At 39.1% G+C, this 115,343-nt stretch carries 99 protein-coding genes and 1 other RNA gene (1 of these 100 running past the window's edge); 57 read left to right on the top strand and 43 right to left on the bottom strand.

Annotated features, from left to right (window positions below):
* The first annotated feature begins 1,219 nt into the window (after nucleotides 1–1,219).
* From hybO to yedF, 12 genes are all read left to right on the top strand, one after another.
* A complete protein-coding gene (gene hybO, locus SB028_RS03340; protein ID WP_069368630.1) occupies nucleotides 1,220–2,344 on the top strand; it encodes a hydrogenase 2 small subunit in 1,125 nt (374 codons plus the stop codon).
* Nucleotides 2,341–3,354, top strand: coding sequence for a hydrogenase 2 operon protein HybA (gene hybA / locus SB028_RS03345; RefSeq protein WP_069368629.1), 1,014 nt, complete (start codon nucleotides 2,341–2,343; stop codon nucleotides 3,352–3,354). The genes hybO and hybA overlap by 4 nt, the downstream gene beginning before the upstream one ends.
* On the top strand, nucleotides 3,341–4,522 hold the full coding sequence (hybB, locus tag SB028_RS03350; protein WP_069368628.1) for a Ni/Fe-hydrogenase cytochrome b subunit: 1,182 nt from the start codon (nucleotides 3,341–3,343) through the stop codon (nucleotides 4,520–4,522). Before hybA ends, hybB begins: the two co-directional genes overlap by 14 nt.
* Entirely contained in the window at nucleotides 4,519–6,222 is a 1,704-nt protein-coding gene (gene hybC, locus SB028_RS03355) for a hydrogenase 2 large subunit (protein ID WP_069368627.1), read from the top strand. Before hybB ends, hybC begins: the two co-directional genes overlap by 4 nt.
* On the top strand, nucleotides 6,222–6,710 hold the full coding sequence (locus SB028_RS03360; protein ID WP_069368626.1) for a HyaD/HybD family hydrogenase maturation endopeptidase: 489 nt from the start codon (nucleotides 6,222–6,224) through the stop codon (nucleotides 6,708–6,710). The genes hybC and SB028_RS03360 overlap by 1 nt, the downstream gene beginning before the upstream one ends.
* On the top strand, nucleotides 6,707–7,201 hold the full coding sequence (gene hybE, locus SB028_RS03365; RefSeq protein WP_069368625.1) for a hydrogenase-2 assembly chaperone: 495 nt from the start codon (nucleotides 6,707–6,709) through the stop codon (nucleotides 7,199–7,201). Before SB028_RS03360 ends, hybE begins: the two co-directional genes overlap by 4 nt.
* A 62-nt stretch (nucleotides 7,202–7,263) precedes the next feature.
* Nucleotides 7,264–8,499, top strand: coding sequence for a hydrogenase nickel incorporation protein HypB (hypB, locus tag SB028_RS03370; RefSeq protein ID WP_069368624.1), 1,236 nt, complete (start codon nucleotides 7,264–7,266; stop codon nucleotides 8,497–8,499).
* Nucleotides 8,490–8,756 (top strand): hydrogenase maturation factor HybG, encoded by a 267-nt coding sequence (gene hybG, locus SB028_RS03375; RefSeq protein WP_069368623.1) that lies wholly within the window; start codon nucleotides 8,490–8,492, stop codon nucleotides 8,754–8,756. Before hypB ends, hybG begins: the two co-directional genes overlap by 10 nt.
* Entirely contained in the window at nucleotides 8,743–9,879 is a 1,137-nt protein-coding gene (hypD, locus tag SB028_RS03380) for a hydrogenase formation protein HypD (protein ID WP_069368622.1), read from the top strand. Before hybG ends, hypD begins: the two co-directional genes overlap by 14 nt.
* A complete protein-coding gene (gene hypE / locus SB028_RS03385; protein ID WP_069368621.1) occupies nucleotides 9,876–10,895 on the top strand; it encodes a hydrogenase expression/formation protein HypE in 1,020 nt (339 codons plus the stop codon). Before hypD ends, hypE begins: the two co-directional genes overlap by 4 nt.
* A gap of 208 nt (nucleotides 10,896–11,103) precedes the next feature.
* Nucleotides 11,104–12,330: a selenium metabolism membrane protein YedE/FdhT gene (yedE, locus tag SB028_RS03390; protein ID WP_069368620.1), complete on the top strand. Its 1,227-nt coding sequence runs from the start codon at nucleotides 11,104–11,106 to the stop codon at nucleotides 12,328–12,330.
* Nucleotides 12,327–12,569: a sulfurtransferase-like selenium metabolism protein YedF gene (gene yedF, locus SB028_RS03395; RefSeq protein WP_069368619.1), complete on the top strand. Its 243-nt coding sequence runs from the start codon at nucleotides 12,327–12,329 to the stop codon at nucleotides 12,567–12,569. Before yedE ends, yedF begins: the two co-directional genes overlap by 4 nt.
* Before the next feature lie 72 nt (nucleotides 12,570–12,641).
* Here the strand turns inward: yedF and rdgC are convergent, their stop codons facing one another.
* On the bottom strand, nucleotides 12,642–13,550 hold the full coding sequence (gene rdgC / locus SB028_RS03400; RefSeq protein WP_069368618.1) for a recombination-associated protein RdgC: 909 nt from the start codon (nucleotides 13,548–13,550) through the stop codon (nucleotides 12,642–12,644).
* A 1,332-nt stretch (nucleotides 13,551–14,882) separates the two neighbouring features.
* On the opposite strand from rdgC, the gene SB028_RS03405 reads away from it, so the two are divergent.
* From SB028_RS03405 to SB028_RS03420, 4 genes are all read left to right on the top strand, one after another.
* Nucleotides 14,883–16,076: a porin gene (locus SB028_RS03405; protein ID WP_248620011.1), complete on the top strand. Its 1,194-nt coding sequence runs from the start codon at nucleotides 14,883–14,885 to the stop codon at nucleotides 16,074–16,076.
* A gap of 86 nt (nucleotides 16,077–16,162) precedes the next feature.
* Nucleotides 16,163–18,118, top strand: coding sequence for a bifunctional 2',3'-cyclic-nucleotide 2'-phosphodiesterase/3'-nucleotidase (locus SB028_RS03410; protein WP_069368616.1), 1,956 nt, complete (start codon nucleotides 16,163–16,165; stop codon nucleotides 18,116–18,118).
* Nucleotides 18,119–18,205: 87 nt separating this feature from the next.
* Nucleotides 18,206–18,982 (top strand): ribonuclease T2 family protein, encoded by a 777-nt coding sequence (locus tag SB028_RS03415; protein WP_069368615.1) that lies wholly within the window; start codon nucleotides 18,206–18,208, stop codon nucleotides 18,980–18,982.
* A gap of 19 nt (nucleotides 18,983–19,001) precedes the next feature.
* Nucleotides 19,002–20,624 carry a bifunctional metallophosphatase/5'-nucleotidase gene (locus SB028_RS03420; protein ID WP_069368614.1) on the top strand — a complete coding sequence of 541 codons (1,623 nt, stop codon included), beginning with the start codon at nucleotides 19,002–19,004 and terminating at the stop codon, nucleotides 20,622–20,624.
* Nucleotides 20,625–21,179: 555 nt separating this feature from the next.
* Here SB028_RS03420 and SB028_RS03425 read toward each other — a convergent pair.
* The 3 genes from SB028_RS03425 to sbcD form a co-directional block, all read right to left on the bottom strand.
* Nucleotides 21,180–21,779: a nitroreductase family protein gene (locus SB028_RS03425; protein ID WP_069368613.1), complete on the bottom strand. Its 600-nt coding sequence runs from the start codon at nucleotides 21,777–21,779 to the stop codon at nucleotides 21,180–21,182.
* A gap of 158 nt (nucleotides 21,780–21,937) precedes the next feature.
* Nucleotides 21,938–25,639 (bottom strand): SbcC/MukB-like Walker B domain-containing protein, encoded by a 3,702-nt coding sequence (locus tag SB028_RS03430; RefSeq protein ID WP_318859827.1) that lies wholly within the window; start codon nucleotides 25,637–25,639, stop codon nucleotides 21,938–21,940.
* Complete coding sequence (gene sbcD / locus SB028_RS03435) at nucleotides 25,639–26,868, bottom strand: exonuclease subunit SbcD (protein WP_069368611.1); 1,230 nt, start codon at nucleotides 26,866–26,868, stop codon at nucleotides 25,639–25,641. The genes SB028_RS03430 and sbcD overlap by 1 nt, the downstream gene beginning before the upstream one ends.
* Nucleotides 26,869–27,089: 221 nt before the next feature.
* Between sbcD and phoB the strand changes: the two genes are divergently transcribed.
* The 3 genes from phoB (at nucleotide 27,090) to brnQ (ending at nucleotide 30,917) form a co-directional block, all read left to right on the top strand.
* The gene (phoB, locus tag SB028_RS03440) at nucleotides 27,090–27,779 is read left to right on the top strand and encodes a phosphate regulon transcriptional regulator PhoB (protein WP_069368610.1); all 690 of its coding nucleotides are present in this window, start codon (nucleotides 27,090–27,092) and stop codon (nucleotides 27,777–27,779) included.
* A 23-nt stretch (nucleotides 27,780–27,802) separates the two neighbouring features.
* Nucleotides 27,803–29,101 carry a phosphate regulon sensor histidine kinase PhoR gene (gene phoR, locus SB028_RS03445; RefSeq protein WP_069368609.1) on the top strand — a complete coding sequence of 433 codons (1,299 nt, stop codon included), beginning with the start codon at nucleotides 27,803–27,805 and terminating at the stop codon, nucleotides 29,099–29,101.
* A gap of 472 nt (nucleotides 29,102–29,573) precedes the next feature.
* Nucleotides 29,574–30,917, top strand: coding sequence for a branched-chain amino acid transport system II carrier protein (gene brnQ, locus SB028_RS03450; protein WP_069368736.1), 1,344 nt, complete (start codon nucleotides 29,574–29,576; stop codon nucleotides 30,915–30,917).
* A gap of 65 nt (nucleotides 30,918–30,982) precedes the next feature.
* Here the strand turns inward: brnQ and SB028_RS03455 are convergent, their stop codons facing one another.
* The 10 genes from SB028_RS03455 to SB028_RS03500 form a co-directional block, all read right to left on the bottom strand.
* Nucleotides 30,983–31,276: a helix-turn-helix domain-containing protein gene (locus SB028_RS03455; RefSeq protein ID WP_069368608.1), complete on the bottom strand. Its 294-nt coding sequence runs from the start codon at nucleotides 31,274–31,276 to the stop codon at nucleotides 30,983–30,985.
* A 115-nt stretch (nucleotides 31,277–31,391) separates the two neighbouring features.
* Nucleotides 31,392–32,360, bottom strand: a complete 969-nt coding sequence (ydhT, locus tag SB028_RS03460) for a protein YdhT (protein WP_069368607.1) — start codon at nucleotides 32,358–32,360, stop codon at nucleotides 31,392–31,394.
* Nucleotides 32,361–32,385: 25 nt separating this feature from the next.
* Nucleotides 32,386–33,183: a thiosulfate reductase cytochrome B subunit gene (phsC, locus tag SB028_RS03465; RefSeq protein WP_069368606.1), complete on the bottom strand. Its 798-nt coding sequence runs from the start codon at nucleotides 33,181–33,183 to the stop codon at nucleotides 32,386–32,388.
* The gene (locus SB028_RS03470; protein ID WP_069368605.1) at nucleotides 33,180–33,851 is read right to left on the bottom strand and encodes a 4Fe-4S dicluster domain-containing protein; all 672 of its coding nucleotides are present in this window, start codon (nucleotides 33,849–33,851) and stop codon (nucleotides 33,180–33,182) included. Before SB028_RS03470 ends, phsC begins: the two co-directional genes overlap by 4 nt.
* A 66-nt stretch (nucleotides 33,852–33,917) precedes the next feature.
* A complete protein-coding gene (locus tag SB028_RS03475; protein ID WP_248620015.1) occupies nucleotides 33,918–34,637 on the bottom strand; it encodes a YdhW family putative oxidoreductase system protein in 720 nt (239 codons plus the stop codon).
* A 22-nt stretch (nucleotides 34,638–34,659) separates the two neighbouring features.
* Nucleotides 34,660–36,762, bottom strand: coding sequence for an aldehyde ferredoxin oxidoreductase (locus tag SB028_RS03480; RefSeq protein ID WP_069368603.1), 2,103 nt, complete (start codon nucleotides 36,760–36,762; stop codon nucleotides 34,660–34,662).
* A 52-nt stretch (nucleotides 36,763–36,814) separates the two neighbouring features.
* Nucleotides 36,815–37,444, bottom strand: a complete 630-nt coding sequence (locus SB028_RS03485; RefSeq protein WP_006535141.1) for a ferredoxin-like protein — start codon at nucleotides 37,442–37,444, stop codon at nucleotides 36,815–36,817.
* A gap of 612 nt (nucleotides 37,445–38,056) precedes the next feature.
* Nucleotides 38,057–39,817 (bottom strand): gamma-glutamyltransferase, encoded by a 1,761-nt coding sequence (gene ggt / locus SB028_RS03490; RefSeq protein ID WP_171729929.1) that lies wholly within the window; start codon nucleotides 39,815–39,817, stop codon nucleotides 38,057–38,059.
* A gap of 299 nt (nucleotides 39,818–40,116) precedes the next feature.
* Nucleotides 40,117–40,719: a peroxiredoxin C gene (locus SB028_RS03495; protein ID WP_004247207.1), complete on the bottom strand. Its 603-nt coding sequence runs from the start codon at nucleotides 40,717–40,719 to the stop codon at nucleotides 40,117–40,119.
* 598 nt (nucleotides 40,720–41,317) lie between these two features.
* Nucleotides 41,318–41,905 carry an ACP phosphodiesterase gene (locus SB028_RS03500; RefSeq protein ID WP_069368735.1) on the bottom strand — a complete coding sequence of 196 codons (588 nt, stop codon included), beginning with the start codon at nucleotides 41,903–41,905 and terminating at the stop codon, nucleotides 41,318–41,320.
* Nucleotides 41,906–42,012: 107 nt separating this feature from the next.
* Between SB028_RS03500 and queA the strand changes: the two genes are divergently transcribed.
* The 10 genes from queA to thiL all read left to right on the top strand — a co-directional run bounded on the left by queA (nucleotide 42,013) and on the right by thiL (nucleotide 51,686).
* Entirely contained in the window at nucleotides 42,013–43,086 is a 1,074-nt protein-coding gene (gene queA / locus SB028_RS03505; RefSeq protein ID WP_318859841.1) for a tRNA preQ1(34) S-adenosylmethionine ribosyltransferase-isomerase QueA, read from the top strand.
* Between the two features lie 183 nt (nucleotides 43,087–43,269).
* Nucleotides 43,270–44,412, top strand: a complete 1,143-nt coding sequence (gene tgt / locus SB028_RS03510) for a tRNA guanosine(34) transglycosylase Tgt (protein WP_036911729.1) — start codon at nucleotides 43,270–43,272, stop codon at nucleotides 44,410–44,412.
* An 85-nt stretch (nucleotides 44,413–44,497) separates the two neighbouring features.
* Nucleotides 44,498–44,833, top strand: coding sequence for a preprotein translocase subunit YajC (gene yajC, locus SB028_RS03515; protein WP_006535133.1), 336 nt, complete (start codon nucleotides 44,498–44,500; stop codon nucleotides 44,831–44,833).
* 32 nt (nucleotides 44,834–44,865) lie between these two features.
* Entirely contained in the window at nucleotides 44,866–46,713 is a 1,848-nt protein-coding gene (gene secD, locus SB028_RS03520) for a protein translocase subunit SecD (protein WP_074454090.1), read from the top strand.
* Nucleotides 46,714–46,723: 10 nt separating this feature from the next.
* Nucleotides 46,724–47,692: a protein translocase subunit SecF gene (secF, locus tag SB028_RS03525; RefSeq protein ID WP_036911726.1), complete on the top strand. Its 969-nt coding sequence runs from the start codon at nucleotides 46,724–46,726 to the stop codon at nucleotides 47,690–47,692.
* A 116-nt stretch (nucleotides 47,693–47,808) separates the two neighbouring features.
* Nucleotides 47,809–48,258, top strand: a complete 450-nt coding sequence (nrdR, locus tag SB028_RS03530) for a transcriptional regulator NrdR (protein ID WP_069368599.1) — start codon at nucleotides 47,809–47,811, stop codon at nucleotides 48,256–48,258.
* Nucleotides 48,259–48,320: 62 nt separating this feature from the next.
* Nucleotides 48,321–49,475: a bifunctional diaminohydroxyphosphoribosylaminopyrimidine deaminase/5-amino-6-(5-phosphoribosylamino)uracil reductase RibD gene (gene ribD, locus SB028_RS03535; RefSeq protein WP_069368598.1), complete on the top strand. Its 1,155-nt coding sequence runs from the start codon at nucleotides 48,321–48,323 to the stop codon at nucleotides 49,473–49,475.
* Nucleotides 49,476–49,687: 212 nt separating this feature from the next.
* The gene (gene ribE, locus SB028_RS03540) at nucleotides 49,688–50,158 is read left to right on the top strand and encodes a 6,7-dimethyl-8-ribityllumazine synthase (protein WP_069368597.1); all 471 of its coding nucleotides are present in this window, start codon (nucleotides 49,688–49,690) and stop codon (nucleotides 50,156–50,158) included.
* Nucleotides 50,159–50,186: 28 nt separating this feature from the next.
* On the top strand, nucleotides 50,187–50,600 hold the full coding sequence (nusB, locus tag SB028_RS03545) for a transcription antitermination factor NusB (RefSeq protein WP_006535124.1): 414 nt from the start codon (nucleotides 50,187–50,189) through the stop codon (nucleotides 50,598–50,600).
* 102 nt (nucleotides 50,601–50,702) lie between these two features.
* Nucleotides 50,703–51,686, top strand: coding sequence for a thiamine-phosphate kinase (thiL, locus tag SB028_RS03550; protein ID WP_069368596.1), 984 nt, complete (start codon nucleotides 50,703–50,705; stop codon nucleotides 51,684–51,686).
* A gap of 83 nt (nucleotides 51,687–51,769) precedes the next feature.
* Here thiL and SB028_RS03555 read toward each other — a convergent pair whose 3' ends face one another.
* From SB028_RS03555 to xseB, 10 genes are all read right to left on the bottom strand, one after another.
* Nucleotides 51,770–52,105 (bottom strand): zinc ribbon domain-containing protein YjdM, encoded by a 336-nt coding sequence (locus SB028_RS03555; protein ID WP_069368595.1) that lies wholly within the window; start codon nucleotides 52,103–52,105, stop codon nucleotides 51,770–51,772.
* A gap of 387 nt (nucleotides 52,106–52,492) precedes the next feature.
* Nucleotides 52,493–53,500 (bottom strand): ribose operon transcriptional repressor RbsR, encoded by a 1,008-nt coding sequence (rbsR, locus tag SB028_RS03560; RefSeq protein WP_171729928.1) that lies wholly within the window; start codon nucleotides 53,498–53,500, stop codon nucleotides 52,493–52,495.
* A gap of 4 nt (nucleotides 53,501–53,504) precedes the next feature.
* Nucleotides 53,505–54,431, bottom strand: a complete 927-nt coding sequence (rbsK, locus tag SB028_RS03565; RefSeq protein WP_069368593.1) for a ribokinase — start codon at nucleotides 54,429–54,431, stop codon at nucleotides 53,505–53,507.
* 77 nt (nucleotides 54,432–54,508) lie between these two features.
* On the bottom strand, nucleotides 54,509–55,399 hold the full coding sequence (gene rbsB, locus SB028_RS03570; RefSeq protein WP_069368592.1) for a ribose ABC transporter substrate-binding protein RbsB: 891 nt from the start codon (nucleotides 55,397–55,399) through the stop codon (nucleotides 54,509–54,511).
* Nucleotides 55,400–55,441: 42 nt separating this feature from the next.
* The gene (gene rbsC, locus SB028_RS03575) at nucleotides 55,442–56,407 is read right to left on the bottom strand and encodes a ribose ABC transporter permease (protein WP_069368591.1); all 966 of its coding nucleotides are present in this window, start codon (nucleotides 56,405–56,407) and stop codon (nucleotides 55,442–55,444) included.
* Nucleotide 56,408: 1 nt separating this feature from the next.
* Nucleotides 56,409–57,917, bottom strand: a complete 1,509-nt coding sequence (rbsA, locus tag SB028_RS03580; protein ID WP_069368590.1) for a ribose ABC transporter ATP-binding protein RbsA — start codon at nucleotides 57,915–57,917, stop codon at nucleotides 56,409–56,411.
* A gap of 7 nt (nucleotides 57,918–57,924) precedes the next feature.
* A complete protein-coding gene (gene rbsD / locus SB028_RS03585) occupies nucleotides 57,925–58,344 on the bottom strand; it encodes a D-ribose pyranase (RefSeq protein WP_069368589.1) in 420 nt (139 codons plus the stop codon).
* A gap of 345 nt (nucleotides 58,345–58,689) precedes the next feature.
* Nucleotides 58,690–60,555, bottom strand: a complete 1,866-nt coding sequence (gene dxs, locus SB028_RS03590) for a 1-deoxy-D-xylulose-5-phosphate synthase (RefSeq protein ID WP_069368588.1) — start codon at nucleotides 60,553–60,555, stop codon at nucleotides 58,690–58,692.
* Nucleotides 60,556–60,621: 66 nt separating this feature from the next.
* Nucleotides 60,622–61,545 carry a (2E,6E)-farnesyl diphosphate synthase gene (gene ispA, locus SB028_RS03595; RefSeq protein ID WP_069368587.1) on the bottom strand — a complete coding sequence of 308 codons (924 nt, stop codon included), beginning with the start codon at nucleotides 61,543–61,545 and terminating at the stop codon, nucleotides 60,622–60,624.
* On the bottom strand, nucleotides 61,546–61,809 hold the full coding sequence (gene xseB / locus SB028_RS03600) for an exodeoxyribonuclease VII small subunit (RefSeq protein ID WP_069368586.1): 264 nt from the start codon (nucleotides 61,807–61,809) through the stop codon (nucleotides 61,546–61,548).
* A gap of 201 nt (nucleotides 61,810–62,010) precedes the next feature.
* Between xseB and thiI the strand changes: the two genes are divergently transcribed.
* Nucleotides 62,011–63,462 carry a tRNA uracil 4-sulfurtransferase ThiI gene (thiI, locus tag SB028_RS03605; RefSeq protein WP_069368585.1) on the top strand — a complete coding sequence of 484 codons (1,452 nt, stop codon included), beginning with the start codon at nucleotides 62,011–62,013 and terminating at the stop codon, nucleotides 63,460–63,462.
* Nucleotides 63,463–63,652: 190 nt separating this feature from the next.
* Here thiI and yajL read toward each other — a convergent pair whose 3' ends face one another.
* Nucleotides 63,653–64,270: a protein deglycase YajL gene (yajL, locus tag SB028_RS03610; protein WP_069368584.1), complete on the bottom strand. Its 618-nt coding sequence runs from the start codon at nucleotides 64,268–64,270 to the stop codon at nucleotides 63,653–63,655.
* The gene (panE, locus tag SB028_RS03615; RefSeq protein ID WP_069368583.1) at nucleotides 64,239–65,159 is read right to left on the bottom strand and encodes a 2-dehydropantoate 2-reductase; all 921 of its coding nucleotides are present in this window, start codon (nucleotides 65,157–65,159) and stop codon (nucleotides 64,239–64,241) included. The genes yajL and panE overlap by 32 nt, the downstream gene beginning before the upstream one ends.
* Before the next feature lie 225 nt (nucleotides 65,160–65,384).
* Here panE and SB028_RS03620 point away from each other — a divergent pair, with 225 nt between their 5' ends.
* Entirely contained in the window at nucleotides 65,385–65,876 is a 492-nt protein-coding gene (locus SB028_RS03620) for a YajQ family cyclic di-GMP-binding protein (protein ID WP_069368582.1), read from the top strand.
* Nucleotides 65,877–65,953: 77 nt separating this feature from the next.
* Here the strand turns inward: SB028_RS03620 and SB028_RS03625 are convergent, their stop codons facing one another.
* The 7 genes from SB028_RS03625 to SB028_RS03655 all read right to left on the bottom strand — a co-directional run bounded on the left by SB028_RS03625 (nucleotide 65,954) and on the right by SB028_RS03655 (nucleotide 73,532).
* On the bottom strand, nucleotides 65,954–67,324 hold the full coding sequence (locus tag SB028_RS03625) for an MFS transporter (RefSeq protein ID WP_069368581.1): 1,371 nt from the start codon (nucleotides 67,322–67,324) through the stop codon (nucleotides 65,954–65,956).
* 173 nt (nucleotides 67,325–67,497) lie between these two features.
* On the bottom strand, nucleotides 67,498–68,382 hold the full coding sequence (cyoE, locus tag SB028_RS03630; RefSeq protein WP_069368580.1) for a heme o synthase: 885 nt from the start codon (nucleotides 68,380–68,382) through the stop codon (nucleotides 67,498–67,500).
* Nucleotides 68,383–68,393: 11 nt separating this feature from the next.
* Entirely contained in the window at nucleotides 68,394–68,726 is a 333-nt protein-coding gene (locus tag SB028_RS03635) for a cytochrome o ubiquinol oxidase subunit IV (protein WP_006535101.1), read from the bottom strand.
* Complete coding sequence (locus SB028_RS03640; RefSeq protein WP_069368579.1) at nucleotides 68,726–69,337, bottom strand: cytochrome o ubiquinol oxidase subunit III; 612 nt, start codon at nucleotides 69,335–69,337, stop codon at nucleotides 68,726–68,728. Before SB028_RS03640 ends, SB028_RS03635 begins: the two co-directional genes overlap by 1 nt.
* Nucleotides 69,337–71,319 (bottom strand): cytochrome o ubiquinol oxidase subunit I, encoded by a 1,983-nt coding sequence (gene cyoB / locus SB028_RS03645; RefSeq protein WP_069368578.1) that lies wholly within the window; start codon nucleotides 71,317–71,319, stop codon nucleotides 69,337–69,339. The genes SB028_RS03640 and cyoB overlap by 1 nt, the downstream gene beginning before the upstream one ends.
* Before the next feature lie 4 nt (nucleotides 71,320–71,323).
* Nucleotides 71,324–72,274, bottom strand: a complete 951-nt coding sequence (gene cyoA / locus SB028_RS03650) for a cytochrome o ubiquinol oxidase subunit II (protein WP_069368577.1) — start codon at nucleotides 72,272–72,274, stop codon at nucleotides 71,324–71,326.
* 496 nt (nucleotides 72,275–72,770) lie between these two features.
* Nucleotides 72,771–73,532, bottom strand: a complete 762-nt coding sequence (locus tag SB028_RS03655; protein ID WP_069368576.1) for an outer membrane protein OmpK — start codon at nucleotides 73,530–73,532, stop codon at nucleotides 72,771–72,773.
* A 362-nt stretch (nucleotides 73,533–73,894) separates the two neighbouring features.
* On the opposite strand from SB028_RS03655, the gene dbpA reads away from it, so the two are divergent.
* A complete protein-coding gene (dbpA, locus tag SB028_RS03660) occupies nucleotides 73,895–75,268 on the top strand; it encodes an ATP-dependent RNA helicase DbpA (RefSeq protein ID WP_069368575.1) in 1,374 nt (457 codons plus the stop codon).
* Nucleotides 75,269–75,346: 78 nt separating this feature from the next.
* Here dbpA and ampG read toward each other — a convergent pair whose 3' ends face one another.
* On the bottom strand, nucleotides 75,347–76,867 hold the full coding sequence (gene ampG, locus SB028_RS03665) for a muropeptide MFS transporter AmpG (protein WP_069368574.1): 1,521 nt from the start codon (nucleotides 76,865–76,867) through the stop codon (nucleotides 75,347–75,349).
* 55 nt (nucleotides 76,868–76,922) lie between these two features.
* Nucleotides 76,923–77,501 (bottom strand): YajG family lipoprotein, encoded by a 579-nt coding sequence (locus tag SB028_RS03670; RefSeq protein WP_069368573.1) that lies wholly within the window; start codon nucleotides 77,499–77,501, stop codon nucleotides 76,923–76,925.
* Between the two features lie 341 nt (nucleotides 77,502–77,842).
* Here SB028_RS03670 and bolA point away from each other — a divergent pair, with 341 nt between their 5' ends.
* From bolA to SB028_RS03715, 9 genes are all read left to right on the top strand, one after another.
* Nucleotides 77,843–78,157 carry a transcriptional regulator BolA gene (gene bolA, locus SB028_RS03675; RefSeq protein WP_069368572.1) on the top strand — a complete coding sequence of 105 codons (315 nt, stop codon included), beginning with the start codon at nucleotides 77,843–77,845 and terminating at the stop codon, nucleotides 78,155–78,157.
* Between the two features lie 321 nt (nucleotides 78,158–78,478).
* Nucleotides 78,479–79,783: a trigger factor gene (gene tig / locus SB028_RS03680; RefSeq protein ID WP_069368571.1), complete on the top strand. Its 1,305-nt coding sequence runs from the start codon at nucleotides 78,479–78,481 to the stop codon at nucleotides 79,781–79,783.
* Nucleotides 79,784–80,041: 258 nt separating this feature from the next.
* Complete coding sequence (gene clpP / locus SB028_RS03685; protein WP_004245088.1) at nucleotides 80,042–80,665, top strand: ATP-dependent Clp endopeptidase proteolytic subunit ClpP; 624 nt, start codon at nucleotides 80,042–80,044, stop codon at nucleotides 80,663–80,665.
* A 143-nt stretch (nucleotides 80,666–80,808) separates the two neighbouring features.
* Nucleotides 80,809–82,080, top strand: a complete 1,272-nt coding sequence (gene clpX / locus SB028_RS03690) for an ATP-dependent protease ATP-binding subunit ClpX (RefSeq protein WP_069368570.1) — start codon at nucleotides 80,809–80,811, stop codon at nucleotides 82,078–82,080.
* 259 nt (nucleotides 82,081–82,339) lie between these two features.
* Nucleotides 82,340–84,700: an endopeptidase La gene (gene lon / locus SB028_RS03695; protein WP_069368569.1), complete on the top strand. Its 2,361-nt coding sequence runs from the start codon at nucleotides 82,340–82,342 to the stop codon at nucleotides 84,698–84,700.
* Nucleotides 84,701–84,914: 214 nt separating this feature from the next.
* On the top strand, nucleotides 84,915–85,190 hold the full coding sequence (gene hupB / locus SB028_RS03700; RefSeq protein ID WP_036911695.1) for a nucleoid-associated protein HU-beta: 276 nt from the start codon (nucleotides 84,915–84,917) through the stop codon (nucleotides 85,188–85,190).
* Nucleotides 85,191–85,665: 475 nt separating this feature from the next.
* Complete coding sequence (gene ppiD, locus SB028_RS03705; protein ID WP_069368568.1) at nucleotides 85,666–87,543, top strand: peptidylprolyl isomerase; 1,878 nt, start codon at nucleotides 85,666–85,668, stop codon at nucleotides 87,541–87,543.
* 305 nt (nucleotides 87,544–87,848) lie between these two features.
* Nucleotides 87,849–88,220 carry a ComEA family DNA-binding protein gene (locus tag SB028_RS03710; RefSeq protein ID WP_248620022.1) on the top strand — a complete coding sequence of 124 codons (372 nt, stop codon included), beginning with the start codon at nucleotides 87,849–87,851 and terminating at the stop codon, nucleotides 88,218–88,220.
* 251 nt (nucleotides 88,221–88,471) lie between these two features.
* On the top strand, nucleotides 88,472–88,876 hold the full coding sequence (locus SB028_RS03715) for an acyl-CoA thioesterase (protein WP_069368567.1): 405 nt from the start codon (nucleotides 88,472–88,474) through the stop codon (nucleotides 88,874–88,876).
* 135 nt (nucleotides 88,877–89,011) lie between these two features.
* Here SB028_RS03715 and queC read toward each other — a convergent pair whose 3' ends face one another.
* Entirely contained in the window at nucleotides 89,012–89,710 is a 699-nt protein-coding gene (gene queC / locus SB028_RS03720; RefSeq protein ID WP_318859852.1) for a 7-cyano-7-deazaguanine synthase QueC, read from the bottom strand.
* 156 nt (nucleotides 89,711–89,866) lie between these two features.
* Between queC and SB028_RS03725 the strand changes: the two genes are divergently transcribed.
* The 5 genes from SB028_RS03725 to amtB all read left to right on the top strand — a co-directional run bounded on the left by SB028_RS03725 (nucleotide 89,867) and on the right by amtB (nucleotide 95,789).
* Nucleotides 89,867–90,328, top strand: coding sequence for an Lrp/AsnC family transcriptional regulator (locus SB028_RS03725; protein ID WP_036911686.1), 462 nt, complete (start codon nucleotides 89,867–89,869; stop codon nucleotides 90,326–90,328).
* 55 nt (nucleotides 90,329–90,383) lie between these two features.
* Nucleotides 90,384–92,129: a SmdA family multidrug ABC transporter permease/ATP-binding protein gene (locus SB028_RS03730; RefSeq protein WP_069368565.1), complete on the top strand. Its 1,746-nt coding sequence runs from the start codon at nucleotides 90,384–90,386 to the stop codon at nucleotides 92,127–92,129.
* Complete coding sequence (locus tag SB028_RS03735) at nucleotides 92,116–93,903, top strand: SmdB family multidrug efflux ABC transporter permease/ATP-binding protein (protein WP_069368564.1); 1,788 nt, start codon at nucleotides 92,116–92,118, stop codon at nucleotides 93,901–93,903. Before SB028_RS03730 ends, SB028_RS03735 begins: the two co-directional genes overlap by 14 nt.
* 242 nt (nucleotides 93,904–94,145) lie before the next feature.
* Nucleotides 94,146–94,484, top strand: coding sequence for a P-II family nitrogen regulator (locus SB028_RS03740; protein ID WP_069368733.1), 339 nt, complete (start codon nucleotides 94,146–94,148; stop codon nucleotides 94,482–94,484).
* 12 nt (nucleotides 94,485–94,496) lie between these two features.
* The gene (gene amtB / locus SB028_RS03745; RefSeq protein WP_069368563.1) at nucleotides 94,497–95,789 is read left to right on the top strand and encodes an ammonium transporter AmtB; all 1,293 of its coding nucleotides are present in this window, start codon (nucleotides 94,497–94,499) and stop codon (nucleotides 95,787–95,789) included.
* 42 nt (nucleotides 95,790–95,831) lie between these two features.
* On the opposite strand, the gene tesB is transcribed toward amtB, so the two are convergent.
* Complete coding sequence (tesB, locus tag SB028_RS03750) at nucleotides 95,832–96,707, bottom strand: acyl-CoA thioesterase II (RefSeq protein WP_069368562.1); 876 nt, start codon at nucleotides 96,705–96,707, stop codon at nucleotides 95,832–95,834.
* Nucleotides 96,708–97,075: 368 nt separating this feature from the next.
* Here tesB and ffs point away from each other — a divergent pair.
* Nucleotides 97,076–97,172, top strand: an RNA gene (gene ffs, locus SB028_RS03755) — signal recognition particle sRNA small type.
* Nucleotides 97,173–97,564: 392 nt separating this feature from the next.
* Here ffs and SB028_RS03760 read toward each other — a convergent pair.
* From SB028_RS03760 to SB028_RS03775, 4 genes are all read right to left on the bottom strand, one after another.
* A complete protein-coding gene (locus SB028_RS03760) occupies nucleotides 97,565–97,768 on the bottom strand; it encodes an HHA domain-containing protein (protein ID WP_006535062.1) in 204 nt (67 codons plus the stop codon).
* Nucleotides 97,769–97,813: 45 nt separating this feature from the next.
* The gene (tomB, locus tag SB028_RS03765; protein ID WP_069368561.1) at nucleotides 97,814–98,176 is read right to left on the bottom strand and encodes an Hha toxicity modulator TomB; all 363 of its coding nucleotides are present in this window, start codon (nucleotides 98,174–98,176) and stop codon (nucleotides 97,814–97,816) included.
* 642 nt (nucleotides 98,177–98,818) lie between these two features.
* A complete protein-coding gene (locus tag SB028_RS03770; RefSeq protein ID WP_069368560.1) occupies nucleotides 98,819–101,968 on the bottom strand; it encodes an efflux RND transporter permease subunit in 3,150 nt (1,049 codons plus the stop codon).
* Between the two features lie 14 nt (nucleotides 101,969–101,982).
* The gene (locus tag SB028_RS03775) at nucleotides 101,983–103,176 is read right to left on the bottom strand and encodes an efflux RND transporter periplasmic adaptor subunit (protein ID WP_069368559.1); all 1,194 of its coding nucleotides are present in this window, start codon (nucleotides 103,174–103,176) and stop codon (nucleotides 101,983–101,985) included.
* A gap of 124 nt (nucleotides 103,177–103,300) precedes the next feature.
* Here SB028_RS03775 and acrR point away from each other — a divergent pair, with 124 nt between their 5' ends.
* The 3 genes from acrR to mscK all read left to right on the top strand — a co-directional run bounded on the left by acrR (nucleotide 103,301) and on the right by mscK (nucleotide 107,876).
* Entirely contained in the window at nucleotides 103,301–103,945 is a 645-nt protein-coding gene (gene acrR / locus SB028_RS03780) for a multidrug efflux transporter transcriptional repressor AcrR (protein ID WP_069368558.1), read from the top strand.
* 28 nt (nucleotides 103,946–103,973) lie between these two features.
* The gene (locus tag SB028_RS03785; protein WP_069368557.1) at nucleotides 103,974–104,327 is read left to right on the top strand and encodes a DsrE/DsrF/TusD sulfur relay family protein; all 354 of its coding nucleotides are present in this window, start codon (nucleotides 103,974–103,976) and stop codon (nucleotides 104,325–104,327) included.
* A 126-nt stretch (nucleotides 104,328–104,453) separates the two neighbouring features.
* A complete protein-coding gene (gene mscK / locus SB028_RS03790; protein WP_069368556.1) occupies nucleotides 104,454–107,876 on the top strand; it encodes a mechanosensitive channel MscK in 3,423 nt (1,140 codons plus the stop codon).
* Here mscK and rsmS read toward each other — a convergent pair whose 3' ends face one another.
* Together rsmS and priC are read right to left on the bottom strand one after the other, a co-directional pair.
* Nucleotides 107,877–108,041 (bottom strand): pleiotropic regulatory protein RsmS, encoded by a 165-nt coding sequence (rsmS, locus tag SB028_RS03795; protein WP_069368555.1) that lies wholly within the window; start codon nucleotides 108,039–108,041, stop codon nucleotides 107,877–107,879.
* 11 nt (nucleotides 108,042–108,052) lie between these two features.
* Complete coding sequence (gene priC / locus SB028_RS03800; RefSeq protein ID WP_069368554.1) at nucleotides 108,053–108,595, bottom strand: primosomal replication protein PriC; 543 nt, start codon at nucleotides 108,593–108,595, stop codon at nucleotides 108,053–108,055.
* Nucleotides 108,596–108,732: 137 nt separating this feature from the next.
* On the opposite strand from priC, the gene apt reads away from it, so the two are divergent.
* The 7 genes from apt to SB028_RS03835 form a co-directional block, all read left to right on the top strand.
* Nucleotides 108,733–109,284: an adenine phosphoribosyltransferase gene (gene apt, locus SB028_RS03805; RefSeq protein ID WP_069368732.1), complete on the top strand. Its 552-nt coding sequence runs from the start codon at nucleotides 108,733–108,735 to the stop codon at nucleotides 109,282–109,284.
* A gap of 254 nt (nucleotides 109,285–109,538) precedes the next feature.
* Entirely contained in the window at nucleotides 109,539–111,512 is a 1,974-nt protein-coding gene (dnaX, locus tag SB028_RS03810; protein ID WP_069368553.1) for a DNA polymerase III subunit gamma/tau, read from the top strand.
* A 54-nt stretch (nucleotides 111,513–111,566) separates the two neighbouring features.
* On the top strand, nucleotides 111,567–111,896 hold the full coding sequence (locus tag SB028_RS03815) for a YbaB/EbfC family nucleoid-associated protein (protein WP_023580840.1): 330 nt from the start codon (nucleotides 111,567–111,569) through the stop codon (nucleotides 111,894–111,896).
* A complete protein-coding gene (gene recR / locus SB028_RS03820; protein ID WP_069368552.1) occupies nucleotides 111,896–112,501 on the top strand; it encodes a recombination mediator RecR in 606 nt (201 codons plus the stop codon). Before SB028_RS03815 ends, recR begins: the two co-directional genes overlap by 1 nt.
* A gap of 244 nt (nucleotides 112,502–112,745) precedes the next feature.
* The gene (locus SB028_RS03825; protein ID WP_248620032.1) at nucleotides 112,746–113,414 is read left to right on the top strand and encodes a vWA domain-containing protein; all 669 of its coding nucleotides are present in this window, start codon (nucleotides 112,746–112,748) and stop codon (nucleotides 113,412–113,414) included.
* A complete protein-coding gene (locus SB028_RS03830) occupies nucleotides 113,414–114,169 on the top strand; it encodes a PP2C family serine/threonine-protein phosphatase (RefSeq protein ID WP_069368551.1) in 756 nt (251 codons plus the stop codon). The genes SB028_RS03825 and SB028_RS03830 overlap by 1 nt, the downstream gene beginning before the upstream one ends.
* On the top strand, nucleotides 114,163–115,343 hold the 5' portion of the coding sequence (locus SB028_RS03835; protein WP_069368550.1) for a hypothetical protein. The gene runs 295 nt beyond the window's last position; the window shows 1,181 of its 1,476 coding nt (coding positions 1–1,181); its start codon is at nucleotides 114,163–114,165; its stop codon lies off the right edge, out of view. Before SB028_RS03830 ends, SB028_RS03835 begins: the two co-directional genes overlap by 7 nt.

A 115,343-nucleotide genomic window follows, 5' to 3' on the forward strand; every position in this document is an offset into this window, starting at 1 on the left:
ATAAAACGTGAAAGGCAGAGAACTACACATAGCATTTTATTATTTTAATAAATTTAAAAGCCATAACATTTCGGTGTTATGGCTTTTTTATTTTGCTTGTTATATTTTTTGTCACTGTTGCTTCTAAGTTTAGTGTTTCAGTGTGTACTTTGATGTACCCCATCTTGATACTTATTCTCAGTTTATGATCCATTATTGCGAACCTTTGCCTGATCAAAAAACACAAACAGTTAACAAAGCATTTTTCAGATTTTTAGATTTATGGCCAGTTCTTTTATCTATTCTTACAAAAAAAAAGAATTGACACTTTTTGGGGATTATTTATCGAAAAATTGTGTTTTTTTTATCCACAAAACAACATGGATTTAACATTAAATTTTATTTGCGTTAATTTCGCTATAAATTCGATATGTTATAAGATAACGTAATAAAATTATTACCATTATGTACTAATTAGTAATTATTAACGATCTCATCTTTTTGATGTTACCTCACACTACTCTGTATTTCATTTTATAACGGCTTTATACCAAGTGAACTTCTTATTCTAAAAACGAATATACTTATAACTATATGAAAAATGATAAGAAAAAGAGGTTAATATTTGACTATAAAATAACCATTATTACGGTGATTAAAATTTAATAACAAAAGAAGAGTGAATAAGTTGGTAATAAAAATGAGTTGAAATTAAATATATTAATGTAATCATTTCTTGTTTATGAAATGCAATTTTTAACATTATTTATGATGTAATGTAAAGGTTGATAATATGAAAAAAAGAGTCATCATTATAATTAAAAAATATATTTGAATTCGTTTTTAATAATTTTTATTAGAAATTAGAAATAATGAATTATTAATTTTGTATTATTTTAAATATATTGTCTTATAATTTGGTTGTTTTTTGTGTTTATTGTAAGTTATTGATTAACAATTATTTTAATTCCATTAAATTATGTCTTTATGAGATAATGATAATTATTTTCATTTATATTATCGTTACTAAATAGTATTTTAATAAATTTAAAATGGCGAAATATATAAAAATTGTGCATTAAACTTTATATTGCTGAAACGTTTTTACTCACATAAAGGAATAATTTCTTTTTTAATGGATTATCGCTTGATAATGATCAAGTCATTATTGTGTCGGAGTGTTAAAAAGGCGGTGTTTTAAATTATTCCAATTAAAAAATCATCATATCAGGAGAGATATATGGCCTTGGGGAATAATGTTTTTTCCCATCATGGTATTAACCGACGCGATTTTATGAAATTGTGTGCTGCGTTGTCAGCTACCATGGGATTAAGCGGCAAAGCTGCCGCAGAAATGTCAGAAGCAATGGCATCACCTGAACGTCCACCTGTTATTTGGATTGGTGCTCAGGAATGTACTGGGTGTACGGAGTCTTTATTACGCGCAACTCACCCGACTCTGGAAAACCTCGTTCTTGATGTTATCGCACTCGAATATCACGAAGTGCTTTCCTCAGCTTTTGGTGAACAAGCTGAAGAAAATAAACACAATGCAATGGAGAAATATAAAGGTAAGTACGTCCTCGTTGTTGACGGTTCGATCCCAGACAAAGACGGCGGTGTTTACTGTATGGTTGCAGGAAAGCCAATTCTTGAGCATATCAAAGAAGCCGCTGAAGGCGCTGCTGCGATTATTGCTATTGGTTCATGTTCTGCATGGGGTGGGGTACCTGCTACTGGAGGCAACCCAACAGGCGCTAAATCACTGGAAGCTATTTTACCGGGTAAAACCGTTATCAATATTCCAGGGTGTCCGCCAAACCCACATAACTTCTTAGCAACTGTTGCACACATTATTACTTTCAATAAATTACCTAAGTTAGATAGCAAAAACAGACCGCTTTTTGCTTATGAGCGCTTAATTCACGAAAACTGTGAACGTCGTCCTCATTTTGATGCGGGTCGTTTTGCTAAAGAATTTGGTGATGAAGGTCATCGTCAAGGCTGGTGTTTATATCATTTAGGCTGTAAAGGCCCTGAAACTTATGGTAACTGCCCAACATTAGAATTCTGCGATGTTGGTGGTGGGATCTGGCCTGTGGGTATCGGTCACCCTTGCTATGGTTGTAACGAGGAAGGTATCGGCTTTACGAAAGGTATTTTCCAATTAGCGAATGTTTATCAGCCAACACCAAAAGCGCAAGTACCTGATGTTAATGCAAAAGAAGGTGGTGGAGTCTCTTATGGGGCTGCTGGCTTACTGGGTGCTGTTGTGGGGGCGGTTGCGGGTGTCAGTGTGATGGCTGTGCGTCAATTAGGCCGTGACAAGAATGCCACAGGAGCCTCACAGGAGGATAAACGGTGAATAGGCGTCATTTCTTTAAGCTGGCATCAGGTGGGGTTCTCCTTGCGGGAATGGCGCCCACTGCGAGTCATGCTGCGGCGCAGAACCGTCCCCCAATTCCTGGGTCTCTCGGTATGCTCTACGACTCTACACTGTGTGTAGGCTGTCAAGCATGTGTCACAAAATGTCAGGAAATTAATCACCCGGAGCCAATGGAGCGTGGTGATACTTACGCGAATGGTGATCCGATTTGGTCAAACAATGACAAATTAAGTCCTTACACAAATAACATTATTCAAATTTGGCGTGATGGTACTGGCGAAAATAAAGACCAACTGGAAAACGGTTATGCCTTTATTAAGAAACAATGTATGCATTGTGTGGATGCAAACTGCGTTTCTGTTTGTCCTGTTTCTGCGTTAACCAAAGATCCAAAAACCGGTATTGTCCATTATCACGCGGATATCTGTACAGGTTGTCGTTACTGTATGGTGGGATGCCCTTATAACATTCCAAAATACGATTATGACGATCCCTTTGGTAAGCTTTATAAATGTGAGCTTTGTAACCAAAAAGGTGTTGAGCGCTTAGATAAAGGCTTATTACCAGGCTGTGTTGAAGTTTGTCCTACTGGTGCTGTTATTTTCGGTACACGCGAAGAGTTGCTTGAAGAAGCAAAACGTCGTTTAGCGAAAAAAGCGGGTGAAGAATATCATTATCCACGTCAAACCATTAGTGGTGGCGATACTTATCTTCATAAAATTCCTGAATATCAAGATCATATCTATGGTGAGTTCGAAGGTGGCGGTACGCAAGTCATGGTACTTTCTGCTGTTCCTTTTGACAATTTAGGAATGCCAGACGTGGCGCCATTATCAACGGGTGCACGTTCTGAACATATTCAGCATACGCTTTACAAAGGCATGGTATTACCAATAGCAGCCCTTGCAGGGATCACCTATTTGGTTAACCGTAATAGTAAAAAACAAGAGCAGGAACACCACAAGGAGGATAACGATGTCGAGTCATGATCCTCGTCCACTTGGCGGTAAGTTATTTACTCTAGCAGTAAGAGTATTTTTACCGCTTGCTGTGCTCGGTTTTATTCTTATTGGTAAGCGTTTGGTATTTGGTCTGGGCGATGTCTCTGATCTGAATGGGGGATATCCTTGGGGTATTTGGATTGCCTTTGACTTATTGATAGGAACAGGCTTTGCATGTGGCGGTTGGGCACTTGCATGGGCTGTTTATGTCTTTAATAAAGGGGAGTTTCACCCATTAGTACGCCCTGCATTATTAGCGAGCTTGTTCGGCTATTCATTAGGTGGTTTATCCATTGCTATTGATATTGGTCGTTATTGGAACATGCCTCACTTCTTTATGCCGCAATACTTTAACGTTAACTCAGTGTTATTTGAAACAGCGACCTGTATGACCATCTATATTATGGTGATGGCATTAGAATTCTTACCTGCGTTATTAGAGCGTTTAGGTTGGAAAGTGTCGTTGAAACGTCTTAATAAAGCGATGTTCTTTATTATTGGTCTTGGTGCTTTACTGCCAACCATGCACCAATCTTCAATGGGATCATTAATGATTTCAGCAGGTTGGAAAGTACATCCACTGTGGCAATCTTATGAGATGTTACCGCTGTTTTCTCTGTTAACCGCCTTTCTCCTTGGTTTCACCATCGTTATTTTTGAAGGCTCTTTGCTAAAAGCAAGTCGTACGATGAATGATGATGAAACACCGCTATTTACCAAATTAACTAAAGTGATCGAAGTGTTACTGATTGCATTCTTGGTATGTCGTTGGGGTGAAATTATTTGGAACGGTAAACTGAGTTATATCGGAAATGGGGATATGTTCTCGTGGTTATTCATTGCTGAAAGTGCATTATTATTACTTCCTCTTATTTTGATGCATTTAAATAATAACCGCCGTAGTCCAAGAATGCTGTTTGTTTGTGCTGTATTTATCTTAATTGGCGCAGCAATGTGGCGTATGAACTACTCTTTAGTTGCTTACAATCCAGGTAATGGTTACCACTATTTCCCAACAGCAAGTGAATTGCTGATTTCTATTGGTTTCGTTGCATTTGAAGTAACTGCTTACATTCTTATTATCCGTTTATTGCCGGTTTTACCTGCACAAACAGATTCAAATATACAATTAAAAAAGGCTGAGGTTAAATCATGAGCCAACGCATTACTATTGATCCTATTACCCGTATTGAAGGGCATTTACGCGTCGATTGTGAAATTGATAACGGAAAAGTTGTTAAGGCTTGGTCTTCCGGTACCATGTGGCGCGGAATGGAGGAGATCCTAAAAGGAAGCGATCCTCGTGATGCATGGATTATCGTGCAACGTATCTGTGGTGTTTGTACGACCGTTCACGCGATTGCCTCAGTACGTGCTGTTGAAGATGCTTTAGGTATGGATATCCCTGTCAATGCGCAGTATATCCGTAACATTATTTTAGCTTCTCATATTCTTCATGACCATATCGTTCATTTCTATCAGCTTTCTGCGATGGACTGGGTTGATATTACTTCTGCATTGCAAGCAGATCCTGAAAAAGCATCCGCGATGCTGAAAGGGGTTTCTAAATGGCAATTAAACTCTGCGGAAGAATTCAGAAAAGTTCAGAAGAAAATTCAAGGTTTAGTCGATAGCGGACAATTAGGTATTTTTGCTAATGGCTACTGGGGTCACTCCGCCATGAAATTGCCACCAGAAGTGAACCTGATTGCTGTTGCTCACTATCTGCAAGCGCTTGAATGTCAGCGTGATGCTAACCGTATCGTTGCTGTTCTTGGTGGTAAAACACCTCACATTCAAAACTTGGCTGTGGGGGGCGTTGCTAACCCAATTAATCTTGATGCACCAAGTGTTCTTAACTTAGAACGTTTAATGTATGTGAAGCACTTTATCGATAATCTTGGTGATTTTATTGAACAAGTTTATAAAGTCGATACTGCTATTTTTGCTGCATATTACCCAGAATGGTTAAAAATCGGTAAAGGCGCTAACTACTATCTGTCAGTACCTGAGTTACCCATTAATGGTAATAACACAGAGTTCTTACTTTCTGGTGGCTATATGGAGGGAATCGATTTCTCTACATATCGCCCCATTAAAGACTGGAAAGATCAGAATCTAAAAGACGGTATCGAAGAAAGTGGTAAGCACGCATGGTATGAAGATGATGAACCCTTAAAACCATGGGAAGGTTTAACTCGCCCTAAATACACGGGGTGGGATGAAAACAATAAATACTCATGGGTTAAATCACCAACATTCTATGGTAAACCTGTCGAAGTCGGTACATTAGCGTGGTTAGTATGTGGTTTAGCAGGTAAGCATGAAGGTACTGTTAAGCACTATAATGAAGTTAATGAAATCTATACTAAATTAACAGGTGAAACACTGGTTAATGAGCAGTTAGAGTCAACTTGGGGACGTATTATTGGACGTACTGTTCATGCTTGCGTATTACAAGATTCTCTGAATTTCTTATGGAAATCATTGGTTGATAATATTGGACGAGGCGATACGACTTCCTTTATTAAACCAGAATTTGAACCGGGTAAAGAGTATCGTGGTGTTGGTTTTGAAGAAGCCTCTCGCGGTATGTTATCTCACTGGATCGTGTTTAAAGACGGTAAAATCACTAACTATCAGGCCGTTGTTCCATCAACATGGAATGCGGGACCTCGTAACTTTAATGATGAACCGGGTCCTTATGAGTTATCACTTGTGGGTACACCTGTTGCTGATCCGAAAAAACCATTAGAAGTGGTAAGAACGATCCACTCCTTTGACCCATGTATGGCATGTGCTGTGCATATGGTTGATTTAACAGGTAAAGAACTAAGTAAGGTGAAGGTATTATAATGCGAACTCTCGTCTTAGGTATTGGTAATTTATTACTAAGCGATGAAGGCATTGGTGTTCGTACAGTAGAAGCGCTCGAAGAGCGCTTCTCTTTACCAGAGAACGTCGATGTTATTGATGGCGGCACATCAGGGATGGAAATTTTGCAAGATATCGCTGCAAGAGATCTCCTGATTGTTATTGATGCAGTAAGAAGCAATCATGAGCCAGGCAGTATTTTTATATTACATGATGATGATGTTCCCGCACTCTTTACACAAAAGATCTCACCTCATCAGCTAGGCTTATCTGATGTGTTAATGGCACTGCGTATGACAGATGAATTCCCTCGTAAACTGATTTTAGTCGGAATTGAGCCAGCATCATTAGAGCCAAGTATGTCGCTGTCTGACATCGGTGAGAAATCAATGGAAATTGCACTAGAACATGTCGTGAATATTTTGCGTGAATATGGCATTTCTGTCACACCTAAAGAGGTAACAGCATGAGTGAATTAAGCTGGGATATCCTGGGATACGAAGAACCGCCTGTTGAGCAACTTGAAACACGTTTTAGTGAAATTGCTGATAAAGAGATGAAAGGGCTTCCTTTTTATCGCGAAGGTGTTCCTGTCAAAGCGGGCGGTTTTACCTTATTTGAAAATCAGTGGATTGGTGCTGTTCTTACTCCTTGGATGTTAGAACTTGTTGTCTTTCCTGGACCTTCGCAAGAATGGCCACATCGAAAAGTCGGGGATCGCATTGGGTTAGAATTACCTTGTGGTCAGATTAAATTCGTTGTGGGTGAGCTTGCAGGTGGCATGCAGTACCTTGCTTGTTCATTAATGTCGCCACTTGATAGACATTTAACAGCGGAACATGCTGTGGAGTTAGTTGAAAATAGTGTGAAAATGGCTCTTTCTCTTCCTGTTCAGACACAATCCGTAGCAGAAGTTGATTTAAGTCGTCGTTCTCTCTTCCGTGGTCAGTTAAGATCATAGTGTAGAAATTTTACGCGACACAGAGTCACATTCTTCTTATTGAATAGTACAGGAGTCAGAATATGTGTAGCACTTGCGGTTGTGGCGAAGGCAATGTCAGAATTGAAGGCGTAGAGCCTCATTCACATGAGCACCACCATCATCACTCTCATGACCATGATCATCACGACCACGGTCATCATCATGATCACGGCCATCATGGGCATGATCATCATCATGAACACAATGCTACTCCAGCGAATACTGTTCATAAATACATTGATAAGTCTGAACAAAAGCATAAGCATAACTACGAAACACATGGTCAGCCTATCATCGTTCATCACCACTATTATCATAACAGTGGTGATGTCCATCTTCATTTTCATAACGATACACAGCTAAACGAAACCCCAGTATTCCATGAACATCATCATGGACATGGCGATCATCATTCACATGATCACGACCATGCTCATAGTCACGACCATGCTCATAGTCACGACCATGCTCATAGTCACGATCATAGCCATGAGCATTCACATTCTCATAACCACGATCACAATCACGATCATGAGCACGAAGAGCAATTTAGCCCAGTGATTGAAAATCAGAATATGCACTATGGCCAAGGTGAGGCTGGAACACATGCTCCAGGTATTAGCCAAAAGCGTATGCTGAAAATTGAAATGGATGTGTTGGATAAAAATAACCGCATTGCTATCCATAACCGTGAACATTTTGAACAACAAAATGTATTGGCATTGAATTTAGTTTCAAGTCCTGGTTCTGGTAAAACGACGCTATTAACACAGACATTAAAACAGTTAGCGCAACGAGTGCCTTGCGCGGTGATCGAAGGCGATCAGCAAACCACTAATGATGCGGATCGTATCCGCGAAACAGGTGTGCCGGCGATCCAAGTGAATACAGGTAAAGGCTGTCACCTTGATGCACAAATGGTGCATGATGCGACACACCAATTAGGCTTACAAGATAACAGCGTTCTCTTTATTGAAAACGTAGGAAACTTAGTCTGCCCTGCAAGTTTTGATCTGGGTGAAAAGCATAAAGTGGCTATTCTTTCTGTCACGGAAGGTGAAGATAAACCCCTGAAATACCCGCATATGTTTGCTGCGGCTGATTTAATGATTATCAACAAAATGGATTTAGTCCCACATCTGAATATTGATGTTCAAGCCTGCATTGAATCTGCTCGCCGTGTTAATCCCAATATCGAAATCATTGCGTTATCTGCAACAACAGGTGAAGGCATGGAAGAGTGGTTAACTTGGCTGGAGAGTCGTTTATGTGCTTAGGTGTTCCAGCTAAGATTGTTGAGGTGGGCGAAGACGTCCACCAACTTGCTTATGCCGAAGTCAGTGGTGTAAAACGTGCTGTTAATATTTCGATGGTATGTGAAGGCGAACCGCGTGAATTATTAGGTAAATGGGTACTTATTCATGTGGGATTTGCGATGAGTATTCTTGATGAGCAAGAAGCACAAGATACCCTTGATGCATTACAGCATGTTTATGGTGTGACCCTAGAAGAGGCTGATGATGCAGTACGTTGATGAATTTCGTGATCCCGAACTTGCGAAAGCCTTACTCGCCCAAATCCGTGAAACTATTTCACAATGGCCTCATCCTATTGAGCGTCCATTACAAATTATGGAAGTCTGTGGTGGGCATACACATGCCATTTTTAAATTTGGGCTAGACCGCTTATTACCCGACGAAATTGAATTTGTTCATGGACCGGGTTGTCCTGTTTGTGTATTACCGATGGGGCGAATTGATGCCTGTTTAGAAATTGCAGCTCGCCCTGACGTGATTTTCTGTACTTTTGGTGATGCCATGAGAGTACCGGGTCGTCATGGCTCAATGCTTGATGCACGTCGTCGTGGCAATGATATTCGTATTGTCTATTCACCACTTGATTCACTCAAAATTGCACAAGATAATCCAGATAAGCAAGTTGTCTTTTTTGGTTTAGGTTTTGAAACGACAATGCCAAGTACGGCAATGACGCTACAACAAGCCAAATTGCGCGGGCTTAAAAACTTCTCTCTGTTTTGCCAGCATATTACTATTGTGCCAACTTTACGCTGCTTACTAGAGCAAGATGATGTGCGTATTGACGGGTTTATTGCACCAGGGCATGTGAGTATGGTGATTGGTTGTAAGCCATATCAACCACTATGTGATGAATTTGAAAAGCCTTTTGTGGTGACAGGGTTTGAACCATTAGACCTATTACAAGCTATACTGATGGTCATTAAACAGCTTAAAGCAAAAGCAGAAAATGCAGATTATATTTTAAGTATTGAAAATCAATATAGTCGCATTGTCCCGAATGAAGGTAATAAGTTGGCTCAAAAAGCACTGAGTGAAGTGTTTATGTTAAAAGAAACCAGTGAATGGCGTGGACTGGGTGAAATCCCAATGTCAGGTATTCAATTAACACCCGCTTATTCTGAATTTGATGCTGAATTACGTTTTACTCCCGCACCGCAGAAAGTTGCCGATAATCCACAATCTCGCTGTGGGGATGTATTAACTGGACGATGCAAACCTTCTGATTGCCCACTCTTTGGTAAAAGCTGTACACCAGAAACGGCATTGGGTGCCTTGATGGTATCATCAGAAGGTGCATGTGCGGCTTATTATCAGTATCGCCGTGAAGGTAATATATGAAACAACCTGATGAAATCACCTTAGCCCAAGGAAATGGTGGGCAAGGAATGCAACAACTTATCGAAGGCCTATTTTTAAAAGCGTTCGATAATCCATTATTAAATGAAAAAGAAGATCAAGCGCGGATCACATTAAATGAGTTAACAACGCTTGGTGATCGTCTTGCATTTAGTACAGACAGCTATGTCATCGATCCCATTATTTTCCCTGGTGGAAATATTGGTAAATTATCAGTTTGCGGTACGGCTAACGATCTTTCTGTTGGTGGTGCGGTGCCTCGTTATCTTTCATGTGGTTTTATTCTTGAAGAAGGGCTTGCGTTTGAAACCCTCGAAACCCTTGTCATGGCGATGGCGAAAGCAGCAGCACAAGCAGGAATACAAATTGTGACAGGGGATACGAAAGTGGTTCCTCGTGGTGCTGCGGATAAGATCTTTATCAATACTGCGGGTATTGGGGTTATTCCAACAGCAATTAATTGGGCTGCCAGTAATATTAAAGCGGGTGATAAGATCTTAGTGAGCGGTACTATTGGCGATCACGGTGCAACAATCTTGAATCTTCGTGAAAATTTAGGGTTAGAAGCCGATCTACAAAGTGACTGTGCTGTTCTTGAGCCAATGATTGCGCCTTTACGCCAAATTAAGGGTATTCGTGCATTACGTGATGCAACACGAGGCGGAGTGACAGCCATTTTACATGAATTTGCTCAAGCCAGTGGTTGTGGCATGAATGTACATGAAAGTAAATTGCCAATGAAACAATCTGTTCGTGGCGTTTGTGAATTATTAGGGCTTGAGGCACTGAATTTTGCTAACGAAGGCAAAATTGTTTTAGTGGTATCACCAGAAGCTGAAGCTCAAGTACTTGAAGCGTTACATCAACATACTTTAGGTAAAGATGCTTGTACTATTGGTGAAGTTACTGAAGATAATTATATTCGATTAACAGGAATTTTCGGAACTAGCCGTATTCTTGACTTACCTTATAACGAACCACTACCTCGTATTTGCTAATGATTTCTTTCCCACTTATAGATTGCATGATCAGACGATTTATAAGTGGGGGAAGTTTCCTCGTTGTTACAAAAAATTTGTTATAACGCAAATTTCCTTCATTTATCTGGATACTGACTCTTTGATAAAAAAATTATCGGAGTAACATGTTCGCCCAATCCTACTGCGTGGAGAGTGTCTCTCGTAGAGGTAAGCTCTAGGAAAAAACATGTCTTGGTCAGAATTTAAATCCCAGTACTTGATCCGCTTTTGGAAGCCTCTTCCAGCCGTTATTGCGGCAGGTATCTTATCAACTTATTATTTTGGTTTAACCGGCACTTTTTGGGCTGTCACGGGTGAGTTTACTCGCTGGGGTGGCCACGTGATGCAATGGTTTGGCGCTCACCCTGAAGAATGGGGTTACTTTAAAATCATCGGTCTTGAAGGTACGCCATTAACGCGTATTGATGGTGTGATGATTATCGGAATGTTTGGCGGTTGTATTATGGCTGCTCTTTGGGCCAACAACGTCAAACTTCGTCACCCTCAACATAAAATTCGCATTCTTCAAGCCGTTCTAGGTGGCATCATCGCTGGTTTTGGTGCTCGTCTAGCAATGGGGTGTAACCTTGCTGCTTTCTTTACCGGTATTCCTCAATTCTCTTTGCATGCTTGGTTCTTTGCCGTTGCAACGGCGATAGGATCCTATTTTGGTGCTAAATTGTCGTTAATGCCTCTATTCCGCATTCCCGTCAAATTGCAAAAAGTCAGCCAAGCCTCACCAATTACTCAAGATAAACAACGTGCAAAGCGTCGTTTTAGATTGGGCATGGTTATCTTTTTTGCCATGATTGCGTGGTCTTTAATTATTCTTTTTGATTCACCAAAGCTGGGTTTTGCCATGCTAGGCGGTATTGGTTTTGGTATTTTAATTGAACGTGCGCAAATCTGTTTTACTTCTGCTTTTCGTGATTTATGGATCACAGGCAGAACCCATATGGCAAAAGCGATTATCATCGGTATGGCGGTGAGTGCCATTGGGATCTTCAGTTATGTCCAATTAGGTGCTGCACCCAAAATTATGTGGGCGGGTCCGAATGCTGTTATTGGGGGTTTACTTTTCGGTTTCGGTATTGTTCTTGCTGGTGGGTGTGAAACGGGCTGGATGTATCGTGCCGTTGAAGGGCAAATTCACTTTTGGTGGGTTGGATTGGGTAATGTAATCGGTTCAACATTACTGGCTTATTATTGGGATGACTTTGCCTCTGTGATTGCAACAGATTATGACAAGATTAATTTACTGGATACCTTTGGCCCCGTGGGGGGATTGGGTGTGACGTATCTGATGCTTGGCTTGTCATTTGCATTATTACTTTGGTGGGAAAAACACTTTTTCCGTAAAAAAGCACAACAACAAAACGCTATTTCAACACAAGTTAATAAGGAAATCGCATGAGTCAGAAAGACACCATTGTTCCTGATTATCGTCTAGATATGGTCGGTGAGCCTTGTCCTTACCCTGCAGTAGCAACGCTTGAAGCGATGCCATCACTGAAAAAAGGCGAGATATTAGAAGTAGTGAGTGATTGCCCTCAATCAATCAACAATATCCCACTTGATGCAAAAAACTACGGTTATACCGTGTTGGATATTCAACAAGATGGTCCAACTATCCGTTATTTAATTCAAAAATAAATTTTATTTTTATTAGATAAAAAAACAGCCTATACATCGTGAATGATAGGCTGTTTTCTTAAGAAGATATTATTATTCGGCTTCGCCACCTAACACTTCAATGACTCGTTCAATTAAAGCGCTTAATTCACCCGTCATTAAAACGAAATCGGCATCAAAACGTTGGGCAAAATCGGCTTTATCAATATCATCATTTTGCTCACGTAAGGTTTCACTAAATTTAATGCGTTTGATAGAACCATCATCACAAAGCATAAACTGAAGGCGATCTTCCCAATCCACAGAAAGTTTGGTGACAAACTTACCTGCTTCAATATGTGTCGCAATTTCGTCAGAAACTAATTCTTGCTTCTTACAACGAATAACGCCACCTTCATCGAGTACCGCTTTTAGCTCTGCCTCATCCATCAACGTGAAACCTGCTGGAAGTTCTCCAGAGCGCACCCATTCTGTCATTTTTAATTCAACAGATTCATTAAAATTCAGTGGAACGACGGGTAATGAACCTAAGGTTTTACGTAACAATGCTAAATTGTCTTCGGCACGTTTGGCACTGCCTGAATCAACAATAACGAGTTGTTTTTCTAAATCTAACCAAATAAATGTTTGTGAAAATTTACTAAATGCACGAGGAAGCAGAGTATGAACAACTTCATCTTTTAAGGTCGCTTTTTCTGTTTTTTTCAGTTTACGACCTTGCTCACCTTCAAGTTTTTCAACTTTATCTTGTAAGGCATGTTTGATCACGGTAGCAGGTAGAATTTTGTCTTCTTTCCGTGCACAGATTATCACTTGTTTGCCTGCAACATGAATAAGTGCTTCACCACGATCCCCCATGGGTGAAACCCAACCTGTTTTGGTCATATCTTGGCTACTGCAAGGTGTGAATGCCAATGAAGCAAGCTGTTGTTCTAACTCATCCATTGACAGTGCTATCTCTTTATTTAAGCGATAGACCAAAATATTTTTAAACCACAGCATCTGACATTCCCCTTAATCATTATTTACCGCATTATGATACTGAATGTTGAGGGTATCTAAAAGGTAATATCCCCATAAAAGAAAATCTGTACAGTGTGATTTAATAAAAAGCCTAAAAAAGCTGAAACGAATAATTAGCAAATCTACTCGGTGATAATGAGTGTTATTCTTATTTAGGTTGAATTGATTAAGAATGTTAATTATGAAATAACATGATTTTTAGCATAAACCATTATGTGATAATAATCACAAAATTTTATTTTTATACTCTTTTTTATTTACAAACTGAAATCACTTTCAGATTTATCCTCGCATTAATTTACAAAACAAAAACGTTCTTGACGCTCTCATGTGATAGTTATCACAAAATAAGGAAAATGTAAGAAGGTATTTTTCATAATTAATGGAGTGATTGAGATCACAAATATTGATCTTTTTTTTTCAAATATCGCTAAAAGAGCACGATTAGGCTTTTTATATTAACTATGGTAATAGTTTAGATTTAATAATGTTTCATTGAGTTTTATTGTCATTTGTTCCTATTGATTAGATATTGTGATTGGTTGGTATTCTTATGCTTCTCTTTTTAATATTTACAGATAAATATTCTCTTTATGATGGCGTGCTACTCGTTATCACTAGTTAAATTGTATTTAAACTCAATTTTATTTTTATTTAAATAAGAAATAAATATAAAGATAAAAAATTATTAATTAGGAGTAATAAGATTTAAATCTTTAGTGTTATTTATTTAGTGGTTAAAATTAATACTTCCTTTTAAATATATTAAATAGGGAGATAAATTTTTTATCAGCAAAAAAAAGAGTTTTATAACGGAATGAAATATAAAAGAAAAATCAAAAAGTGCTATTTTTAAAAAGTTGATTAAGTTCAAAAAACACGTATCTTTACCTTTAATTGTGATGCCTATCACTTGGGTATGTAACCATGAAAATGCACATTGGTGTAATTGTGGGCTACATCACGAAAGTAGGGCTTTTTTTTGAGTAACATGCCATCGAAAACTCAATAACCTATTTCTTTTCCTGACAGAAATAAAAGCAATGCCCTTATTTAAATATAATGAGGACATTATTTTTGTGTCTTATTGGTGAAAATCTCTGTGTCAAGGAAACGAAAGCCTATAAGAGAAAATAAGTAGAGTAATAATAGTCGTTATAAAAATGATCAGTTGTAAAAGCGATTTTCTTGTTTGAGATCCGTGGCGGCGGCTCTTTGAACTGAATTTAGGGTTAATGATAGACGGCGGTATTATTTTTAACCTTAAAAAGGAAATCATAAAACTATAGAAAATAGATGGGTATTTTAATCATGAAAAGCTTGAAGCCTCTAGCAGCACTGGTGGGTTTGTTGGTTCTTTCTGGATCGGCAAACGCAGTAAACGTGTATAACGATAAGGGTACACGTTTTGATGTAAATGGTCAGTTCCGTTTAAAAACGCAAGTGACCAGCCAAAATCATGAAATGAAAATGAATGATGATGGTAGCCGTATCGGTTTCTTCGGTTCACACGAACTGACTAACGATATCAAAGTATTTGGTAAATTAGAGTGGGGTTCAGACACGCAAAAAACGAACAGTGACAACCCTAAATCAAACTTTGAAATGTACAACCGTGTAGGCTATGTTGGCTTCTCTCATCGTGATTATGGTCAAATCCAGTTTGGTCGTACTTATATTCCAATTGACTGGGTAAAAAAATCAAGCTACGGCTATGGTAACACGGGTGTATTCTACTTTAGCGATGTATTAGGTCGTTCTGTGGGCTATTCTGGTGGTGAAACGAGCGTTAATGGTAAATATGTAAACTATAATGGTGTTGGTAAAAACAACTTTATGACGCGTTTACCACAAACTATCTTTATTGAAACTAACCGTTACGAAGGCTTTAAATTAGCGGGTACCGTAACAGGCAAAACAGGTGAAGATGGTCGCCGAGTTGCAGGTGATATCACTCGCGCTTATTCATTAGTCGGTTTTTATAAATCAACTTTCGGTTTAGAGTTTGACGCAGGTTACTCAGCAGCCAAAGGTGAAGCAAACAATTCAGGGCCAAATAAAGATAAAGCGCCTGAAAATAGTATTTTAGCATTTGGTGCGGAATACTTCTTCCCAGGTCGTGAGTTCTCTATCGGTTTAGACTATGGTCAATCTCGTGGTAAAAACCCAGGATTAGCATTGTATTCAAACCAAGCGCCACGTGGCTGGAACTCTGTTAAAGGCGACTGGAAAGCAGACTTATATGGTGTTGGTGTGAAATGGCACTGGGATCGTATTGAAAGTGGTATGTATGCGGGTTACTACCTGCGTGATGGCGATGCCAACACATTCAACTACAAAAAAGAAACCTATACTGTGGGTGTAGATAAACGTTTTGCGGTATCTAAATACAACAACTTACGTTTATTCGCTGAAATGGCATACGATGATGCACGTAGCGAAAACCCGAAATATGAAGATAAAAAACAATATATCTTCGAAACTGGTATGCGTCTGTACTTCTAGTCCGAGTAAAGGCACTACCGTTTGACAGAAGTAACCAAAGGAGAGCCATTTTGCTCTCCTGTTAACCAATATATAAGGGGTGTGTAATGGTTAAGAATGTGTTGAAAATTTCAACATTAGCAATGTTTGTCGCATTCAACGTGAATGCTGCGACAGTCGATCTTCGTATTATGGAGACGTCTGATGTTCACAGTAACTTAATCGACTTTGACTACTTCAAAGACAAACCAACAGAACAGTTTGGTTATGTTCGTACTGCTAACTTAATTAAAGCAGCGAAAGCAGAAGCAACCAATGCGATTTTAGTTGATAACGGCGACTTGATCCAAGGCAGCCCGCTGGCTGACTATCAAGCAGCTAAAGGCTTAGAAAAAGGCGAATCTCATCCAGCTCATCAGCTGATGAACACCATGGGCTACACAGTCGGTAACTTTGGTAACCATGAATTTAACTATGGTTTAGATTACCTGAAAAAAGCCATTGCTGGTGCTAAATTCCCTTACATCAACGCCAACGTGATGGATGCGAAAACAGGCAAAAACTATTTCACACCTTATATCATCGTTGATACACCAGTAAAAGATCGTGATGGTAAAGAACACACTATCAAGATTGGTTATATCGGCTTCGTTCCACCACAGATCTTAATCTGGGATAAAGCCAATCTGGATGGTAAGGTCGTTGTAAACGATATTACAGAAACAGCAAAAAAATTCGTTCCTCAAATGAAAAAAGAGGGTGCTGACCTGATTGTGGCTATTCCTCACTCTGGTTTCGCGTCTGAGCCGTATAAAGCAATGGCTGAAAACTCTGTTTATTATTTAAGCGAAGTTGAAGGCATCAATGCAATCATGTTTGGTCATGCTCATGGCGTATTCCCAAGCAAAGAATTTGAAGGCATTAAAGGTGTTGATGTTGCTAAAGGGACTGTAAACGGCGTTCCTGCAGTTATGCCTGGTCAATGGGGTGATCACTTAGGTGTCGTTGATATGGTTATCAATAACGACAGCGGTAAATGGGTGATGACGGAAGCGACAGGTGAAGCGCGTCCTATCTTTGATAAAGCAAACAAAAAAGCATTAGTTGAACGTGATGCTGAATTAGCGCAAATCATCGAAAAAGCACACCAAGGTACTCGTGATTTCGTGGGTAAACATATTGGTAAAGCATCCGCTAATATGTATAGCTATCTTGCCTTAGTACAAAGTGATCCAACTGTACAAATCGTTAATGATGCGCAAGTTGATTACACCAAACACTTTATTCAAGGTGATCCAAACTTAGACGGTTTACCTGTATTAGGTGCAGCTGCGCCATTTAAAGCAGGTGGCCGTAAAAACGCACCAGCCGACTTCGTCGAAGTTGAAAAAGGTGACTTAACATTCCGTAATGCAGCTGACTTATATCTGTATCCAAACACATTAGTGGTTGTTAAAGCGACCGGTGCGGATGTTGTTGAGTGGTTAGAATGTTCAGCAGGTATGTGGAACCAAGTTGACCCTAACTCAACTAAACCACAAGAACTGATCAACTGGGATGGTTTCCGTACTTATAACTTCGATACTATCAGCGGTGTGAACTATAAAGTTGACCTAACTCAACCTGCTAAATATGACGTTGATTGCCAAGTGATTAATAAAGATGCGAATCGTATTAAAGAAGTTACTTACGAAGGCAAACCCATCGATCCTAAAGCAACATTCCTGATCGCAACAAATAACTACCGTGGATACGGCGGTAAGTTTGCAGGTACTGGTGAAGCCAATATTGCGTTTGCATCTCCAGATGAAAACCGTGCAATCTTAGCTTCTTACATTGCTAAACAAACAAAAGAAAAAGGCGAAGTTGCAACTAAAGCCGCTAACAACTGGTCATTCTTACCTATTAAGACTGACAAAGCGTTAGATGTCCGTTTTGAAACTTCTCCAAGTGAAAAAGCGGCTGCATTTATTAAAGATTTTGCTCAATATCCAATGACCTTTGTGGAAAATGATGAGATCGGTTTTGCAATTTACAAAATTGATTTAACTGAGAAGAAATAAGTGATTAAACCTGCCCATTCAGGGCAGGTTTTTCTTACCTTTTTTTGAACCAAGAGAGTAAAATTTATTGCTCTTTAAGGGGATTTTATGCGCTTTATGAAGCTATTACCTGCTGCTTTTGCTTTAGTGCTAGCAGGATGTGCAACACAAGCACCTGAAATTACAGAACCATTAAAACCTCAAGCTAAATTAGTTGAAGGTGTATCTTGTATTTTACCCGATGCACCAACAGCACCTTACGACTATATCGCTTCTAATGATCGCTATGGTCAAAACAGCACAGCATCAACAGATTACTTTAAGTTAGCGATTAACTACTCACCCGCTTTTTGTGATTATAAAAGTAATAACATTAAGCGTTTAAATAACGACAATGAAAAAGATCGTGCAAAACGTGAGTACGATAAATTTGAAATCCAGTGTTTCTCCGATAACAAATTTGGCTGGATTGTTCATGGGCTGTGGGCTGAAACCTGTGATGGTAAATCATGGGAAGAGTGTCGTGATTGGAAAGACATACGCAAGCATCCTCGTTTATGTAAAGGTGATTTACCTCCTTTAGAATACTCTGCTATCAAACCTTATCTGTGTGATTCTCCTGGTATCGATCTACTACAAGGCGAATGGGAAAAACATGGCGTATGTGCATTTGATACACCAGATGCATTTTTTGGTAAACAGAAAGAGTTGTATGAAGCGTTAGTATTACCAGAAGGCCGTCCTTCAAACAGTGCATTGATTAAGTTCTTAAAAGAACACAATCCATCACTGAAGGATAAAGAAATTCAAATTAATCGAGATGAATTCTATATCTGTTATAGCAAAGATTTCGAAGTTATTGATTGTCCGAAACGTGAATTTTGATCTTAGGGATAAATTTTAAATGAACCATAAATATAAACTCGTTGCACTGGCAGTAAGCTCCGTCTTATTAGCGGGTTGTGCAAAGAACTACGACGAAGCTAATGTTGTTGATGTGCGTGTTATCGCAATGAACGACTTCCATGGTGCACTGAAAGCGCCAGGTCCTAACAAACCTGGTGGCATTGAGCACATGGCAACATTAATCAAAGAAATGAAGAAAGATAACCCGAACAACATCGTTGTTGCTGCGGGTGATATGGTGGGTGCAAGCCCTCTGTTATCTTCAATGTTCCATGATGAGCCTTCTATCGAAGCATTATCATTGGCTGGCTTAGAAGCAACGTCTGTGGGTAACCACGAATTTGATAAAGGTATGGGCGAGTTACTGCGTAAGCAAAACGGTGGCTGCCATCCAGTAACAGGTTGCCAAGGTCCAACTGAATTTAAAGGTGCTGATTTCCAATACTTATCAGCAAACGTAACTGTTAATGAAACAGGTAAAACGTTATTCCCTGAATATGTTATCAAAGAATTTAACGGTATCCCTGTTGCCTTTATCGGTGTCACTCTAGAAGGTACTGCCGCAATCGTCACCCCTAAAGGGACTGAAGGGCTAAGTTTCCATAACGAAGCAAAAACGATCAATGCATTAGTGCCTCAGTTAAAAGCTCAGGGTGTTCAAGCGATTGGTGTCTTAATCCACGAAGGTGCAGCACAGCGTCGTGATGGTGGTCCAGTAAATATCAACGCATGTAATGGTATTACAGGTAAAGTACTGGGTGTGGTTGATCAATTAGATCCCGCGATTGACTTCGTTGTGACAGGTCACACTCACCAAGCTTACAACTGTAAGATTAACGGACGTTCTGTGACATCAGCACAATCAAACGGTGCAATGTTAACGCGTATCGACCTGAAATTAGACAAAACCACAAAAGACGTTGTTGATGTAGAAGCACGTAATATTTGGGTTGATAACCGCAAATATGAAAAAGATCCTGCAGTCACTAAACTGTTAGAAGCTTACGAAAAAATCGCTACCCCATTAGCTAACCGTATTATCGGTAAGTTAGAAGGTAATTTAACTAAGCAAACGAATGACGCGGGTGAATCTGCACTGGGTCAAGTGATTGCTGATGCGCATTTATACACTGCAAAACCAAAAGATATGGGTGGTGCACAAATCGCATTTATGAACAGCGGTGGTATTCGTGCTGATATGACTGGCGGTGATGTTTCTTATAACGCAATCTACACTGTACAGCCATTCTCTAACGTACTATTAACGCAAACATTAACGGGTGAGCAAATCAAACGCCTGTTAGAACAACAATGGGATCGTTCACGTCCACAAGTGTTAGCGGTTTCAGGCAACTTCCAGTACACATGGGATAGCAAAGCCTCTAATGGTAACCGTGTTATTGTTGAATCAATGAAAATTGACGGTAAACCAGTAGATATGAAAGCAACTTACCGTGTTGTGGCTAACGAATACTTAGCAACAGGTGGTAGCAACTTCTCTGTGCTGAAAGAAGGTAAAGATCCTGTTTACAGCGTGCCAGATGTTGATGCTGTTGTGAAATACTTTGCTGAGCAGTCTCCAATTGCTCAACCAAAAGCAAACAACATCACACGTAAATAACCTATTTTCATACGCCTTGTGAAAATCGCACCGCTTATTTCAGTAAGCGGTGCGTAACTAAATAAAGAGAGCAAAGTGTTGAACACAAAGGGTCCATCCCTACCTTTGTATTCATTACGCACTTTGCTCTTTTTTTATGTTTTTTTATTCGCAAATGTAGGGGAATAGACATAAGAGTCAAAGCCTTTATAAGGCATCATTTGTGGTGTATTGCTTCTTTAAGCGACAAAAGATTGCGTTTTGTCGTGATGATAAAGATCTAAACTTATCACGTTTTAATTTTATAAGGTGATAACTGCCGTGAGGCTGGAAGTGTAAGTCATGGCTATTCATGGCTATCTCATGAAAATTTCTATGATGCTCAGAAACAACAGTGAAGACCGATCTGAAACGCATTAAAGCATAAAAGCGTGGTGGCATTAGGCAACCACGCTTGTTTTGTAGGCATGTAATAAAAAAAAAGCCCACAGAGGCTTGTGGGCAATGGAATGAAAGTAAAGAAAAAGAGGGTATTACTTATTGCTAGGGTCTTTTGTCAGATGTCTGTTCTAACACTTATTTGAAGATTTTAAAGCGTGCATCATCTTCCATATAATTCTTCTCACCAGCCTCTTGTTCAATTGAACCAAAGACCATTTGCGCTCTTAATTTCCATGTTTTTGGCAGATCCCAAGTTGCATGAACTTCGTCATCAATAATTGGGTTGTAGTGTTGTAATGAAGCACCTACGTTTTCTGCTGCTAAGGCTGTCCAAACAGAAAGTTGTGCCATACCACTTGCTTGCTCTGACCATACAGGGAAGTTCTCAGCGTACAGTGGGAATTGCTCTTGAAGACCTTTTACGATATCGGTGTCTTCGAAATACAGAATTGAACCAGCACCTGCGGCGAAACTATCAATTTTAGCTTCAGTGGCGCTAAACGCTTCTGCAGGGACTAATTTTTTCAGTGTGTTTTTAACGATATCCCACAGTTTTTGATGTTGTTCACCAAACAGAACAACAACACGAGATGTTTGTGAGTTAAATGCTGTTGGGCTTTCTTTAACCGCTTCTTTGATAACCGCAGTGACTCTGTCTTCGCTAATAGGAAGTTGATTACCTAAATGATAAATTGTTCTACGTTTTTTCATTAAATCAGTAAATGCGTTAGACATGATTGTCTCCTTGATAAATTTGAGCGCTTAAAGCGTGTCTTAGCTTGAGCTAATCTATGGACATACTATAGGGCTTAGTCGTGATTTATTGATATATAAAAAATTTAATCAGTTACGTCAAAATATTCGACCTAGTTTTTAACTGTTTGATTTATAATTTATTTATCTGAACATCTAAACTCGGGAGCGAGTTGGCTAATACCTAATCCTCCCGCCTTCTTCACTTTAATTTGTACAGGAATGCGCTCTTTCATAGCTTCTACGTGACTAATTACGCCAATAATTTTGCCGGATGCATTTAGGCTATCGAGAGCATCTAATGCAATATCTAGAGTATCAGGATCTAATGTGCCGAAGCCTTCATCTAGAAATAGTGATTCGATTTGAGTTTTGTTACTGACTAAATCCGACAGCGCTAAGGCGAGAGATAAGCTAACTAAGAAACTTTCGCCACCTGATAGCGTGCGAGTATCTCGCAACGCATCGGCTTGCCACGTGTCGGCAATTTGTAGTTCAAGGCTTGCGGGTGTTTTGCGTTGCAAGAAATAACGTCCATGAAGTTTTTCTAAACGAAGGTTAGCTAAATAAATGAGATGATCAAGTGTTAATCCTTGAGCAAAACGGCTGAATTTATCGCCTGATGCTGATCCGACTAATTCGTTTAAGTAGCTCCAATCATCGAATTGAGATTGTTGTTTGGTAATATGGATCAATAGATCCTGTTGCTCTTTACGTTTTTCCTCATCAATACGCAGTTGCTCTTGAATACGAAACTTCGTTTCTTGTACTTGAGTCATTTGTGTTTCTAACTGCAATAACTGGGCGGTAATTTGTTCAAAATTTTGTTGTGTTACCAATATCGGTTGTTGTGACAAGTGCTGTTGATAGTTATTTACTTGAGTGTCTAAACGTGTTTTCTCTTGCAATAGCTTATCAAGCCGTTGTTTTTGCTGCTCTTGTAAACGATTTCTTTCCTCAACGGATAACAGCGACGCCAGAAATGCCTTTTCATCAGCAAAAGGGCTATTTTTTAATTTATTTTGATATTGTTCAAGAATGGTTTGTGAGTGGACATTAAGCCGTTGTTGTGATTTTTCGTTTTCCTGATATTGACCAATTAGCTGATTTAAACGTATTTCGAGTCGATTTTTTTCTTCGCTATATTGCTCGATTTGTTTTTGTAACCATTGGCTCTGTTTATCCAACTCATTACGTGCATCTTCAGTAGTTTGTGTCCCGAATAAAGCTTGGCGTTGTGCGTTTAGCTGTTCTTGTTGCTGATTTAATTGTTTTAAATGAACTAAAACAGCATCAAGTTCTTTTTGAGATTCAGATAAATAGCGTTTTCTCTCTTCCAGCGTTAATAACAATTCACGAATTGTTTGTTGTAATTCAGAATGTGTTTTTAAGGTTAATTGATATTGTTGGTTCTCTTTTTTACGCGCAATAAGCCATTGAATTTTGTCTTCAAATTCCTGTAATTCATAACCTTGCTGTTTGACAAGAGATTGAAGCTCCTGCGCTAACTGGGTTTGTTGTTGAAGATATTGCGCTGTTTGCTGTTGTTTATTGGAAACCTCTCTCTGTTGTTGAGCAAATTCATTTTGTTGATGAAACATCGCTTGTTGTTGTTGATTAAATTGCTCTTTGCTATCAGATAACCGTTTGTATTCTTGTTGAATTTGGGCTTCTAATTGTTGATAACTAATCTGTTTTTGTGCCAGTAAATTATCTTCTTTTTCAAGTTCTGAATCTAATTGAGTTAGATCTGTTTCTTCTCTATCAACATCGGGTAATGCGTAAGTTTGAGCTAAAACTCGCCATTGCTGTTTTAATGACGCAATATCTTGTGTGAGCTGCTCAAGTTCAAGACTTAGTTTTTCATTTTGAGCTTGATAGTTAGCGCACTGTGTTTTTTGTTCCACTAACTCTATTGTTAATACATGAACTTGTTGCGTTAAAATATCTAATCGTGTTTTGGTTTCGTCGGGCTTAATTTCTTTGTATTTTTCAACATAAGGATGTTCAGTTGAACCACATACAGGGCATGGGGTGTCTTTAACTAAACGCAGTCTTTCTTCTTCGTATTCTGCTAATTTGCGTATTAAAAGATAATTATCATTTAAGTCTTTGAGATGCTGTTCTTTCTCTTTTAAAACGATGCCATTTTTACTGATGTTTTCAGTTAGCATGACTATTTTTTGCTGATTGTCTGACTGTGTTTTTTGGTATTGATGTTTCGTTTTTATAGCATGCTGTAATTGAGCCTGTAATCCCATGAGTTTTGCGAGAGCATTTCTTTGCTGAGAAATTTGTTGCAAACGATGAGGGATATCTGCAATGGCATCTGTTTTCTTTTGTTGCTCAATTTGCGTTTGTAATTGACTTAATTGTTCCTGTTGCAACTTAAGCGTGTGCTGTTGTTTTTCTAGTGTATGTGTTGTTTTCTCAAGAGAACGTTTAAGAAACTGTTCTTTTTCTTGTTCTACTTTTTCGCTTTTCTGGCTAATTAAATATTTTTCTGTAATTTCATCATATTGCTCAAAATAACGTTGCCATAAAGGTAAATTTTCAGCAAGTTGAGCATGGGCTGTATGCTGAGTTAAATAGTCATTTAATTCATTGAATTGCGTTTGTGAGCTCGCTAATTGGGTTTCTGTTAACTGTATTTTTTCTAGATATTCTGACTTTGTTTTCTCTAGCGTATTTTTTTGCTGTGTTTTTACTGAAATATCCTGTTGTAGCAAGATTAACTGATTATCTAATGGTGTTACTTTTTCACGAATAAGCTGTAATATTTGTTGTTTTTTCTCATTGTGTTGTTTAAATGTATTACGAGCCTCGACGAGATGCTGATTAATCGGTTGGCTCTGTTGTTCAATCCGTTGTTTTTCTTCTTTTAGTGTTGAGCATTGTGACTCAATATAGGCTTGTTCTTTTAATAGACGGTTTTTTTCATCATAAATTGGACGGATTTTTTCTGCGGGTTCGCTATTTTCAAGACGTTGAATCTCAGGTTTAGCTGCAACTAATGCTGCTTGTGCTAAGTTAACCTCAGTTTGTGCTAATGCTTTGTTTTTACTAAGTTCAGTTTCTTTTTCTTGCCACTGTTGTGCTGCTTGATATTCCTGTTGTTGTTTTTGTAATTGGCGCTCTTTGGCAAAAAGCTCAGTTTGTTCAGTTAATAAAGCTTGGCGAGCATTTTCATCTAATAACGCCATCATTTCGGCTTGCTGTTTTAACGTTTTTAATGCTTGTTCTTCTTCACGCCAATGTTTAAAGATAGATTGGGAAATATGGCGATAAATATCTGTGCCAGTCAGTTCTTCGAGTAATTCAGCGCGAGATTTATCATCCGCATTTAAAAAAGCCGCAAATTGCCCTTGAGAAAGTAACATTGATTTAGTGAAACGATCAAAATCAAGACCCGTGATATTAATGATCATCTCTTTCACTTGGCTTATCTTGCTCGCCAATATTTTGTCTTCGCCACCTATGGTATTGAGTTTAACCAGTTCTGCTTGTGGTGCTTGAAGATTACCATCCTCTTTATAATTAGCACGACGTTGTTCCCAAAATGCACGATAAGCCACACCTTTGACTTCAAATTCAACTTCAGCCAAACATTCTGCTGTATGGCGTGTCATTAACTCATTTTGTGATTGTGTGACTTTATCGAGTCGTGGCGTTCGATGATAAAGCGCTAAACTTATCGCATCTAACAGGGTGGTTTTTCCCGCCCCCGTAGGGCCTGTAATCGCAAATAATCCGTTGCTAATAAAAGGTTCTTGGTTGAAGTTAATTTTCCATTCACCTTTTAAGGAATTAATATTTTTAAATCGCAGACTTAAGATTTTCATTATGCTTCGTTATCCTCTTGTTCTGCCATTTCAACGGCTTGCTTAAACAATGTTGTTAAGCGTGTTTTTATCTCTTCTGAATCAAACTCATGCTGTTCTAAGCGCCTTTCAAAAACATCATAAACGGTTAACTCAGTCAGTGTTTCGTTTTCATTTTGAGTGAATGCTTGGCGTTGTTTTCTGGCTCTTCTTAATAAGATCACATCAAAAAGCGGATCGTGAGTGAGCTCTTGAATACGAGTTTGTATGTCACTGAGATAATCTTGGGTTGAGACTTCGATATCTAACCAAATTGTGGTCTCTATTTCACCGTATTGTTTTTTTAAGTCCTCAAGTTGTATTGCTATCTCTTTTAATGAACCACGAATAGTGCGTAGTAACTGAAGCTCAGGAATAGGTAAAAGTGTGAGGTTAGTGAGTTTGTCTTGCTCAAAATCGATAAGACAGACGCTTTTCTGTTGTCCGCTCTCATCAAAACTTAAAGGAATAGGGGAGCCACTATAACGAATATGACCTGATTTATTCACCACTTGAGGGCGATGAATATGACCAAGAGCAATATAGTCAAATTCAGGAAATAGGGTTGCAGAAAAAGCCTCTAAAGTCCCAATATAAATTTCACGTACTGAATCGGTGACGCTTGCACCGATAGTCGTGAGATGACCTGTTGCAATAATGGGGATATTTGCATTCAATTTTTTACGTAAATCAAGAGCAACTTGATATTGAGCTTGGTAATAATCAGCAATGGCTTCTTTTAGAGCGTTTTGTTTTTCAGCCCCAGATTGTCCACTTTTGCTGCTGATCATATCTCTGGGGCGTAGATAAGGGATAGTACAAAGCAGTGCTCCCGGAGTGTTATCTTTTTGAGGAAGAATGAGCGGGGCTTGTGGTGTTTCAGTATCAACATTAGCAATAACGGTTGTATTTAAACACGCCAATAGTGATTTTGATTCATTGAGTGTTGCCACCGAGTCGTGATTACCACCAAGAATAACGAGCTGACATTGTGTGTCTCGAATAGCAACCACAAAACGGTTATAAAGTTCTCTGGCATAACTTGGAGGGGAGCCAGTATCAAAAATATCGCCTGCAACAATCAGTGCATCGACTTGATAATGTTTAATTTGTGCTAACAACCAATCAAGAAACTGTTGATGTTCTTTAGCGCGAGTCTTAGTAAAAAAATATTGCCCTAAATGCCAATCTGATGTGTGAATAATCCGCATTACTATCCCTCTTTTTTATCTGTTGGAGAGTATAACGCACCTTACTTTTTTAGTGAAAACTCAACAATAAGCCTTCTTTTTGAGTGACATTTCACCAAAAAACGACTTATTTGCCTTAACAACAGGGATCTATTTCAGTAATGTTAAGGTTAGTCATAAATCTGTCATAAAACTGCATCATAATCATTTTGACCCTCTATATACATTACACAGGATAGAGTATGGCAAGGCGTATTCTTGTTGTTGAAGATGAAACCGCAATTCGAGAGATGATCTGTTTTGTTTTGGAACAAAATGGTTTTCAACCTATTGAAGCAGAAGACTATGATTCTGCATTGAGCTTTCTTATTGATCCTTACCCTGATCTGGTTTTATTAGATTGGATGATCCCTGGGGGATCTGGTTTGCAGGTAATAAAGCAGATGAAACGGGAAAGTAACACCCGTGATATCCCAATTATTATGCTAACTGCGAAAGGGGAAGAAGAAGATAAAGTTCAAGGGTTAGAAACGGGTGCTGATGATTATGTTATCAAACCCTTTTCACCTAAAGAGCTTGTTGCTCGTGTGAAGGCAATTTTACGGCGTTTATCACCAATGTCAGCGGAAGATATCATAGAGTTCAATGGATTAGGACTTGATCCTGTTTCTCATCGGGTGACGAGTCAAGATAAACCGATTGAGATGGGCCCTACCGAATTTAAACTCCTGCACTTTTTTATGACACATCCTGAACGCGTATACAGCAGAGAACAGCTGTTAAACTATGTTTGGGGAACGAATGTTTATGTCGAAGACCGTACTGTTGATGTGCATATTCGTCGTTTACGTAAGGCCATTGAAGAAGATGGTCATGACAGAATGATACAGACAGTACGCGGAACGGGATATCGTTTCTCTGCCCGTTTCTAAGTCAATATGGGAGTAATCGTCAGGTGTTAGAACGACTATCGTGGAAAGCCCTCGTTTGGGGGCTATGTCTATTTTGTTTGCCTGCCTTTATATTATCGCTTTTTATCGGGCATCTTCCTTGGTTGCTGGTGGCATCGCTTCTCAGTGCCCTTGTGTGGCATGCTTATAATTTGCTGAAATTATCTAAATGGTTATGGTTAGATCGCTCGATATTGCCCCCTGAAGGTAGGGGAGGATGGGAGCCTATTTTTTATGGTATTCGACAAACTCAGCAACGTAATCGTAAGCGACGTAGAGAATTAGGTGATTTAATTAAACGTTTTAGAAGTGGGGCTGAAAGTCTACCCGATGCTGTTGTGATGATGACAAATGAAGGGAATATTTTTTGGTGTAATAGCCTTGCTCAACATCTATTAGGTTTTCGTTGGCCTGAAGATAACGGGCAAACTATTTTTAACTTATTACGTTATCCTGATTTTTTACACTATTTTACTGCGGGTGATTTTAGTCGCCCCTTAACCATTTCACTCAATAATGGCTCTATTGTTGAGTTCCGTGTGATGCCATATAGCGAAGACCAGCGTTTGATGGTAGCTCGTGATGTGACAGAAAAAAATAAACTAGAAAACTCGCGACGTGATTTTTTTGCTAATGTGAGTCATGAGTTAAGAACACCGTTAACCGTTATTCAAGGTTATCTTGAAATGATGGAAGAAAAGAGTGTAGAAAAACCCGCTGAGCATAAAGCGATAGTCACGATGCAAGAGCAAGCTAAACGTATGGATACGCTTGTGCAGCAGCTCTTACAGCTTTCTCGTATTGAATCTGCCCCCCATATTGATTTAAACAAGATTGTTGATATTCCTGCTATTTTGGCTTTATTACAACAAGAAGCTAACTCACTCAGTCAAGGTCAACATCAGATTATTTTTGATGTTGATGAACAGTGGGCTGTTCGTGGTAATGAAGAGCAACTGCGTAGTGCGGTTTCTAATTTAGTGTATAACGCTATTAATCACACTGACGAAGGTTCAACCATAAATGTCAGTTGGAAGAAAATTCCTCAAGGTATGTTATTTAGTGTTTCAGATAATGGGGCGGGGATCAGCGCTGAACACTTAACGCGTTTAACCGAACGTTTTTATCGCGTTGATAAAGCTCGCTCTCGTCATTCTGGTGGAACTGGGTTAGGTTTGGCTATTGTGAAAAAATCATTGCTTCATCATCACTCTCAATTGAATATTGAAAGTAAAGTCGGTGTTGGGAGTACGTTCTCTTTTATCCTTCCTCAAACCCTGCTTACCGCTAAAAAAACACACTAGCAGTATGCTTTTTAAAGGCCTTTATCACTTGAATTCAATTTGTGATAAAGGCTTTTTTGTTCCTATATTTTTAATATCAATAAAAACTAATATCGTAGCGTTAAATTTTAATATTATTAATTAATAGTAACTTTAAATGATGCCAATAGTTAATTTTATTGGTGATAAAATGTACAAATCATATCATGTATATTCGATGATATATGATAGTTATAACTAGTGCTGAAAAATAGTTTAGATGATTATTCTGGTTTTTGGATTGGCTATTGCCTTTTTTCATTATAAAAGTTTTACTTGTGACCAGTTATCGGCAATTTTTTCTATTTAGTACCTAATTGCTCTATATGAAATGATTATATGTGGATATTATCCTGAATAATGATGATATGAGCCTAAATAGATATTGTTGATTTTATGTTGCGTTATATTGGCGCAATTTACCCCTTATTGTAACTATATATTAACAAAACTTATGGCACATAGATTAACTTCCAGAGATATTCTGGCATTAGGGTTTATGACATTCGCCCTATTTGTTGGCGCTGGCAATATTATTTTTCCTCCAATGGTCGGTTTACAATCTGGCGAATTTGTTTGGACTGCAGCAATTGGTTTTTTGATCACCGGTGTAGGTTTGCCTGTTTTAACGGTTGTCGCATTGGCAAAAGTCGGTGGGGGTATTGAGGCATTAAGTACACCTATTGGCAAATCAATGGGATTATTATTGGCTATTGTTGCCTATCTTGCTGTTGGACCTCTTTTCGCAACACCTCGCACTGCAACGGTTTCTTTCAAAGTGGGTATTGCTCCTCTAGTGGGTGATACAGAAATGTCATTGTTGATTTACAGCATTGTCTATTTCTTAATTGTTATTGGTATTTCACTTTATCCAGGTAAATTGTTAGACAGTGTGGGTCATATTCTTGCCCCGATTAAAATTCTGGCATTAGCGGTATTAGGTGTGGCTGCGATATTTTGGCCTGCGGGTGGTGCTATTCCTGCGACTGATGCTTATCGCGATATGGCGTTGACTCAGGGTTTTATTAACGGTTACCTCACCATGGATACATTGGGCGCAATGGTTTTTGGTATTGTTATTGTTAATGCGGCTCGCTCTCGAGGTATTGATAATTCATCACTGTTAACACGTTATACTATGTGGGCGGGGATCATTGCTGGTGTATTGTTAACTGCGATCTATTTGAGTTTATTTAAATTAGGCTCTAGCAGTGGCAGTATTATTCCGGGGGCTCAAGATGGCGCTGATATCCTACATGCCTATGTTCAGTATACTTTCGGCAATTTTGGTAGTTTCTTCTTGGCTGTACTGATTTTCTTAGCTTGTATGGTGACTGCTGTGGGTTTAACGTGCGCGTGTGCCGAGTTTTTTAGCCGTTATTTGCCTATCTCTTATCGTGCCTTAGTGTTGATCCTGGCGATATTCTCAGCCGTTGTTTCAAACTTAGGTTTGAGTAAGCTGATTGCGTTTTCTATCCCTGTACTGATAATGATTTATCCTCCTTGTATTGTGATTATTCTAATGAGTTTCACATTACGTCTGTGGAATAACCCAAGTCGTATTATCGCGCCAGCAATGGCTGTTAGCTTATTTTTTGGTATTTTTGATGCAATAAAAGCGTCTGATTATTTGAAGCATTTATTACCTGATTGGGCGACAAAATTACCTTTAAGTGAGCAAGGGTTAGCGTGGTTAATTCCTGTTCTCATTACGATTGTAGTTTGTGGTATTTATGACAAAGTTGCTGGTTCACACCATAAAAAAGTGATCCATACTGAAGCCATCAATAAGCAATAAAATGCAGTGAAAACAGATAGAGTTAAACGCAAAAAGGGAAACGGAAGTTTCCCTTTTTTATTGGCTTAAAACTCATCTTGTAATACCTCTTCAATAGTCCTTGGCATACGTGGTTTATTCATTTTCTTAGGATCAACAACCGCATAAAGATTATTTAAATCATCAAGGCATTGCCAAAGTAACAGTAACTGGCGTAGTGAAATTTTACCTTGTAACTCAAACTTTTTGATAGTTGAAGCAGGAACTGTACTACGCTCGGCAAGTTGTTCGCGTGACCATTTTTCTTTTTCACGCAACTTTCGTAAATGAGAAGCAAAGGCTCGACTCACATCGAGATCAGTAAGTAATGAGAGTTTCATTTATTAGCCCAAATAGATACTATAATGTCTAATTATAGCAAAAAATAGCTACTTTGGACATTATAGTGTCTATTTGATTTAAGGGTAGAGCAAACACGTTAGCTTAGATTGCTTATTAGTTTTTATCTGTAGAATACTGCTTTCCTGCCACCGGTTGTTGGTTTTCATTTAAATAATAGTGAACACCAGCTTCAATACCGTCTTCACCTTCATAGAAAATTTTAAAGCGAGTACGATTGCCGTCATGGTAAGCAATCACAGCACTCCCGTTTTTTCCTAAGCAGAACTGATGGAGAGTACCCGTTGAAATACACATACTGTCGTCGCCAGATACCGTGACTTTGCAGTTATCGCCAGTGTTAATTGCCACAGCGTTTTTTCCAGTCACATTGATTTGCGCTAAATCCCCTGTATTAGTGATTTTTGCGCGATCTTGAGAGGCTGTAATAAAATTACGCATACCACAGTTGGCGATATGAACACCACTACCTGCAGCATAAATCTTGACATCATTGCCACTATTACAAATGCGGGAGCGCCCGCCTAAGCTACCAATACGACACTGATTTCCTGTATTAGCCACTTTCCCTGCAAAACCCGTCATCATCAACTGATTGCTATAACCGGTGTTGGCAATGCTGTTTTCATCGCCAGAAAAAGCCACAATATTGTTACTTCCACACAAAGCAAGATCGGTACTTAGTTGTTGGCTTTTTAAGATCAATTGATGCCATTCGGTCGAGAATTGAATGTTTTCAGATGTTGGTAATGTGTTGTGATATGGAAGGCGTTGTAATGTCACGCCTTGTTGTTGTTCATTGCCGAGCAGGAACAAGATGTTTTCCATGACTTCTTGTTCCTGTTTGGCAAAGGACGCTTTATTAAAATGACGTAAATAAATATATTGAATAAAGCTTTCTATCCATTGTGTACGGCGCTGTTTTATTAACTCACTATGGATAGCACTGTAAGTGCCTCCATCAGGAAAATAACGCAAAAACCAACGATAAAGTGACGTTGAAACGTGCAGTTGTCGTAAGTCTTCTTTTGTTAATCTAATATTTTCCTTTGAAGGGACTGACATATAAGCTCCTTAATCCGTGTATTAATTAGTGTCTATGGTAACCGTCAACCATACTGCGAAATGTTTGGAATGGTGTTTTTCCTGTTGTACACAGATAAAGATGACCAATGATAAAAAAGACACTACATACCGCTAAGAATTGGTGTGCGATTAATAACCATGCTTTAAACATCACTGCATCAGCAGGAATAAATGCTGGGTTTTGAAGTAAAACACCTGTTATTAAAAGTAGTGGAACTAATGCATACATCACACCTAAATAAGCCATTTGTTGCAGTGGATTAAACTTAACAGTGGGTGTTGCTGGGAAGGGGTGATCTTCTCCTTTGATAATGCCATAGAGATAAAAACGTGTTTGCATAAAAGCGCGGTGAAACCAGTTTTTACCCTCGATGCGGTAAAACTTGCCATTACCACCAACAAGATTAATCAGAACAAAGGATAACCAGCAAACCAAGAGTAGATAACCGCAAATTTCATGCACACTGACCAATAACGCCGTATCGTGGGCTGAAAGCAGAGCGAAATGGTTAATTCCACCACTGAGAAGCAACAGAATAAATAAAGAGGCATTACTCCAGTGCCACAAACGAACGGCTTTAGAGTAAAGATAGAGCTTCTCTTCTTTATGCGACTCACCGTGTGGTGTGGCAAAGCGATAACGCAAGAAGCCATGCAGAGCCAGAACAAGCAACATGCCAATAAATAATACGCCTGCAACAATTAACCAAAGGGGCAAATAATCAGGTGTATAGATTAAAACATACTCTTTTAGTGCGGCTTGGAACTGAGCACTGCCTGGCATTGTATTGACGATACTCATACTTTACCCTCCTCTTGAACATGAGGCCCTACACGGCGATAGAGATGGGGTTTTCCTACACCATCAAGTTGATAAATATAGTAATCGTGTGTTTTGAGCCATTCTTGAATTTGAGGGCTATCTTCTTTGCCAAATAACAGGGCATTTTGTGGACAAGCGCTCACACAAATCGGTGGGAAACCTTTTTGTAATCGGGACTCAAGACAAAAATCACATTTATCAGCAACATGTGTCACTGGGTTAAGATAACGTACTTGGTATGGACAGGCTGATATACAGTAGCTACATCCAATACATTTCTCTTTATTTACACGAACAATACCATTGGTTTCATCACGCCAAGATGCACCAGTCGGGCATACAGGGATACAAGGAGCATCTTCACATTGTTGACAAGAGTGTCTAAAGAAATGGTATTTATCGTTATCTTCTTTGAGGCTTAAGGGAATATGGGCAATATCCATTCGAGCCATACCATTAGGAACTTTATTTAATCGACGACATGCCGTGGCGCAGATATTACAGCCATTGCAAAGCGTCTCATCATGGATCATGGCATAGCGGATAGGTTTTTTTTCTGCAGTTGCGGCAAGCGCACTTCCTAGTGGCGCACTGAAAAAAATGACCGATCCCATACCTACTACAAATTTACGGCGAGAAACACGCATTATTTTTGCTCCTCAGTCTGATGATGTTGTAATACCCACATCGAATTTCGTTGATAAGGCAGAACATTAAGGATTTTCATGTTGTTCTACCTCGATCCATTCAGTTAAGCCTCGCGCTTTGCCGTAACTCATTAACGTATTGCTAAAGAGATAAGGGGCGTTATTGGAGGCTAAAATTTGCTGAATATCCTGAAAATCAGGGTGAGTTTTCATCAGTGTCAGTGCATCTTCAATCTCTGAAGCTGTGTAATGAAAAGGTTCAGACATCAACATGCTTTGTTTTAATGGTCGAGGATAGGTTTCGCATTCAAAACGAACGACACCTGCAATTGCTGTACAAATATCCGCATGGCGGTTTAATAATTGCAGTTGTGCGAAGTTATCGGACATAAATTCATCAGAGTAGAAATAATCCTCGCCATTGAGACTTAAATGGGCGATATCAATAAACTCGTCGCGCTTTAACGCGGTTTCTAACTGCGCAATATCCTCTTCAGTCAGGGAATAGGGCGCATCATACAGCGTTGAAATTGCTAATAGTTCACCTTCTTTTGAACATTGACGTATCGCATTCGCTAGATGTTGTTCAGCAGATAATTCGGCTATCTCTGCAACGGGTTCTTCTACGGTTACGGTATCCGTTGAGGTGTTAGCACTACGTCCAACACCTGTTTCTGATAATGGCAGTAACCAACGGCGACGAGAGATATCAGGTTGCTCTAAAGCAATATCTGTATCATCAGCGGTATCTTGTGGTATAGAAGCCGATGCATTTTGTTCTATCATCATGATCTCCTTCTTTTACCTATTAACTGGGTAATAAACCACGAGACGCTAAATCGTCAGCAACATCTTGTAAACCAAGGCGAACTAAAGTGTCTTTTGTTGGGCAACCTAATTTAGGATCCCAGCCCATTTCTTCATAGAACATGGTGAGAGAAAGTTGCATGTCTTCTCTGTCCATTTTGTCGGTGCCTTCAGTAAAGACTGGAATATCAGGATCTTTATCAAATACCCATGAACAGATTTGGTCATGTTCATTACGCATATCCATGGTATTCATTAATTTAACGGTATAAGCGCGATGCAAAGTGAAAATACGCTCTGAGGCTAAATCCAGATCTTTAGATGTCGTCGGTTCACCCGTGATAGCAGTAAAGAATTTAGCTTCCATCTCTAAGTCACCACGATAATTACGGCTCTTATGAGGAGAAACCGTCATTGGCCAGACCCAGTTACATAAGGTGACAGCATCGTGTAAGCAACTACGTAAAATGGTCCACTTGGTATAAGCAATTTTGGCTTTATTGATTGGTGTATAGTTTTTGGTTTCATCAAAAGCATCACCAGAACCAAACAATTCACCTGCAATCTCTTTTTGTAGTTTCAGGGGTAAACCACTGCCGATATAGTTGATATGGGTATGTGTCATTGCATCTCGGTTAAACATACAGTTAACGATAGAACCAACTTGAGCCGATGCTTCATTCGCATGATGAATTGGGAAGCCCATTGGTGACCAAAGTTTGTTTTTCTTGTCAGCCCAATACTCTTCACCTAAATTCCAGCGCTGTGCGATAAGATAAGAGCCATCAGCAAGATGACTAAATTCACCTTTGCGATGGGCTAAACGATAGTAGAATTCTTTGATAAATTCAGGGTTACCTTCTTCCAGTTTATCCCATGGAATTTCGTTGTATTCGGCTTCAGGTAATACGCGTTTAAAGACACCGTGGGTATAACAATACGTGAAGTCACGATGAAGCTGACCGTAGTTACACCAAAGTCCCATATCATCAAAAATATTAAGACCGACTAGGTTACCAACAACGTTACCATCTCCTTTTTTCTCAACATCTTTAGGACCATTAGGGAAAATCGTTGTGTGGACGAAGTTAGCGACACAAGTGTTACCACCTGTTTGTGGTACACCAAATTTTTTCGCTTGTGGAACATTGAGTTGAGACATACAGCGGATAGGACAAGAGTGACAACCCCCCATTTTTACGGTGTATTCTTCTGCTTCTGGACCCAAGTCAAAGGTCGATTTCATGGTTCTAAAACCGACAGTATTGATATCACCCGGAGGGATTTCACCCGTTTCAATTGGTCCACCTTCAGCAGCGCCCCAATACAGTCCTTTACGTGCAGTCCAACGAGAGCCGGGGTGTGAATATTCTGCCCATGATTGCGGTGTACTCGGTACAACGTGATTATTATTAGAACCAATTAGTTGAGTCATCATGTAGTCATTAAGTTCTTTTAACGCTTTACGATCAGCAACGTTAACGCCACGACTCCCTTCGACAACAATTGCTTTTAATTTTTTAGAACCTAAAACAGCCCCAACACCCGCACCACCGCTATGATTACGGCTATTAATAATGCCAGATAAAGGAACGAGATTTTCGCCCGCAGGGCCAATGGTGGCAACACAAGCTTCTGGGCTTGTTTGAGCACACAACTCTTCTGTGGTTTGACGAACACCTTTACCCCATAAGAAAGAGGCATCTTCAATAGAAACTTGGTCATCATCAATATGGATCCAAACAGGTTTATCTGATTTACCTTCAATAATCAGAGCGTCATAGCCTGCAAATTTCATCCATGCTGCGAAAAATCCCCCCATATGAGCATCAACAACAAGATTGCCGCGCGTAAAAGTGGAAAGAGAAGTGATATTGACGCGAGAGCTACAAGGCGCACCCGAACCTGTCAAAGGGCCTACTGCAAAGATAACTTTGTTTTCTTCATCAAAAGGTTTAACGCCAGGAGCAACCTCTTCATACATAATTTTGTAGCCAAAGCCCATACCACCAATCAAGAATTTATACTTGCTTGAGCTTTCACGAGTGATGGTTCCAGTCGTCAAATTGATTCTTAGAATATTTCCAGTCCAGCCGTTAGTCATAATATTGCTTCCTAATCTAAATGTGGTTCAGTGATGTGATTGTCTGGATTTATTAAACAGTAATTTCTTTCCATTCAATGATTTGTAGAGCGCCTGTTGGACACGCTGATGCACACTCACCACATAAATTACATTTGCCGGATTTTTTAGTTTGTGGGTTGACGGTTGCCATCATCCACGGACAAGCTGTTGTACAGGCGGCACAACCAATACAACGACGTGTATCAACAACAATACAACCGAACTCTTCTTGATAGCGGATAGCTTTTACTGGGCAGACCTTCATACATTCAGGATCTTTACATTGGCGACAGGTATCGGTTGTAAAGTTTAAATCGCCATAAAGCCCACCACCGGAGCCAATACCTTTATCACCAAAATAAAAATGACGATGGATTTTGGTGCGTGAAAAGAAGGATCCAACGCTTCCATCATTCCATGTTGTACATGCTGTTTCACAGCGATGGCATCCCGTACAACGCGCTCTATTTGTGACTAAAACGCCTTTAGGTGTTGTAGTTAATTGAATTATTCCGCTATCTATTTCTTCTTGCTTACAACCCAAAAGAGAAAGCAATGCGGGTGCTATTGTGATCCCTGCAAGACCTTTACCGGATATTCGCAGAAACTCTAGTCTTGATAGCCCAATATCTAATATTGGACGATGATGTGTATCAGACATTAATATTTATCTCCGCTTAACTAATTTAATAAGAAATAAGTTGTGATGATAAATTATTTATTTATCCACTTGCCTTACCGTTATATAATAAATAAAATAGCGATTTGGTTAAGGGATATATTATTAATTTCAACTGTTTTTATGATAAAAATACATTGTGGTGAAATGTTAAATATTTGTATTTACAATGTGTTATCTCCACTTCTTACGTACTTTTTATTATCCTCCCTGATAGTGTGGTTATTAAAAAATTAATACTGTGACAGCTATCATAGAAATAAAAATAGCGAGTGTTATTAATTTTATTTAATTAAATGATTATTGTTTTTATCTGTAATTACGAAAGAAAATAACTACCATTTATATATATTAAATTATTGAAATTAAATTAAAGGTGATTTGTTCTTATATTTTATCTCATATTATTATTTTAATAATAAATTGATATTTGATGTTAATTATTTATTTAACCAAAAATTGATATTGATTATTAATAATAGAATGATATATGAATAAATTGTAAAACCATGACTAGATCATTTTTATAAAAAAAGAAACCTTTTCTAATTAAGAGAAGGTTTCTTTTGTCTGCTCTATTATGTGATTTTATGGTTAGTAACCCACCGCTTTACCTGCGGGGCGACGAACATCATTTGATCCATAAAGATAACCTTCACGCACTGTACCAGAAACTGCGGAATCATTACCTGATGAAGCTGGGATCACCCCTTTTTCTCCGGGGAGTCCGACCATAATAAGTTCAGCCGCTCCCCATGGGGTTTGTTCTACCATTTTATATCCCATTGTAGAGAGCTTTTCTAACGTGTCTTTTGATAATCCTCGTTGCTCATAGTAAACCTCATCGGGTAACCATTGATGGTGAATACGGGGACTATTCACCGCTTCTTGTGGTGGCATACCAAATTCAATGATATTCAGCGCAGTTTGTAAGGTGATGGAGATAATACGAGAACCGCCTGGTGATCCTAAAATAAGGAATGGTTTGCCTTCTTTCGTCACAATCGTTGGGCTCATTGATGACAATGGGCGTTTTAATGGTGCAATGCTATTGCGTTCACCTTGCACTAAACCATAGAGATTTTTTTCGCCGACTTTGGTTGTAAAATCATCCATCTCATTGTTGAGAAAAAAACCAGTTCCGGGAGCAATAACAACGGCACCAAAACGACCATTTATAGTATAAGTGGTTGATACTGCGTTACCTTCTTTATCTATAACTGAGTAGTGTGTAGTTTCTGGGCTTTCATGAGGAGCGATACCCGGTTGTACATTTTCTGATGGTGTGGCTTTATTCGGTTTAATTTGTTGGCGTATTTCTGTGGCGTAAATTTTACTTAATAACTTTTCTGTTGGATTTTTAATAAATTGAGGATCACCAAGAAACGTGTTTCTGTCCATATAAGCATGACGCATTGCTTCCGTTAGAGTATGAACATATTCAGCTGAATTAAAACCCATCGATTTAAGATCGTAACCTTCCAAAATATTCAGTGTTTGGCAGATAGTGACCCCACCTGAACTTGGAGGTGGCGCAGAAATAAACTCATAACCTCGATAAGTACAGGTAATGGGCGGCGTTTCGGTAATAGTGAAGTTTGCAAAATCTTCTTGAGTTAATAGACCATTATGTTGTTTCGACGCTTCTTCAACTTTTCTAGGGATCTCTCCTTGGTAAAATGCTTCAGAACCTTGGTTGGCAATAAGTTCCAATGTATTGGCTAAATCAGTTTGAATTAGGCGATCACCAGGTTGCCAAGGTGTTCCATCGGGTTTTAAGAAGATTTTTGCCGACTCAGGATCTTGTTTGAAGCGTTCTGTTGTTGTTTCTAACACATCAGTATCAGCTCGCGTTAAAATATAGCCTTCTCTTGCAAGTTTAATGGCAGGTGCCATAACATCTTGGCGAGATAACGTACCGTATTTCTCTAATGCTGAATTCAACCCTTTTACTGTACCGGGTACACCTGAGGCGAGATAACCGTATAAGCTGGCATCTTTAATTAAATTACCGTCTTTATCTAAATACATATTTTTAGAGGCAGAGGCAGGTGCGGTTTCTCTAAAATTAATAAAGGTATTGGTACCATCAGCAAGGTGTATTGTCATAAAACCACCGCCACCAATATTACCGCAGCAGGCATTTACAACAGCTTGCGCATAACCAACAGCAACGGCGGCATCAATCGCATTACCTCCTTTTTGTAAAATATCATTTCCTACCTGAGAGGCTAAATGTTGAGAAGAAACCACCATGCCGTGTTGCGCTTCAACAGCAGGCTCATAAGCCGCATAGAGTGCGGGTGAAAAGAGTGTGGTAAGTAAGAGCAGGTGAGTTTTTTTTATAGTAATCATCATTATCTCCGTTAATAACAGGGAGTTATCTTTAATAAAAGCGAATAAAAATAGATATATATACACAATTATTAATGTTAATTAACAATTGCATAACAATAAGTATAGGGAGGGGTTATTAGTGAGGAGAATTTTTTTTGATGTGATGATCACAAAACGTTCTTTAAGTTGGAAAATAATAAACTAATGTATAATTTATAAAGGTAATGAGGGGACGTGATAAAGAAATAGATAGGTAAAATAAGAATAAAAAAGCCTGTTTTCACAGGCTCTTAGAAAGATATTAGCTTACTGAGATATTACAGTTTGCCAGAGTTTGCTTTCAGGTATTTAGCCACGCCGTCTGGAGATGCGCCCATACCTTCTTGACCTTTTTCCCACTGTGCAGGGCAAACATCACCGTGCTCTTCGTGGAATTGCAGTGCGTCAACCATACGGATCATTTCATCAATATTACGACCTAATGGTAGATCGTTAACGACTTGGTGACGAACAACGCCTTCTTTGTCAATTAAGAATGAACCACGTAGCGCAACGCCCGCTTCTGGGTGTTCGATACCGTATGCTTTGATGATGTCATGTTTGATATCAGCAACCATTGGGTATCTTACTTCACCGATACCGCCATCATCGATGGCCGTTTTACGCCATGCGTTATGTACGAATTCTGAGTCCATAGAAACGCCGATAATTTCAACACCGCGTTTTTGGAACTCTTCAAAACGGTGATCGAATGCAATCAGTTCTGAAGGGCAAACGAAAGTGAAATCCATTGGCCAGAAGAAAATAACGGCAGGTTTGCCTTTGATAAATGAATGCAGGTTGAAATCATTAACAATTTCACCATTACCTAAAACGGCAGCAGCTGTGAAATCAGGGGCTTTGCGAGTAACCAGAACCATAATGTACTCCTGTAAATTGAAAGAGTTTATACTCGTCATATTTCAAGTTGTAGCGTTGTTGACTGCGTTTATTCGCACTAGTCACATACTTTTGTATGCTCCTAGTGACTCATTCACTTGTCGCCTAGCTACACCTCGAACTATTTAGAGTAATTTAGGGTGTATACCTTGTTTATACTCGTCATATTTCAAGTTGTAGCGTTGTTGACTGCGTTTATTCGCACTAGTCACATACTTTTGTATGCTCCTAGCGATTCATTCACTTGTCGCCCAGCTACACCTCGAACTATTTAGAGTAATTTAGGGTGTATACCTTGTTTTTAAATGATGCATACAGCATAAATAATCAATCGCTATCGATAAAGTCAAACAGAACAATCTATTTAATAGATTATAGCTATTAACTTAATACAATAAAGTCGGATTATTTATGGCTCCTTGTATGACGTTCATTCTAATCAACTTTGGAAATGAATACTATGTTTGTTAACAAACCGTTACGAATAATATCATAAATGGACTGAGCATCTCTTTGATATATCAAATATAATCCTACAATATGACAAAAGAATGAAAACTAAAATAGTAGTTAAATGTATCAGTCATCAAGTTGGTGATGCTGTGCTCTTTCTAGCAATTGTGGATAAAACTGCCAAAAGATCTTACTTAATTCATCGTAATGTGTTTCGAGTACGATATAAGAGCCCGCTAGTGCACTTAATCGTGGTCTTCTTCTTGCCATGCCTTTCAATGTTTGGGCAATATATGCTTTGTCAGCATACCGAATTAACCAAGATTGTGGCCATAGATACTCATTAAGTTCTTGGAATTTCTCAGGTGTTTGCCATAAATCAGGTTCGATAATATTTCGAACATTGGTGACAAATTTAGCCAACGGTATATTCGGTTCAAATGTTGACCAATTCAAAGAAAGGAAATGATCCCAAAAAACATCTAAAGTAATTGGTGAAACTCGGCGATATTCATCAGGAAATAAAAGACGAGCCTGTTTGACTAATGGGTGAGTATCAGTGAGTACATCAATGCGTCTATGCATACGAATGCCCTCAATAACAGCTTGACTGTAATCAGAGCTAGGCGCGCCTTTAACGTAATCTGCCATCATATTGCCTAATAGAGAGCTTTTTGCTCTAAAGGCGAGATGTAAGTGAGCAAGATAATTCATCTCATCATCATAGCGCCTTTTGAATAAAAAAGGGCTTCTTTCTTGCACTGATAAGCTGGCAGCACTAGACTAGTCCGCCTGTTTTTTATGAAAGTAGTCGTTTAATTATGCGTGTATCAGACTTTACATTTGAATTACCAGAAGCCTTGATTGCTCACTATCCACAACCTCAACGCAGTGGATGTCGTTTGCTCTCTTTAGAAGGGGAGACGGGGGCTTTATCACACGGTATTTTTACCGATGTGTTAGATAAAATAAATGCAGGTGATCTGCTGGTTTTTAATAATACTCGCGTGATCCCTGCGCGTATTTATGGTCGTAAAGCGTCAGGTGGTAAAATCGAAGTGTTAGTTGAGCGTATGCTTGATGAACATCGCGTTCTTGCTCATGTTAGAGCCTCTAAATCACCAAAAGAAGGTGCTGCGCTGGTACTAGGTGAAGATGAAAGTGTACAAGCAACGATGGTTGCGCGTCATGATACACTTTTTGAAATTCGCTTTGATGATGAAAGGGATGTTCTTACTATTCTGAATAGCATTGGGCATATGCCTTTACCTCCTTATATTGATCGTCCTGATGAAGAGTCTGATAAAGAACTTTATCAAACGGTCTATAATGAGCGTCCTGGTGCGGTTGCAGCACCTACGGCAGGGTTACACTTTGATGAACCCTTACTTCAAGCCTTAAAAGAAAAAGGCGTTGAGATGGCATTTGTCACACTGCATGTGGGGGCGGGGACGTTCCAACCTGTGCGTGTTGATAATATCGAAGAACACACAATGCATTCTGAATACGCAGAAGTGCCACAAGATGTGGTTGATGCTGTATTAGCATGTAAAGCACGTGGCAATCGCGTGATTGCAGTGGGAACAACTTCTGTTCGTTCGTTAGAAAGTGCGGCAAAGGCAACAAACGATGCGTTAATTGCACCTTTCTTTGATGATACTCAAATCTTTATTTATCCAGGTTATCAATATCAAATTATTGATGCATTGATTACGAATTTCCATTTGCCAGAATCGACTTTAATCATGCTGGTTTCTGCTTTTGCTGGATATAAAAATACCATGAATGCTTATAAAGAAGCGGTTGAGCAAAAGTATCGCTTCTTCAGCTATGGCGATGCGATGTTTATTACGCGTAATCTTTTAGCTATCAATGAAAAAGTAGGACAAGAATAAAGATTTATTATTCTTTTTAACGTTTTTCTTCGTTTTATGAATTGTTATTTCAATTTTGTTGTTTGATCTCTTTGACTAAGCATGGGTTTTTGTTGAAGTAACATATACAGCCGTCTAACAAATGATTAGAATGTGCTGTTTTTTATTGCGCATTGGACTGTTTTTCTGATGCTTGGAGGATGAGTGAAATACGAATTAGATAAAACCGACGGTAATGCTCGCCGCGGCCGCCTTATTTTTGAACGTGGTGTTGTTGAAACACCTGCCTTTATGCCAGTGGGGACTTACGGCACAGTAAAAGGAATGACACCTGAAGAAGTGAAAGCAACGGGTGCACAAATTCTTTTAGGTAACACCTTCCATTTATGGTTACGTCCAGGTCAAGAAATCATGAAGTTACACGGTGATTTACATGATTTTATGCAATGGCAAGGCCCGATTTTAACGGACTCTGGCGGTTTTCAAGTCTTTAGTTTAGGCGCAATGCGTAAAATTAAAGAGGAAGGGGTTCATTTCCGTAATCCTATTAATGGTGAAAAGATTTTCTTAAGCCCAGAAAAATCAATGGAAATCCAATACGATTTAGGCTCTGACATTGTGATGATTTTTGATGAGTGTACGCCATATCCTTCAGATTGGGATTATGCGAAAAACTCAATGGAGATGTCATTACGTTGGGCTAAACGTAGTCGTGCACGCTTTGATGAACTCAATAACAAAAATTCATTATTCGGTATTATTCAAGGCGGTGTTTACGAAGATTTACGTGATATCTCAGTAAAAGGGCTAGTCGAAATTGGTTTTGACGGTTACGCTGTCGGCGGACTTGCAGTCGGTGAGCCTAAAGAAGATATGCATCGTATTTTAGAACATGTCTGCCCGCAAATTCCTGCGAATAAACCGCGTTATTTAATGGGTGTGGGTAAACCAGAAGATTTAGTTGAAGGTGTTCGTCGTGGCATTGATATGTTTGACTGTGTGATGCCAACACGAAATGCACGTAATGGCCATCTTTTTGTAACCGATGGTGTCATTAAAATTCGTAATGCGAAACATCGCTCTGATACATCAACACTTGATGAACATTGTGACTGCTATACCTGTAAAAATTATAGCCGTGCTTATTTACATCATCTTGATCGTTGTAACGAAATTTTAGGTGCAAGGCTGAACACTATCCACAACTTGCGTTATTATCAGCGTTTGATGGCTGAAATTCGTCAGTCTATTGAAGATTCACGTTTTGAAGAGTTTGTACACGAATTCTACGAACGTATTGGAAAACCTGTTCCACCGCTAAATGGCAGTGCGACTAAGTGTGAATAATGTATACGAGAAAGCCCAATTCTGTGTATGATATTGGGCTTATAACTTGAATATCGTCGATATCGACAACAATGAGGAAAAGTGAATGAGTTTTTTCATTTCTGATGCTGTTGCTTCTGCTGGACAAGCAGCACCTGAAGCTAGCTTTATGTCTATTTTACCGATGTTAGTGATCTTTATTCTGATTTTCTATTTTATGATCCTACGTCCACAGCAAAAACGTACTAAAGAACACCGTAAACTGATGGATTCTATTGGTAAAGGTGATGAAGTTTTAACGACGGGTGGTTTAATTGGTCGTGTTGTTAAGGTTTCAGATAACGGCTATATCGTTGTTGCTCTGAATGAAACAACTGAAGTAACTATCAAACGTGACTTTGTTGCCGCTGTATTACCGAAAGGCACAATGAAAGCTATTTAATAACATTTCCCCAAAGGGAAAAGGGAACTGCCGTGCTAAACCGTTATCCTTTGTGGAAGTACCTGATGTTGATAGCCGCTATCCTCATCGGTCTGCTTTACGCACTTCCTAACCTATATGGTGAGGATCCGGCTGTTCAAATCACTGGCGTGCGGGGAACCGCCGCCAATGAGCAAACACTGGATCAAGTTCGATCTTTATTAGATAAAGAAAAAATTGAAGCGAAATCTATTGCACTTGAAAATGGTGCGATTTTGGCTCGTTTCGGTAACCCTGATATTCAGTTACGTGCTCGTGAAGTGTTGTTGCCTGCCTTAGGCGACCAGTTCATTGTTGCACTTAACCTTGCACCGGCAACACCAAAATGGTTAGAAGCCATTGGCGGTGAGCCGATGAAACTGGGATTAGACTTACGTGGTGGTGTTCACTTCTTGATGGAAGTGGATATGGAAACCGCGTTAGGTAAACTTCAGGAACAAAATGTTGAAAGTCTACGTACATTATTACGTGACGAAGGCATTCCGTATTCATCTATCCGTAAAACTGATAACTATGGTGTTGAAATCCGTTTTCGTAATGCGGATGATCGCTCTAAAGCTTCAGATTACCTAACTCGTCGTAATCAGGATCTCATTTTTAGAGATGGCGCAAATAACTCATTAAGAGCTATTTTTACTGACGAACGTTTACGTGATGCGCGTACATATGCTGTACAGCAAAACATCACTATCTTACGTAATCGTGTTAACCAGTTAGGTGTTGCTGAGCCATTAGTTCAACGTCAAGGCGCTGACCGAATTGTTGTTGAATTACCGGGTATCCAAGATACCGCTCGTGCCAAAGAAATCTTAGGTGCGACAGCAACATTAGAATTCCGTTTAGTCAATACCACCATTGATCCTTCTGCTTTAGAAACAGGTCGTATTCCGGGCGACTCAGAAGTGAAATATACCCGTGAAGGTAGACCAACAATTCTTTATAAACGCGTTATTTTAACCGGTGACCACATTACAGATTCAACCTCTCAGGCTGATGAATATGGTCAACCTCAAGTGAATATTTCACTTGATAGCGCGGGTGGTTCTATCATGTCTAACTTTACGAAAGATAACGTCGGTAAACCGATGGCAACACTGTTCGTAGAGTATAAAGACAGCGGTAAACGCGATGAGAATGACCGTGCCATATTGGTTAAAAGCGAAGAGGTCATCAACGTTGCGAATATTCAGAGTCGTTTAGGAAATAGCTTCCGTATTACGGGTATTTCAAATGCGAATGAAGCACGCCAGTTATCTCTGTTATTACGTGCAGGTGCGTTGATTGCACCTATTCAAATCGTGGAAGAAAGGACGATTGGTCCAACTTTGGGTCTGCAAAATATTACCCAAGGTTTAGAAGCTTGTTTATGGGGTCTGATTGCGTCTGTTGCCTTTATGATAATTTATTATCGTAAATTTGGTGTGATTGCGAGTACCGCATTAATGGCAAACTTAGTGTTAATCGTTGGGGTAATGTCACTATTACCGGGCGCAACACTGACCATGCCGGGTATTGCGGGTATCGTCTTAACACTTGCCGTCGCTGTCGATGCCAACGTACTGATAAACGAACGTATTAAAGAAGAATTACGTAATGGTCGATCAGTACAACAAGCCATCCATGAAGGTTATAAAGGTGCCTTCTCCAGTATTATTGATGCGAACTTAACCACATTAATTACAGCTGTGATCCTTTATGCAGTCGGTACCGGCTCCATTAAAGGCTTTGCTATCACAACGGCAATCGGGGTTGCAACATCCATGTTTACCGCTATCGTCGGTACTCGTGCGATTGTAAACCTGCTGTATGGTGGTAAACGCGTTAAGAAACTGTCTATTTAAGGAGCACGTTGTGGCACAGGATTATACTGTTGAACAATTAAACCATGGTCGTAGAGTCATTGACTTTATGCGTTGGGACAACGTCGCCTTTAGTATTTCGTTTCTGCTTTTGATAGCATCAATCGCTATCATTTCCGTGAAAGGATTTAACTGGGGACTGGATTTTACAGGTGGTACAGTAATTGAGATCAATCTCAGTCAACCAGCCGACCTTGATAAAATGCGTGATAGCCTAGATACAGCGGGCTTTAAAGATCCTCTGTTACAAAACTTTGGTAGCAGTCGCGATATTATGGTGCGAATGCCTCCTGTTGAAGGACAGGCGGGTCAAGAATTAGGTAAGAAAGTTATCGATGTTATCAATGCTGAAGTTGATAACGATGCGGTGGTAAAACGTATTGAGTTTGTTGGGCCGAGCGTGGGGAGTGAATTGGCTCAAACAGGTGCAATGGCGTTGTTATCAGCACTTATCTGTATTCTTATCTATGTTGGATTCCGTTTTGAATGGCGTTTGGCGTTAGGCGCGGTTATTGCGCTTGCGCATGACGTAGTGATCACACTGGGTGTACTCTCACTATTCCACATAGAAGTTGACTTAACCATTGTGGCGTCATTGATGTCTGTTATCGGTTACTCACTGAATGATAGTATTGTTGTATCTGACCGTATTCGTGAGAATTTCCGTAAAATTCGTCGAGGAACATCATATGAAATTATGAACGTTTCTCTTACACAGACATTAAGCCGTACCATCATGACATCAGCAACAACATTATTAGTTGTATTAATGCTGTATATCTTTGGTGGTTCAATGCTACAAGGCTTCTCTTTAGTTATGTTAATCGGTGTTTCAATCGGTACTATTTCTTCTATTTATGTGGCTTCTGCATTAGCACTGAAAATGGGAATGAAACGTGAACACTTGATTGTACAAAAAGTAGAAAAAGAGGGTGCCGATCAGACAACACTCTTACCATAATAGAGCGTTCTTCTGATAAAACATCGCAAACACCCTGCCAGTGTATACTGACAGGGTGTTTTTTGTTCACTGAACAGGTACACTGTTTATGAGTGTTGTCAAAAGTAGGAATAACTATGCATTGCCCATTTTGTGGAGCCGTAGATACCAAGGTAATTGATTCCAGACTTGTTGGTGATGGTTCACAAGTGCGCCGTCGTCGCCAATGTCTTGTTTGTCATGAACGTTTTACTACCTTTGAAGTAGCAGAGTTAGTGATGCCTCGTGTTGTGAAAAGTGATGAGATACGAGAGCCTTTTGATGAAGAAAAACTTCGTCGAGGTATGCTTAAAGCATTAGAAAAGCGTCCAGTGAGTTCAGACGATGTAGAAGCGGCGATAAGCCATATCAAATCCCAGTTAAGAGCGACGGGAGAAAGAGAAATACCGTCAAAAGAGATTGGTAATTTTGTTATGGAACAACTGAAGAAACTTGATAAAGTGGCTTATATTCGCTTTGCTTCTGTTTATCGTAGTTTTGAAGATATCCGTGATTTTGGTGAAGAAATTGCAAGATTACAGGATTAAGACCGCATTTCATTTAATGATTTGAAAAATAATGATAAATAATAAAACTACAAGTAATTATTATGACTAATAACAACAGCAATAATCCTAATAGAAATGAAAGCCTGCATGATGAACACTATATGCGTCGAGCCATTGAACTTGCTGCATTAGGTCGTTTCACAACATCACCTAATCCTAATGTAGGATGTGTGATTGTTAAAGAAGGTGAAATCATCGGTGAAGGTTATCATCATCATGCGGGAGGTCCCCATGCTGAAGTCAATGCATTAAAAATGGCAGGAGATAAAGCAAAAGGAGCGACAGCGTATGTCACTCTGGAGCCTTGTAGCCACTTTGGTAAAACACCACCTTGTGCTGATGCTTTGATTAATGCGGGGATAAAACGTGTTGTTGCTGCGATGCAAGATCCCAATCCTCAGGTTGCGGGACGAGGATTACATAAATTATTATCCGCCGGAATTGATGTTTCACACGGTGTCTTAATGCAAGAAGCTGAAAAACTTAACGTTGGTTTTTTTAAACGAATGAGAACAGGCTTCCCTTATATCCAGCTAAAATTAGGTGCATCTTTAGATGGTAAAACAGCATTAGCATCAGGTGAAAGCCAATGGATAACCTCTAAAGCCTCTCGTCGGGATGTACAAAATTTTCGTGCCCAAGCTAGCGCTATTTTAACGACAAGTGCAACCGTCCTTGCAGACAACCCTTCTATGAATGTGCGTTGGGATGAGCTTTCAGATGAAATTAAAGCGCTTTATCCTGAAGAAACGCTACGCCAACCTATTCGTATTGTTGCTGATAGCCAAAATAGAGTGACTGAAAATCATAAAATCACTCAAATTGAAGGCGAATGCTGGTTGGCGCGTACAAAATCACAGCCAAGTGACTGGCAGGGTAATGTATCAGAAATTCTATTACCAACGAATGGTAAAAACAGCGGTGTGGATTTAGTTTTATTAATGATGCAATTGGGTAAACGCAATATCAATACCGTATGGGTTGAAAGTGGCGCTCATTTTGCTGGTGCATTATTAGAAGCTGGGCTTGTTGATGAGCTTATTATTTATATTGCGCCTAAAATTTTAGGGAATGATGCACGTGGATTATTTGCACTCTCTCCGCTTTTATCATTATCTGAAGCGCCTGAATTTACAGTAGATTCTCTCCAACAAATTGGTTCCGATATCAGAATTTGTTTAAAACCTCGTTATTAATAGACGCAAATAAGTGTGTCTACGGCGCTATTTGTAGTAAAATAGCGCTGTGTGTGTTATTTCCTGTCGTTACGACATCGTTATCAGCCAACTAAATGCCTTGATTTATCAAGGGTTTTTGGCTCCTTTGCTGTGTGATAATAAAACAGAGCGCAGTAAGGGAAAGAATATGATAAAATCCGCGCCCCGCGGATAGGAGAAAAAGGTAACCTATGAACGTAATCAAAGGTGTTGTCGCGGCGCCAAACGCACGCGTAGCAATTGCAATTGCCCGTTTTAATAACTTCATCAACGACAATCTATTAGACGGTGCGGTTGATGCATTAGAACGCATTGGACAAGTTTCCTCTGAAAATATTACCGTCGTTTGGGTTCCAGGCGCTTATGAGTTGCCCTTAACTGTGAAGGCATTAGCAGAAAGCGACAAATACGATGCAGTTATCGCATTAGGTACTGTTATCCGTGGCGGAACCGCACATTTTGAATACGTTGCTGGCGAATGTAGTTCTGGCCTATCTCAAGTTGCAATGCAAAGTGAGATCCCTGTGACTTTTGGTGTATTAACAACGGAAAGTATTGAACAGGCTATTGAACGCGCAGGAACTAAAGCGGGCAACAAAGGTGCTGAAGCGGCAATGACAGCACTTGAAATGATCAATGTACTTAAAGCCATAAAAGGCTAATCATCTGTTTTAACTTAAGGGGAATTTTGTGAAACCTGCTGCTCGTCGTCGTGCTCGTGAGTGTGCTGTTCAAGCTATCTACTCATGGCAATTATCCGGAAATGACATCGCGGATGTGGAATTGGAGTTTTTATCCGAGCAGGATACCCAAGGTGTAGATATTGCTTATTTTCGTGAGCTTTTAGTGGGTGTTGCCATTAATGCAACACGTTTAGATAAGGCAATGGAACCTTATTTATCCCGCCAACTTGAAGAATTAGGTCAAGTTGAAAAAGCAATTTTACGTTTAGCAATGTTTGAACTTAGCTTCCGTGAAGATGTTCCTTACAAAGTTGCGATTAACGAAGCGATTGAACTGGCTAAGGTATTTGGTGCTGACGATAGCCATAAATTTGTTAATGGCGTACTTGATAAAGCTGCACCAACAGTACGTAAAAAATAACGTTTTTCACGTTTCCTCTATGGTAAATAATTCAAGGCCGGTATTTCCGGCCTTTTGTTTAATAAAGCTAGTTTAGTATGCATAGCTCAATAGGAAATAGATATGCCTTGTGGTGAATTCTCCCTTATTAAGCAATATTTCACTTCACAGCCTGTAAAACGAAAAGATGTGAGTACAGGAATTGGGGATGACTGCGCAATATTGACGGTACCTGAAAAGCAACAAATTGCTATTAGTACCGATACTCTAGTGAGTGGTATTCACTTCCTTCCTTCTATCTCACCTGAAGATTTAGCCTATAAAGCACTTGCTGTAAATATTAGTGATTTAGCTGCCGTTGGTGCAGATCCTTCTTGGGCTTCATTAGCTTTAACACTTCCTGATACAAACAGTGAATGGCTTGAGGCATTTAGTCGTTCCTTCTTTGCGTTAGCTGATTATTATGCAATCCAGTTAATCGGCGGTGATACCACTCGTGGTCCTTTGAGTTTAACAATCACTATACAAGGACTTGTTCCACAAGGAACGGCATTACTCCGTTCTGGCGCTAAAATTGGCGATTGGATCTATGTCACGGGTTTTTTAGGTGATAGCGCGGCAGGGCTTGCTGTATTACAAAATAGATTACAGCCGACAGAAAAAGAGCATAGTGACTATTTTGTTGCAAGGCATTTGCGCCCTCAACCTCGGTTACTACAAGGTCAAGCATTACGTCATTTAGCGACATCTGCAATTGATATTTCTGATGGACTGATTTCAGACTTGAACCATATTCTCACGGCAAGTGGCTGTGGGGCTCGCTTAAATTTAGATGCATTACCTTACTCGCCAGCGATGAAAGCGGAAGTGAGTGAAGAACAAGCGGAGATTTGGGCATTAAGTGGCGGTGAAGATTATGAGTTATGTTTTACAGTGCCTGAAATCAACCGCGGCGCTTTAGAAATGGCATTAGCACATACAGGCGCAGATTTTCATTGTATAGGGCAAATTATGCCGATTACTGAAGGTATTCGCTATTTACGTGATGGTAAAGATGTTTACCCTAATCTCAAAGGGTTTGATCATTTCAGTGAGTCTAACGAGTAGTCTTACTTTAATTTAAAGGCGCTCTATTAGCGCCTTTGATGATATTGATAATATCTAACTCGATGTTTAAAGAATCTATTATCTTAGTTCTTTTTCACAAATTCCGATTTCAACTTCATTGGTCCAAAACCATCAATTTTACAATCAATATTATGATCGCCTTCTACTAAACGGATACCTTTTACTTTAGTCCCCATTTTCAGCATGGTTGAACTACCTTTGACTTTGAGATCTTTAATCACCGTCACTGAATCACCATCAGCTAATAAATTGCCGTTAGCATCTTTAACGACTAACTCATCGTTATCAATAGTGGGTTCTGCATCGTTCCACTCATGCGCACATTCAGGGCAAACATACATTGCACCGTCTTCATAGGTGTATTCTGAATTGCACTTAGGACAAGAAGGTAATGACATAATAATACTCTCAAATTTTATCAAAATGGGAAGTGATTAATCGTCACAATGAGGATAACACTTGCCCCATAAATTAAAGGACACATTATCGTTTAAGAGTGAAAGTTCTAAGCAATTTCTTAAATAGGCGTTGCTTCTGATAATGTGAAAGGGCGATAGTATAATGGATTTGATGGAAATTTGCATCTTTCACAGGGTATGACATAACGAGTGAGGAAAAGTAGATTAGATATAGCGAGTTAAATAGAAAATAAAGATAAATAAAAGCAGTTTTAAATATTATTTAACTAATTGATATTAAAGTGTTAATTTAATAAAGATGACTAAAAATAAATGCCCTCATCATAAATGAGAGCATTATCAATAATAGTGTTAATTTTCTTGTTATTATTTTATGAAATCTATCACAGAACCACGCTCTATAAGTTTGGGTGTAAGCACCAGGACATTGTCATCAGCATCGATGTTTTCCATGCGATGTAATAATTGGCTGACAGCAAGCTTACCCAATTCATCTTTGGGTTGATGGATCGTAGAAAGCGGAGGGATCATATAAGAAGCGAGGTCGATATCATCATAACCCATGACTGAAATATCATCGGGTACACGCAACCCTTTTTGATAAATAGCTTGATAAGCACCAACAGCCATCGCATCATTACAGGTGAACACCGCTTGTGGTAAGGCAGAAAGTGAGAGTAATTTTTGCATTGCGCTAAATCCCCCCGCAAATTCAAAATCGCTGGTTAATACAAACTCTTCTCGAATGGTTAATCCTGCTTTTTGCATCGCATTGTAATAACCTTGCAAACGATGTTTTGCGGGAAGCTTATCTTGTGGACCTGCAATACAGGCAATTTCAGTAAAGCCTTTTTCAATTAGATAATTGGTGGCGATTTCTCCCCCAAGTAGAGAGTTATCTTGAATAATATCGCCTCCATATTCAAATGGGGACCAATCCATCATAACCATCGGTAAACGAGGATAACGATTTAGTACTTCATGAGAGGGCGCTCTGGCTTCTGTTGACATCAATAATAAACCATCAACACGTTTTTGTAGCAACGTTTCAAGGCTACTATCCATGCGTTCGTAATCCCCTTCGGTGTTACATAAAATAAGGCTATAACCTTTTTCGTAACAACTGCGTTCAACACCACGAACAACTTCTGCATAGAACGGGTTACTACTGGCTGTCACTAACATTCCAATAGTGTGAGTACAGTTCATTTTTAAACTGCGCGCTAAAGCTGAAGGCGCGTAATTTAAGGTTTCGATAGCGTCATTAACCTTTTTACGAATACCTTCGCTAACATAACGATTGTTATTGATAACGTGAGAAACAGTTGATGTCGAAACGCCCGCCAAACGGGCGACATCTTTCATTGTTGCCAAAGTACTATGCTCGCTCTGCTAAAAATGATTCAATTTCATGACGCCAAGGAACAGACGATTGCGCACCATGACGTGTAACGGCAATTGCAGCTGCTGCGTGAGCAAAACGAATAGCCTCAACGGAAGGTTTCCCTTCTAAGATTGCAGTGACAAATGCCCCATTAAATGTATCACCTGCGGCAATGGTATCAACAGCATCGACACGAAATCCAGGAATTATCACGCCTTTTCCTTGTTCACTAAACCATACCCCGCGGCTACCTAACGTGATTAGCACTTGTTTGATACCTTTACGATGTAAAATCTCGGCAGCTTTTGCTGCACCCGCTTCATCATGCACAGAAACGCCAGTTAATATTTCGGCTTCTGTCTCATTTGGCGTGATAACATCAATAAAACTCAGAAATTCATCCGATAAAGCTTGTGCTGGTGCGGGATTTAAAATGACTTTCGTTTGATGTGATTTTGCAAGTTTTGCCGCTTCAAAAACCGTCTCTAACGGTGATTCTAATTGCATCAGTAAGGCGTCAGCATGCTCAACAACATGATGATACTGCTGAAAATGTGTAGGTGTTAATGCGCCATTTGCACCCGCAACAATGCTAATGACATTTTCACCTTGTTCATTAACAAGGATCATCGCAACACCCGTTGGTGTTTGAGGAATAATGCTAATTGCATCAATATGAATGTTATCTGTTTTAAGTTGAGAGATGATTTCACTGCCAATGGCATCATCACCGACACAAGCAATAAAGGTAATATCGGCGCCACTACGGCCACAAGCCACGGCTTGATTTGCACCTTTACCACCAAAGGCTATTTTGTATTGATGACCAATAATGGTTTCACCAGGTTTGGGAAATTGCGAAATATTCATAATGTGGTCAACATTGATACTACCTAGAACAGCAAGGCGAGGTGTTGTCATAGCCTTTATCCTTGTGAAACATGTTTTAATGATTAAAGCCACCACGGAGCAATATCACCCCGTGGTGTTTATTGTTGTTATTTTTTAATAACTAACTCAAGCTCGACAGGGATTGTTGCATCCACTTTCTCGCCTTTGAGAATTTTATCTGCAGTTTGAATGCCGATAATACCAATTTGATCTGGACGTTGCGCAATGGTTGCACCTAACATGCCACGGTTTACCGCTTTGATCCCATCATCTGTACCATCGAAACCAATCACTAATACATCGGTACGACCGGCAGTTTGCAATGCACGTAATGCACCTAATGCCATTTCATCATTTTGTGCAAAAACAGCCTGAACTGCAGGATACGCAGTTAACAGATTTTGCATTACGTTAAGACCTTTTGTGCGGTCAAAATCAGCGGGTTGGCTTGCAAGTACATCTAATTTATGGGCATCAACGGCTTGCTTAAAGCCTTCACCACGTTCACGCGATGCCGATGTTCCTGTAATACCTTCTAGTTGGATGACTTTGGCATCATTAGCGACTTTTTCAGCAATATAATCTCCCGCCATTTTGCCACCAAGGCGGTTATCTGAAGCGACGTGGCTGACGACGTCACCTTTGTTTGCAACTCGGTCTAAGGTGATCACGGGGATATTGGCTTTATTGGCTAAAATAACTGCATTACCCACAGCATCTGAATCTGTTGGATTAATAAGCATTAAGCGTGTGCCTTTCACGGTGAGATCTTGTACGTTAGCAAGCTCTTTTGCAGGGTTATCCATAGAATCTAGAACAACAAGATCGTAACCTAATCTATTTGCCTCTTTTTGTGCACTGTCTTTCATGGTGACAAAGAAAGGATTGTTAAGTGTTGAGATAACAAGCGCGATCGATTCTTTTGCTAATGCGTTAGCACTGATTGTGGCGCTTAATGCAACAACAGAAAGAAGTGTCGCCATTTTTTTGAGTTTCATAATATAAGTTCCTGTCGGGATTCGGATTAAGAGAATAGAGTGTTATTTTTTGTTATCTACCAAAACAGCAAGTAAGATGACCACCGCTTTTACTATCATTTGATAGTTTGATGATATTCCTAATAAATTTAGTGCATTATTTAAAAAGCCGAGAATAAGCGCACCAATTAATGTACCAATAATACGACCTTTACCCCCCGCAAGGCTGGTGCCACCTAGAACAACGGCGGCGATCGCATCTAGCTCATAGCCATTACCTGCCATGGGTTGTGCTGATGAAAGTCGAGCAACTTCAATGACACTCGCAAGGGCGGCTAATAAACCGCATAATGAATAAACGATGATTTTGATTTTATCGACGCTAATACCCGATAAGCGAGTGGCTGATTCATTGCCTCCTAACGCATAGATATAGCGACCTAAACGGGTGTGATGTAATAAATACCAGGCACTTAAAAAGACAATCATCATTAGCCAAATGGGGGTTGGAATACCAAATGGGCGACCAATACCAAACCAACTAAATAGGTCGGCATTATCGCTAAACCCGGTATTAATTGGGCTGCCGTCGGTATAGACACGCGTAACACCGCGCAGTAATAACATCATGACTAACGTAGCAATAAAGGCTTGTACTTTACCTTTAGCAACGATAATTCCTGTTACTCCTCCAATAGCCGCACCTAATGCCAATGCGCCAACAACAGCAACCAGCGCATTAACATCCGCTCCAACCATAGATGCTGCAACGGCGCCAGTTAAAGCAAGCAATGAACCCACAGAGAGATCGATGCCTGATGTTAAAATAACTAGAGTCATTCCAACTGCCATAATGGCGTTAACCGATGTTTGTTGGAGAATGTTGAAAATATTATTTAAGGTAAAGAAATTAGGGCTGAGTGTGGAAACCACAACAATCAGAAGTAGTAATGCAATCAGCGATTTTTGTTCTAATAGCCAAGCTTTTGAGAACCAACGTTTTGACGCTGGAATTGAATTTGTGCTCATATCAAGCTCCTAATTTCGCGTCATATTGTTTACCAACAGCCGCTGCCATTAGCATTTCTTGTGTGACATTGTGTGCCGAAAACTCACCACTAATACGACCTTCATGCATAACCAAAATACGGTCACTCATTCCCATTACCTCAGGCATTTCAGAAGAAATTAAGATGATGCTTAATCCTTCTTGTTTAAATTTATTAATTAGCTGATAAATTTCTTTTTTAGCGCCCACATCAACACCACGAGTGGGTTCATCAAGAATAAGTACTTTAGGGCGAGTCATTAGGCCTCTTGCGATAGCCACTTTTTGTTGATTTCCCCCAGATAAAAAGCCAATAGTTTGATCCATTGAAGGCGTTTTTATATTGAATAATTTAATAAAGTCACCGACCGTGAGTTGCTCTTCTTTATGATTAATCACACCCATACTGCGGCTAAAATAGCGAAGTGCAGTCAGAGACATATTTTCTTTTACTGACATGCCAAGCACTAAACCATCACGCTTTCTATCTTCAGAGATGTAAACAATACCTTGTTCCAATCCTTCAACGGGTTTTTTGATTTGGCAGGGTTTACCATCTAACTCAACGGTGCCATTAGTTTTGGGTAATGCGCCGTAGATAATTTTCATTAACTCAGTACGACCCGCTCCCATTAATCCTGAAATACCAAGAATTTCGCTTTCATGTAATGAGAAACTCACTTCGTGAACATCTTCGCCACTGAGGTTAATGACGTTAAGTTTTATTTTTCCTTGTGGAATATTAATACGAGGGTATTGATCTTCTAACTTACGCCCCACCATCATTTCAATCAGGGTGTCTTCTTTTAATGAAGCGACAGGTTTTTCACCAATAAACTGGCCGTCTCGTAGTACCGTTACGTCATCACAAATCTCAAAGATCTCTTTTAAACGGTGTGAGATATAAACAATGCCACAACCTTGATCCCTCAGTTCACGAATAACACTAAATAGTGATTCAGTTTCAGTGTCAGTTAATGCGTCTGTTGGTTCATCCATAATAATCACTTTGGAACCAAAGCTAAGCACCTTGGCAATTTCTACCATTTGCTGATCGCCAATTGATAATTCAGACACTAAACGGTGACTACTGTAAGCAAGGTTTAATCGGGCTAATAACTTATCGGCCTCTGTATACATTTTCTTCCAATCGATAGCACCAAAAGCACGTGTAAATTCACGACCTAAGAAGATATTTTCTGCAATGGTTAATTCTGGAATAAGGTTAAGCTCTTGATGAATAATGCCTATTCCTGCTTCTTGGGAAGATTTTGGGCCATTGAAAGCACAACTTTTGCCTTGATAAATCACTTCGCCAGCATCTTTTTTATAGATCCCAGTGAGTACTTTCATCAGTGTTGATTTTCCTGCGCCATTCTCACCGACTAAAGCCATTACTCGACCTGGGTAAATTCGCAACGTTGCGCCTGATAGTGCTTTTACGCCGGGGAATGACTTATCAATATCTTTAAGTTCAAGTAAAGGTTCCATATTGTCCTCAAAAAGTCACACCAGAAAACAACACAATATTGGCATAAGGTGTACATTCACCCGTTCTAATAACAGCTTTATTTTCAGTAAGTTGCTTCTTTAATGTTTCATGTGAAACAGAGATTATTTGGATAGGTTTCTTCTGCTCTTGTTCTAATAAATGGAGGTAAGAGATGATTTCATTAAAAAGAGAAGGATTGATCGTTTTAATTTCGTCCGCCAGCATTACGGCTTCCACTTGCATCTCATGAGTGATCGTCTGCAGTACGGACATAAAGTCTGGAATACCTTGAGTCAGAGCAAGATCAATCCGTTCAACAGAGGAGGGAATAGGTAATCCGGCATCTGCAATAGTGATTTTGTCAGTGTGTCCTAAACGTGAAATGACACTCGAGATAGGACTATTAAGTAATACACCTTTTTTCATGTTTCCTCCTCAGCGAAACGTTTCGCTGTCTACATAGTAGAAAAGAAAGAGGGGAAAACAAGTTTGATTTATTCATATTGTGAACATGATCGAAACGTTTCGTTGGTGAACAAAAAGAAAGAAAAATCTAACTGATTGAATAAATTAACGCTGAATGGTTTCAAGAAAAAAAGTATTTGTTTTCAGTGAATTTCATAAAAATGTGATAACGGACAAGATTATATGGGGGGAATAAGAAGTATGAAAGCGTAAACCAGTATTATACAAGTAGATAATCACAGCCTAAAAAATGTATTAACCTCTCCTTTAGTTAATCAGGAGAGGTTTTTAATCAATTTAATTCAATTAGTTAGCTTGATAAGCCTTAATTGATTTCTCAATACCTTCGGCATCTAATCCTAAGTCAGCTCTGATTTCTTCTTGTCCACCTTGTGGTACAAAAAGATCAGGTATACCTAAGTTCAAGACAGGTACAAGGCAACGTTCTTGCATGAGCAACTCATTAACACCACTACCAGCGCCGCCCATAATGGCATTCTCTTCTAGCGTTACTAACATATCATGTTGTTCAGCGAGAGAAAGAATAAGTGATTGATCAAGAGGCTTGATAAAACGCATATCAGCGACAGTAGCATCCAATTTTTCAGCCACTTCTAACGCTTCTGGTAGTAATGTACCAAAGTTTAGGATCGCAATTCCCTTGCCTTGACGACGAATAATACCTTTACCCATAGGTAGTGGATTAAGTGGTTGCAATTGCGCACCAACACTAGAACCTCTTGGATAGCGTACGGCAACAGGGCCATCTTGATAGTGATAACCAGTATGAAGCATTTGGCGACATTCATTTTCATCACTTGGCGCCATAATGATCATATTAGGAATACAACGTAAGAACGAGAGATCAAAAGCGCCTTGGTGAGTTTGACCATCAGCTCCCACAATACCGCCACGATCAATAGCGAATAAAACAGGTAGTTTTTGAATGGCAATATCGTGGATCACTTGGTCGTAAGCGCGTTGTAAGAATGTTGAATAGATAGCAACAATCGGCTTATAACCCCCAATTGCTAAACCTGCTGCAAACGTAACGGCATGTTGTTCTGCGATCGCAACATCAAAGTATTGTGATGGGTATTCTTTTGAGAAACGCACCATACCAGAGCCTTCACGCATAGCTGGGGTAATAGCCATGAGTTTGGGATCAGTTGAGGCTTCTTCACATAACCAGTCACCAAAAATTTTGGAAAATGTAGGTCGTGCATTCGGGCTTTTAGGTAATGTACCTGCTTGTGGATCAAACTTAGGTACAGCGTGCCAGCTAATAGGATCACGTTCAGCAGGCGCATATCCACGGCCTTTTTTAGTCATAATATGCAGAAGTTGAGGGCCTTTTAGATCACGCATATTAGCGAGTGTTTGTACTAATGCAATAACATCATGACCATCAACTGGACCGATATAGTTGAAGCCTAGCTCTTCAAACATGGTGCCTGGAACCACCATGCCTTTAATATGTTCTTCCGTCTTTTTCAGTAATTCTTTAATGGGGGGAATACCAGAAAAGACCTTTTTTCCACCTTCACGCAAGGTCGTATACAGTTTGCCAGATAACAATTGTGCAAGGTGATTGTTTAATGCACCAACGTTTTCTGAAATCGACATTTCGTTGTCATTAAGTATAACGAGCATATCAGGTTCAATATCCCCTGCGTGGTTCATTGCTTCAAAAGCCATACCCGCAGTAATTGCACCATCACCAATGACACAAACTGTTTTTCTGTTCAGCTTTTCTTGCTCAGCTGCAACAGCCATACCTAGACCTGCACTGATAGAGGTTGAAGAGTGACCGACACAAAGCTTGTCATATTCACTCTCTTCTCGCCAAGGGAAGGGATGCAATCCATTTTTTTGACGGATAGTATCAATGCGGTCACGGCGACCTGTTAAGATCTTATGAGGATAAGCCTGATGGCCAACATCCCAAATGAGGTTATCAAAAGGGGTTTTATAAACGTAATGAAGAGCAACCGTTAACTCAATAGCACCTAAACCTGAGGCGAAGTGACCACTTGAGCGGCTGACACTGTTTAGAAGAAATAGCCTTAGCTCATCACAGAGTTTAGGTAAACTCTCTTTTGGTAATAGGCGCAAATCTTCTGGTGTTTCAACCAACGCCAATGTGGGATATTTTTCGATATCAATGCTCATGTGATGCCTATTAATTAATCACTTGTAATAGGGAAAGAACAGGTAAGCTGCTCTCTTTATTTTTTATTAGTTTTTCCGTTTGACGATAAAACTCGCTAATTGTTTAAGCGTGGTCGTATCGTACTCGTATTGCTCAAGAAACGCTAAGGCATCCAGTGCTTCGTTATACAATTCCTGTGCTTTCTTTTGAGCTTGTGCTAATCCAAGGAGTGCCGGATATGTGCTTTTTCCTGACTCTTGGTCGCTCCCTTGACGTTTTCCTGTTTCTTCAGTACTGCCAATGACATCTAAAATGTCATCTTGTACTTGAAATGCGAGGCCAATAGAGTGGGCATACTTATCTAGTGCGGGTAATACATTATGGCCTTTTGAGCCAGCACTAAATGCACCTAATCGGACAGCTGCACGAATTAATGCACCTGTTTTGTGTAAATGGATTTTTTCAAGAGATGCGAGGTCAATTGATTTATCTTCGGCTTCAAGATCAAGTGCCTGACCACCACACATACCTGCCAGCCCGCTGGCTGTTGCTAATTCAGCAATCATAGCAACGCGATCGGCGATTGCAACATCAGGCATGGGATTTTTGGCTAAGATCTCAAAGGCTAATGTTTGTAATGCATCACCCGCTAAAATTGCGTTGGCCTCACCAAACTCAATATGACATGTAGGCTTACCACGACGTAAATCATCATCATCCATCGCAGGTAAATCATCATGAATGAGAGAATAAGCGTGAATACATTCTACGGCGGCGGCGGGGGCATCAAGGTTAAGTGCTGGGACTTTAAACATTTCGCCCACTGCATAAACAAGAAAAGGACGTAAGCGCTTTCCACCTAAAAGAGCACCATAATGCATGGCTTTACCTAACGGCATGTCAGTAAATGGTAAAGCGGATAGCGCTTGGTTTAATGCATCATCAACACGTTGGTGGGCGGAATCTAATTTATGACGGAACGCATCCGTACTTGAAGTTGCGTTACTCAATTATTCTGCCTCTTGGATAAAATTATCAGGAGTTGCATTATCGTCTTCTTTTAGAAGAATACGAACACGTTGTTCAGCATCTTGTAATGTTTTTTGTCCAACACGGGCTAGACGAACGCCGTGTTCAAACTCATTAAGCGCTTCTTCTAGAGGGAGCTCACCGGATTCTAAACGGTTTACGATTTGCTCAAGTTCTTGCATAGATGCTTCGAAACTTGGTGTTGGTGCGGTGTCTTCGTTAATTGGTGTCGTTTTCTTAGCCATAATATTTTTGATAATAAAGCATGTTAGCGCTGAATAATAGCGATCATCTTACTACAAGTAAGAAGAAAATTTCTTATTCAGTCGATGATTTTTGCGGGTGAGCCCTAAATATTGGTGATATACTTTGTGACTTTTATAAACTCCAGTCAATTTACATCACTGTAGTTTATGTTTCTACTTAATAACCTATGACCATTGACTATGAAGTTTATTATTAAATTATTCCCCGAAATTACGATCAAAAGCCAATCAGTTCGTATACGTTTTATCAAAATTCTTACCAGCAATATTCGAAATGTTCTTAATACATTAGGTGATGAAATCACCGTTGTTCGCAATTGGGATAACATTGTTGTTGTTAGCAAAGATGAAAGTAAAAGTGAAGCTGTATGTGATGCATTAACACGTATTCCTGGTATTCATCACTTTTTACAAGTAGAAGAGCATCCGTATACTGATTTACACAATATTTTTGAGCAAACTTTTGCCGCATTTAAGCATTTAGTTGAAAACAAAACATTTTGTGTTCGTGCTAAACGTCGTGGTAAGCATAGTTTTACTTCAAATGAAGTTGAGCGTTATGTTGGTGGTGGCTTTAACCAACACATTGAAAGTGCAAAAGTGAAATTAACGCGTCCAGATGTCACCATTAACTTAGAAATTGAAGACGATAAACTTATTTTAGTGAATGCGCGCTATGAAGGTATTGGTGGCTTCCCAATTGGTACACAAGAAGATGTTTTATCACTGATCTCTGGTGGTTATGATTCAGGTGTATCGAGTTATATGTTAATGCGTCGTGGTAGCCGAGTTCACTACTGTTTCTTTAACTTAGGTGGCTCAGCACACGAAATTGGGGTTAAGCAGGTTGCATATTACTTATGGAATCGCTTTGGTCGCTCTCATAAAGTACATTTTGTCGCAGTTGATTTTGAGCCAGTTGTTGCAGAAATTTTAGAAAAAATCGACGATGGTCAAATGGGCGTGGTACTAAAACGTATGATGGTACGTGCAGCATCTCGTGTTGCCGAACGCTATGGTGTTCAAGCGATTGTAACAGGTGAAGCATTAGGTCAAGTTTCTAGTCAAACCTTAACTAACTTACGTTTAATTGATAATGCGACTGATACATTAATTCTACGTCCTCTTATCACGCATGATAAAGAAAATATTATCAATATAGCGCGTCAAATTGGTACAGAAGATTTTGCTCGCACAATGCCTGAATTCTGTGGCGTAATTTCAAAAAGCCCAACAGTGAAAGCAGTTAAAGCAAAGATTGAAGCGGAAGAAGAGAAATTTGATTTTTCCATTCTAGATAGCGTTGTTGAAAACGCCAACAATATGGATATTCGTCGTATTGCAGAAGAAACCGTACAGCAAGTTACTGAAGTTGAGATGGTATCTGAATTTGGTGCTAACGATGTTATTTTAGATATTCGCTCACCTGAAGAGCAAGAAACTTCACCATTAAAGATAGACGGTGTTAATGTTAAAGAGTTACCTTTCTATAAATTAAGCACTCAATTTGGTGATCTAGATAAAGCCAAAACTTATTTACTCTATTGTGACCGCGGAATGATGAGTCGTTTACAAGCGTTGTATTTGCGTGAACAAGGCTTTGAAAACGTTAAAGTCTATCGTAAAAAATAATATATAACGTTTATACTTTTGATAAAAAAGCCACTATCTTTAACTACTTTGGCATACTAAGTAGTTAAAATTAGTGGCTTTTGTTTTTTATACAACAATAATGTTGGGGAATGTCGCTGCTATTCTCCAGGTGATTATATTGAGCAAAATATTATTTTTTTGCTCAATATAATATGTTAGCAATTATTATTTACCTATCCCCAAATCCTGTAAATTCATCTTGGTAATTATAAATACCGGGTGGTAATACCAGTTGTTTGGCAACATCGGCGGCAGCTTCTTTGCCTTTTAAGCGTTCGATAATTTTTAGTGCGAAATCGATAGATGTTGCAGGCGCTTGGCTGGTAATCAAATTAACTCTCTCATCAAAATAGACTCGGTAATCAACCCATTTTTTGGGCGATATTTTATCTTTTAATGCAGGAAAACCCGTCATGTTACCGACGGGAAAAATATTGTGAGACTCAAGAATAATTGCGGGTGCTGCACAGATGGCTGCAACAAGTTTATTTTCACTGTGCATACGACGTACTTTTTCAACGACTAAAGGGCTATCTCTTAAGGTTTCAGTACCTTGTAATCCACCAGGTAGAATAATAACGTCATAGTGGTGATCGACAACACGAACTAAAGGGGCATCAGCGACAAGTTTTATGCCTCGTGAGCATGTAATTATAAGCTCATCAACATCATCTTCTGCACTTGCAAGTACGACATTAATACCCGCCCTTACCAGTAAATCTGCAGTAGTCACAACTTCGGTTTCTTCACTTCCATTAGCTAGGCAGATGAGTGCTGATATGGTCATAATTGCCTTCCTGTTGTTTAATAAATTGAAAAAGGCGGTTATTTTCTGGCAATACAAGCCCTTGTTCCGAAGCTCGACGCAATAAATAACCCGTAATATAGTCAATCTCTGTATGGCGTTGATATTTCACATCTTGATACATAGAAGAATAATTATTTGCTGTTTGTTCTATGGTATCAATAATATAGCCATGAAGATGTGTTTTGGAGGTGGGAACAACACCTTCACGTTCCATAACTTGATAAACTTCATCGCAGACTTTTTGAATATGTTCAGGGTAGCGCAATAAATCCCCATTACGGCATTGATAATAAACGGTAAGCGGATTGATAACACAATTCACAGCAAGCTTTAGCCAACTAATTGTATGGATATCATTATGCCAAGCGACATCCGGCAAAGCATGGTGTAAGGTTTCCGCTAAATAGCTATATTGTTCAGCGACATGATTTAATGGACCGATATGTGTTATTCCGGTTGCGGTATGAATAACATCTTGTCCTTGTTGATAAGCACCATGAGTAATAATGCCTTGTAAAATAGGTCTGATAACTGGGTGTTGTGTCGCTGTTAATTCATCAGCCGTTCCCATACCATTATGGATAAGTAAAATAGGACATTGTGCAGAAAGATAAGGTAATAGCGAATTAACGGCATCTGAGACTTGCCAAGATTTTAAGCAAACAATTAATAATTCGCTTTGTTTTAACAATTGAAGTTGATTTGCGGTAATACGTTGATAAAAAGGCTCACCATTAATGTTATCAACACTCACGTCTAAAAAAGGCTGAGGTACTCTTAACCAACCTTGTACTTCATGAGATTGGCGTGTTAAAGCTGCAACCCAAAGTTTACCAATCGAACCACATCCTAAAACGGTAATTTTCATTGTGCCTCTTTTTTGCAAATCGCAATAGCTAAGGTGGCTACTGACGGTCATTAGACTATTTAGCCAAAATTATAACATTGATTGCATTTCTCTGTTTAAAGTATGTTTGCGCTTTACTATAAGAGATCATGAAGGGAATAAGTTTGTTATTGAATGTGCGATGCTTTTTTGTAACCCTAAAAGAAGCTATTATTCGGGCTGTATTTATTTATTGAGGAAGAAAGAATGCCATCTTTTGATATCGTATCTGAAGTTGACTTACATGAAGTGCGTAATGCGGTAGAAAATGCACAACGTGAACTGACTACTCGCTGGGATTTTCGTAACGTTGAAGCAAGCTTTGAATTAAACGAAAAAGCAGAGTCAGTGAAAACGACCAGTGTATCTGAATTTCAGGTTCAACAATTATTAGATATTCTGCGTGAGAAAATGGCAAAAAGAGGGATTGATGGTGCGGTATTGAATATCCCTGAAGAGATGACTCATAGCGGAAAAATGTACAGCGTAGAAGCTACCTTAAAACAAGGTATTGATACCGCTTTAGCGAAAAAAATTGTTAAGTTAATCAAAGACAGTAAATTGAAAGTTCAGACTCAAATTCAAGGTGAGCAAGTTCGCGTTACAGGTAAATCACGTGACGACTTACAAGCCGTAATGAAATTAGTCAGAGAAGGTGAGTTAGGGCAGCCATTCCAATTTAACAATTTCCGTGACTAATTGTTTATTCATTTAGTTATAAAAAATGCGCTGGTTGAACAGCGCATTTTTATGTTATCTCGTCAATGCATTGAGCCTTAAACTAAAGGGATCAACGACTCTAATGTTGTTCTCGGCGTTTGTTTAGTATCAACCTTAATATAAGCACTCTGTTCATCCGCAATCATCACAACTTCATTAACCCCAGGTTGTTGCTTAAATAATTGTTGGAGTTGCTGTTGTTGGTGTGAAGATAAATTTGGAGGTAATTCAACACGTAAGCTACTGACATAAGAGGGTTGGTGCAATGTCAGGCTAATGAAAAACCAAATGAAGCCAATCACTAAACAGCCTAAAAATACAGTTTGTGCACTATAATGCTGGTAAAGCCATCCCCCTAAAATTCCGCCTAATGCCACGCCTAAAAATTGGCTGGTGGAATAAATTCCCATTGCTGTACCTTTATAACCTGCTGGCGCTTCTTTACTAATTAATGAAGGAAGTAGGGCTTCCATAATATTAAAACCAATAAAGAAAACCTGAATGCCTGCAATAATTAACCATAAACTAGAGCCTGAAATAATAAGAACGGCTTGCGCAATAATAAGTAAGAAAATACAGAATAAGAAAACTTGTTTCATTTTGCGTTTCTTTTCTGCATAGATAATAAAAGGAAGTACAGTAATAAAAGCAATAAGCATAGTGACTAGGTAAACAATCCAATGTTTCTCTTTCTCTAAACCTGCGCTACTCATAACTAGGGGGAGTGCAACAAATGCAGCCATTAATAAAGTATGTAGTGAAAAAATGCCTGTATTAAGCTTAAGCAGCTGAGCATCAAATAAAACTTTTTTTACACTACCACGAACAAAACCAGACTCTCTATTAAGAATATGATGTTCGCTATTTGGTACAGTAAAAAGCGTAATAATAATGCCACCAAAGGCGAGTAGGGCAATCCCCCAAAATAGGCCATGTAAGCCAAAAATATGCGTTAAAATAGGTCCTAATACTAAGGCTAAAGCGAAGGTTATTCCAAAGCTAATACCGATAAAGGCCATTGCTTTTGTTCTATTTTGTTCTCGAGTTAAATCTGATAATAACGCCATTACTGCTGCAGAGATAGCTCCCGCCCCTTGTAATGCTCTACCAATAATAATGCCGTAGATATTGTCACTGAGTGCAGCAATCAAACTCCCAATAATAAAAATAATTAAGCCAAAAACAATCATTGGTTTTCGACCAAATTTATCAGAAAAAATACCAAAAGGAATTTGGAATATAGCTTGTGTTAATCCATAAATACCGATGGCTAATCCAATGAGAGATTCGGTTGCGTGTTGTAGTTGAAGCCCATAAGTGGTTAAAACTGGGAGTACCATAAACATGCCAAGCATGCGAAGAGAAAAAACAGTGCCTAGTCCCCATGTTGCTTTACGCTCTAATGGAGTCATTTTATTATCATTCATGGATTACCTCGTATACTGATACCTCTCATTGTAATGGCAAATCTTGGTGAGGTTAATCAATAAATGGGATACAAAAAAGACAAAACTGTACTGATATCAGGCGAAGTCGTCAAAGAGATAAAAAAATACCAGTCAGAAGGCTGACTGGTATTTAGATTACGTTAATAAATACATTATCTTAGATACGCAAGAACCGCTTCTGTTGAGCTTGTTGGATCAACAGACATCATTACGCTTAATGAAGTGATTGCGACAATAGAGAAAATAAATAATTTTCGTGCCCACACAATATCATTGGTTGCTTTATAACCAGATAAAGCCATGCCTAACCACCAAATACTAACGGCTGAAGCCACAATCAGGTATTTATAACCTGCATAACCAACTAATGTCAGCATTAAGGTTGCAATCATAAACGCCAGAATATAGAGAATGATATGACGTTTAGCGACAGAGATCCCTTTAATTACAGGTAATACAGGGATATTCGCAGCTTGGTAGTCTTTAAAACGGAAAATAGCAATGGCATAAGAGTGAGGCATTTGCCACAAACTAAAGATAAGTAATAGGATTGCCGCGCCTGCATCAAATTCACCGCTAACGGCACAATAACCGATAACAGGAGGTGCAGAGCCAGATAAGCTTCCAATCAGTGTGCCATAAACAGATTTACGCTTCATATAGAGGCTATAAACCCCAACATAAATAATAAAACCGAATACAGCGATAAACATTGCAAGTGGGTTGGCTGCTACATAGAGCAGCACAACACCTGCAATACCTAATACTGAGGCATAAATCAGGCTAATTCGAGGGTCAATTAATCCTTTAACTAATGGACGATTCTTCGTTCTTTCCATGATACGGTCAATATCACGGTCAATATAGTTGTTAAAAACACAACCAGAAGCAACGACCAGAGACACCCCAAGTAGAGTCGCGAAAAATAGGGAGTAATCAATCTCACCTTTAGAAGCGAGTAGAAAACCACCTATTACAGAAATTAAATTTCCGAAGATAATTCCTGGTTTGGTGACTTGTAGGTATTGCTTAATCATAGCGACAACTCTTAATCCATCATCATATTGATGTTCAGGTTGTACATAATCCACAGCGAGCCTACGACAACAATGCCGATAATAAGCAGTGTGAACAGGAATGCGACGACGTTCCAGCGCTCTTCTGATGACGTATTCATATGTAAGAAGCAGACTAAGTGAACCACAATCTGCACGACTGCCATACCGACAACCGTCCATAGAATTGTTGCTGGTGTCGCTGTTCCTTCCATCACCATCCAAAATGGAATAACGGTGAGGATAACAGACAGAATAAAGCCGATTAGGTAAGACTTCATGCTGCCGTGGCTTGCGCCTGAAGGAGAAGTATTTGGATGACTCATTACATCGCTCCCATCAGATAAACTACGGTGAACACACAGATCCAGACAACGTCAAGGAAGTGCCAGAACAGACTTAAACAGCTTAAACGAGTACGATTAACTTCTGTTAAACCACGGCGTGATACTTGGATCATCATAATCACAATCCAAATTAAACCCGCAGTTACGTGAAGACCGTGCGTTGATACTAATGCAAAGAATGCAGATAAGAATGCACTGCGATCTGGGCCATAACCTTCTGCGATTAGCTCATGGAATTCGTAAACTTCCATGATGACGAAACCTAAGCCGAATAAGAAAGTAACAAATAACCACAGATTAACTTGGCTGACGCTACCTTTATTCATGCTCAGCATAGCGAAACCGAAAGTGATACTACTAAATAGTAGTAAGAAGGTTTCAACTAAAACAAACGGTAAGCTAAAAATCTCTTTACCTGAAGGACCATCTGCAATCCCGTTAACAAGCACCGCATAAGTGGCAAATAAGCTGGCAAACAGGATAAGGTCGCTCATTAGATAGATCCAGAAGCCGAAAACTTTCGTTGCTCCTGCATCGTGGTGCCCATGATGCTCATGGGCGTTTGCGTTATTTACAGTTTGAGTAGACATTATTTCACACCTGCTTTTTTCAGTTCTTCATAATGCTTATTCTCGAGAGCTTCAATTTCAGGTACTTGGACATAGTAATCCACATCTGTATCAAAGCTTTTCACGATCCAAGTGACAATCATGCCAGCGAAACCAACGATAGCTAACCACCAGATATGCCAGATCATGGCAAAGCCAAGTACTAAGCTGAATGCTGAAATAATCACACCAGCGCCTGTATTTTTAGGCATATGGATGGGTTCATACTTGGTTGGACGCTGATAAGCTGTGCCTTTTTCTTTCTGATCCCACCACTCATCACGAGTTTGAACATTAGGTTCAACCGCAAAGTTATAGAAAGGCGCAGGTGAAGAAATTGACCATTCCAGCGTACGACCACCCCATGGATCTCCCGTTAAGTCACGGTTTTGATCACGGTCACGGATACTTACGTAGATCTGGATAACTTGACAAGCGATACCGATAGCAATCAGAGCCGCACCACCCGCAGCAACCATTAACATTGGATGGAATTCTGGGTTGATATTTTGGCTGATACGACGAGTCATTCCCATAAAGCCAAGAATATACAGTGGCATAAAGGCCATAAAGAAGCCGATAAACCAGAACCAGAATGCACGGATACCCCATTTTTCATTCAGTGTGAAACCGAATGCTTTAGGGAACCAGTAGGTCATACCTGCGAAACAGCCAAATACCACACCACCAATGATAACGTTATGGAAGTGAGCAATTAAGAATAAGCTGTTATGTAAAACAAAGTTTGCACCTGGAACGGCTAACAGAACCCCAGTCATCCCCCCAACAGAGAAGGTGATAAGGAAACCGATAGTCCACAGCATTGGGCTTTTATATTCGATACGACCTTGATACATCGTAAACAGCCAGTTAAAGATTTTAACCCCTGTTGGTATAGCGATGATCATTGTGGCGATACCGAAGAAGGCATTGACGTTGGCGCCAGAGCCCATGGTAAAGAAGTGGTGTAACCAAACGATAAATGACAACACGGTAATAACGACAGTTGCACCGACTAAAGAGGTATAACCGAATAACCGTTTTTTAGAGAATGTTGCTGTAACTTCAGAGAACACACCAAATACGGGCAGAACAAGGATATAAACTTCTGGATGACCCCAAGCCCATACAAGGTTGATGTACATCATCATGTTACCGCCCATATCATTGGTAAAGAAGTGTGTACCAAGATAGCGGTCTAATGTTAACAGCGTAATAGTGACTGTTAAAATTGGGAATGCAGCAATAATTAGGACGTTAGTACATAAAGCAGCCCAAGAGAATACTGGCATTTTCATCATGCTCATACCCGGCGCACGCATACGCAGGATCGTCGCGAAGAAGTTAACCCCAGTTAGAAGCGTACCAATACCAGATATTTGTAAACTCCATATCCAATAATCGACCCCGACTCCAGGGTTATACTCCAAGCCTGATAGCGGTGGATAAGCTAACCAACCTGTTTGAGCAAACTCACCAATACCTAAAGAGATGTTGATTAATAACACACCTACAACAAAGAACCAGAAACTCAATGAGTTTAGGAATGGGAAGGCAACATCACGAGCACCAATTTGTAAAGGTACAACAAGGTTCATCAGACCTACAACGAAAGGTGTTGCCATGAAGAAAATCATGATTACACCGTGTGCGGTAAAAATCTGATCATAGTGATGAGGTGGTAAGAAACCCGCTTCGCCAGCAGAGGCGAGCGCTTGTTGGCTTCTCATCATAATCGCATCGGCAAAGCCACGGAACATCATGACCATTGCAACGATGATATACATAATACCAATTTTTTTATGGTCAACGCTGGTTAACCATTCGGTCCATAACCATTTCCATTTACGAAAATAAGTTAGTGCGCCAACAACAGCAAGCCCACCAAGCACAATACCGAGTAAAGTTACTACGATAATGGGTTCATGTAGCGGGATTGCATCAAGAGTTAATTTTCCGAACATGCCTTTATTCCTCTGCTCCTGCATGTGCCGCATGGCTCATGTTCATATTCATTGTTGCATCAGCATGTGCTGTCTGATTGCTACTGGTGTGAGCGCCATGACCAGTGTGACCAAATTTAGAAATGGTCTCTTGGAATAACATTGGCTTCACGCTTGAATAGTAGGTCACTGGATTTTTCTGGCTTGGTTTAGCAAGTTCATTAAATGCAGCGGTCGTATTTAACGTATCTGGCGATTGTTTGACTTTTTCAACCCACGCATCGAAACCGGCACGATCAGGTGTCGCAATCGCTGTAAATTTCATATCAGAGAAGCCGTGTCCACTATAACTTGCTGACATACCTTGATATTCACCTGGTTCATTAGCAATTAAGTGTAGCTTCGTCTGCATTCCTGCCATCGCATAGATTTGTCCACCTAAGCGAGGGATAAAGAATGAGTTCATGACAGAGTCAGACGTGATTTTGAAATTAACAGGAACATTAGTCGGGAAAGCCAGTTCATTAACGGTTGCTATACCTTGTTCTGGATAGATAAATAACCATTTCCAATCCATTGAAACAACTTCAATGGTGACCGGTTTTTCTGTGGACTCTAATGGTTTGTAAGGATCGAGTTCATGGGTAGTTTTCCATGTAATACTCGCCAAAATCACAATAATGATAATTGGCACTGTCCAAACGACGAGTTCAATTTTATTTGAGTGAGCCCAGTTTGGGCGATAGGTGGCTTTAGTATTGGATTCACGGTAGCGAAAAGCGAAAACAATCACCATCAGTATTACCGGTATCACAACAATTAACATTAAACCAAGTGCAATGAGGATTAATGTTTTTTGCTCAGCGCCGATAGCGCCTTTGGGATTCATTAACGCCATATCACAGCCACTTAATAGAAGCGCTGCTGCTAATAGCGAGAGTGTCCCAATACTTTTTATGTATTTCATAAGTCTCATCCAACGACCCAAATGATAAAGGTTCTATTGTTGTTTCATCAGTATCAGTAAGGACATTTTACGGTAAGGTTGCGACAGTGTAAACAATTGTAATGGTAAGTAAGTGGTTGGTTAGTCTTTTGTGTTAATGTGATCACAAGTAATCAAACTATTAAATAAATGTTAACTTAATTATTGTGTATTAACTATAATTTCATAAAGTACCATGTTTTTAAAATAAATACATATTTTTACAAATAAAAATGCAGTAAAAAGTGTAAGAAAACGTATTTTGAGTAAAAAAGAAACAAAATAGAGGTCGGAGGAGAGTTGATAGGAAAAATCCTTTCCATGTTGATGTTTAATATCTTTATTTGATCATTGTATGATTTTTAATATGGATAATTGGCTATTTTGTGAATATTTATATCCAATGAGAAAGTTTTTCATTAAGTAATAAAAAGAGGTTACAGCGAATAAAAAGGCTTTCGCTGTAATAAAAATTAACAATTAGCGATCAAAAATTATATTTTAGGCTGTATACAATGCCGTCTTGCAGAAAATCTTCGCCTAATTTTTTATAAGCATAACGATATTGAATACCGGTGGTAATCGAGGTCGTTGGATGCCACCAAAAAGCTAAAGCACCATTAAACCCATTTTTTCCTCCATTGCCATAACGCTCATGACGATTAAATTCCATTTCATGCCAATTGCTAATACTAAATTTTTGATCACTAATAGAAAAATCATATCCAGCGACCCAACCAACGACATAGCCATTATTTCCTGAATAGTAAGTTTGATCGACATAGTGAAGTGCGATAAAGGGTTTAAACCATAAATTATCAATTTGTGTGTTATAGCCTAAACCGTAAAGCGTATTCACTTCATGGAAGTTACCCTTGTTTTCTTTGCCCGGAAGTGACCATGTACCATAAATATGCCCGTAAAAATTAAAATGACTTTCACCCAAATAAATGCGGCTGGTTGCTTTAACGGTATAACGTTGATTATCACCTGGCTGTGTTTTGCGAGGATTAAAGGGGTTTTCTAGATCAAAAAATCCATAAAACTCACCCCATGAAAAGTTAGCACCACCTTCGAGTTCTAAATAGGCAAAATCATCTTTATGAGAAGATTGCCCTGTTTTATGTGTTGTATGAGAAGTCCAATCAAGATAATTGATGCTGGTATTAGCGAAGCCACCTAAATAGCTAGCTTGAGCGGATAAAGAAAGTGTACTAGCGATGGTTAATAGAAATGTTTTTTTTATCATGAGTAATCTCAATTAAATTTAATGAAATAATTTTTCGGTGAATTTGTTTTTTGATCTATTTTGAAATTATAATCTTTTTAAACTTTATTATAAGATTATAATGTTGAAATTAAGATCTGTTTCTAGAATATTAAATCGAAAGTTAAAAGTAGGAATTTTATCATTGTTTAATTTATTTTTAGTATTTGTTCTATTTTGAATGGATTAAGTGTTTACTTGCGGTTTTTGGGGTAGGAAAAAAGGAAGTTAAAAAAGAAAGAAGAATAGGTGGAAAGAATGGCGTAAAAATACCTCACGACACAGGAATAAAGGGATAGTATCATTAGCCAATATTCGTTTTTATCTTACTTGGAATTTTTATTGTGACCTCATTTGCTGAACTTAACGCACTTCCTGCAGAACAACTCGCTAACCTTAATGAATTGGGTTATCTCACTATGACCCCAGTTCAAGAAGCTGCTTTGCCCGCTATTCTTGAAGGAAAAGACGTTCGCGCTCAGGCAAAAACAGGCAGCGGTAAAACGGCTGCTTTTGGTTTGGGACTTTTGCAACACATTGATGCAAAAAAGTTTAATACTCAATCACTTATTTTATGCCCAACGCGAGAACTTGCTGATCAAGTTGCAAATGAATTACGTCGTCTTGCTCGTTATCTTCCAAACATCAAAGTATTAACGCTGTGTGGTGGTGTTCCATTTAGTATCCAGCGTGATTCATTAATACATGCTGCACATATTATTGTGGCAACACCTGGCAGATTGCTTGATCACCTAAAAAAAGAGACGGTCACTTTAGATGATGTGAAAACATTGGTATTGGATGAAGCTGATAGAATGTTGGATATGGGATTTTTTGATGATATCAACGATATTATTTCTCGTATGCCTACGGCACGCCAAACGTTGCTTTTTTCTGCAACTTGGCCCAATGAGATCGCAACAATTAGCCGTAAGATCCAGCAAAATCCAGTAACTATTGAAATCAATTCTGTTGATGAACTTCCTGCTGTTGAACAGCAGTTTTATGAAATATCTCGTCATGGAAAAATTGGATTGTTGCAAAAGCTGTTAAGCCGTGAGCAACCTGCTTCTTGTGTTGTATTTTGTAATACGAAGCGAGATTGCCAAGATGTGTATGAAACACTGACAGAAAGTCATCAAAGTGTGCTCGCTCTACATGGTGATATGGAACAAAGAGAGCGTGACCAAACGCTTATTCGCTTTGCTAATGGAAGTTGTCGTGTATTAGTCGCAACAGATGTTGCGGCTCGTGGACTTGATATTAAAGCGTTAGAGATGGTGATTAACTACGAGTTGTCGTGGGATCCTGAAGTACATGTTCATCGAATTGGTCGCACAGCCAGAGCGGGTGAAAGTGGATTGGCAATTAGTTTTTGCGCGCCAGAAGAAATTCAGCGTGCTAATGCTTTAGAAGAGATGCTTCACTTAAAGATAAATTGGTTGCCAGTACCTACTGGGCTACAAATTATGCCTCTTGAAGCAACGATGGCAACATTATGTATTGATGGTGGTAAAAAAGCCAAAATGCGTCCAGGTGATATTTTAGGCGCATTAACTGGTGATATGGGGTTCAATGGTGCCGATATTGGTAAAATTATCATTAACCCAACACATGCTTATGTTGCTGTAAAACAATCTATTGCAAAACAGGTCTTGAAACAGCTGCAACAAGGTAAAATAAAAGGTAAAACCGTAAAAGTGAGATTGTTTAGATAACTCTATTTACTAAGAATATAAAAAAGACAGCTTAAGCTGTCTTTTTTATGGCGCATATACATTGATAAGGTAATAAAATTAATATGTTGTTTTCTTAAGGGCTAAATAATCGAGTATTGTGCCAAATACAAGGCTTACCGCACCAACAATGACACCGTATAAAAAGAGTGTTGACGCCCAAGAACTTAATCTATCAGTATCTATTGATTGAATATAATTCACAGACTGGAACATCTCTAAAGTAGGTAGTGAATTTATTACCACAAGAATTAAACTGCAAATAAAGAAAAGAACCGTCAGCATCAAGCCATAAATAGCAAAGCGGTACTGTTTAATAAATAACGTTCTTCTAAGAAATTCACCTGTTTTTTGTGTGTATATAAGTGTATTTTTCGAAATCAACAGTAAGATAAGACCGGGTACAGAAGCCGCAATAGAAAAAAGGTAAAATGCTTCCCAACCATGGCTTTCAACATACCAGCCAGCAACGGGTCCAACATAAACACGACCAATCGCAGAAAGAGCCGAGAGCAACGCAAATTGTGTTGCTGAAAAGGAGAGATGACAAAGTGTCATCAGAAGGGCAACGAATGCGGCGGTTCCCATTCCGCCACAGATATTTTCAAATGCAACTACTGCTCCCATGCTATAAATACTTTGCTCAGAAACCGCTAAATACCAATAACCGATATTTGAACCACCTTGCAAAATACCAAAAATCATCAGCGCCTTAAATAAACTCCAACGTCGCATTAATAAACCACCTAATAATGCCCCGATAATAGTGGCTGCAAGTCCAAGTGTTTTATTCACTAATCCAACTTCACCTGCATCAAATCCAGCACCGCGTATAAGAAAAGTGGTACTTAAACTTAGGGCAAAGGCATCGCCCATTTTATACAGCACAATAAGCAGTAAAATTAGCCAAGCATTATTACGAGAGAAGAATTCATATAAAGGTTCAATAACAGCTTCATAGAGTGTTCGTGGCGGTTTTACAGTTGTTTCTGGCTCTTGGGCAAGTAGTGTCGCAATAATACCAATTCCCATTAAGGCTGCCATTAACCAATACATATTTTGCCAGCCAATATATTTATCCGCTAACCAAAGCGCCATACCTCCAGAAACAAGCATGGCTATGCGATAGCCTAATACAGAAACAGCAGCTCCTGTACCACGCTCATCAGCTTTTAATATATCTGTTTTATAGGCGTCAAAAACAATGTCTTGTGAAGCAGAGCAAAAGGCAACAATGACAGCTAAAGAGGCAAGCCACCATAAATGATCATTAGGATTTAAAAATCCCATTCCTGCAATACCAAGCACTAATCCTATTTGAGTAAGCAACATCCATCCTCGGCGACGACCAAGAAAAGAAGGGGTATAGCGATCCATAAATGGTGACCAGAGGAATTTAAAAACATAGGCTTGTCCCACCAATGAGAAAAAACCAATGGTTTTTAAATCGATATCTTCTACTGTCATCCAAGCTTGTAATGTGCCTGCTGTTAACGCCAGCGGTAATCCAGAAGTAAAGCCAAGTAATAGAAGAATAAATGATTTATACCAAGTGGTTTGTTTGAAGGCGGGCTGAACCATGCAAAATTCCTTTCAACGACCTGTTTGAGATAACAGGTCGTTTATGCTAATAAAATTAACGAGCGTTAGATTTGATAAATTGACTGACTGAAGCGTCTTTTGCCATATCGCCAACAAGTTCACTTAAGACATTGTTAATCGCAGCGGCAATTTTCTCATTAGTTGCACCAAATGGACCTTGAACATTGTAGCTAGTACGGAATGTTTTGGTATTAGAACTGCCATTTGGCAAGGTGACGATAACGGAAATGTCCGCTTTTGCACTGATATTATGACGAACACTTCCTTCACCTACGTCTGCATTGAGTTTATTGATAACAATAATCACATCCGCAGAAGCAGGGGAACCTATCATAAAACCACGAGCGACCATTTGTTTTTGTAAAACTTCTTGCATTAAAAATGCAATATCACGAGTTGGGACAAGGACTTCTAATTTACCGTTGCGGTTGATTTCCGCTAGGTTTTTAGATGCACGTTTGTCTTGGCTTGAAATATTCAGCGAAATAGGGCGCATTGTTGGATCGGCCGCAGGGACTGACATCACAGGCTCAATAGACAGTTTGTTACTAGGGGTTGCACAACCTGAAAGGAGTGTTAATGCAAAAACAGCACAGAGTAAATTTTTAATCATGAGGTAATCTCGGTTAAATATGTCTGTTGTGTTAACGAGTAGAATAGGCTTTAAACTTTAGCCTATCATACCACTGCTGATAGGTTGCTAATATCCCCTTAACGGACGAAATTATCTGATTTTATCAATTGATTTTATTTCAAATTACTCTCATTTCTGCCCATGTATATTGACAATATTCGGTCAATGGTTTTACTCAAGATGAAAAATAAGCGATTATCATCAGCAAAATTAAAAAGAATAAGTCCATCATGTTGTATTGATAAAGACTCAATCAATATAGTCTGGTTGACTTATTTTTTATTCACCATGGTATAAAGGCTAGAGTATTAGGGGTAGAGATGATCCGTGATGATATTGAGAATAAGCTGATTTCACGCTTTTCACCGCATTTTTTACAAGTAATAAACGAAAGCCATCGTCATAATGTGCCCGAAGGCTCTGAAAGCCACTTTAAAGTCATTATCGTGAGTGATGATTTTAATGAGAAACGTCGTGTTTCGCGCCATCGTGATGTGTATCAAACATTAGCTCATGAAATGGAAAATGGTGTTCATGCATTAGCATTACACACCTTTACTTTGAGTGAATGGAATGAACAGCAGGATAAAGCGTTACGCTCTCCTGGGTGTCGTGGCGGAAGCCAAGAAGATTAACAACCTTATCGTTAATCGTGAGTAAATAGATCTTAAGATGCGTATTTTTTGTTCTTTATAGCGGAAAAAAGGGGAGAGTTGCTCGATTTTATGAAAAAATTGAGGAATAAAACGGCTCTTTCTCGACTCAACCCCTCTAGATCGTTATAATGTCGCGTCTAATTTTCAGTAAGGTTTCGGGATGCTTCTGATATCAGGGATCCTCGTTTTTTTAAATGTGGCGGCCCCGGTTCTGAAAGGAAAATAAACCTAAACATGTCAACATCATGTTAGTTTCCTTTAAAGTAGACCGAGCACTAAAACTTATTTTGAGGTAACAAGATGCAAGTTTCTGTTGAAACGACTCAAGGCCTAGGGCGTCGTGTCACAATCACCGTACCAGCCGCTGATATCCAAACTGCTGTAGACAGTGAACTGAAAAAAGCTGCTAAAACTGTTCGCATTGATGGTTTCCGTAAAGGTCACGTTCCAATGTCAATGGTTAAACAGCGTTACGGTATGTCAGTACTGAATGATGTTCTGGGTGATCTGATGCAGCGTAATTTCATTAACGCTATCATCGAAAACAAAGTAAACCCAGTTGGCGCGCCTGATTACAAACCAGAGCAATACAAAGAAGGTGAAGACTTTGTTTACTCTGTCGAATTCGAAGTTTTCCCAGAAATCGAACTGAAAGATCTGGAAAGCATTGAAGTAGTAAAACCTGTTGTTGCTGTTAAAGACGAAGACGTTGATAACATGTTAGAAACACTGCGTAAACAACAAGCAGAGTGGAAAGACAAAGACGGCGAAGTTGCAGCAGAAGATCGTGTAACTGTTGATTTCAACGGTTCTATTGACGGTGAAGAATTTGAAGGCGGAAAAGCTGAAGATTTCGTACTGGCAATGGGTCAAGGTCGTATGATCCCAGGTTTCGAAGAAGGCGTTATCGGTCATAAAGCGGGTGAAGAATTCACAATTGATGTGACTTTCCCAGAAGATTACCACGCTGAAAATCTGAAAGGTAAAAAAGCACAATTCGCTATCAACCTGAAAAAAGTTGAAGAGCGTGAACTGCCAGAATTAACTGAAGAATTCATTAAGCGTTTTGGTATTGCTGATGGTTCTGTTGATGGTTTACGTGCTGAAGTGCGTAAAAACATGGAACGTGAACTGAAAAATGCAATCCGTACTCGTGTTAAATCACAAGTTATTGATGGCTTAGTGAAAGCAAACGAAGTTGACGTACCAGCAGCCGCTGTTGACAGTGAAATCGAAGTTCTGCAACGTCAAGCCGCTCAACGCTTTGGTGGCGACGAGAAACAAGCTCTGCAATTACCACGTGAACTGTTCGAAGAACAAGCTAAGCGTCGTGTAATCGTTGGATTACTGTTAGGTGAAGTGATCAATAGTAATGAACTGAAAGCAGAAGACGACCGTGTGAATGCACTGATCGACGAAATGGCTTCAGCTTATGAAGATCCATCTGAAGTTGTTGAGTTCTACAACAAGAACGAACAACTGATGAACAATATCCGTAATCTTGCGTTAGAAGAGCAAGCGGTAGAAAAAATCTTAGCAAATGCTAAAGTAACTGAAAAAGAAACTAACTTCACTGAACTGATGAACGAAGTTCAAATGGGTTAATTTTTAACCGCGAATATTGGTTTTAAGCAAAAACCCGTGGTTTTTTACCACGGGTTTTTTTCAGTTTGTATGTATTTATCAAATTTTGCCTTGAAATTACAGCGATTATCTCCAGATAATTCTATATTCTCTGTATCACTCCTCGCGAGGCGCCTTGAATGTCTTGTGAGAGATTGGATGATTAAAAATGGTCATGATCAATTATCTCAAGTAAAATTGTTGTCATTGGCACCAATAAGAATGCAATAGGAGACAGATATGTCATTTAACGACACACAGGAACAATTCGCACCTAATATGGCTCTGGTGCCGATGGTTATAGAGCAAACTTCGCGAGGAGAGCGTTCTTACGACATTTACTCTCGTTTATTAAAAGAACGTATTATTTTCCTGACTGGCCAAGTTGAAGATCACATGGCTAATCTTATCGTTGCTCAAATGCTCTTTTTAGAAGCAGAAAATCCAGAGAAAGACATCAACCTGTATATCAACTCACCAGGTGGTGTCATTACGGCGGGTATGTCTATTTATGACACGATGCAGTATATCAAAGCAGATGTTAGTACCATTTGTATGGGGCAAGCGTGCTCAATGGGGGCTTTCTTATTATCTGCTGGTGCGAAAGGCAAACGTATTTGCTTACCTAACTCTCGTGTGATGATCCACCAACCATTAGGTGGTTACCAAGGTCAAGCAACAGATATTCAAATTCACGCCCAAGAAATTTTGAAAGTAAAATCCCGTATGAATGAGTTAATGGCTCAACATACAGGTAAATCTATTGAAGAAATAGAAAGAGACACTGAGCGTGATCGTTTCTTATCCGCTAACGAAGCGTTAGAATACGGATTAGTAGATAAAGTCTATACTCAACGTAGCTAATCATTACACGTTGTAATAGTAACTGAATTAATACGTTTCCTTTGTGGGCTAATAATGCATGGGAAACGGCTATCAATATTTATGTAAAAAAGACTTTCTTCTTCTTATATATGATATGAAGAATAACTAAGTGAGGTTGACTGATGACAGATAAGCGCAAAGATAGCTCCGGGAAGCTTCTGTATTGCTCTTTCTGCGGTAAAAGCCAGCATGAAGTAAAAAAATTGATCGCTGGCCCGTCGGTTTATATCTGTGATGAATGTGTCGATCTTTGTGTTGATATCATTCGTGAGGAAATAAAAGAACTGGCACCTCATCATGAACGCAGTGAATTGCCAACGCCACATGAAATCCGTAAGCACCTTGATGACTATGTTATCGGTCAGGAATTGGCTAAAAAAGTGCTGGCTGTTGCCGTTTATAACCACTATAAACGTCTGCGTAATGGCGATAAAGCCAATGGTGTTGAGCTAGGGAAAAGTAATATTTTGCTGATAGGCCCTACTGGTAGCGGTAAAACGTTATTAGCAGAAACATTAGCACGCTACCTTGATGTTCCTTTTACTATGGCAGATGCCACAACGCTGACAGAAGCGGGTTATGTGGGTGAAGATGTTGAAAACATCATTCAAAAACTGCTACAAAAATGCGATTACGATGTGCAAAAAGCGCAACGTGGTATTGTTTATATTGATGAAATTGACAAGATCACCCGTAAATCTGAAAACCCATCAATCACGCGTGATGTGTCTGGTGAAGGTGTACAGCAAGCATTATTGAAATTAGTCGAAGGCACTGTCGCTTCTGTTCCACCTCAAGGTGGACGTAAGCATCCACAACAAGAGTTTTTACAAGTTGATACTTCTAAGATCCTCTTTATTTGTGGTGGTGCATTTGCAGGGCTCGATAAAGTGGTTGCACAGCGTTTAAATACACATTCAGGTATCGGTTTTGGTGCAGAAGTCAAAAGCCAAAATGAGAAAGCTAGCGAAGGTGAGCTATTAGCCCAAGTTGAGCCAGAAGATCTGATTAAATTTGGTCTTATTCCTGAATTTATTGGGCGTTTACCTGTTGTTGCAACGCTAGGTGAATTAAACGAAGAGGCGTTAATTCAAATTTTACAAGAACCTAAGAATGCATTGACTAAGCAGTATCAGGCCTTATTTAAATTAGAAGGTGTAGATTTAGAATTCCGTAAGGAAGCACTGACGGCAATTGCGAAAAAAGCCATGGTACGTAAAACGGGGGCTCGTGGTTTACGTTCGATTGTTGAAGCTGCATTACTTGATACGATGTATGACCTTCCTTCATTTGAGCATGCAGAAAAAGTGGTCATTGATGAAGGCGTGATTAATGGAAAATCTGAGCCACTGGTTATTTATAGCCAGCCAGAAAATCAGGCATCAGGTGAATAATGCATCGTAATTTGGCAATGTCTCTTGTCTGACATTATCTTGTTTTCTCTCAAAATAAGAGGGAAATTTAAGATAAGGCGCGCCAACGCAATTAAAATGAGGGAATTTTCCCTCATTTTGTTTTTTTAATGGCTAATGCTATTGAATGTCAGAAAAGTGCCCTTATATATTTTGACAATCCGTGGAATTAATTTTATTTGGTGACATGCGAATAAAATTACCTGTAAAAGCGTTAAGCTAAAAACGAAGAGAGAGCTCTATGAATCCTGAGCGTCCAGAACGTATTGAAATACCTGTATTGCCATTACGTGATGTCGTTGTATATCCGCATATGGTGATCCCGTTGTTCGTTGGTCGTGAAAAATCTATTCATTGCTTAGAAGCTGCGATGAACGACAACAAACAAATTATGCTGGTTGCGCAGAAAGATGCATCTACTGACGAACCAGGTGTTAATGATCTTTTTTCTGTTGGTACAGTCGCGTCTGTTTTACAGATGTTAAAATTGCCTGATGGAACAGTGAAAGTCCTTGTTGAAGGTATTCGTCGCGCCAAAATTACGACGTTATCTGACAATGGTGAATATTTTCAGGCAAAAGCAGAATACCTTGAAACACCAGCTGTTGATGAGCGGGAACAGGAAGTCTTAAATCGTACGACAATTAATCAGTTTGAAGGTTATATCAAGCTGAATAAAAAAATTCCGCCAGAGGTATTAACCTCATTACATGCTATCGAAGAATCAGCGAAATTAGCAGACACCATTGCTTCTCATATGCCGCTGAAATTGAAAGATAAGCAAGCTGTACTTGAAATGTCTGATGTTACAGAACGCCTTGAATATTTAATGGCGATGATGGAATCAGAAATCGATCTGCTGCAAGTTGAAAAACGCATTCGTAACCGCGTTAAAAAGCAGATGGAAAAGAGTCAGCGTGAGTATTATCTCAATGAGCAAATGAAAGCCATTCAAAAAGAATTAGGTGAAATGGATGATGCACCTGATGAAATGGAATCGCTGAAACGTAAAATCGATGCTGCTAAAATGCCAAAAGAGGCAAAAGAGAAGACAGAAGCGGAACTTCAGAAATTAAAAATGATGTCGCCAATGTCGGCAGAGGCTACGGTTGTACGTAGTTACATTGATTGGATGGTTCAAGTTCCTTGGAATAGCCGTAGCAAAGTTAAAAAAGACTTAGTGAAAGCACAAGAAGTTCTTGATACTGACCATTACGGTTTAGAGCGTGTCAAAGAGCGTATCCTTGAATATCTCGCGGTACAGTCTCGTGTTAGCAAAATTAAAGGGCCAATCTTGTGCTTGGTAGGGCCTCCGGGTGTAGGTAAAACCTCACTGGGTCAATCTATTGCTAAAGCAACAGGCCGTAAATATGTGCGTATGGCGTTAGGTGGTGTACGTGATGAAGCTGAAATTCGTGGTCACCGCCGTACTTACATTGGTTCGATGCCAGGTAAATTAATTCAGAAAATGGCGAAAGTTGGCGTCAAAAACCCACTTTTCCTGTTAGATGAAATTGATAAAATGTCATCAGACATGCGAGGCGATCCCGCTTCTGCACTGTTAGAGGTGTTAGATCCAGAGCAAAATATCGCATTTAACGACCATTATTTGGAAGTTGATTACGATCTGTCTGATGTTATGTTTGTGGCGACATCTAACTCCATGAATATACCGGCACCGTTGTTAGATCGTATGGAAGTTATTCGTTTATCTGGTTATACCGAAGACGAAAAATTGAATATCGCTAAGCAACATTTGTTACCAAAACAGATTGAACGTAATGCGTTAAAACCAAGTGAGCTGACAATTCATGACAGCGCAATTATGGGTATTATTCGTTATTACACGCGTGAAGCGGGTGTACGTAGTTTAGAACGTGAAATATCTAAACTATGCCGTAAAGCAGTAAAACAACTGCTCATGGATAGCACAATCAAACATATTGAGATTAACGAAGATAATCTCAAAGATTACTTAGGTGTTCGTAAAGTTGACTACGGTCGTGCTGACACAGAAAACCGAGTAGGAATGGTAACAGGACTTGCATGGACTGAAGTCGGTGGCGATCTACTGACTATTGAAACAGCAAGCGTGCCAGGTAAAGGCAAGCTAACATTTACTGGTTCATTAGGTGAAGTGATGCAAGAGTCTATCCAAGCGGCAATGACGGTAGTTCGAGCTCGTGCGGATAAACTGGGTATTAATGGCGATTTCTATGAAAAACGTGATATGCACGTACACGTTCCTGAGGGGGCAACACCAAAAGATGGTCCAAGTGCAGGTATCGCAATGTGTACTGCATTGGTATCAAGCCTAACAGGTAATCCTGTACGTTCTGATGTTGCAATGACGGGCGAAATTACGTTACGCGGACAAGTATTGCCAATTGGTGGGCTGAAAGAAAAGTTACTTGCTGCACATCGTGGTGGAATTAAGACAGTTCTTATCCCTGATGAAAATAAACGTGATTTAGAAGAAATTCCTGAAAATATTATTGCTGATCTGGATATTCACCCAGTGAAAACAATAGAGGAAGTTTTATCGTTAGCCCTGCAAAACTCGCCGTTTGGCATGGAAGTTGTGACTGATAAATCACACTAAAGAGTGATATTTGTCATAAATTATAGCTAAAAAAAAGGCTGGATAAGTAATAAAAGCTTGCCAGCCTTTTTTTGTGTCGCTAATTTAATGGCGATTTTAATTAAAAATGCTGTTTTATCGGTCTTGCTATATATAAAAAGGCTTGATATAACGACGTTTGCAAAATTTGCCATTAATGGCGAAAAATAACGCATAAAATTATGGGGATGAAAGCGTGAATAAAACTCAACTGATCGACAAAATTGCTGCAAATGCAGATATCTCAAAAGCGGCGGCTGGTCGTGTTGTAGATGCTCTGGTTGCTTCTATCACTGAGTCTTTACAAAAAGGTGATGATGTAGCATTAGTAGGCTTCGGTACTTTCACTGTACGTGATCGTGCAGCTCGTACAGGCCGTAACCCACAAACAGGTAAAGAAATTCAAATTGAAGCTGCAAAAGTTCCTGCATTCCGTGCAGGTAAAGGTTTAAAAGACGCAGTTAATCAATAATAGTTGAACCTATTTTCTGCCAATTGGTTATTAGCTTAACGTGATGGGTAAACAGAAAACGACTCAATTAAAAAATGAAGCGCATCTTTTTGAGGTGCGCTTTTCTTTTTTAGGTTATAAATCACGATTAAACCTTGTATTCTCTGGCGATAAGACGTGAAACTGAAGTAGTCATTTGATAGAATGACGCGTTGTTCTATAACTGAAATAGACAACAATGAATGATTCAGTGATGAGTTAAATGGCTATCGTAATCAATGAATCAAATAATGCTGTTTAGTTTTTTCTTAGTTATAGAAAGTGCGTGTTAAGACTGCGCATTAATACGGGACTGGCTGTTTTGAATGATTGTCGCGTGTCGCGACATTTTGATATTAAGCCAGCATGGGCACATTATCTTTTCGCTGTGCTCAAAATAGTCGTGTAACACCCATAAAAATAATTTTTATTTCACCAAACGGAGCCTCGTCTCGTTATGATGGACAACATTCGTTCCACTGCTAATAATCCATTTATAAAGATACTATTAGCTGTGATCATCCTCTCCTTCGTCCTAACTGGTGTGGGCGGATATCTCTTTAGTTCAGGCGTTAATGATGCTGCTGAAGTTAACGGATATAAGATTAGCCGTTCCCAATTAGAGCAAACTTATCAGCAACGTCGTGCTCAATTACAACAAGATATGGGTGAAAATTTTGCTGCTCTTGCTTCATCAGAAGAAGGTCAGAAACTTATTCGCCAACAAGCACTTGATTTACTGATCAACCAAGCATTGCTTGATCAATTTGCGCAAACTCTCGGTATTTCAGCGGGTGATCAGCAAATTAGAGAGGCTATTTTTGCTCTTCCTTACTTTCAAACTGATGGCAAATTTGACAATAAAAAATATGTCGATTTATTGAAAGGCAATAATATTGATGCTGATGCCTTTGCAGAAGGGATCCGTCAAAATCTTATTAATCAGCAATTAAAATTTTCTATCCAAGGTACGGATTTTGCCTTAGATAGCGAAGTTAAAGAATTTGCGGGATTAATGCTACAAAGCCGTAATGTGCGTTTAGCTTCATTAGATATTCAGCCATTCCTTGAAAAAGAAACCGCATCTGATGAAGAAGTAAAAGCGTTCTATGAGCAAAATAACGCAATGTTTATCGCGCCAGAGCAATTTAAAATTAGCTATATCCAATTAAATGCTCAAAAAGATTTTAATAATATCAACATTACTGATGAAGAAGCGAAGGCTTACTACGATAGTAATATTGATGAGTTCACGACAGCAGGACAGAAACAGTACAGTATTTTAGTATTAGCTGATGAAGCTGCAGCTAAAGCAGCAGAAGATGAGCTGAAAAAAGGGGCTGATTTTGTTTCATTAGTGAAAGAAAAATCTATTGATAGTTTTTCTAAAAAACAAAATGGTTCTTTAGGTTGGATAACTATCGGACAAGAGTTACCTGAGTTAGCTAATGCAAGTTTGACAGAAAAAGGCCAAATCTCTGCACCTGTTAAGATAAGCAATGGCTACGCTATTTTCCGTCTTGATGATGTCAAACAATCTGTTGTAAAACCCTTTGATGAGGTGAAAACAGATTTATTGGCAAAAATGCGTGAAAATAAAGCGATTGATGATTTCTTCGCATTACAACAAAAAGTGAGCCAAGCTGCATCTAATGACAACGACACATTAGCTCCTGCTGCTAAAGCGGGCAACGTGACTGTGGTTAATACAGATTGGTTTGATGAAAATACGGTTCCTGCACCATTAAATAATGAAAAACTCACCCAGTTAATTTTTGGTGGCTCATTAGTGGATGAAAATGGCCCAACAGGCATGAATTCAGACATGGTGACGTTAGGCAATGACAGTGCATTTATCGTGCGCGTAGAAGGTTATAAGCCTTCAGCAACCCAACCATTAGACAAAGTGCGTGATCAAGTGGTTATGCTGGTTAAACAGCAAAAAGCATCACAAGCAATGAATGCAGAAGCCCAAAAACTTTTAGCTGCATTGAAAGCAGGCAAAGGCGAAGAAGCACTGAAAGCGGCTAATATTTCGTTTGGTAGTGAAGAAAGCATTGTTCACTCATCAGCAACAGATGCAGTACAAACCGCTATTTTCTCTATGCCAAAACCGACTGAAGGCAAAAAAGAGTATGGTATGACTAATGTACCGGGTACTAAAGTCGTCCTTATTCAATTAGATAGCGTAACAGAGGGCAAACCAACATCTGAACAACTAGAGTTTATGACTAATCTCTATCGCGCTCAGATGGGGGAAGAGGCGTTACAACTTATGTTACGTGACCTCCGAGATAACGCTAAAATTGAAATTTTTGATAAAGACTATCAATAATCGAATTTGAGTTATTACATTAAAAACCCAGCATAACGCTGGGTTTTTTTATGGCGACTATTACTGATAATTTAAGCAAATAGCATCCTTCCTCGAAAAATTTTATATTTGAGAGCAGCCCCAACAATTTTTTGTAATGTTTCTTTTATTCCTTTCTATTTTTCCTACCTCCTCGTAGTTCCCATTTTATACAATTGCCGATTTATCAAGATATTGGCATTCTTCTTCTGCATTCAGAAATCCTGTTTGCTATTGAATTTAAAGTTATTGAATTTAAAGTTATTGAATAAAAGGAAATTATGATTATGAAGATGGATAAAAAAATGTTGTCAGGTTTTATGGCCTCTATCTGCCTTGCTTTGGGATTAGGGCTTTCTCCTTTCTCTTATGCAGAAGAAGCCATCGCTTCAACACCAACGGTTTCTATTGAAACTCACTCATCAACTGCTCATGATGTTAAAGAAAACAAAACCAGTACAGAAGGTAAAGTTAATTTAAATACGGCAACACTAGATGAATTAATGGGATTAAAAGGGATTGGAAAAGCAAAAGCGCAAGCTATTATTGATTACCGCGAACAGCTAGGACGTTTTACCACTATCGATGAGCTTGAAAAAGTGTTTGGAATTGGTATGAAGTTAGTTGAGCAAAATCGTGATTTTATCGTTATTAATTAAGGTATTCATTCTTATACGATGTTGAGTATAAGTGATAGTAGAAACGTGAATATTGATTGAAACTCCCTGTGTTTCTCTTTGATCTTTGTTTTGATAAGAGAAACACAGTTTTCTAGCATTTTCTTTTTTAAACGAAAACGAGATAAACCTATATCAGAAATTACTAAACTTATTTTCTTGACTATATTTAGGGTAGTACAAAAAAACTTTATAAAAAGTTTATTAGAATAATCAAGAGGTAATAAATTAATATGAGTACATTAATTAAAGTTTATGGTTTTCATTTAGATGTTTTTGAACATGTGAATAATGCACGTTACCTTGAGTTTTTAGAACAAGCCCGATGGGATTGGATTGAGCAACATTTAGATTTTGATTGGTTTAAGCGCAATGGCTTGGCATTAGTGGTTGCTAATATCAATATTAATTATCGCTTACCTGCAAGTTTAGGCGATGAGTTACTCATTGATTGTGAGATCGCGGAAGTGGGAATTAAAAGTGGCGTACTGTCTCAAAAGATCGTGAGAAAAAAAGATGGTGCACTTATCTCTGATGCATTAATTACTTTTGTTCTTGTTGATATTCATACAAAAAAAGCACTGACCTTAACAGAGCAGTTAAGAGAAAAGCTTGAATATGTACGTCAATCATCCTAATACGCAAAGAGAGTATTGGTGCTCTCTGACTAAAGGCATTCAGGCTAATCTGAAATGATTTAATGCAGTGATAATGTTTGATAAATTATCACTGCATAAGCGAAAAATGGTAGGGGAAAGTCGTCACTAGGATGATTATTTAAGAGCGACTTTCCGTTTCATTGTCTGCATAATGAGTGTTTTATCAGCTAAATAGGTGTTTAATCCACGTTGTCTTAAATGACAAGCCGCACATTCACCACAGCCATCACCCTGAATACCGTTATAGCAAGTTAACGTTTCATGACGAACGAAATCTAACTTTTTATAGTAATCAGCAAGAGCCCAAGTTTCGGCTTTATCTAACCACATTAAGGGCGTGATAAATTTAATATCACGTGCAATACCTAAGCTAACAGCATGATTCAGTGCTTTTACAAATTCATCACGACAATCAGGGTAACCAGAGAAATCCGTCTCACAAACACCCGTGATGACACTCTCTGCACCAATTTGATAAGCATAAATTGCCGCTAAAGTGAGAAAAAGAATATTCCTACCCGGTACAAAGGTGCTTGGAATATCACTTTCTTCACTTTCTTTGAAATCAGGTACTGGGATATTGTCGCGAGTTAAGCTACTGATCGCGAGTTCATTGAGTAAACTTACATCTAAAACTTTATGCGCAGTTGCCCCTAGTAATTGACTCACTTTTTGTGCTACCTCAATTTCTTCTTTATGGCGTTGCCCATAATTAAATGTAATGCAATGGACTTCATCGTACTTTTCCAACGCTTGAATAAGACAGGTTGTCGAATCTTGTCCACCACTAAAGACAACGACCGTTTTTTTCATCAGAATACTCCTGAATATTGAATTTTTATAAGGATTAGTACGCACAAAAGTATATATATTATGGCAATTTATTACCGATTTATCATTAGGTGATTACTCTTATAGTCAGGGGCAGGTTATCATTATTTTGTAGGGGCATATTTTGAAGGAGTATTTATGTTAGATAAGATTGACCGTAAATTATTAGCGCTGTTACAGGAAGATTCAAGCCTCTCACTGAATACTTTGGCTGAGGCTGTTAACCTAACCTCAACACCTTGCTGGAAACGATTGAAAAGATTAGAGGATGAAGGGTATATTCGTAAGCGCGTTGCGTTGCTTGATAGTGAAAAAATTGGGCTAGGTCTAACAGTTATTGTTATGATTAGAACACAGCAACACAATAGCGAATGGTACGAACAGTTTGTTTCATTTGTTAAGCAAATGCCAGAAGTACTGACATTCTATCGAATGGCGGGTGAGTGTGATTATCTAATGCATGTTGAAGTAGTAGACATGAAAAGTTACGACCTATTTTATAAGCGTATGGTTAATGGCGTACCAGGTCTTATTGATGTGACTTCTAACTTCGCAATGGAAAAAATTAAATACACAACGGCAATGCCGATACCTGAATAAGGTTCATCTTTACCAACTGGCACTTTTATTTTTGTATAACCTTAGGATTTAAGGCGTGGCTCTATTTTCACAGCTCAGTTGGTATTTCCTTAGTGAATGGCGTCGTTATGTAGGTGCCATTTTCTTATTGATGGTTATCGCCGTATTACAAGTGATCCCTCCAAAGATTGTTGGGATCATTGTAGATGGTGTCGATAGCCATAGTCTGACGTTTAGCCAAGTGATGAATTGGATTGGCGTGATGGTATTAATTGCCCTCGCGGTTTATCTTTTGCGTTATGTTTGGCGTCTTTGGTTATTTGGTGCATCTTATCAATTAGCAGTAAAACTGCGGATGCAAATTTATCAACAACTTAATCAACAATCCTCTTCTTTTTATCATCGTTATCGTACAGGTGATTTAATCGCACGTACTACCAACGATGTGGATAAAGTGGTTTTTGCCGCGGGTGAAGGTGTACTGACCTTAGTAGATTCTATGGTTATGGGGCTGGCAGTGCTTGTCATGATGAGTATTCAGTTAAGTTGGGAATTGACACTGATTTCATTACTACCCATGCCAATCATGGCGATTTTGATTAAGCGATATGGTGATAAACTACATAGTCGCTTTAAAACAGCACAGGCACTCTTCTCTTCGCTTAATAATCAAGCACAAGAAAGCTTGAGTAGTATTCGCATGATCAAATCATTCGGACTAGAGCAACAGCATGCCTCCCGTTTTGATGATGTGGCAAAAGAAACTGGACGCCAAAATATGCGTGTTGCAAGAATTGATGCGCTATTTGATCCTACTATTTTTATGGCTATTGGTTTTGCTAATTTACTCGCGGTTGCGGGTGGTAGCTATTTTGTTATTAATGGCAAAATGACATTAGGTGAGTTAACCAGCTTTGTGATGTATTTAGGGCAAATGATCTGGCCAATGCTGGCTTTAGCATGGATGTTCAATATTGTTGAGCGTGGCAGTGCGGCTTATAGTCGAATTAATAGCTTATTAAATGAAAAACTCGATATGGTTGATGGTGAATTATCACCCAAGCAAGGTCGAGGTGTGTTATCCGTTGATATCAAACGTTTTCAATATCCAGAGCAAACGACAGAAACACTGAAAAATATTCATTTCACATTATCACCAGGTGAAATGTTAGGTGTTTGTGGAATGACTGGGAGTGGGAAAAGTACATTACTGGCTGTTATTCAACGACTTTACGATGTGACTGAGGGTGAAATTTGTTTTCAATCTATACCTATTTATCAATTGAAACTGGATGAATGGCGAGCACGATTGGCGGTTGTTAATCAAACACCTTTCCTATTTTCAGATACCATCGCGGGCAATATTGCCTTAGGCCGTCCTGATGCAACCAAAGAAGAAATAGAGTCTGTGGCGAAACTGGCAAATATTCACGAGGATATTTTGCACTTATCTGAAGGATATCAAACACAAGTAGGGGAAAAAGGTGTGATGTTATCCGGTGGACAAAAGCAGCGTATTTCTATCGCCAGAGCACTCTTATTGGATGCTGAGATTTTATTATTAGATGATGCACTGTCTGCTGTTGATGGACAAACGGAATATCAAATTTTACAAAACTTGTCGCAATGGCGAAAAGATAGAACATTAATTATCAGTGCTCATCGCTTATCTGCATTAGTTGGTGCTACGAATATCTTAGTGTTAAAACAAGGTGAGATTATAGAGCAAGGTACACATCAGCAATTAATTTCAATACCGGGTTGGTATCAAGATATGTACCATTATCAGCAATTAGAGGCCGCGCTGGATGACGATGAATAAAAGTAAATCCGTTAAAGCGCTATTGCCTGCATTAAAGCGTCTTTTAACTTATGGTAAAACCTATCGCAAACCCATGACATGGGGTGTCATTATGTTATGGGCTGCTGCCGTAGCAGAAGTAGGTGGACCATTACTTGTGGGCTATTTTATTGATGCAAAAGTTGCCACGAATAATGTGGAGTTGATGTCATCATTGGGTCTAGCATTGGCTTTTATTCTTTTGCAAGTGATTGCCGCCACACTTCATTATTATCAAGCCATTGTGTTTAATCATGCTGCTGTCGGGGTCGTACAACAATTACGCACCGATGTAATGAGTGCGGCACTCAAACAGCCATTAAGTGCTTTTGATAATCAGCCTGTGGGGCAATTAATTTCTCGTGTAACAAATGATACTGAGACGATTAAAGATTTGTTCGTGAACGTTTTGCCAACATTATTCCGAGCGATTGCATTAGTGGTTGTAATGCTAATAGCCATGTTTTTATTAGAATGGCGAATGGCATTCATCGCGATGACTATCTTTCCTGCCGTTATCGGTGTCATGATGCTTTATCAGCGACTCAGTACGCCGATAGTCCGTAAAGTGCGTCATTTTCTCGCCAATATAAATGATGGTTTCCATGAAGTTATTAATGGTATGTCAGTTATTCAGCAATTTAGGCAACAAGCTCGATTTGGTGAAAGAATGTCAGATGACAGCTGGCAACATTATCAAGCACGTATGAAAGCGTTAAAACTTGATGGGCTGTTATTACGTCCTTTATTAAGTATGCTCTCAGCGTTGGTTCTGTGTGGCTTATTAATGTTATTTGGATATCAGGGCAGTGCAGTTATTGGTGTTGGGGTTATTTATGCATTTATCAGTTATTTAGGTCGATTAAATGAACCCTTGATCACATTGACATCACAACAATCGATTTTACAACAGGCAGTTGTTTCTGGTGAGCGTGTTTTTGAACTAATGGATGCGCCTTTACAGCACTATGGTTCATCATCGCATTCCATCACTCAAGGTAATATTGATGTTAATTCGCTTTGGTTTGCGTATCGTGATGAGCAATGGGTATTAAAAGATATCAATTTAATGATCCCTGCTCGTTATTTTGTTGCATTTGTTGGTCACACCGGAAGCGGAAAGAGCACTTTAGCCAGTTTATTAATGGGGAATTATCCTTGGCAAAAAGGGAATATCTTTTTAGATAAGCAACCATTAGAAGCCTATTCACATGCTGCATTGCGTAGTGGTATTGCAATGGTGCAACAAGATCCCGTTTTATTATCGGGTTCACTGCATGACAATATTACGTTAGGACGCGAATGTGATGAATCACATTTATGGCAGGTATTAGAAACAGTTCAACTGGATAAATGGGCTAAAGCCTTACCTGAAGGACTACAAACAGAACTTGGTGAACAAGGTAGCCGCTTATCTGCTGGGCAAAAACAGTTACTGGCATTGGCGCGTGTATTATTAATACCTCCTCGTATTCTTATTTTGGACGAGGCAACGGCAAATATTGACTCAGGAACAGAACAAGCCATACAGAAGGCGTTAAAAGTCGTTAGGAAAAAAACAACACTGATTGTTATTGCTCATCGACTTTCCACGATTATTGAAGCGAATGAAATTGTGGTGCTTCATCGTGGTGCAATTGTTGAGCAGGGCGATCATGCTAAGTTACTCTCGCAAAAAGGACGGTACTATAATATGTATCAATTACAGCAAGTTAGAGAGTCGTTACAAGATCAAGCGCCTGTTGAAGTAGAATAATAATCTTAAATAAAATATATCATTTTAGAGGGCACATCATTTTTATGTATGTGCCCTTTTTGATTTCCCAATTATCTTACTTTTATCAAAATAGTCGTCGTATTTTTGCACCAACTCGGTGAACCTTTTCATTTAAATGATTTCAAAAATAAAATTTTATTAAAATATCAATGAGTTAAATAATGGCATGTCTTTTGCTTTTCTATATAGGCTTTTTTCTTTCAAATATCGACGAGGTTTATATGAAATATATCATCGCCATTATTAAGCCATTTAAATTAGAAGAAGTGCGAGAGGAGCTCTCTGAGTTAGGTATAAAAGGAATGACAATCAGTGAAGTAAAGGGATATGGACGACAAAAAGGACATGCGGAATTGTATAGAGGAGCAGAATACGAAGTTAATTTTCTCCCCAAAGTAAAAATAGAACTCGCTATTTGTGATGAGCAACTTGAGTCAGTTATGCAACTGATAATGCAAGCGACTGATACAGGGAAGGTAGGAGATGGGAAAATTTTTGTTTTTGAATTATTGCAGGCTGTTCGTATTCGTACTGGTGAGTCTGGTGATGAAGCACTTTAAAGGGGATATTCGATGAAACGCTTACTTTCTTTGCTATTAATGTTAGTGCTTACACATTTTTCTTCGTCTGTATTTGCGACTGAAACAACCATTGCTGATAAAGCGGATAACGGTTTTATGTTGATATGTACGGCTTTGGTCTTTTTTATGTCTATACCCGGTATTGCTCTGTTTTATGGCGGATTATTAAGAGGGAAAAACGTACTTTCTTTGATCACGCAAGTAATGATGATCTTCAGTGTCGTTATTATTCTTTGGGTTACGTTTGGTTATAGTTTGGCATTTACTGCGGGTAATAAAATTTGGGGTGGGTGGTCACTTACTTTTTTAAATAATGTATCACTAGATTCGCTCGCTGGTTCAATGAATCAGTATATACATATTGCGTTTCAAGGCTCTTTTGCTGTTATCACTGTTGCATTAATTATTGGAGCATTAGGAGAGCGCATTCGTTTTTCTGCACTACTTATTTTTACGATCATTTGGTTCACATTTTCTTATATCCCTATTGCGCATATGGTATGGGGAGAAGGCGGTTGGTTAATCGATGATGGTGCATTAGATTTTGCAGGGGGAACGGTCGTGCATATTAACGCGGCTATTGCGGCTCTTGTTGGTGCTTACTTACTTGGTAAACGAAGAGATAGCCAGCATACAGCACTTAAACCTCATAATTTGCCCATGGTCTTTACTGGTACAGCGGTACTCTATATTGGTTGGTTTGGTTTTAATGCAGGCTCTGCTGGCAGTGCAAATGCGATTGCGGCTTTAGCATTTCTGAATACAGTAATAGCAACTGCTGGAGCTGTACTTTCTTGGACAGCATCAGAATGGCTCACCAGAGGGAAACCTTCTATGCTGGGCAGTTGTTCTGGCTGTATTGCAGGATTAGTTGCGATTACACCCGCTGCTGGTACGGTCGGAATGATGGGCGCTTTATTTATCGGTGTCATGGGGGGGATCATCGGACTTTGGGGCGTCGTTGTTTTAAAGCGCTGGTTAAAAGCTGATGATGTTTGTGATGTTTTTGGTATTCACGGTACTTGCGGTATTGCTGGTTGCTTATTAACAGGGATATTTACGGCTTCATTTTTAGGTGGAGTGGGATATAGCGATGGAATGACACTCAGTAAACAAGTTGTAATTCAACTAATTAGTGTCGTGATCACAGTGATTTGGTCTGGTGTTGTCGCTTACACAAGTTTTAAAATTGCAGATAAGCTGGTAGGTTTACGTGTTACAGAAGAGGAAGAGCATGATGGATTAGATTTAACCACTCATGGTGAAAGAGCCTATCAACAATAATTGTCTATTCCCCCTCAATTGAGGGGGGAATATGCCAAGATATTATTTTGAATGTTTAGGCCGTTTTTGGCGAATAACGCCTTCTTGAACAGAAGAGGCAACGAGTTGACCATTTGTATTAAAGAATTTACCTCTAACAAATCCTCTCCCCCCCGATGCTGAAGGGCTTTCAATTACATAAAGTAACCAATCATCCACACGGAATGGGCGATGAAACCACATAGAATGATCAATCGTAGCGACCTGCAGACTTGTATCCATAAAACCTAAGCCATAAGGTTGTAGAGCGGTTGGTAGAAAATCAAAATCAGAAATATAACCAAGCAAGTATTGATGTAAGAAAGGATCTGATGGCATTTCACCACGACTACGATACCAAACATAGCGTTCAGCAGGTGCTTTAGAGTAGCCAAAAGGGCTAAAATATTGCACCGGACGCGCTTCAAAAGGCGTTTCTCGTAGTGCTAAAGATTTAATCGGCTCGGGTAATTTAGGCGCTAATTTCTTTAAAATCTCATGCTGTGAGATAAGTTCATTAGGAAAAGGCACATCTGGCATTGTATCTTGATGTTCAAAACCTTCTTCAAATTCTTGAAAAGAAACCGTCATATAAAAAATAGGTTTACCATGCTGAATGGCGCTGACTCTACGAGTACTAAATGAACCACCATCACGAATAAATTCTACATCATAAACGATAGGCTTATGGCTATCACCAGGACGTAAAAAGTAGCTATGAAATGAGTTGATATAGCGGTTATCCGCAATTGTCTGTTTTGCTGCGTATAGTGCTTGTCCTACAACTTGCCCACCAAAAACTTGAGGTAATCCTAAATCTTCGCTTTGACCTCTAAATAGGCCTTCTTCTATTTTTTCAAGTGCCATCAAATTAATGAGATCTTTCAATGCTTGACTCATAGTGTACCTGTATCATTCGATCTGGTTGTGTTTTAATAAAGTTGATTATATACAATCCTAAGGATATAAAAAAATAATCTCCTTTTTTATCTTAGAGAGTTATCTAATGATAAATGAACAGCGTTGATAAGATTATTGTTTATCATCTTATCTGGTACGTCGTAAAACCGATCCTTCAGGGAGTGGAAGATGTCAATGAATATCCCAGATGAATTTGTGAGAGGAAAAAGGCGCGTTTAAGGCAATTGAATAATCAGTAAGTGCGGATTTGGGTAATTAATCATCACTTAGGCTCGCTTTCCTTGCTATTTGGATCAGTTTAAAACATAATGCGTGACGTCTTAGCAATAAGACAATCTATGGGGTCTTGTTGGTTCTCCCGCAACGCTAACTTGTTAACTCGGTCAGGTCCGGAAGGAAGCAGCCATGGCAGGTGTCGCGTGTGCCGGGATGTCGCTGGCAAGGCCCCACCCAATTTCTAGCTCTTCGTAATTTCCAATCCTTCATAGCTATTATCTTCTAACATTTTTATTTTCTTTTATATCTTTACTCTTTATGCATGTTTTTTTGGGCATTATTTTCTTTGGATTTGAGAGTCAATATTATTGAATAGAAAATAGTATGCTTAATGTATCAATTTATTATTGGAAAATTTACGGTAGTGCTTATAAACGGAAGAAATATTTGGGCAAAGGAGTGCAGTCATGCCGTAATAAGTCAACGGCATGATGGTGTGTAATCATTCTACTGATAAGAAAACGTGAATAAAACGATATCTAAATTAAGAAATAATAACCCTACTACTATAAAAAATTAAAATAGCAAAAATAAAACTAAGGTAATTAAATAAAACTAGATTATCTTACAAATTTCCAAACAGACGCTGGAATTTTATCATAGAGTTTATTCATTGTGAGTTCTGCTAAACGGTGGTCTGCGGCTGAATAAAACAGCTCTAGCTCATCATCAGAGAGTTCATATTTATTTTTTTCAATCACACGTTCTAATGTTTCGATTGAAGTACATTTTCTTAAACGCATTAGATAGTCAGTCTTAGTCATGTTGTCTTTTCTCTATTATTAAAATAAAACTAAAGATAATTAAAATTACTTAATATAACTTTTTGGGTTCTTGGCAATGAGAGTTAAAAGTGACTGGTTTAACTCTTTCCAATTATTGATGTCTGAGTAAGAAATTGATGTATTACCAAATAAACGATAAGTCTCTTCAAGATATTCTTCTATAAGTGTATTAATGACATGTTTATCTGGGTGCTTAATCTTAAATTTCCAACTAAAGTCCATAATGTGTTCAATTAGGACATTAAGGTCAACGCTTTTTGTGCTACTCAGATCGTTATACCAAACTGTGTTCCCTTTATTTAATGAACCTAAAGCTTGCTGTAATAGTTCTTCGCATAAAAATGACAATTCGGCTAAATCTACTTTTTCTGGTGAATATTCGTCCATAACATATCGCAATTGAATTAATAGAAAATATTCATTAATAATGATAAATACTTAAACTTAAGTTTATTAATGGGATACATCACATAATTCATTAATGGATTAATAAAAAACATAAACTTGAAAATGGGGGTTTATATTTACTCGTATGCTAAAAGAGTTTAATAATTATATTTATTATTTCTAACAAAGTAATAGCATATCGAAAGAGAACGCTAAACACTCAATTACATACGAATGAGTTTAAAACTTATACAATAAGTATTTCTTTGCTTAATATAGCACTATTATTGCATAAGTCACTATCTGAACAACAGAATTTTGTCTATTTTCGTAAAAATCAATAAATCTCAATTAAGGGGGATTCCTCTTAACATAATGATTATCTTAGTTTTTAGCGTATTTTTAAATGTTTAACCGTGTAAATGAGGCATAATTATCGTTGTTATTTATAAATAACAGAGCAGCTTAACTTTGACAAAAAGTCACATATAAGAAAAAAAATAAAATGAATTTATTGATTAAAGAGATACTTCCTAAAAATAATATAATGAGATAAGTTTTCATTTAAAACAATACATCAATAGATAAAGAAAAAGGTCGCTTTCGCGACCTTTTTAGCATTATCACTCAAATTCATTCTAATTAGTGTGAATGATTTGGATGCTCTAAATCTTCATTTTTCTTCGCAAATCGTCTACGGATCACGACGAAGAAGATAGGAACAAAATAGATAGCAAGGGAGGTTGCGGCAATCATACCACCGAATACACCTGTACCTACTGAGTTCTGAGCACCAGAACCTGCACCGTTACTTAATACCAGAGGAATAACCCCTAACATAAAGGCCAGAGAGGTCATTAGAATTGGACGTAGACGCATTCTAACAGAATCTAACGTTGCTTCTATGAGTCCTTTACCTTCTTTCTCCATCAAGTCTTTGGCGAATTCAACAATTAAGATTGCGTTTTTCGCCGATAACCCAATGGTTGTTAAAAGCCCAACCTTAAAGTAAACGTCGTTTTCAAGGCCTCTTACTGATGTTAATGCAAGAGCACCAATAACACCCAGTGGAACGACTAACATAACGGAGAATGGTACTGACCAGCTTTCATACAGAGCAGCAAGACAAAGGAATACAACTATCAAGGAAATGGTATACAGCGCAGGCGCTTGGTTACCCGATAAACGTTCTTGATATGACATTCCTGTCCATTCATAACCGATACCGCTTGGTAGTTTACTTGCGAGATCTTCCATCATGAGCATTGCATCACCACTACTTTGACCAGGTGTTGCACTACCTTGAATTTGAACTGCTGGTAAACCGTTATAACGCTCTAAACGAGGAGAGCCGTATAACCAAGGATCTTTACTTGTATCAATGAACGATGAGAATGGAACCATCTGACCGATATTGTTACGAACATAAAGATTGCCGATATCTTGTGGCAACATACGGAATTGTGATTCAGCTTGAACGTAAACTTTCTTAACACGACCACGGTCGATAAAGTCGTTTACATAGCTACCACCAAACATCGTACCTAATGTTGAATAGATATCACTGATTGCAACACCTTGAGCTTGTGCTTTTTCTAGGTCGATATACAGACGATACTGTGAAGTATCTTCCTGACCATTAGGACGCACACCCGTTAACATTTGAGGTTGTTGTGCTGCCATTCCGAGTAATTGATTTCTCGCTTCCATGAGTTTTTCGTGACCGAGGTTAGCTTTATCCACCAACTCGAACTCGAAACCACCCGCAGAACCTAACTCAACAATCGCTGGAATATTAAATGAATAAACAAAGGCTTCCTTTATTTGGGATAGTGCCATGTTAGCACGTCCTACGATAGCTGGAACTTTGTCTTCTTCTGCTTTACGTTCATCCCAGTCATTCAATACAACGAAAACTAAACCCATATTTTGGCCTTGACCACCGAAGCCGAAGCCACTTACGGTAAAGACAGATTTAACAAGTTCTTTTTCATCAGTATTGAAGTAGTCATTGACTCTTTCGAGTACATCTTGGGTTTGTTCTTGTGTCGAGCCAGCAGGCAACTGAACCATTGTCAGCAATACCCCTTGGTCTTCTTCAGGCAAGAACGATGCAGGTAGACGAATAAACATTAACGCCATGCCCGCGACTAATAAAACGTAAATTAACAAGTAACGTCCTGTACCACGAAGAGTACGAGATACGCTGTCAGTATAGTGATGGCTGCTCTTTTCAAAGGTACGGTTAAACCAACCAAAGAAACCAGTTTGTACACCATGACTGCCTTTCGGTATAGGTTTTAACATCGTTGCACAAAGTGCAGGTGTTAAAATCAATGCAACGAAAACAGATAGAATCATTGCTGATACGATGGTGATCGAGAACTGGCGATAAATCGCACCTGTTGAACCACCAAAAAATGCCATTGGAATAAATACCGCAGACAGCACAAGTGCGATACCTACCAGTGCACTTTGGATTTGCCCCATCGATTTACGTGTTGCTTCTTTAGGTGATAAACCTTCTTCTTGCATTACACGTTCGACGTTTTCTACCACAACGATGGCGTCATCCACCAGAAGCCCGATGGCAAGTACCATCGCGAACATCGTCAAGGTATTTATCGAATAACCGAATGCTGAGAGTATGGCGAAGGTACCTAACAATACAACAGGCACTGCAATTGTTGGAATTAACGTAGCACGGAAGTTCTGTAAGAACAGATACATAACTACGAATACCAGCATGATTGCTTCAACGAGCGTTTTTACTACTTCGAAAATAGAGATCTTAACGAATGGCGTTGTATCGTAAGGATAAACGACCTCTAATCCCGCAGGGAAGAACGGCTCCATTTCAGCCAATGCTGCACGTACCGCGGTTGCTGTATCTAACGCATTGGCACCCGTTGCTAATTTAATACCGATACCCGAAGCAGGTAGGCCATTAAAGCGAGCAACAGTACTGTAGCTTTCTGCTCCCATCTCAACCACACCGAGATCTTTTAGCTTAACCTGTGAACCATCGGTGTTAACCTTCATCAGGATATCACCAAATTGTTCTGCGGTGTTGAGTCGAGTTTGAGCAATAATTGATACGTTTAAACGTTGACCAGGAACAGGAGGTGTGCCTCCTAATTGACCCGCTGCCACTTGGTTATTCTGCGCTTTAATCGCATTAGTCACATCAAGTGTGGTCATGTTATATTTCACCAGTTTATCGGGATCTAACCAAATACGCATGGCGTATTGAGTACCAAATAACTGGGTTTCCCCCACACCAGTAACACGGCTTATGGGGTCTTTAATTGTAGCACCGACATAGTCTGCGATATCATCTTGTGACATTGAACCGTCATTTGAGATGAACCCCGCAACCATCAAGAATGAACTTGAGGATTTATCAACACTAATCCCTTGTTGTTGCACTTCCTGAGGTAATAAAGGCATAGCAAGTTGCAGTTTATTCTGCACCTGTACTTGCGCGATATCAGGGTCAGTACCTGCTTCAAAGGTCAGAGTGATATTCATCATACCCGCTGAGTCACTGGTCGCAGACATATACACCATGTTATCGATACCGTTCATATTCTGTTCGATAACTTGGGTAACGGTGTTCTGCACAGTGGTGGCATCAGCACCCGGATAAACCGCAGAGATAGAAATCGCTGGCGGTGCAATCGTTGGATACTGGGCAACAGGCAATTTGATGAGTGCCAGAAGACCTGCGAGCATGGTAATTATCGCAATTACCCACGCAAATATCGGTCTATCTATAAAAAACTTAGGCATGGATCACCGACTCCTTATTGAGGATTCTTAGCTGGCTCAGTTTGTTCAGGTGATGGCTTCGCATCTAAATTCTCTTCTTGAGGCGTTACTGTCATTTTGGGTTTTGCTTTTTGCAAACCTGAAACGATAACGCGCTCACCAGCCTGAACACCACTATTAACGAGCCATTTATTACCAACAGCTTGTGACACATTGATGGTACGAACTTCAACAACATTATCTTTGTTAACAACCATCGTTGTTGCTTCACCACGAGCTGTACGAATAACGGCCTGCTGTGGGATCAAAACTGCATTTTGACGAATACCATTTTCTAATTTAGTACGAACAAACATACCCGGTAATAATTCCCCATTCGGGTTAGGTACGATCGCACGCATCGTAATTGAGCCTGTTGTTTCATCAACAGTCACATCAGAAAACTCTAAATGACCTTTCTGTGCGTAAGTCTGCCCATTAGTCAATGTTAAATGAACAACAGGTTTGCCTTGCTCTTGACGAATAACGCCACTTTCAATTTCATTTTTAAGTTTCAGGTAGTCTTCACTCGATTGCGTCACATTGACATAAATCGGATCAATTTGCTGAACCGTTGTCAGTGCAACTTGCTGACCTGGAGCGACAAGCGCACCTTCTGTCACCGTTGACTTACCTGAACGACCTGAAATTGGTGCTGTTACTTTGGTATAATCAAGATTAATTTTTGCAGTTGTTACAGCGGCTTCGCCTGCTTTAACAGCAGCAACAGCTTGTGCGTACTGAGACGTTGCAGTATCAAAATCTTGTTTACTGATATAGTTTGTACCCAGCAGAGGCTTATAACGCTCCACAGTGAGACGCGCTATTTCAGCATTAGCTTTAGCTTTCACTAGTTCAGCTTGTGCACTATTTAAAGTTGCTTCAAACATAGCTGGGTCGATTTGGTACAAAGATGTACCTGCTTCTACATAGCTACCTTCGGTGTAATTGCGTTTTAAAATAATGCCGCCAACTTGAGGACGAACTTCAGCAATACGGAAGGCTGATGTACGACCAGGTAAATCAGTGGTGATTGTCAGAGCTTCCGCTCCTAAAGTCACAACACCTACAGCCGGAGCAGGGGGTGGCCCCCCAGCAGACTGTTTAGCTTTGTCGTCACATCCAGCAAGAACCAAGCTGCCTGATAGCACTAACAGAGCCAGAGGCAAAACCCCTCTGTTTTTTCGCATAAGAAAACCTCTATTCAAACGTTGTTTCCCGGGATAAAAATAATTAAGTTGATGATTGATTGCGATGTATAGTACAAACATACATGAATGTATGTAAATTAACTTCAGTCAAAATCGAGGATTAATGGCACGAAAAACTAAACGGCAGGCACAAGAAACAAAACAGCAGATTATTGATGCTGCACTTAGGCTGTTTACTGTGCAAGGCGTTTCTGCCACATCACTTTCAGATATTGCTGCCGAAGCAGGTGTTACTCGTGGCGCAATATATTGGCACTTTAAAAACAAAGTGGATTTATTTACTGAAGCGTGCGAACTCACCGACTTAAAAATAGAATCTTTAGAAATAGAGTATCAAACAAAATACCCAGATGATCCACTATTTGTATTAAGAGAATTGCTTATTTACATATTGACATCAATTGTCGAAGATCCCAAACATAATGCATTATTAGAAATATATTTCCATAAATGCGAATTTGTCGGTGAAATGACACCAATTGTTGAAATTCGCAGAGAATTGTGTGCAGCGGATTACTCTAGAATAGAACAATCTTTCTCTCGTTGTATTGAAAAAAAACAGCTTCCAGCCAACCTTAATTTAAGAAGAGCTGCCATTATGTTAAGAGCTATGATGACAGGTCTTGCCGAAAATTGGTTATTTTCACCAGAAAGTTTTTCTATCAAAGATGAAAGTCAATATTTGGTTGATAGCTTTATTGATATGATAAAGCACAGCGCAAATATGAGAATATCTGCGTCATCTTAATTTATTATTAAACTTGAGGAAGATGTTTATGAGTAAGGTATTAGTTATTGCTAATGGTGCAGCTTATGGCAATGAATCATTATTTAACGCACTGCGTTTATCAATAACATTAAAAGAACAGCATCCAGAAACGGAATTAAATATTTTTTTAATGTCAGATGCTGTGACTGGGGCTTTAGCTCACCAACACCCGAAAGAAGGCTATAACTTACAGCAAATGTTAGAAATTCTGACAGCGCAAAATGTTCCAGTTAAATTATGTAAAACATGCACAGATACTCGTGGTATCAGTGAGTTACCCCTCGTGGATGGTGCTGAATTAGGCACATTAGTGGACTTAGCTCAGTGGACATTAGAGGCTGATAAAATTCTGACTTTCTGATCACGATTTCATTTTCTCAGGCGAGAAATAACCTAAGCAACTTGTTCTATTTACACTGCCAATTTAAAGGAATTGGATTATAATTAGAAACAGTTTTTCAATATTAATTGAACAAGTTGCTTAACTATGCGTACTCATATTTTTTTTGCTCAATTCAGTAATCGAATAATGACGAGTATTTTCGGCGCGATTATTGCGTTTATTTTTTGGAGTTTCTCCATCACCTCAGTTTTCGCTGTGACACCTAGTAATTTACCCACCCAAGACAGTATTCAAAACCAGCTTAATTTATTAAACAAACGCAGTGAGCTAAGTGCAGAAGATAAATTAACGATTGCTGATTTGGAACAATCTCTTTTATTACTTGATAACATCCAACAGCTAGAAAAAAAGTCAGTAAATTATGATAAAACCGTAGAGCAATTACCTGAAAAACTGCGTAATGCACAATATCAACTGAATCAGTTAAAGCAGAGAGTCGCTAATAAAGAAGTAGAAGATTATCAAAAATCACTAGAAGCATTACCGTTAACAACGTTAGAGTCACAATTAGAGACGGTCTTACAATCATTACAAAAAGCGCAAGACGATTTAGCAAATTACAGCAATGAACTTATTGTGTTACAAACACAACCAGAAAGGGCACAATCTGTTTTATTTAATAACTCAGAAAGACTGCAACAAATAAGAATATTATTGAATAAAAGTAGTGCGGATAAAGCACAAATGCGATCTTCTGCCGTACAATTGTTACAATTAGAGCAATATTATCTTCAACAACAGAATAATTATCAAAAGCGCACCTTACAATCTAATGTGCAGTTACAAAGTTTATTACAACTCCAACGTGATTATAGTTCTGCTTACATCGATCTTTCCCAAGAACATGCTCAACTTATCCAAGACGAGATTAGTGATAAGCGTTTAGATAGTTCAGAAGAAACGGCGAAAGAAGCGCAAAGTACGGGACTTGAAAATCAGGCAATTAATAATAATCCTTTTTATTTAGCACAAACAGAAATCAATAAACATCTCAGTGATAAGCTGATTGTTACAACGCAAAATAATAATGAGCTAAATCGTCATAGCCTGATGGTTAAAAATCGTTTAGACAGAGCTATTCAATCTGAACGAAATTTAAAAGAACAAATTGATGTGCTAAAAGGAAGTTTATTACTTTCTCGTATTTTATTTGAAGAGCAAGTTGATTTACCTGATGGTATTTTCATTAATAACCTGCCCGATAAAATTGCGGATTTACGCTTAGAACAGTTTGAAATAAACAAACAACGCGATCAGATAATACAGCCCAGTATTTATATTGATCAGTTGATGAATGAGTACCAAGCCACTCATCCTGAAGCGACGGATCCTAATGCACAAAAAGAGTTACGTAGTGCATTAGAATCACTTGTTGATGCTAGACGTGAATTACTTGATAAGCTTAACAATCAATTGGGCAATCAAATCTCAGGTTCAATTAATCTACAAATGGACCAACAACAATTACGTAGTGTGGTTAGTTCACTCGAAAACACATTGGCTCAGCAAATTTTCTGGGTAAGCAGTAATAAGCCGATTAATCTTAATTGGTTTTCAACATTCCCCGCTCAGGCTGTTGCCGAGTTTCAAGGTTTTAAACTCAATTGGTCAAATGAAAATCTGCTGATCGGGGCTAAGAAATCACTGCCTGTTCTTATTGCGTTAATTTTGTTCGGTTCAATACTGATCTGGCAACGTAAAAAACTTGATATTCAGTTTGAAAAACTCAATGGGGATATAAATAAACTTAATAAAGATTCGCAGTTACATACGCCACTTGCACTGGGCATTGTTTTTCTAAAAACATTACCTTTGTCTTGTTTTGTCTTAGCGATTGGATATTGGCTAATAAATAGCTTTAATGTACAACAAGAATTTATCTGGTCCTTCGCTTGGCAATTTGCGGTATTTTGGCTGATGTTTGAATGGTCTTATCGCTTAATGTCTGACAATGGGGTTGCCGTAAAACATTTTAAAATACCCGTAGAACGAGTCCAGCAAAACCGTAAACGTTTATTGCGACTTTCTCTTCCTATGTTGCCTATTATTCTACTTTCTGCTTATGGGATTAATAATCCATTACTGCTGGTGGGTGATGTTATTGGGCAGTTGGTTGCCATTATTTCATTATTGGGTATTAGTTTCTTCGCACTGCCATTTTGCCGTGAAATGTGGCAAGAAAAAGGCAACCATGTTGTTAGAACCGTAGTGATTACGTTATTAACGTTTTCACCTTTAATTTTAATGGGATTAGTGATTTTTGGTTATTACTATACGGCGTTACGTTTAGCAAATCGTTGGATTGATAGTTTATATCTGCTTATGTTGTGGTTTATTGCTTATCACGCCAGTTTACGCGGATTAACTGTTGCGGCTAGAAGACTTGCATATCGCCGCGCTCTTGAACGTAGGCAAGCGATGTTAAAAGAGAAAAAAGAAGGTGAAGATAACAGCCTTGAACCTATTCAAGAGCCACCAATGGATATGGATCAAATCAATCAGCAATCATTAAGACTGACAACGATGATCTTATTTATCATCTTTGCTTCGAGTTTCTATGGGATCTGGTCTGATTTTATTACGGTCTTTACTTATTTAGATGGAATAACACTTTGGAGTTACACATTACCGACAGAACTCGGTAATGTGGTTAAGGCAGTGACTGTTGCAGATTTATTATTGTCTGTTTCTATTATGGCAATTTCTTGGTTTATGACACGAAATTTACCAGGTTTATTAGAGGTATTAATTTTATCTCGTATAAAACTGCAACAAGGTGCGTCTTACGCGATCACAACTATTTTGACCTACATTATTATTGCTATCGGGACCATCGTATCACTGGGAATATTAGGTGTAGCATGGGAAAAACTGCAATGGTTGGCGGCAGCTTTAACGGTGGGTTTAGGATTTGGTTTACAAGAGATATTTGCAAACTTTGTGTCCGGCTTAATCATTTTGTTCGAAAGACCCGTCAGAATTGGTGATACGGTTACTATTGGTACTTATTCTGGCACGGTAAGTCGAATTCGTATTAGAGCAACGACAGTGACTGACTTTGATCGCAAAGAAGTGATTATTCCAAATAAAGCGTTTGTAACTGAACGGCTTATTAACTGGACATTATCTGATACGGTGACACGTATTATTATTCAAGTGGGTGTTGCTTATGGATCTGATCTCAATAAGGTCAAAGAGATCTTAATGAAGGCCGCTAAAGATAATGTCAGAGTGATGACGGAACCAGAACCTGTGGTGTTATTTACTGAATTTGGGGCAAGTACCCTGAATCATGAGTTGCGTTTTTATGTCAGAACATTAGGTGATAGAAGTATTGCAATAGATGAAGTTAATCGTGCTATTGATAAGCTATGTAATGAAAATAATATCAATATTGCGTTTAATCAACTTGATGTGTATTTGCATAATAAACAAGGTGATGAAGTACAAGAGATAAAACGTCCTCTTGATGGTTCAACACCTGAAGCCAATACGCCTTTTGCTTAATTAAAGGGATGAATGAGTAGATTGTGCCGCTAATTTTTCTTCATAATCTAGGCGCACAATCTCGAGAGCTTCTAGTGCTGTTTTAGGATCAATATGGTGGCTTTCAAGTAAATAGATAAGATCGACTGCCAATTGAATAGACTCTGGTGCTTCTTTTAAGCTCATTATTACTCCTATTAAAATTTATCTTCTTGTTTCTCAATGCCTTTTTCGATAGAGAATAGCGCATTTTTACAGCGTGCAAGGCGATTTTCAAGCGCGGCAATCTCTTTTTGTAGCGCTTGTTGTTTCATAAAGCTCTGTGCTTGTGTTAATGAAAGCTCTCTATCTTGGATCATGGCTTGTAATCGACGCTCATAATCCTGATGTTGGGCAAGTTTTTGGTATAAATCGACACTTTTTTTTCGTTGAGTAAGCTGGTTCTCTTGCTTTCTTAGTGTTTGTGTCGATAATTCACGAGTTAATGCTTCAATTTGTTGTAGGATTTGTGTGGCCAGAAATTTAACCTGCTGGCTTCGTTGTGCCTCAACACAAGCGATTAACTGAGTAAAATTATCGCGGATCTGTTGCATATAGCCGCCAAGAGAATCACTTCGGCGGTGGAATAGTGCTGTGTCGAAGCAAGGTGCTGCAATTTTTTTGTTTGCAATAGGTGCCACTGTTTCGGCTAGATTGTCTATCTGTTTTTTAAACAAGCTTAAAGGATCGGGTTTATTCATCGGTTTCTTGTCCCTGTTTTAATAAAAACATGAATTGACTTAAAGCAACAAAAAAGAGTTGTTAATTGGCTTTCTGTTGCATTTTAACGGCATATTGCATAGATTCTATCGTTTCGTTTTTTATTATGGCACTGATTATGACTGCTAACGCGCAACAACTGCAATTTATTAAAGACAGTATTGAAACCATTCCAGATTATCCAAAAGAAGGGATATTATTCCGTGATATTACTACATTATTGGATAATCCTGCCGCATATCAGGCAACCATTGATTTATTGGTAGAACATTACCAAGGTCAGGGTATCACTAAAGTTGTGGGTACCGAAGCGCGCGGCTTCCTATTTGGTGCTCCTGTCGCTTTACGCCTAGGGGTTGGTTTTGTTCCTGTTCGTAAAAAAGGTAAATTGCCTCGCGAAACGCTCAGTGAAACTTATGATCTGGAATATGGCACAGATACTTTAGAGATCCACAAAGATAGCATTACGGATCAAGACAAAGTATTAATGGTTGATGATTTACTGGCAACAGGTGGCACCATTGAAGCAACTGCTCGTCTTATCCGCCGTTTAGGTGGGACTGTGACAGAAGCTGCATTCATTATCTGCTTACCTGATTTAGGCGGTATCGAACGCTTAGAAAAACAAGGTATTCACAGCTTTACATTGGTTAATTTTCCAGGACATTAATATCTTCACTGTTTAGAGATGGGCGAATTAAGTTCTTATCTTAAACACAAGTAAGAGTGCGGGTGTTTATATATCTTTTATAAGTTTTTCTATTTTTATAAATGTATATTGCCCGCACAATTGTGACTTCTTACTTTATCTAAAATTTCTGCTGGTTCTTTCATCAATATCTCATTTGTTTCTTACAGATCTCGCTCAATAGGTCGCCCCTGTGTTAGCATAGAGACAAATCTCGTTCAAATTTAGCGGAATCAATGAGCTATCAGGTACTTGCCCGTAAGTGGCGCCCACAAACTTTTAACGATGTTGTTGGTCAACGTCATGTGTTGACTGCTTTAGCTAATGGTCTTGATCATCAGCGACTTCATCATGCCTATCTTTTTTCTGGCACAAGAGGTGTCGGAAAAACCACTATTGCCCGATTATTTGCTAAAGGGCTTAATTGTGAAACAGGCATTACGAGTAAACCTTGTGGTCAATGTGCAAATTGCCTTGAAATAGAACAAGGGCGTTTCGTTGATTTAATTGAAATCGATGCGGCATCTCGAACTAAGGTAGAAGATACCCGTGAACTTTTGGATAATGTCCAGTACGCGCCAGCACGTGGACGCTTTAAGGTCTACTTGATTGACGAAGTTCACATGCTTTCTCGTCACAGTTTTAATGCGTTACTAAAAACATTAGAAGAGCCGCCAGAACACGTTAAATTTTTATTAGCGACGACAGATCCACAAAAATTACCTGTCACAATATTATCGCGTTGCCTGCAATTTCATTTGCGAGCCTTAGATATTGACCAAATTGCGACACAACTCGAAAAAGTGCTTTCAGCAGAGCATATTGAAAATGATGTGCGAGCACGTCAACTTATTGCTCGTGCCGCTGATGGCAGTATGCGAGATGCGTTAAGCTTAACTGACCAAGCTATTGCAAGTGGCGAAGGTGTTGTCAGCGCGGAAGTGGTTAGCCAAATGCTGGGTACTATTGATGACGCTCAACCTTTAGCATTGATTGAAGCGCTGGTAAAAGCAGATGGTCAGCAGGTCATGTCGCTGGTTAATGAAGTTGCTTCAAGAGGTACTGACTGGGAAAATTTCTTGGTTGAAACACTCTCATTATTGCATCAAATTGCGATGTTGCAGTTATTACCTAGTGAAGAAAATCCTCAAGAGCAATTTACTCAAGAACGTTTACGTTTATTGGCTAAATCGGTTTCTCCACAAGATCTACAGCTCTATTATCAAACCTTATTAGTTGGGCGAAAAGAACTGGCTTATGCGCCAGATAGACGCATGGGGGTTGAAATGACGCTACTACGTGCGCTTGCTTTTCATCCTAAAACAGTGATTGATGAAATACCTTCTGCGCCATTAGCACAAACGTTACCTTCAGCATCATTGCCTACAAATAGAATGTCTGAACATTATGCTCCACAAACGGTGCAGACGCATTCGTCTCAAATGGCTCACCCATCTTCTTCACCAAAAGAAAATAGTGCTTCATTAGGCAATAGTCCCGCAGCGCAACTTTTAAGAGCAAGGCAGGCAATAAAGGGGTCGGAACAGCAAACCCCGCCAAAAAAGTCTGAACCGGCGACGCCTAATCGGGCTAAGCCGGCTGCTAGTGCATTAGAGCGGCTAGCAGCCGTGAGTGAAAAACGCCAGCAAGCTGCGAAGCGTCAAACTAATGCACCTGAAAAAAAGAAAAAAGAAGCGTATCAGTGGCGTCCGCAAAACCCTGAGCTCATGTCAACGCAAGAGACGGTTTCTTCACCTAAAGAGATCAAAGAAGTTCTCGAGTATGAAAAAACACCTGAATTAGCAGCAAAAATTGCTAAAGAGTCGCAAGAAAGAGATGCTTGGGCGGCTGAAATTGACAAAATGCCATTACCTAAATTGGTGCAACAACTGGCATTAAATGCGTATAAAGAGACCGTAAGCGAAGAAAACGTTATTTTGCATTTACGAACTAAACAGAAACATTTAAATTCAGCAAATGCGTTACGCACGCTCACTAATGCGTTAAGTGAATTGCATGGAAAAGCAATTTCACTCACAATTATAGAAGATGATGATCCAGCGGTAAAAACGCCGTTGGAGTGGCGACAAGCCATTTATGATGAAAAATTGGCGTTATCGCGTCAATCGATTATTACGGATAAAACGATTCAAACATTACAGCAATATTTTGATGCTGAATTGGATGAAGAGAGTATCCGACCTGTTTAATCGCAACATGTTGTATGACTTCATACTGTGTGGCTTTTACAAAGAGAGACAATTATGTTCGGAAAAGGTGGTTTGGGTAATCTGATGAAGCAAGCCCAACAAATGCAAGAAAAAATGCAACAAATGCAAGAAGAGATCGCAAACTTAGAAGTGACAGGTGAATCTGGCGCTGGCTTAGTTAAGATCACTATCAATGGTGCTCATAATTGCCGTCGTGTTGAAATCGATCCTAGCCTGCTAGAAGATGACAAAGAGATGCTGGAAGATCTGATTGCTGCTGCCTTTAATGATGCTGCGCGTCGTATTGATGAAACACAAAAAGAAAGAATGGCCTCTGTTTCTAATGGAATGCAATTGCCGCCAGGCTTTAAGATGCCATTCTAATGCAAACTAGCCCACTTCTTGAATCATTAATGGAAGCGTTGCGTTGTTTACCCGGTGTTGGGCCTAAATCAGCGCAACGAATGGCTTTCCAACTACTTCAACGTGATAGAAGCGGTGGTATGCGACTTGCACAAGCACTCACGCGTGCAATGTCTGAAATTGGTCATTGCTGTGATTGCCGGACTTTTACTGAAGAAGAGCGTTGCACCATTTGTGCTAATGTTCGCCGTCAGCAAAATGGGCAAATTTGTGTTGTTGAAAGTCCTGCGGATATTCATGCTATCGAGCAGACAGGGCAGTTTGCAGGTCGATACTTTGTTTTAATGGGGCATTTATCCCCTTTAGATGGTATTGGACCTATGGATATTGGTTTAGATAGACTTGAAGAGCGCTTAAGCCAAGAGACTATTTCTGAAGTGATCTTAGCGACAAACCCGACCGTTGAAGGTGAGGCAACAGCCAATTATATTGCTGAAATTTGTGCGCAGTATGATATTGCCGCTAGCCGAATCGCTCATGGGGTTCCTGTGGGAGGCGAGCTTGAAATGGTCGATGGAACAACGCTTTCACACTCTATTGCTGGACGCCAAAAAATCCACTATTAACATCATAAATAGTTTATTAAAAAAGCACCTTTTACAAGATGTAATCAGGTGCTTTTTTTCATCTGAAATCATGAAAATGGCCTCAATTTTAATTTAAAACATCGGGTTTTAAATCTTAAAGCTTATTGTTTTTCAGAAATATCTTTATCTTCACTTTATTATTTTTTCTTTCTGATGAATTTTGCGTCTTTATGTTACATTAATAATTATCATGAAAAATAATAACTGAATGATGGAGCATCTTATGATCCCTGACGTAGCCTTAGTTGATAATAGTGAACAAAGAACCCCTCTGATCTTAGTGCTAGATAGCTCTGGTAGTATGTATGGGCAGCCTATTCAACAATTAAATGAAGGTCTTAAGCTACTTGAACAAGAATTAAAAAATGATGTTATTGCAGCGAAACGTGTGCGTATTTTAGTCATTGAATATGGTGGATATGATCAATGTACTGTTCATGGCGATTGGAAAGATGCGATGGATTTTACGGCACCTGTTTTGGAGGCAAATGGCACAACCCCGATGGGGCAAGCCATTACGCTAGCACTTGAAGAAATTGAAGCTGAAAAACAGCGCTTTAAACAAGCAGGTGTGGCTTATACTCGTCCTTGGTTATTTTTAATGTCTGATGGTGTTCCGACAGACCAATGGGAACACGCCGCGCAGCTTTGTCGTCAAGCAGAAGAAAATCAAAAAACAGCGGTATTTCCTATAATGGTTGATGGTGCATCAGCAGAGGTCATGGGAAGCTTTAGCCGTAATGGTGTTAATGGTGTGAAAATGCTTAAAGGACTGCAATTTAAAGAATTGTTCTTGTGGCTAAGCGCCAGTATGCAGGTGGTTTCTCAATCAACACCAGGTGGTACGGCACAATTACCTTCAACTGATTCTTGGGCGAGTGTACCTGTTTGATGAATGATTGGTTAGCTTATGGGGCATCTGTGACAGGTATTGCCCATCAAGAGCGTCAAATTCCCTGTCAGGATGCTTATTTTATTCGTCGTAAAGGTGAGTATCTTATCGCCGCTGTTTGTGACGGTGCAGGCTCTTCTCGTTATAGCGAACAAGGTGCTCAGCTTGTTGCTCGGTTATTTACGCTACGCATTACAGAGTGGCCAAACATTGATTTGTTAACCGAAAAACAGATAACGCAAGGGGCTAAACAAGTTATTGAAGATATTCGCCTCCAGCTGGCGGAATATGCAGAAATAAAGCAGTGTGCGCTTAATGAATATGCATCAACACTAGTGGCATGTTGGGTTGGTGATGATAGTGGCTATTTATTCCATTTAGGTGATGGTATTGCTGTGGTGGAATACAGTGATGGTACACGTTATGTATCACAGCCTGAAAATGGGGAATATGCAAATCAAACATGGTTTGTGACATCAGAAAATTGGGAATCGCATCTACGCGTTATTCCCCTCAATAAACCGGTAAAACAGGTTATTTTGATGTCAGATGGTGTACAGCCTTTTGCCATGAATAAAACGTGTGATGCTTTGTATGAACCCTTTATTACTCCCGTGCTCCGTTATTTAAAAACAGTATCAGAAGAGAGCGGAAGTGAGGCATTAGCAGGGACTTTAGCTGATCCTCGAACACATTCAATTACAGGCGATGATAAAACCTTAATTATTTGTATCAGGGATGAAGCGTTGTGGTAAAAGCGAGAAAAAAAGGGATAGTTCAACTTGTATCTAGTCAATTACAAGATGAAAACGGTAAGATTTATCAAATAGGTGATTTGATAAAAAGCGGAGGGGCTGGCAGTGTTAGCCATATTAATAACGCACCTCTTCAAGTATCAAAAGTTTATCATGACAAAATTGATAAAGCCTATTATTTGAAAAAAATCACGGCAATGCAGAAGTTAGAACCTGCATTAAAGCCCGTTTCTGTTAATGGCACGCCTATTATCCAGCTCGCATGGCCTCAAGCACGTTTATACAATAGTCAAAAGCAATTTGTTGGCTTTGTGATGCCTGAACTTGATGTCAAAAATACGATTGAGTTGGAATACATTCTTCAAGAACGCCAAGCCAAAGCTCATGGCTTACCCTCGGGAATGGGGGCGAAAGTGAGTCTCGCCTATAATCTTTGCTCATTGATTGATGCTTTACATCAGCAAGGGCACCGTATTATTGATATGAAACCATTGAATTTACGGTTTTATAAATCAAGCTTGTATATGTCTCTTCTCGATTGTGATGGTTTTAGTATTCAAGGTGAAAATACACGTTATCCTGCGGGGCAATTTACCGTTGAATATTTAGCGCCTGAATTTCAAGCTAAACAAACTATTCCAGAAGCAGAAGAAGAGTGGCAAGATCGATTTGCCTTAGCCGTTATCATTTTTCAGTTGCTTAATTTTGGGATCCACCCCTTTAGTGGTCGCCCTAAAAATGACACTGTACCTACAGATATTCCAAGGCGTATTGCTGGGCGTTTTTATGGTTATGGGATAAAAGCACATAATTTAATTACACCCAGTGTGGCGAGTGGACATAAACAATTACCTGATAAATTAAGAACTCTTTTTGATAAAGCGTTTTCAGGCACACCTTCGCAAAGACCCAGTGCAAAGAGATGGGCGACAGCACTTTATGAATATGCACAACCCGAAAAGCAACAGCTAGTCGTTTGTCAAAAAGATAAAAATCATCAGCATTTTGCAGGTAAAGCTTGCGCAGCATGTGCAAGAGAGGCGAAGTTACAGCAAGTTGCTATTACGCAAAAACAAAACCAAACGCAACGTGAACAAATTCGTCAAAAAAGAGTACAAAATGCGAATATCCGACAAGCGCCAATTCAACCTACGCCAGCGAAACCGATTCAACC

The sequence above is a fragment of the Proteus vulgaris genome, assembly GCF_033708015.1.
Lineage (GTDB): Bacteria > Pseudomonadota > Gammaproteobacteria > Enterobacterales > Enterobacteriaceae > Proteus.

Bases quoted from the DNA above. Each gene is read 5' to 3' on its own strand.
- hybO (WP_069368630.1), top strand. From the start codon at position 1,220: ATGGCCTTGGGGAATAATGTTTTTTCCCATCATGGTATTAACCGACGC.
- hybB (WP_069368628.1), top strand. From the start codon at position 3,341: ATGTCGAGTCATGATCCTCGTCCACTTGGCGGTAAGTTATTTACTCTA.
- hybC (WP_069368627.1), top strand. From the start codon at position 4,519: ATGAGCCAACGCATTACTATTGATCCTATTACCCGTATTGAAGGGCAT.
- SB028_RS03360 (WP_069368626.1), top strand. From the start codon at position 6,222: ATGCGAACTCTCGTCTTAGGTATTGGTAATTTATTACTAAGCGATGAA.
- hybE (WP_069368625.1), top strand. From the start codon at position 6,707: ATGAGTGAATTAAGCTGGGATATCCTGGGATACGAAGAACCGCCTGTT.
- hypB (WP_069368624.1), top strand. From the start codon at position 7,264: ATGTGTAGCACTTGCGGTTGTGGCGAAGGCAATGTCAGAATTGAAGGC.
- hybG (WP_069368623.1), top strand. From the start codon at position 8,490: ATGTGCTTAGGTGTTCCAGCTAAGATTGTTGAGGTGGGCGAAGACGTC.
- hypD (WP_069368622.1), top strand. From the start codon at position 8,743: ATGCAGTACGTTGATGAATTTCGTGATCCCGAACTTGCGAAAGCCTTA.
- hypE (WP_069368621.1), top strand. From the start codon at position 9,876: ATGAAACAACCTGATGAAATCACCTTAGCCCAAGGAAATGGTGGGCAA.
- yedE (WP_069368620.1), top strand. From the start codon at position 11,104: ATGTCTTGGTCAGAATTTAAATCCCAGTACTTGATCCGCTTTTGGAAG.
- yedF (WP_069368619.1), top strand. From the start codon at position 12,327: ATGAGTCAGAAAGACACCATTGTTCCTGATTATCGTCTAGATATGGTC.
- rdgC (WP_069368618.1), bottom strand. From the start codon at position 13,550: ATGCTGTGGTTTAAAAATATTTTGGTCTATCGCTTAAATAAAGAGATA.
- SB028_RS03405 (WP_248620011.1), top strand. From the start codon at position 14,883: ATGAAAAGCTTGAAGCCTCTAGCAGCACTGGTGGGTTTGTTGGTTCTT.
- SB028_RS03410 (WP_069368616.1), top strand. From the start codon at position 16,163: ATGGTTAAGAATGTGTTGAAAATTTCAACATTAGCAATGTTTGTCGCA.
- SB028_RS03415 (WP_069368615.1), top strand. From the start codon at position 18,206: ATGCGCTTTATGAAGCTATTACCTGCTGCTTTTGCTTTAGTGCTAGCA.
- SB028_RS03420 (WP_069368614.1), top strand. From the start codon at position 19,002: ATGAACCATAAATATAAACTCGTTGCACTGGCAGTAAGCTCCGTCTTA.
- SB028_RS03425 (WP_069368613.1), bottom strand. From the start codon at position 21,779: ATGTCTAACGCATTTACTGATTTAATGAAAAAACGTAGAACAATTTAT.
- SB028_RS03430 (WP_318859827.1), bottom strand. From the start codon at position 25,639: ATGAAAATCTTAAGTCTGCGATTTAAAAATATTAATTCCTTAAAAGGT.
- sbcD (WP_069368611.1), bottom strand. From the start codon at position 26,868: ATGCGGATTATTCACACATCAGATTGGCATTTAGGGCAATATTTTTTT.
- phoB (WP_069368610.1), top strand. From the start codon at position 27,090: ATGGCAAGGCGTATTCTTGTTGTTGAAGATGAAACCGCAATTCGAGAG.
- brnQ (WP_069368736.1), top strand. From the start codon at position 29,574: ATGGCACATAGATTAACTTCCAGAGATATTCTGGCATTAGGGTTTATG.
- SB028_RS03455 (WP_069368608.1), bottom strand. From the start codon at position 31,276: ATGAAACTCTCATTACTTACTGATCTCGATGTGAGTCGAGCCTTTGCT.
- ydhT (WP_069368607.1), bottom strand. From the start codon at position 32,360: ATGTCAGTCCCTTCAAAGGAAAATATTAGATTAACAAAAGAAGACTTA.
- phsC (WP_069368606.1), bottom strand. From the start codon at position 33,183: ATGAGTATCGTCAATACAATGCCAGGCAGTGCTCAGTTCCAAGCCGCA.
- SB028_RS03470 (WP_069368605.1), bottom strand. From the start codon at position 33,851: ATGCGTGTTTCTCGCCGTAAATTTGTAGTAGGTATGGGATCGGTCATT.
- SB028_RS03475 (WP_248620015.1), bottom strand. From the start codon at position 34,637: ATGATAGAACAAAATGCATCGGCTTCTATACCACAAGATACCGCTGAT.
- SB028_RS03480 (WP_069368603.1), bottom strand. From the start codon at position 36,762: ATGACTAACGGCTGGACTGGAAATATTCTAAGAATCAATTTGACGACT.
- SB028_RS03485 (WP_006535141.1), bottom strand. From the start codon at position 37,444: ATGTCTGATACACATCATCGTCCAATATTAGATATTGGGCTATCAAGA.
- ggt (WP_171729929.1), bottom strand. From the start codon at position 39,817: ATGATTACTATAAAAAAAACTCACCTGCTCTTACTTACCACACTCTTT.
- SB028_RS03495 (WP_004247207.1), bottom strand. From the start codon at position 40,719: ATGGTTCTGGTTACTCGCAAAGCCCCTGATTTCACAGCTGCTGCCGTT.
- SB028_RS03500 (WP_069368735.1), bottom strand. From the start codon at position 41,905: ATGAATTATCTTGCTCACTTACATCTCGCCTTTAGAGCAAAAAGCTCT.
- queA (WP_318859841.1), top strand. From the start codon at position 42,013: ATGCGTGTATCAGACTTTACATTTGAATTACCAGAAGCCTTGATTGCT.
- yajC (WP_006535133.1), top strand. From the start codon at position 44,498: ATGAGTTTTTTCATTTCTGATGCTGTTGCTTCTGCTGGACAAGCAGCA.
- nrdR (WP_069368599.1), top strand. From the start codon at position 47,809: ATGCATTGCCCATTTTGTGGAGCCGTAGATACCAAGGTAATTGATTCC.
- ribD (WP_069368598.1), top strand. From the start codon at position 48,321: ATGACTAATAACAACAGCAATAATCCTAATAGAAATGAAAGCCTGCAT.
- ribE (WP_069368597.1), top strand. From the start codon at position 49,688: ATGAACGTAATCAAAGGTGTTGTCGCGGCGCCAAACGCACGCGTAGCA.
- thiL (WP_069368596.1), top strand. From the start codon at position 50,703: ATGCCTTGTGGTGAATTCTCCCTTATTAAGCAATATTTCACTTCACAG.
- SB028_RS03555 (WP_069368595.1), bottom strand. From the start codon at position 52,105: ATGTCATTACCTTCTTGTCCTAAGTGCAATTCAGAATACACCTATGAA.
- rbsK (WP_069368593.1), bottom strand. From the start codon at position 54,431: ATGACAACACCTCGCCTTGCTGTTCTAGGTAGTATCAATGTTGACCAC.
- rbsB (WP_069368592.1), bottom strand. From the start codon at position 55,399: ATGAAACTCAAAAAAATGGCGACACTTCTTTCTGTTGTTGCATTAAGC.
- rbsC (WP_069368591.1), bottom strand. From the start codon at position 56,407: ATGAGCACAAATTCAATTCCAGCGTCAAAACGTTGGTTCTCAAAAGCT.
- rbsA (WP_069368590.1), bottom strand. From the start codon at position 57,917: ATGGAACCTTTACTTGAACTTAAAGATATTGATAAGTCATTCCCCGGC.
- rbsD (WP_069368589.1), bottom strand. From the start codon at position 58,344: ATGAAAAAAGGTGTATTACTTAATAGTCCTATCTCGAGTGTCATTTCA.
- dxs (WP_069368588.1), bottom strand. From the start codon at position 60,555: ATGAGCATTGATATCGAAAAATATCCCACATTGGCGTTGGTTGAAACA.
- xseB (WP_069368586.1), bottom strand. From the start codon at position 61,809: ATGGCTAAGAAAACGACACCAATTAACGAAGACACCGCACCAACACCA.
- thiI (WP_069368585.1), top strand. From the start codon at position 62,011: ATGAAGTTTATTATTAAATTATTCCCCGAAATTACGATCAAAAGCCAA.
- yajL (WP_069368584.1), bottom strand. From the start codon at position 64,270: ATGACCATATCAGCACTCATCTGCCTAGCTAATGGAAGTGAAGAAACC.
- panE (WP_069368583.1), bottom strand. From the start codon at position 65,159: ATGAAAATTACCGTTTTAGGATGTGGTTCGATTGGTAAACTTTGGGTT.
- SB028_RS03620 (WP_069368582.1), top strand. From the start codon at position 65,385: ATGCCATCTTTTGATATCGTATCTGAAGTTGACTTACATGAAGTGCGT.
- SB028_RS03625 (WP_069368581.1), bottom strand. From the start codon at position 67,324: ATGAATGATAATAAAATGACTCCATTAGAGCGTAAAGCAACATGGGGA.
- cyoE (WP_069368580.1), bottom strand. From the start codon at position 68,382: ATGATTAAGCAATACCTACAAGTCACCAAACCAGGAATTATCTTCGGA.
- SB028_RS03635 (WP_006535101.1), bottom strand. From the start codon at position 68,726: ATGAGTCATCCAAATACTTCTCCTTCAGGCGCAAGCCACGGCAGCATG.
- SB028_RS03640 (WP_069368579.1), bottom strand. From the start codon at position 69,337: ATGTCTACTCAAACTGTAAATAACGCAAACGCCCATGAGCATCATGGG.
- cyoB (WP_069368578.1), bottom strand. From the start codon at position 71,319: ATGTTCGGAAAATTAACTCTTGATGCAATCCCGCTACATGAACCCATT.
- cyoA (WP_069368577.1), bottom strand. From the start codon at position 72,274: ATGAGACTTATGAAATACATAAAAAGTATTGGGACACTCTCGCTATTA.
- SB028_RS03655 (WP_069368576.1), bottom strand. From the start codon at position 73,532: ATGATAAAAAAAACATTTCTATTAACCATCGCTAGTACACTTTCTTTA.
- ampG (WP_069368574.1), bottom strand. From the start codon at position 76,867: ATGGTTCAGCCCGCCTTCAAACAAACCACTTGGTATAAATCATTTATT.
- SB028_RS03670 (WP_069368573.1), bottom strand. From the start codon at position 77,501: ATGATTAAAAATTTACTCTGTGCTGTTTTTGCATTAACACTCCTTTCA.
- bolA (WP_069368572.1), top strand. From the start codon at position 77,843: ATGATCCGTGATGATATTGAGAATAAGCTGATTTCACGCTTTTCACCG.
- tig (WP_069368571.1), top strand. From the start codon at position 78,479: ATGCAAGTTTCTGTTGAAACGACTCAAGGCCTAGGGCGTCGTGTCACA.
- clpP (WP_004245088.1), top strand. From the start codon at position 80,042: ATGTCATTTAACGACACACAGGAACAATTCGCACCTAATATGGCTCTG.
- clpX (WP_069368570.1), top strand. From the start codon at position 80,809: ATGACAGATAAGCGCAAAGATAGCTCCGGGAAGCTTCTGTATTGCTCT.
- lon (WP_069368569.1), top strand. From the start codon at position 82,340: ATGAATCCTGAGCGTCCAGAACGTATTGAAATACCTGTATTGCCATTA.
- ppiD (WP_069368568.1), top strand. From the start codon at position 85,666: ATGATGGACAACATTCGTTCCACTGCTAATAATCCATTTATAAAGATA.
- SB028_RS03710 (WP_248620022.1), top strand. From the start codon at position 87,849: ATGAAGATGGATAAAAAAATGTTGTCAGGTTTTATGGCCTCTATCTGC.
- SB028_RS03715 (WP_069368567.1), top strand. From the start codon at position 88,472: ATGAGTACATTAATTAAAGTTTATGGTTTTCATTTAGATGTTTTTGAA.
- queC (WP_318859852.1), bottom strand. From the start codon at position 89,710: ATGAAAAAAACGGTCGTTGTCTTTAGTGGTGGACAAGATTCGACAACC.
- SB028_RS03725 (WP_036911686.1), top strand. From the start codon at position 89,867: ATGTTAGATAAGATTGACCGTAAATTATTAGCGCTGTTACAGGAAGAT.
- SB028_RS03735 (WP_069368564.1), top strand. From the start codon at position 92,116: ATGACGATGAATAAAAGTAAATCCGTTAAAGCGCTATTGCCTGCATTA.
- SB028_RS03740 (WP_069368733.1), top strand. From the start codon at position 94,146: ATGAAATATATCATCGCCATTATTAAGCCATTTAAATTAGAAGAAGTG.
- amtB (WP_069368563.1), top strand. From the start codon at position 94,497: ATGAAACGCTTACTTTCTTTGCTATTAATGTTAGTGCTTACACATTTT.
- tesB (WP_069368562.1), bottom strand. From the start codon at position 96,707: ATGAGTCAAGCATTGAAAGATCTCATTAATTTGATGGCACTTGAAAAA.
- SB028_RS03760 (WP_006535062.1), bottom strand. From the start codon at position 97,768: ATGACTAAGACTGACTATCTAATGCGTTTAAGAAAATGTACTTCAATC.
- tomB (WP_069368561.1), bottom strand. From the start codon at position 98,176: ATGGACGAATATTCACCAGAAAAAGTAGATTTAGCCGAATTGTCATTT.
- SB028_RS03770 (WP_069368560.1), bottom strand. From the start codon at position 101,968: ATGCCTAAGTTTTTTATAGATAGACCGATATTTGCGTGGGTAATTGCG.
- SB028_RS03775 (WP_069368559.1), bottom strand. From the start codon at position 103,176: ATGCGAAAAAACAGAGGGGTTTTGCCTCTGGCTCTGTTAGTGCTATCA.
- acrR (WP_069368558.1), top strand. From the start codon at position 103,301: ATGGCACGAAAAACTAAACGGCAGGCACAAGAAACAAAACAGCAGATT.
- SB028_RS03785 (WP_069368557.1), top strand. From the start codon at position 103,974: ATGAGTAAGGTATTAGTTATTGCTAATGGTGCAGCTTATGGCAATGAA.
- mscK (WP_069368556.1), top strand. From the start codon at position 104,454: ATGCGTACTCATATTTTTTTTGCTCAATTCAGTAATCGAATAATGACG.
- rsmS (WP_069368555.1), bottom strand. From the start codon at position 108,041: ATGAGCTTAAAAGAAGCACCAGAGTCTATTCAATTGGCAGTCGATCTT.
- priC (WP_069368554.1), bottom strand. From the start codon at position 108,595: ATGAATAAACCCGATCCTTTAAGCTTGTTTAAAAAACAGATAGACAAT.
- apt (WP_069368732.1), top strand. From the start codon at position 108,733: ATGACTGCTAACGCGCAACAACTGCAATTTATTAAAGACAGTATTGAA.
- dnaX (WP_069368553.1), top strand. From the start codon at position 109,539: ATGAGCTATCAGGTACTTGCCCGTAAGTGGCGCCCACAAACTTTTAAC.
- SB028_RS03815 (WP_023580840.1), top strand. From the start codon at position 111,567: ATGTTCGGAAAAGGTGGTTTGGGTAATCTGATGAAGCAAGCCCAACAA.
- recR (WP_069368552.1), top strand. From the start codon at position 111,896: ATGCAAACTAGCCCACTTCTTGAATCATTAATGGAAGCGTTGCGTTGT.
- SB028_RS03825 (WP_248620032.1), top strand. From the start codon at position 112,746: ATGATCCCTGACGTAGCCTTAGTTGATAATAGTGAACAAAGAACCCCT.
- SB028_RS03830 (WP_069368551.1), top strand. From the start codon at position 113,414: ATGAATGATTGGTTAGCTTATGGGGCATCTGTGACAGGTATTGCCCAT.